Annotated in this window: 101 protein-coding genes and 1 pseudogene (2 of these 102 only partly in view); 48 read left to right on the top strand and 54 right to left on the bottom strand. The window is 63.0% G+C overall.

The features are described from left to right. Window positions 1–4,622, top strand: the 3' portion of a protein-coding gene (locus tag ABEA02_RS11955) for a tetratricopeptide repeat protein (RefSeq protein ID WP_345533193.1). It extends 349 nt beyond the left edge of the window; only the last 4,622 of its 4,971 coding nucleotides appear in the window; the start codon falls outside the window, past its left edge; it ends in the stop codon at window positions 4,620–4,622. A gap of 966 nt (window positions 4,623–5,588) precedes the next feature. Here the strand turns inward: ABEA02_RS11955 and ABEA02_RS11950 are convergent. The 4 genes from ABEA02_RS11950 to ABEA02_RS11935 form a co-directional block, all read right to left on the bottom strand. Further along, window positions 5,589–6,137, bottom strand: a complete 549-nt coding sequence (locus ABEA02_RS11950) for a RipA family octameric membrane protein (RefSeq protein ID WP_345533192.1) — start codon at window positions 6,135–6,137, stop codon at window positions 5,589–5,591. After that, window positions 6,134–6,526 carry a TIR domain-containing protein gene (locus ABEA02_RS11945; RefSeq protein ID WP_345533191.1) on the bottom strand — a complete coding sequence of 131 codons (393 nt, stop codon included), beginning with the start codon at window positions 6,524–6,526 and terminating at the stop codon, window positions 6,134–6,136. The genes ABEA02_RS11950 and ABEA02_RS11945 overlap by 4 nt, the downstream gene beginning before the upstream one ends. Before the next feature lie 121 nt (window positions 6,527–6,647). Beyond that, window positions 6,648–7,667 (bottom strand): zinc-binding alcohol dehydrogenase family protein, encoded by a 1,020-nt coding sequence (locus tag ABEA02_RS11940; protein WP_345533189.1) that lies wholly within the window; start codon window positions 7,665–7,667, stop codon window positions 6,648–6,650. 27 nt (window positions 7,668–7,694) lie between these two features. Then, the gene (locus tag ABEA02_RS11935; protein ID WP_345533188.1) at window positions 7,695–8,666 is read right to left on the bottom strand and encodes a DMT family transporter; all 972 of its coding nucleotides are present in this window, start codon (window positions 8,664–8,666) and stop codon (window positions 7,695–7,697) included. Between the two features lie 103 nt (window positions 8,667–8,769). On the opposite strand from ABEA02_RS11935, the gene ABEA02_RS11930 reads away from it, so the two are divergent. Then, window positions 8,770–9,729: a LysR family transcriptional regulator gene (locus tag ABEA02_RS11930; protein WP_345533187.1), complete on the top strand. Its 960-nt coding sequence runs from the start codon at window positions 8,770–8,772 to the stop codon at window positions 9,727–9,729. Here ABEA02_RS11930 and ABEA02_RS11925 read toward each other — a convergent pair. Further along, on the bottom strand, window positions 9,662–10,756 hold the full coding sequence (locus ABEA02_RS11925; RefSeq protein ID WP_345533186.1) for an NADH:flavin oxidoreductase/NADH oxidase: 1,095 nt from the start codon (window positions 10,754–10,756) through the stop codon (window positions 9,662–9,664). The genes ABEA02_RS11930 and ABEA02_RS11925 overlap by 68 nt on opposite strands. Window positions 10,757–10,857: 101 nt before the next feature. Between ABEA02_RS11925 and ABEA02_RS11920 the strand changes: the two genes are divergently transcribed. Further along, a complete protein-coding gene (locus ABEA02_RS11920) occupies window positions 10,858–11,766 on the top strand; it encodes a LysR family transcriptional regulator (RefSeq protein WP_345533185.1) in 909 nt (302 codons plus the stop codon). Between the two features lie 17 nt (window positions 11,767–11,783). On the opposite strand, the gene ABEA02_RS11915 is transcribed toward ABEA02_RS11920, so the two are convergent. Continuing rightward, a complete protein-coding gene (locus tag ABEA02_RS11915; protein ID WP_345533184.1) occupies window positions 11,784–13,277 on the bottom strand; it encodes a sialidase family protein in 1,494 nt (497 codons plus the stop codon). 161 nt (window positions 13,278–13,438) lie between these two features. On the opposite strand from ABEA02_RS11915, the gene ABEA02_RS11910 reads away from it, so the two are divergent. Next, a complete protein-coding gene (locus ABEA02_RS11910; RefSeq protein ID WP_345533182.1) occupies window positions 13,439–14,014 on the top strand; it encodes a flavin reductase family protein in 576 nt (191 codons plus the stop codon). Window positions 14,015–14,115: 101 nt separating this feature from the next. Here ABEA02_RS11910 and ABEA02_RS11905 read toward each other — a convergent pair whose 3' ends face one another. After that, window positions 14,116–14,493 carry a hypothetical protein gene (locus tag ABEA02_RS11905; RefSeq protein ID WP_345533181.1) on the bottom strand — a complete coding sequence of 126 codons (378 nt, stop codon included), beginning with the start codon at window positions 14,491–14,493 and terminating at the stop codon, window positions 14,116–14,118. Between the two features lie 561 nt (window positions 14,494–15,054). Here ABEA02_RS11905 and ABEA02_RS11900 point away from each other — a divergent pair. The 8 genes from ABEA02_RS11900 (at window position 15,055) to ABEA02_RS11865 (ending at window position 22,986) form a co-directional block, all read left to right on the top strand. Continuing rightward, window positions 15,055–15,927 (top strand): AEC family transporter, encoded by an 873-nt coding sequence (locus ABEA02_RS11900; RefSeq protein ID WP_345533180.1) that lies wholly within the window; start codon window positions 15,055–15,057, stop codon window positions 15,925–15,927. 111 nt (window positions 15,928–16,038) lie between these two features. Further along, window positions 16,039–16,947, top strand: coding sequence for an STM4015 family protein (locus tag ABEA02_RS11895; RefSeq protein WP_345533178.1), 909 nt, complete (start codon window positions 16,039–16,041; stop codon window positions 16,945–16,947). Beyond that, window positions 16,948–18,084, top strand: coding sequence for an STM4014 family protein (locus tag ABEA02_RS11890; RefSeq protein ID WP_345533177.1), 1,137 nt, complete (start codon window positions 16,948–16,950; stop codon window positions 18,082–18,084). Further along, window positions 18,081–18,914 (top strand): STM4013/SEN3800 family hydrolase, encoded by an 834-nt coding sequence (locus tag ABEA02_RS11885; RefSeq protein ID WP_345533176.1) that lies wholly within the window; start codon window positions 18,081–18,083, stop codon window positions 18,912–18,914. The genes ABEA02_RS11890 and ABEA02_RS11885 overlap by 4 nt, the downstream gene beginning before the upstream one ends. After that, window positions 18,911–20,290: an STM4012 family radical SAM protein gene (locus tag ABEA02_RS11880; protein WP_345533175.1), complete on the top strand. Its 1,380-nt coding sequence runs from the start codon at window positions 18,911–18,913 to the stop codon at window positions 20,288–20,290. Before ABEA02_RS11885 ends, ABEA02_RS11880 begins: the two co-directional genes overlap by 4 nt. Next, window positions 20,284–21,189, top strand: coding sequence for an STM4011 family radical SAM protein (locus tag ABEA02_RS11875; protein ID WP_345533174.1), 906 nt, complete (start codon window positions 20,284–20,286; stop codon window positions 21,187–21,189). The genes ABEA02_RS11880 and ABEA02_RS11875 overlap by 7 nt, the downstream gene beginning before the upstream one ends. A 176-nt stretch (window positions 21,190–21,365) precedes the next feature. Further along, a complete protein-coding gene (locus ABEA02_RS11870; RefSeq protein WP_345533173.1) occupies window positions 21,366–21,584 on the top strand; it encodes a Tar ligand binding domain-containing protein in 219 nt (72 codons plus the stop codon). Next, window positions 21,514–22,986, top strand: a complete 1,473-nt coding sequence (locus tag ABEA02_RS11865; RefSeq protein WP_345533172.1) for a methyl-accepting chemotaxis protein — start codon at window positions 21,514–21,516, stop codon at window positions 22,984–22,986. Before ABEA02_RS11870 ends, ABEA02_RS11865 begins: the two co-directional genes overlap by 71 nt. 52 nt (window positions 22,987–23,038) lie before the next feature. Here ABEA02_RS11865 and ABEA02_RS11860 read toward each other — a convergent pair whose 3' ends face one another. Both ABEA02_RS11860 and ABEA02_RS11855 read right to left on the bottom strand, forming a co-directional pair. Beyond that, on the bottom strand, window positions 23,039–23,470 hold the full coding sequence (locus tag ABEA02_RS11860) for a hypothetical protein (RefSeq protein WP_345533171.1): 432 nt from the start codon (window positions 23,468–23,470) through the stop codon (window positions 23,039–23,041). A gap of 15 nt (window positions 23,471–23,485) precedes the next feature. After that, window positions 23,486–24,091: a hypothetical protein gene (locus tag ABEA02_RS11855; protein WP_345533170.1), complete on the bottom strand. Its 606-nt coding sequence runs from the start codon at window positions 24,089–24,091 to the stop codon at window positions 23,486–23,488. 112 nt (window positions 24,092–24,203) lie between these two features. On the opposite strand from ABEA02_RS11855, the gene tyrS reads away from it, so the two are divergent. Both tyrS and ABEA02_RS11845 read left to right on the top strand, forming a co-directional pair. Beyond that, window positions 24,204–25,478 (top strand): tyrosine--tRNA ligase, encoded by a 1,275-nt coding sequence (gene tyrS / locus ABEA02_RS11850; RefSeq protein ID WP_345533169.1) that lies wholly within the window; start codon window positions 24,204–24,206, stop codon window positions 25,476–25,478. A gap of 304 nt (window positions 25,479–25,782) precedes the next feature. Then, window positions 25,783–26,700 (top strand): amino acid ABC transporter substrate-binding protein, encoded by a 918-nt coding sequence (locus tag ABEA02_RS11845; protein ID WP_345533168.1) that lies wholly within the window; start codon window positions 25,783–25,785, stop codon window positions 26,698–26,700. A gap of 254 nt (window positions 26,701–26,954) precedes the next feature. On the opposite strand, the gene ABEA02_RS11840 is transcribed toward ABEA02_RS11845, so the two are convergent. Beyond that, window positions 26,955–28,193 (bottom strand): MFS transporter, encoded by a 1,239-nt coding sequence (locus tag ABEA02_RS11840; RefSeq protein ID WP_345533167.1) that lies wholly within the window; start codon window positions 28,191–28,193, stop codon window positions 26,955–26,957. A gap of 276 nt (window positions 28,194–28,469) precedes the next feature. Here ABEA02_RS11840 and ABEA02_RS11835 point away from each other — a divergent pair, with 276 nt between their 5' ends. Continuing rightward, complete coding sequence (locus ABEA02_RS11835) at window positions 28,470–29,297, top strand: AraC family transcriptional regulator (RefSeq protein WP_345533166.1); 828 nt, start codon at window positions 28,470–28,472, stop codon at window positions 29,295–29,297. Between the two features lie 404 nt (window positions 29,298–29,701). Here the strand turns inward: ABEA02_RS11835 and ABEA02_RS11830 are convergent, their stop codons facing one another. After that, complete coding sequence (locus tag ABEA02_RS11830; RefSeq protein WP_345533165.1) at window positions 29,702–30,313, bottom strand: 3'-5' exonuclease; 612 nt, start codon at window positions 30,311–30,313, stop codon at window positions 29,702–29,704. Then, complete coding sequence (locus tag ABEA02_RS11825) at window positions 30,313–30,882, bottom strand: DUF2239 family protein (protein WP_345533164.1); 570 nt, start codon at window positions 30,880–30,882, stop codon at window positions 30,313–30,315. Before ABEA02_RS11825 ends, ABEA02_RS11830 begins: the two co-directional genes overlap by 1 nt. Window positions 30,883–31,104: 222 nt before the next feature. On the opposite strand from ABEA02_RS11825, the gene ABEA02_RS11820 reads away from it, so the two are divergent. Further along, window positions 31,105–31,551 carry a hypothetical protein gene (locus ABEA02_RS11820; protein ID WP_345533162.1) on the top strand — a complete coding sequence of 149 codons (447 nt, stop codon included), beginning with the start codon at window positions 31,105–31,107 and terminating at the stop codon, window positions 31,549–31,551. Between the two features lie 21 nt (window positions 31,552–31,572). Here the strand turns inward: ABEA02_RS11820 and ABEA02_RS11815 are convergent, their stop codons facing one another. Next, window positions 31,573–32,037, bottom strand: a complete 465-nt coding sequence (locus ABEA02_RS11815) for a RidA family protein (protein WP_345533160.1) — start codon at window positions 32,035–32,037, stop codon at window positions 31,573–31,575. A 103-nt stretch (window positions 32,038–32,140) separates the two neighbouring features. Between ABEA02_RS11815 and ABEA02_RS11810 the strand changes: the two genes are divergently transcribed. After that, window positions 32,141–34,168, top strand: coding sequence for a helicase-related protein (locus ABEA02_RS11810; RefSeq protein WP_345533159.1), 2,028 nt, complete (start codon window positions 32,141–32,143; stop codon window positions 34,166–34,168). Between the two features lie 62 nt (window positions 34,169–34,230). Next, window positions 34,231–34,569 carry a hypothetical protein gene (locus ABEA02_RS11805; RefSeq protein WP_345533158.1) on the top strand — a complete coding sequence of 113 codons (339 nt, stop codon included), beginning with the start codon at window positions 34,231–34,233 and terminating at the stop codon, window positions 34,567–34,569. Window positions 34,570–34,588: 19 nt separating this feature from the next. Here ABEA02_RS11805 and ABEA02_RS11800 read toward each other — a convergent pair whose 3' ends face one another. Then, on the bottom strand, window positions 34,589–34,975 hold the full coding sequence (locus tag ABEA02_RS11800) for a VOC family protein (protein WP_345533157.1): 387 nt from the start codon (window positions 34,973–34,975) through the stop codon (window positions 34,589–34,591). A gap of 80 nt (window positions 34,976–35,055) precedes the next feature. On the opposite strand from ABEA02_RS11800, the gene ABEA02_RS11795 reads away from it, so the two are divergent. Further along, window positions 35,056–35,850 carry a class I SAM-dependent DNA methyltransferase gene (locus tag ABEA02_RS11795; RefSeq protein WP_345533156.1) on the top strand — a complete coding sequence of 265 codons (795 nt, stop codon included), beginning with the start codon at window positions 35,056–35,058 and terminating at the stop codon, window positions 35,848–35,850. 9 nt (window positions 35,851–35,859) lie between these two features. On the opposite strand, the gene ABEA02_RS11790 is transcribed toward ABEA02_RS11795, so the two are convergent. The 3 genes from ABEA02_RS11790 to ABEA02_RS11780 all read right to left on the bottom strand — a co-directional run bounded on the left by ABEA02_RS11790 (window position 35,860) and on the right by ABEA02_RS11780 (window position 38,106). Beyond that, window positions 35,860–36,885, bottom strand: a complete 1,026-nt coding sequence (locus ABEA02_RS11790) for an endonuclease/exonuclease/phosphatase family protein (RefSeq protein WP_345533155.1) — start codon at window positions 36,883–36,885, stop codon at window positions 35,860–35,862. Between the two features lie 134 nt (window positions 36,886–37,019). Then, window positions 37,020–37,304, bottom strand: a complete 285-nt coding sequence (locus ABEA02_RS11785; protein WP_345533154.1) for a DUF2277 domain-containing protein — start codon at window positions 37,302–37,304, stop codon at window positions 37,020–37,022. A 10-nt stretch (window positions 37,305–37,314) separates the two neighbouring features. After that, window positions 37,315–38,106, bottom strand: coding sequence for an alpha/beta fold hydrolase (locus ABEA02_RS11780; protein WP_345533153.1), 792 nt, complete (start codon window positions 38,104–38,106; stop codon window positions 37,315–37,317). 97 nt (window positions 38,107–38,203) lie between these two features. Here ABEA02_RS11780 and ABEA02_RS11775 point away from each other — a divergent pair, with 97 nt between their 5' ends. Next, window positions 38,204–39,238: an Ldh family oxidoreductase gene (locus ABEA02_RS11775; protein ID WP_345533152.1), complete on the top strand. Its 1,035-nt coding sequence runs from the start codon at window positions 38,204–38,206 to the stop codon at window positions 39,236–39,238. Window positions 39,239–39,257: 19 nt separating this feature from the next. Here the strand turns inward: ABEA02_RS11775 and ABEA02_RS11770 are convergent, their stop codons facing one another. The 4 genes from ABEA02_RS11770 to tpx all read right to left on the bottom strand — a co-directional run bounded on the left by ABEA02_RS11770 (window position 39,258) and on the right by tpx (window position 42,561). Next, window positions 39,258–40,010, bottom strand: coding sequence for an aspartate/glutamate racemase family protein (locus ABEA02_RS11770; RefSeq protein ID WP_345533151.1), 753 nt, complete (start codon window positions 40,008–40,010; stop codon window positions 39,258–39,260). A 209-nt stretch (window positions 40,011–40,219) separates the two neighbouring features. Continuing rightward, window positions 40,220–40,675: a carboxymuconolactone decarboxylase family protein gene (locus ABEA02_RS11765; protein WP_345533150.1), complete on the bottom strand. Its 456-nt coding sequence runs from the start codon at window positions 40,673–40,675 to the stop codon at window positions 40,220–40,222. 220 nt (window positions 40,676–40,895) lie between these two features. After that, complete coding sequence (locus tag ABEA02_RS11760) at window positions 40,896–41,771, bottom strand: RNA polymerase sigma-70 factor (protein WP_345533148.1); 876 nt, start codon at window positions 41,769–41,771, stop codon at window positions 40,896–40,898. 289 nt (window positions 41,772–42,060) lie between these two features. Beyond that, the gene (tpx, locus tag ABEA02_RS11755; RefSeq protein ID WP_345533147.1) at window positions 42,061–42,561 is read right to left on the bottom strand and encodes a thiol peroxidase; all 501 of its coding nucleotides are present in this window, start codon (window positions 42,559–42,561) and stop codon (window positions 42,061–42,063) included. A gap of 304 nt (window positions 42,562–42,865) precedes the next feature. Between tpx and ahpC the strand changes: the two genes are divergently transcribed. The 8 genes and pseudogenes from ahpC (at window position 42,866) to ABEA02_RS11715 (ending at window position 51,236) form a co-directional block, all read left to right on the top strand. Further along, a complete protein-coding gene (ahpC, locus tag ABEA02_RS11750; protein WP_345533146.1) occupies window positions 42,866–43,429 on the top strand; it encodes an alkyl hydroperoxide reductase subunit C in 564 nt (187 codons plus the stop codon). Window positions 43,430–43,797: 368 nt separating this feature from the next. Then, a complete protein-coding gene (gene ahpF, locus ABEA02_RS11745; RefSeq protein WP_345533145.1) occupies window positions 43,798–45,375 on the top strand; it encodes an alkyl hydroperoxide reductase subunit F in 1,578 nt (525 codons plus the stop codon). A 130-nt stretch (window positions 45,376–45,505) separates the two neighbouring features. After that, a complete protein-coding gene (locus ABEA02_RS11740; protein ID WP_345533144.1) occupies window positions 45,506–46,108 on the top strand; it encodes a CDP-alcohol phosphatidyltransferase family protein in 603 nt (200 codons plus the stop codon). Between the two features lie 46 nt (window positions 46,109–46,154). Then, window positions 46,155–47,921: a bifunctional alpha/beta hydrolase/class I SAM-dependent methyltransferase gene (locus ABEA02_RS11735; protein WP_345533143.1), complete on the top strand. Its 1,767-nt coding sequence runs from the start codon at window positions 46,155–46,157 to the stop codon at window positions 47,919–47,921. Between the two features lie 10 nt (window positions 47,922–47,931). Next, window positions 47,932–49,224: a phosphatase PAP2/dual specificity phosphatase family protein gene (locus ABEA02_RS11730; RefSeq protein ID WP_345533142.1), complete on the top strand. Its 1,293-nt coding sequence runs from the start codon at window positions 47,932–47,934 to the stop codon at window positions 49,222–49,224. Then, window positions 49,221–49,646, top strand: coding sequence for a hypothetical protein (locus ABEA02_RS11725; RefSeq protein WP_345533141.1), 426 nt, complete (start codon window positions 49,221–49,223; stop codon window positions 49,644–49,646). Before ABEA02_RS11730 ends, ABEA02_RS11725 begins: the two co-directional genes overlap by 4 nt. Beyond that, a pseudogene (locus tag ABEA02_RS20175) lies at window positions 49,639–50,034 on the top strand (lysophospholipid acyltransferase family protein); the annotation flags it as partial. The gene ABEA02_RS11725 and the pseudogene ABEA02_RS20175, both read left to right, overlap by 8 nt. Window positions 50,035–50,252: 218 nt before the next feature. Then, window positions 50,253–51,236 (top strand): phosphatidate cytidylyltransferase, encoded by a 984-nt coding sequence (locus ABEA02_RS11715; protein ID WP_345533139.1) that lies wholly within the window; start codon window positions 50,253–50,255, stop codon window positions 51,234–51,236. A gap of 61 nt (window positions 51,237–51,297) precedes the next feature. Here the strand turns inward: ABEA02_RS11715 and ABEA02_RS11710 are convergent, their stop codons facing one another. Further along, complete coding sequence (locus ABEA02_RS11710; RefSeq protein WP_345533138.1) at window positions 51,298–51,933, bottom strand: PEP-CTERM sorting domain-containing protein; 636 nt, start codon at window positions 51,931–51,933, stop codon at window positions 51,298–51,300. 314 nt (window positions 51,934–52,247) lie between these two features. On the opposite strand from ABEA02_RS11710, the gene ABEA02_RS11705 reads away from it, so the two are divergent. Continuing rightward, window positions 52,248–53,159: a hypothetical protein gene (locus tag ABEA02_RS11705; RefSeq protein ID WP_345533137.1), complete on the top strand. Its 912-nt coding sequence runs from the start codon at window positions 52,248–52,250 to the stop codon at window positions 53,157–53,159. Between the two features lie 24 nt (window positions 53,160–53,183). Here ABEA02_RS11705 and ABEA02_RS11700 read toward each other — a convergent pair whose 3' ends face one another. Beyond that, entirely contained in the window at window positions 53,184–55,868 is a 2,685-nt protein-coding gene (locus ABEA02_RS11700) for a bifunctional diguanylate cyclase/phosphodiesterase (protein WP_345533136.1), read from the bottom strand. 269 nt (window positions 55,869–56,137) lie between these two features. On the opposite strand from ABEA02_RS11700, the gene ABEA02_RS11695 reads away from it, so the two are divergent. Then, window positions 56,138–58,300 (top strand): DUF6600 domain-containing protein, encoded by a 2,163-nt coding sequence (locus tag ABEA02_RS11695; RefSeq protein ID WP_345533135.1) that lies wholly within the window; start codon window positions 56,138–56,140, stop codon window positions 58,298–58,300. Between the two features lie 110 nt (window positions 58,301–58,410). On the opposite strand, the gene ABEA02_RS11690 is transcribed toward ABEA02_RS11695, so the two are convergent. Continuing rightward, the gene (locus ABEA02_RS11690) at window positions 58,411–59,319 is read right to left on the bottom strand and encodes a histone deacetylase family protein (protein ID WP_345533637.1); all 909 of its coding nucleotides are present in this window, start codon (window positions 59,317–59,319) and stop codon (window positions 58,411–58,413) included. Window positions 59,320–59,414: 95 nt separating this feature from the next. Between ABEA02_RS11690 and ppk2 the strand changes: the two genes are divergently transcribed. Beyond that, the gene (ppk2, locus tag ABEA02_RS11685) at window positions 59,415–60,359 is read left to right on the top strand and encodes a polyphosphate kinase 2 (protein WP_345533134.1); all 945 of its coding nucleotides are present in this window, start codon (window positions 59,415–59,417) and stop codon (window positions 60,357–60,359) included. Between the two features lie 284 nt (window positions 60,360–60,643). Continuing rightward, a complete protein-coding gene (locus tag ABEA02_RS11680) occupies window positions 60,644–61,273 on the top strand; it encodes a hypothetical protein (RefSeq protein WP_345533133.1) in 630 nt (209 codons plus the stop codon). Here the strand turns inward: ABEA02_RS11680 and ABEA02_RS11675 are convergent. The 6 genes from ABEA02_RS11675 to ABEA02_RS11650 form a co-directional block, all read right to left on the bottom strand. Beyond that, a complete protein-coding gene (locus ABEA02_RS11675) occupies window positions 61,251–62,471 on the bottom strand; it encodes a VWA domain-containing protein (RefSeq protein ID WP_345533132.1) in 1,221 nt (406 codons plus the stop codon). The two genes, ABEA02_RS11680 and ABEA02_RS11675, sit on opposite strands and share 23 nt — an antisense overlap. After that, complete coding sequence (locus tag ABEA02_RS11670) at window positions 62,468–64,771, bottom strand: DUF5682 family protein (RefSeq protein WP_345533131.1); 2,304 nt, start codon at window positions 64,769–64,771, stop codon at window positions 62,468–62,470. The genes ABEA02_RS11675 and ABEA02_RS11670 overlap by 4 nt, the downstream gene beginning before the upstream one ends. Before the next feature lie 136 nt (window positions 64,772–64,907). Beyond that, window positions 64,908–65,999: an ATP-binding protein gene (locus tag ABEA02_RS11665; RefSeq protein ID WP_345533130.1), complete on the bottom strand. Its 1,092-nt coding sequence runs from the start codon at window positions 65,997–65,999 to the stop codon at window positions 64,908–64,910. Next, a complete protein-coding gene (locus ABEA02_RS11660; protein WP_345533128.1) occupies window positions 65,996–67,552 on the bottom strand; it encodes a DUF5691 domain-containing protein in 1,557 nt (518 codons plus the stop codon). Before ABEA02_RS11660 ends, ABEA02_RS11665 begins: the two co-directional genes overlap by 4 nt. Beyond that, window positions 67,549–68,883, bottom strand: a complete 1,335-nt coding sequence (locus ABEA02_RS11655; RefSeq protein ID WP_345533127.1) for an SWIM zinc finger family protein — start codon at window positions 68,881–68,883, stop codon at window positions 67,549–67,551. Before ABEA02_RS11655 ends, ABEA02_RS11660 begins: the two co-directional genes overlap by 4 nt. A 144-nt stretch (window positions 68,884–69,027) precedes the next feature. Next, window positions 69,028–71,268 (bottom strand): glycosyl hydrolase family 28 protein, encoded by a 2,241-nt coding sequence (locus ABEA02_RS11650; protein ID WP_345533126.1) that lies wholly within the window; start codon window positions 71,266–71,268, stop codon window positions 69,028–69,030. A gap of 157 nt (window positions 71,269–71,425) precedes the next feature. On the opposite strand from ABEA02_RS11650, the gene trxC reads away from it, so the two are divergent. Together trxC and ABEA02_RS11640 are read left to right on the top strand one after the other, a co-directional pair. Next, window positions 71,426–71,890 (top strand): thioredoxin TrxC, encoded by a 465-nt coding sequence (gene trxC / locus ABEA02_RS11645; RefSeq protein WP_425584678.1) that lies wholly within the window; start codon window positions 71,426–71,428, stop codon window positions 71,888–71,890. Between the two features lie 114 nt (window positions 71,891–72,004). Next, window positions 72,005–72,889 (top strand): diguanylate cyclase, encoded by an 885-nt coding sequence (locus tag ABEA02_RS11640; protein ID WP_345533125.1) that lies wholly within the window; start codon window positions 72,005–72,007, stop codon window positions 72,887–72,889. Window positions 72,890–72,964: 75 nt separating this feature from the next. On the opposite strand, the gene ABEA02_RS11635 is transcribed toward ABEA02_RS11640, so the two are convergent. Genes ABEA02_RS11635 through ABEA02_RS11620 form a run of 4 tightly spaced genes read right to left on the bottom strand, consistent with a single transcriptional unit; the run spans window position 72,965 to window position 77,028 of the window. Then, window positions 72,965–73,801 carry a hypothetical protein gene (locus ABEA02_RS11635; protein ID WP_345533124.1) on the bottom strand — a complete coding sequence of 279 codons (837 nt, stop codon included), beginning with the start codon at window positions 73,799–73,801 and terminating at the stop codon, window positions 72,965–72,967. Window positions 73,802–73,813: 12 nt separating this feature from the next. Then, entirely contained in the window at window positions 73,814–75,274 is a 1,461-nt protein-coding gene (locus tag ABEA02_RS11630) for a metallophosphoesterase family protein (protein ID WP_345533123.1), read from the bottom strand. Beyond that, window positions 75,271–76,119 (bottom strand): lipase family protein, encoded by an 849-nt coding sequence (locus tag ABEA02_RS11625; protein WP_345533635.1) that lies wholly within the window; start codon window positions 76,117–76,119, stop codon window positions 75,271–75,273. The genes ABEA02_RS11630 and ABEA02_RS11625 overlap by 4 nt, the downstream gene beginning before the upstream one ends. 36 nt (window positions 76,120–76,155) lie before the next feature. Continuing rightward, window positions 76,156–77,028 (bottom strand): alkaline phosphatase D family protein, encoded by an 873-nt coding sequence (locus ABEA02_RS11620; protein WP_345533122.1) that lies wholly within the window; start codon window positions 77,026–77,028, stop codon window positions 76,156–76,158. 139 nt (window positions 77,029–77,167) lie between these two features. On the opposite strand from ABEA02_RS11620, the gene ABEA02_RS11615 reads away from it, so the two are divergent. After that, window positions 77,168–77,404 (top strand): diguanylate cyclase, encoded by a 237-nt coding sequence (locus tag ABEA02_RS11615; protein ID WP_345533121.1) that lies wholly within the window; start codon window positions 77,168–77,170, stop codon window positions 77,402–77,404. A gap of 39 nt (window positions 77,405–77,443) precedes the next feature. Beyond that, window positions 77,444–77,917, top strand: a complete 474-nt coding sequence (locus ABEA02_RS11610) for a cupin domain-containing protein (protein ID WP_345533120.1) — start codon at window positions 77,444–77,446, stop codon at window positions 77,915–77,917. 94 nt (window positions 77,918–78,011) lie between these two features. On the opposite strand, the gene ABEA02_RS11605 is transcribed toward ABEA02_RS11610, so the two are convergent. The 8 genes from ABEA02_RS11605 to ABEA02_RS11570 all read right to left on the bottom strand — a co-directional run bounded on the left by ABEA02_RS11605 (window position 78,012) and on the right by ABEA02_RS11570 (window position 87,672). Then, on the bottom strand, window positions 78,012–78,374 hold the full coding sequence (locus tag ABEA02_RS11605) for a hypothetical protein (protein WP_345533119.1): 363 nt from the start codon (window positions 78,372–78,374) through the stop codon (window positions 78,012–78,014). A gap of 73 nt (window positions 78,375–78,447) precedes the next feature. Next, window positions 78,448–78,786, bottom strand: a complete 339-nt coding sequence (locus ABEA02_RS11600; RefSeq protein ID WP_345533118.1) for a hypothetical protein — start codon at window positions 78,784–78,786, stop codon at window positions 78,448–78,450. Between the two features lie 42 nt (window positions 78,787–78,828). Continuing rightward, entirely contained in the window at window positions 78,829–79,917 is a 1,089-nt protein-coding gene (locus ABEA02_RS11595; RefSeq protein ID WP_345533117.1) for a virulence RhuM family protein, read from the bottom strand. Window positions 79,918–79,959: 42 nt separating this feature from the next. Further along, window positions 79,960–83,112, bottom strand: a complete 3,153-nt coding sequence (locus ABEA02_RS11590) for a type I restriction endonuclease subunit R (protein ID WP_345533116.1) — start codon at window positions 83,110–83,112, stop codon at window positions 79,960–79,962. Between the two features lie 18 nt (window positions 83,113–83,130). After that, window positions 83,131–84,396, bottom strand: coding sequence for a restriction endonuclease subunit S (locus ABEA02_RS11585; RefSeq protein ID WP_345533115.1), 1,266 nt, complete (start codon window positions 84,394–84,396; stop codon window positions 83,131–83,133). A gap of 1 nt (window position 84,397) precedes the next feature. Continuing rightward, window positions 84,398–86,989 (bottom strand): type I restriction-modification system subunit M, encoded by a 2,592-nt coding sequence (locus ABEA02_RS11580; protein WP_345533114.1) that lies wholly within the window; start codon window positions 86,987–86,989, stop codon window positions 84,398–84,400. Continuing rightward, a complete protein-coding gene (locus tag ABEA02_RS11575; protein WP_345533113.1) occupies window positions 86,982–87,104 on the bottom strand; it encodes a hypothetical protein in 123 nt (40 codons plus the stop codon). The genes ABEA02_RS11580 and ABEA02_RS11575 overlap by 8 nt, the downstream gene beginning before the upstream one ends. Next, entirely contained in the window at window positions 87,094–87,672 is a 579-nt protein-coding gene (locus ABEA02_RS11570) for a nucleotidyltransferase domain-containing protein (RefSeq protein WP_345533112.1), read from the bottom strand. Before ABEA02_RS11570 ends, ABEA02_RS11575 begins: the two co-directional genes overlap by 11 nt. Before the next feature lie 138 nt (window positions 87,673–87,810). Here ABEA02_RS11570 and ABEA02_RS11565 point away from each other — a divergent pair, with 138 nt between their 5' ends. The 3 genes from ABEA02_RS11565 to ABEA02_RS11555 are packed head-to-tail and all read left to right on the top strand — an operon-like array spanning window position 87,811 to window position 88,743. After that, the gene (locus tag ABEA02_RS11565) at window positions 87,811–88,023 is read left to right on the top strand and encodes a hypothetical protein (RefSeq protein ID WP_345533111.1); all 213 of its coding nucleotides are present in this window, start codon (window positions 87,811–87,813) and stop codon (window positions 88,021–88,023) included. 6 nt (window positions 88,024–88,029) lie between these two features. Continuing rightward, entirely contained in the window at window positions 88,030–88,308 is a 279-nt protein-coding gene (locus ABEA02_RS11560) for a type II toxin-antitoxin system Phd/YefM family antitoxin (protein ID WP_345533110.1), read from the top strand. A gap of 3 nt (window positions 88,309–88,311) precedes the next feature. Beyond that, the gene (locus ABEA02_RS11555) at window positions 88,312–88,743 is read left to right on the top strand and encodes a putative toxin-antitoxin system toxin component, PIN family (RefSeq protein ID WP_345533109.1); all 432 of its coding nucleotides are present in this window, start codon (window positions 88,312–88,314) and stop codon (window positions 88,741–88,743) included. A 103-nt stretch (window positions 88,744–88,846) separates the two neighbouring features. On the opposite strand, the gene gyrB is transcribed toward ABEA02_RS11555, so the two are convergent. From gyrB to dnaA, 3 genes are all read right to left on the bottom strand, one after another. Continuing rightward, complete coding sequence (gyrB, locus tag ABEA02_RS11550) at window positions 88,847–91,357, bottom strand: DNA topoisomerase (ATP-hydrolyzing) subunit B (protein ID WP_345533108.1); 2,511 nt, start codon at window positions 91,355–91,357, stop codon at window positions 88,847–88,849. Between the two features lie 271 nt (window positions 91,358–91,628). Next, a complete protein-coding gene (dnaN, locus tag ABEA02_RS11545; RefSeq protein ID WP_345533107.1) occupies window positions 91,629–92,735 on the bottom strand; it encodes a DNA polymerase III subunit beta in 1,107 nt (368 codons plus the stop codon). Window positions 92,736–92,969: 234 nt separating this feature from the next. Beyond that, window positions 92,970–94,433: a chromosomal replication initiator protein DnaA gene (dnaA, locus tag ABEA02_RS11540; protein WP_345533106.1), complete on the bottom strand. Its 1,464-nt coding sequence runs from the start codon at window positions 94,431–94,433 to the stop codon at window positions 92,970–92,972. Window positions 94,434–94,886: 453 nt separating this feature from the next. Between dnaA and rpmH the strand changes: the two genes are divergently transcribed. The 8 genes from rpmH (at window position 94,887) to ABEA02_RS11500 (ending at window position 101,111) form a co-directional block, all read left to right on the top strand. Continuing rightward, a complete protein-coding gene (gene rpmH, locus ABEA02_RS11535) occupies window positions 94,887–95,021 on the top strand; it encodes a 50S ribosomal protein L34 (RefSeq protein WP_345533105.1) in 135 nt (44 codons plus the stop codon). A gap of 42 nt (window positions 95,022–95,063) precedes the next feature. Then, complete coding sequence (rnpA, locus tag ABEA02_RS11530) at window positions 95,064–95,420, top strand: ribonuclease P protein component (protein ID WP_345533104.1); 357 nt, start codon at window positions 95,064–95,066, stop codon at window positions 95,418–95,420. Further along, entirely contained in the window at window positions 95,417–95,626 is a 210-nt protein-coding gene (yidD, locus tag ABEA02_RS11525) for a membrane protein insertion efficiency factor YidD (protein ID WP_345533103.1), read from the top strand. The genes rnpA and yidD overlap by 4 nt, the downstream gene beginning before the upstream one ends. A gap of 68 nt (window positions 95,627–95,694) precedes the next feature. Beyond that, the gene (gene yidC / locus ABEA02_RS11520) at window positions 95,695–97,350 is read left to right on the top strand and encodes a membrane protein insertase YidC (RefSeq protein WP_345533634.1); all 1,656 of its coding nucleotides are present in this window, start codon (window positions 95,695–95,697) and stop codon (window positions 97,348–97,350) included. Next, a complete protein-coding gene (gene mnmE / locus ABEA02_RS11515) occupies window positions 97,334–98,683 on the top strand; it encodes a tRNA uridine-5-carboxymethylaminomethyl(34) synthesis GTPase MnmE (protein WP_345533102.1) in 1,350 nt (449 codons plus the stop codon). The genes yidC and mnmE overlap by 17 nt, the downstream gene beginning before the upstream one ends. A gap of 2 nt (window positions 98,684–98,685) precedes the next feature. Beyond that, the gene (locus tag ABEA02_RS11510; protein WP_345533101.1) at window positions 98,686–99,033 is read left to right on the top strand and encodes a hypothetical protein; all 348 of its coding nucleotides are present in this window, start codon (window positions 98,686–98,688) and stop codon (window positions 99,031–99,033) included. Further along, complete coding sequence (locus ABEA02_RS11505) at window positions 99,030–99,794, top strand: sulfite exporter TauE/SafE family protein (RefSeq protein ID WP_345533099.1); 765 nt, start codon at window positions 99,030–99,032, stop codon at window positions 99,792–99,794. The genes ABEA02_RS11510 and ABEA02_RS11505 overlap by 4 nt, the downstream gene beginning before the upstream one ends. 93 nt (window positions 99,795–99,887) lie before the next feature. Next, entirely contained in the window at window positions 99,888–101,111 is a 1,224-nt protein-coding gene (locus ABEA02_RS11500; RefSeq protein ID WP_345533098.1) for a PQQ-dependent sugar dehydrogenase, read from the top strand. A gap of 10 nt (window positions 101,112–101,121) precedes the next feature. Here the strand turns inward: ABEA02_RS11500 and ABEA02_RS11495 are convergent, their stop codons facing one another. From ABEA02_RS11495 to ABEA02_RS11455, 9 genes are all read right to left on the bottom strand, one after another. Next, window positions 101,122–103,434, bottom strand: coding sequence for a hypothetical protein (locus ABEA02_RS11495; protein WP_345533097.1), 2,313 nt, complete (start codon window positions 103,432–103,434; stop codon window positions 101,122–101,124). Between the two features lie 244 nt (window positions 103,435–103,678). Then, window positions 103,679–104,662, bottom strand: coding sequence for a helix-turn-helix transcriptional regulator (locus tag ABEA02_RS11490; RefSeq protein ID WP_345533096.1), 984 nt, complete (start codon window positions 104,660–104,662; stop codon window positions 103,679–103,681). A gap of 94 nt (window positions 104,663–104,756) precedes the next feature. Next, window positions 104,757–105,542: a DUF4184 family protein gene (locus ABEA02_RS11485; RefSeq protein WP_345533095.1), complete on the bottom strand. Its 786-nt coding sequence runs from the start codon at window positions 105,540–105,542 to the stop codon at window positions 104,757–104,759. Between the two features lie 66 nt (window positions 105,543–105,608). Next, entirely contained in the window at window positions 105,609–106,952 is a 1,344-nt protein-coding gene (gene creD / locus ABEA02_RS11480; RefSeq protein ID WP_345533093.1) for a cell envelope integrity protein CreD, read from the bottom strand. A gap of 103 nt (window positions 106,953–107,055) precedes the next feature. Then, complete coding sequence (bchE, locus tag ABEA02_RS11475; RefSeq protein WP_345533092.1) at window positions 107,056–108,642, bottom strand: magnesium-protoporphyrin IX monomethyl ester anaerobic oxidative cyclase; 1,587 nt, start codon at window positions 108,640–108,642, stop codon at window positions 107,056–107,058. A gap of 163 nt (window positions 108,643–108,805) precedes the next feature. After that, window positions 108,806–110,227, bottom strand: coding sequence for a two-component system sensor histidine kinase CreC (creC, locus tag ABEA02_RS11470; RefSeq protein ID WP_345533091.1), 1,422 nt, complete (start codon window positions 110,225–110,227; stop codon window positions 108,806–108,808). A gap of 271 nt (window positions 110,228–110,498) precedes the next feature. Next, complete coding sequence (gene creB, locus ABEA02_RS11465) at window positions 110,499–111,185, bottom strand: two-component system response regulator CreB (RefSeq protein ID WP_345533090.1); 687 nt, start codon at window positions 111,183–111,185, stop codon at window positions 110,499–110,501. A gap of 66 nt (window positions 111,186–111,251) precedes the next feature. Further along, complete coding sequence (locus ABEA02_RS11460; RefSeq protein WP_345533089.1) at window positions 111,252–112,229, bottom strand: MBL fold metallo-hydrolase; 978 nt, start codon at window positions 112,227–112,229, stop codon at window positions 111,252–111,254. A gap of 123 nt (window positions 112,230–112,352) precedes the next feature. After that, on the bottom strand, window positions 112,353–113,186 hold the full coding sequence (locus tag ABEA02_RS11455; RefSeq protein WP_345533088.1) for a helix-turn-helix transcriptional regulator: 834 nt from the start codon (window positions 113,184–113,186) through the stop codon (window positions 112,353–112,355). Window positions 113,187–113,399: 213 nt separating this feature from the next. Here ABEA02_RS11455 and mnmG point away from each other — a divergent pair, with 213 nt between their 5' ends. After that, window positions 113,400–113,997, top strand: the start of a protein-coding gene (gene mnmG, locus ABEA02_RS11450) for a tRNA uridine-5-carboxymethylaminomethyl(34) synthesis enzyme MnmG (RefSeq protein ID WP_345533087.1). Its footprint extends 1,325 nt past the window's final position; 598 of the gene's 1,923 nt are visible here — the first part of the coding sequence; it begins with the start codon at window positions 113,400–113,402; its stop codon lies beyond the right edge, outside the window.

The raw sequence follows: 113,997 nt of genomic DNA, 5'->3' as shown, positions 1-113,997 counted from the left end.
CCGAACGCGCAGACTACCTGTCCCTGCGTGGCTTCATGCTGTCCAGTCTGCGCGACTTCGCGGTGGCCATGCAGCTCAACGACGAAGCGCGCCGGCTGGCACCGCGGGATGCCTGGCTGCTGATCGAACGCTCCTACTGCCTGGAACGCGCCGATCGCTACAAAGAAGCCCTGGCCGCTTGCGACGAAGCCTTGCAGCTTTCACCGGGCTACCGCGCCGCCGTGCAACAGAAAGCCGAACTGCTGCTGTCTTTGCGGCGGCGTGACGAAGCCATCGCCCTGTTGCGCGAAAGCATGCAGCAGAGCGAATGCTCGGGCATCGTGATGCGCCTGTTCGACTTGCGCTTTGAAGACGGTGCGTTCGACGAGTGTGAAACCCTGCTGGCCGAAGTGCTCCGGCTGCAGCCGCGTGCCGACCGCTGGTGCCTCTCGGCGCATGCTGCGCGGCGGGCCGACCTCGCCATGGCGCGCGGCGAACTGGAAGTGGCGCGCGAGGAAGCCGGGCGTGTCGAAGGCAGCATCTTCTACAACAACGTTGCCGAACGTATCGCACAAGGGCAGACGCCGCATCGCCTGGTGTTGCCTGTTGCCTTCGTGCGCCAGCACTGGAACACCTGCGCCCCGGCTACGCTGGCCGCTCTCGCCGAGTACTGGCAAAAGCCCGCCGACCATCTCGAGATTGCCGAAGAGATCTGCTATGACGGCACCTCGGACAGCTCGGAACGCAACTGGGCCAGCAACAACGGCTTCATCACGCACGAGTTCCGCGTCGACTGGCAAACTGCCACCACCCTGCTCGATGCCGGCATCCCGTTCACACTGGTCACGACCTACACCGCTGGCGGCCACCTGCAAGCCGTCATCGGCTACGACCGTTTGCGCGGTTCGCTGCTGATCCGCGACCCTTTCCAGGCCACCCACGTCGAGTTCGATGCCGAGGCGCTCTTCACCCAGCATGCCTCCAGCGGGCCGCGCGGCATGGTGATGGTGCCGCACGAGCAGGCGCATCGGCTTGCCGGCATCACCTTGCCAGACGCCGAGCTCTGGGACAGCTACCACGTCATCAACCGCGCGCTCGGCGAGCACGACCGCGATGCCGCCTTTGCAGCCCTGCAAACCCTGCAGGCCAGCGACGCAGATCACCGCCTCACCCTGCAGGGCCAGCGCACGCTGGCGATGTACGACGGTGACGAACCCGGCATCCTGGCCTGCACCGAACGTCTGCTCGCGCTGTTCCCGGACGACACCAACCTGCAGCTCTCCAAGGCAGCCTCGCTGGGCGTCATCGGTGGCCGCGCAGCGCACCTGGAATGGCTGGGCCAGCTCGCTTCGCGCCCGTGGCCCGATCCGCTGATCCTTGCGCGCTATGCCGATCGGCTGTCCGAAGACGGCCGTCGCCTGCCACAGGCTTTCGGCATCGTGCATCGCGCCCTGAAACGGGCGAGCCTCAACGGCCGCCTGTGGCTGCAATGGGCCATCCTGACCTGGCAGGACGGCCGCTACCGCGAATCCTTGCCGCTGTATCGCTTCGCCAGCACCCTGTACGAAACCGACGAAGATGCAGCCTCGGCGTATGCCCGCGCCTGCCGCATTCTTGGCGACTCGCAGTCCGGCATCACGCTGCTGCGCGAACGGGTCGTCGCACTGGGCGGCAAGTCTGCGGCGCCGATGATCACGCTGTTCGAGCAGCTCGAAGCGCTCGAACACACCGAAGAGGCTTTCGGCGTGCTCGACGAGGCCCTGCAACGCCACCCGGAAGACAGTCACCTCGCGGTCTATTGCGCCGAAGCCCATCTGCGTTACGGCCGTCTCGACCGCGCCGAAGCGCTGTTGCAAGGCATCCATACCCCGCTACGCCGTGCCAGCTGGCTGCGCGCGCAAAGCCTGCTGTGCGACGCCCGCAACGACTTCGAAGGCGCACTGCAACATGCACGCGAGGCCAGCGCGCTGGAGCCCCTGCAGCTGCGCCACCACCGCAGCGTGGCTACACAGCTGGCACGCCGCGAAGGCCGCGAGGCCGCCATCGCGTGGCTCGAAGCGGCGAGCAACCAGCATCCGCGCAACTACGCCCTGGCCCGTCTGGTGCACGAGTGGCTGCCTGCTGATCCGCCACGCGTCGAAGCCCACCTGCGCCGCCTGCAAGCCGCGCACCCCGGCGACGTATGGACGCTGCGCGAACTGGCGCTGGAGCTGGGCCGTCAGACGCGTTACGAAGAGGCGCGCAAGCTGGCCGATGCCGCCCTGCTGCGCTCGCCCGAAGACCCCGTCACGCTGGGCATCCTCGCCTGGCTCGTGCAGCGCACGGATGGCTACGCCGCTTCGGCCCCCATCCTGAGGCGCGCCATCGCACGCGACGTCGACTACGACTACGCCCTGCGCACCCTCATCCAGGAAGCGCCCGACACCGCCACGGCCAACGATGCCATCGCCTTCGTGCGCAGCGAGCTGGTCCGGCAGGTCACCACGGGCGACAGCCTGATGACCTTCCAGGAATGTGCGCAAACGCGACTCCCGCCCGACGAGCTGCTGACCGTGATGCGCGAAGCCCATGCTGCGCGCAGCGACCTCTGGCATGCCTGGGTAGCGCTGGGCATGCAACTCACCGACATGGGGCGTGCCGAAGAGTCGCTCCCGATTTTCGAAGAGGCCCTGCAACGCTTCACCATGCTGCCGCGCCTGTTCGTCGAGTACGCCCAGTCGCTCAAGCTCGTCGGTCGCCGCGATGAAGCACGCAAACAGCTCGAAGCGGCACTGAGCATCAACCCCACATGGAACCGCGCGATCCGCCTCTACTCGGACACAGTGGCGGAAGAGAGCCCGGAGTGGAATGCGCACTGGGAGCGGTGCGAGCAGCTGATCCGCCAATGCCTGACGCGTGACCCCGAGAACGCCGACATGCGCGGCCTGCTCTCCTGGTTGCTGGAGCAGAAGAAGGACTACACCGGCGCGCTCGACGCCGCACGCGCCTCACTGCAACGCGACCCGCAACCGCGCTGGGTGTGGGCCTGTGCATGGCGCAGCTGCGAGAAGCGCGCAACCCTGGCCGACTTCGACACCCTGCTCGACGAGATCGAACAGGCGCGCCCCGGCGACCCCTGGGCCTGGGTGGCACGTGCACAGCACGGTGGCGACCACGCCAAAGCCCTTGCAGCAGCCGAACACGCCCTCACACTGGAGCCCTGGCTCATTGCCGCCTGGGAAGCGCGGCTCGATCGCCTTGCGCAGCTCGGTCGCCATGGCGAGATAGAGAAACTCGTCGACGCCCTGCAATGGCCCGACGGCCCCGTGCCCAACTCGCTGGTGCTGGCCGGGCTACGCGCACGCCGCCTGCACAACAAGGTCGGGGCGCTCAGAGGTCTGCGCTCCCATCTGGCCAGCACGCCCAACAACTACGCCGCCTGGCAGCTGCTCGCCGACTGGTGCGACGAAGACGAAGAACTCGACAACTACATCGCCGCTACGCGCGAGCTGGTGCGCATTGCCCCCAACCATGCGCCCTCGCACGGCTACCTCGGCCACGCCTTGCTGCGCAAAGGCAACCACGCCGAAGCCCTGCCGCAATTCGAAAAAGCCGTTGCCCTGCAACCCGACTACGGCTTTGCCGTCTGGTACCTGCACGACGCCGCCATGGCCTGCAAACTGCCCGAGCTATCGGTGCAGGCCATCGACGCCTTGTGGCCACACCAACGCAGCGCCGCCTTCGCCTCGCGCGCCACGCAAGCCGCAGCCAGGGCCAACAACCAGGAAGCCGCGCTGCGCTGGCTGGAGCGCACGCTGCAGATGGCCGGCTATGAAGCTGAGCCTGCCGAGAAGGCACTGGTATCAGTGCGCGGCGCAGGCTGGCGCGACCAGGCCAAGGACGCCGTGCAGCGCTGCATCCAGCAAGGTGAGTGCGCCTGGTTTGCGGTGAAGGAATTCGTCAATGACATCCTGCATCTGCGCTACGTCAATGGCGCCATCAAGGACCTCGACGAACTGATCCGCAACGAACGGGGCACCGTGCTCAAGATGGCCCTGCTCGACCACGCCGGCGACAAGCGTGACAAGCGCCTGCTCGAAGCCATGCTGGAGCGCTACGAAACCCTGCTGCGCAAGCACGACAACACCTGGGGTCAGGTCAGCTTTGCCATGCACTGCCTCAGCGAATACAAACGCGCCAGCCAGTGGATGCACGACTGGCGCGAGCGTCCCGAGGCACCGCACTGGGCACTCGGCAACGTCGCACTGTCCTACGCCTCAACCGGCAACTTCGAGCCGCTCGGCGAAATCGCCAGCCGCGTCCTCACCACTGCGCCGCAAAATGACGACGCACGCCTATGGCAGCTCGTCGACTTCGCCGCACGCGAACAGCATGACGAACTCGCCAGCGCACTCGGCAGACTCAACGAATGGCAGCCCGAACAGTGGATGAAGCCCATGCTCGATGTGCTGAAGGCCTATAACCAGTCAGTGCAGACAAAGAAGCTGATGGGCGCAGTCAGTGCCTTCACCGCCGCCACGCCGCACAAGGCAGGCCTCGACAGCATGCGCCACGTCTGCCGCCGACTCGGTCGCCAGCTCGCACGTCAACGCGCACCGGCCTGGCTGCGCCCCTTTGTTTGGTGGATGCTGGACTGCTGGTGATGAGAAGCGTTTTGGCCGTTCCGGGAGAGCGGTCAGTACAGCCTGCGGCCATTTCGATCACTCCGACCTGCGTTCTCCTGACTACTCCGCTTTACGGGTTGCAGTGTTTCGCAAACCCGTCGTTTGCCAGGTCGAACCCTCTCGCCCCGGCAAGCTCCCATGGCCGCACACAGGCCCGCTCTCTGGCGCACCAGATGAACCCGGCGGGCACCAGGCACGCATGCGCATCACGGTCACCGCCAATCGCCCTGGGCTGCGAAGCTGAAGGCCTGGGTTCCGAAGGTGGAGCGGGTGTCGTGCAGGCCGCAAGCAGAAAAATGCCAGGTGCCATTGTGAGGAATGCGATCGGCAGCGACTGCAGGGCGTGAGCGCTCATGGGTCAAGGTCGTCGGCACAGGCCTTGGTGTGATGTCGCGTGATGCAGTGTTGGGGATCTGTGGCTGCTTGGCGCTGTGCGCCTTGTGGATTGACTGACGTGAAAGTGAGGGGCAGCCGGAGTGCGAAGCACGGAGGGAACCAACAAGCGCAGCTTGTTGGCTGTCCCTCTCGACTGTAGGGTTAGACGCATTACTCGCCAGCACTTGCGGTTTTGCTTTCATCTGCACTCCAGACAAGCTTAGACGCACTGATATCAAACCCTGCGAACCGTTGCATTTCGGTCCATGGTTCTTCGTCGGTTTTGTATTCAATGATCTCGTATGCGCGTTCGCACGTTCCCCAACTTTGGCATGGGCATCTGTTAGGCGCCTCGCCCCAAGGAATTGTTGAGATTCTCCGAAGCTCGCTTTGTGCAGACGACAGGCTGTCATGTGTGCTCTGCCATTCCGCATGAACTTGATCTTCGATCACATACTTTGTGGCCATTTAGCAGGCGTCTAACGTTTGACGTGAGGGGCCGCCGTAGCGGCGAAGCCGCGAAGGGAACCTGCAAGCGCAGCTTGCAGGCGGTCCCTCTCGACGGAATTGTTAGGTGATGGTGCATGCATAGAAGCGGTGAAAGGCACCAACCACATCAGCCAACGGGAACGTACGAAGAAAAACGATGAGATGGAGAAACAAAAAAACACCCGGAACCCAGCTTTCGATATGTGAAATCGGACGATACAGTTTTGGGTTTCCACCTCTTTGAACCGCATCCCATTCCGCATCGTACGGGCTTATAGGCAAACGCTTTTCTATGTCTTGAACTACCTGCCACTTTGCGGAGTTAAGGTTCCGATACGAGATGATTATGTTGTACCAAAACAGAGTCAGCATGCAGCCAGCCAGTGCGAGCAGCCACATATAGCTAGGACTCGCAGCTGTTGTTAAGTAGCCAACAAATGCAAGGATCGCTGAATTGACACTGAGAAAGTAGGTGTTGGCATTTGTGCGTCGCTGACTGATTCGATCTGCCATTTCGACGTAAAGTTTGTACTGATCCAAGAGGTGAGAGTGCCACTTCTCATTTGGAGGGTAAGTGGCTCCTTCTTGAATGTCATTCCATAACTTTCCTTTGGGCACATCGACCATCATCGACCACCATTAATCAGTGTCTTTAGGTTGTCCCAGGTCCATTTGTAGACCTTGTCTGTTGATGCTGCACTTGTTGGTTTAGTGCAGGTTTTATCTGAGTACGCGGCCAGAAGGAAATATGGCTTTCCCTTGGCCTTGGCAATTTCTAACTCCGCAGCGACACCCGCCGCTGTGTGAGTTTTTTGACCGCATAGCACGATGACAACGTCGACGTTGTCCATGCGCCGGCGAACTTTCTCTTTCCAGTCTCCGGTTAGATGGTCTTTGACAGATGCATCCTGAAAATCAAATGGGCTATCAGGGAGCTTGGCTTGACCGGCCAACATGATCTTGGCCCCTTCATCGTTGTCGTAGTCAAAACTAATGAACACACGCTTTTTTGCTGGCATCAATGTCTCCCCTATTTGAAATGGTGAAACCTAACGTGAAGTAGACGACATCAAGCCGTCATCCGGTTGTCGATGGCCAAGTCTAACCATCCCGCCTGGATATCACCAGCCAGGCTGCAGCTCAGCCCCAGCCCTCCAGCACAATCTTCCCCTTCGCCTTGCCCGACTCCAGCAAGGCATGGGCGCGGCGCAGGTTGGTGGCGTTGATGCTGCCGAAGTGTTCGCCCAGCGTGCTGCGGATGCGGCCGGCGTCGACGAGTTTTGCGAGCTCTTCGAGGATGCGGTGCTGGGCGATCATGTCTTCGGTCTGGAAGATCGCGCGGGTGAACATGAGCTCCCAGTGCAGCGAGATCGATTTGCGCTTGAGCAGCTTGATGTCGAAGGGCGCGGGATCGTCGATGAGGCCGAAGCGGCCCTGGGGCGCGAGGGCCTCGACGATCTGCGCGATGTGCTGGTCGGTCTGCGTGAGGCTCACGACGTAGCGCACTTGCGGCACGCCGATGCGTTTGAGTTCTTCGGCGAGCGGCTGGCTGTGGTCGATGACGTGGTGGGCGCCGAGTTCGCGCACCCAGGCTTGCGTCTCGGGTCGCGAGGCGGTGCCGATGATGGTGAGGCCGGTGAGCTGGCGCAGCAGCTGGACCATGATGGAGCCCACGCCGCCGGCAGCGCCGACGACGAGGATGGCGTCGCCGCTCTGGCCGGGTTTGATTTCGAGCCGGTCGAAGAGCATCTCCCAGGCAGTCAGCCCCGTCAGCGGCAGGGCAGCGGCTTCGGCATCTTTGAGCGAGGCCGGCGCGTGACCGGCGATGCGTTCGTCGACAAGGTGCAGCGCGCTGTTGGCGCCGGGGCGGGCGATGCTGCCGGCGTACCAGACGCGGTCGCCGGGTTTGAACAGCGTCACATCCGGCCCGACTGCGCGCACGATGCCGACGGCATCCCAGCCGAGCACCTTGTGTTCGCCAGCGGGCGGGTTGTTGCCTTTGCGCACCTTGGTGTCGACGGGGTTCACGGCGATGGCGCGCACATCGACTAGCAGGTCGCGCCCACTGGCTAGCGGTTCAGGCAGGCTCACGTCGAGCAGGGCTTCTGCGTTGGCTATGGGCAGGCCGAATTGGGCGGCGGTGTAGGCGATGGCTTTCATGTCTGTGCGTCCTTGTTCAGGTGCGAATCATTTGGCTGTGGCGAGGACAACGGGGGGCGTCGCAACCGGTCTGCCGGGCTTTGCTGCGCCGAGCTGGTTGAGCGCGAGGCTGGCCAGCACCAGCACGGCGCCGGTCAGTTCACCGTAGCCCAGCGGATGCCCGCGCAGCACGCCGATGGCCAGCGCAGTGAGGGGCACGAGGTTGATGAACAGCATGCCACGCTGGGCGCCGAGTTTGCGCATGCCGGCGTTCCAGCTCAACACGGCCAGCACGGCCGCCAGCAGGGTGAGGAACAGCAGGGCGGGCGTCAGCGCGGGCAGGGCACTGAGGGCAGGCAGGCGCAGGCCACCTGCTGCGCCGAGCACGAGCCACATGAGGAGCAGGGCGAGACCGCCAGCGCTGCCGGTGAGCGCGGTGTAACGCAGCGGCGACCAGGTCGGGAACGCAGCCGCGCCCATGGAGTAGAGCACCCAGCAGCTGCCGCCAGCGATCATCATCAGCGTGGGCAGCACGGCAGCGTGTTCGGTGAGGCGTGAGAGCTGACCGTCAGTGGTGAGCAGCACGACACCGACGACAGCCAGCGCGAGGGCCAACCAGGTACGTGCAGCCGGCCGCGAGCCGCTGCGCAGGGCGTGGATGAGCACGGCGATGAGGGGCTGCAGGGCCATGACGATGGCGCCGAACTCGGGGCGTGACATACCCACGGCGTAGAACATCAGCAGGTTGAAACCGGCGAAACCCAGGGTGCCGAGGCCCAGCAGGCGCCAGGTGGCGCCCTCGGTGCGCAGGGCGCCCGTGCCCTCGCGCCAGACCAGCAAGGCGACGAAGATCGGTGCGGCGAAGCCGTAGCGCACAAGGGTCATGCTGAGGGCGTCCATGTCGGCGAGAACGAGCTTGGAAACCGGGAATGCGGCGCCCCAGATGATCGTGGCGAGCGCCAGGCACAGGCTGGCGGCGAGCGCGGGGGGGAGTGGAGCGGCTGACTTCTGGCTGGACATGGTGACGACCTCGTCGGGACTGCGATGCGTGGACTCTAGCCCGCGTCGATATGTTTAAAAAGCGCTACAGTTGAACAAGATTGTTTCTATTGGAATGCAAATCATGGAGCGCCTTATCCACATGGCGAGCTTTGCCGAGGTCGTCGAAGCCGGTGGCTTCTCGGCGGCGGCGCACCGGCTGGACTGCTCACGCGCCGTGCTCAGCAAGCGCATCGCGGCGCTGGAGCGCGATTTCGGCGTCACCCTGCTGCACCGCACGACGCGGCGGCAAAGCCTCACCGAAGCGGGCGAAGCGCTGTACGTGCATTGCCGGCGTGTGCTCGACGAAGTGAACCAGGCGGAAGCCAGCCTGCATGAACTCAGCAGCGCGCCGCGCGGCACCTTGCGTGTGTCGGCCCTGCATTCCTGGGGCAACCAGGTGCTGGGGCCGCAGATTGCGCAGTTCCTGCAGCGCTACCCTGAAGTGCGCATCGACCTGCAGCTCAACGACCAGATTGCGGACCTCGCGGCCAGCGCCGTCGACGTCGCCATCCGCATGACCAACACGCCCGCGCCGGGCCTGGTGGCGCGCCACCTGGCCGAACTGCCCTATGTGATCTGTGCGGCACCGGCCTACATCGCGCGCCATGGCGCACCGCAGACGGCGCAGGCGCTGCTCGAACACAACTGCATCTTCTACTCGGGCGAACTGACGCAGAACCCCTGGCGCATCATCACGCCCGAGAAGCAGGAGATCGAACTGGAGGTGCGCGGCCAGCTGATGGTGAACAGCGTCGCCGTGCTGCGCGCTGCTGCCGTGGGTGGTGTGGGCATCATCGCCATGTCGCGCTACCTCGTCGAAGAGGAACTCCGGCGCGGCGAGCTCGTCGAGCTGCTGCCGCGCTACCGCGTGCCGCCGCGCCAGCTCTACCTCGTGACCCTGCCTGACCGCCTGCTGGCGGCCAAGACGCGCGCCTTCATCGACTTCCTTTTGCAACGCCCGGGCGATGGCGGGCTCAGCGCGCCGCCTGTGCCGGCGAACCCTGCGGGCCCGCGCGCAGGTACTGGCGCGGCCAGGCCGTAGCGTGCCCCAGCGCCTGCGCCGCATGCAGCGGCCAGTGCGGGTCGCGCAGCAGCTCGCGCGCGAGCATCACCACGTCGGCCTGACCGGTGCGGATGATGTGGTCGGCTTGCTGCGCATTGGTGATGAGGCCCACCGCGCTGCTGGCGATGCCGGCCTCGTTGCGCACACGTGACGCGAAAGGTGTCTGGTAGCCGGGGCCAATGGGCATGCTCGCCGTCGGCAGCATGCCGCCCGTGCTGATGTCGATAAGGTCGACGCCGAGCGCCTTGAGGCGACGCGAGAGCTCGACGGTTTCGTCAGGCGTCCAGCCGCCTTGCTCGGCCCAGTCAGTGGCCGACAGGCGCACGAAAACCGGCAGATGCTCGGGCCACACTTTGCGCACGGCCTGCGTCACTTCCAGCGTGAGGCGAATGCGGTTCTCGAAGCTGCCGCCGTAATCATCGGTGCGCTGGTTGGCGACGGGCGACAGGAACTGGTGCAGCAGGTAGCCGTGGGCGGCGTGCACTTCTGCCACATCGAAACCCGCAGCCAGCGCGCGGCGCGCGGCGGTCGTGAAGTCGTCGATCACCTTGCGGATGCCCGCCGCGTCGAGTGCGAGCGGCAGGGGATAGGTGTCAGAGAAACGCAGCGCCGACGGTGCGACGGTCTGCCAGCCACCGTCGGCCGGCTTCACCTCGCCAGCGCCTTTGCCCGGCGCAGCAGCGCTGGCCTTGCGGCCCGCATGCGCGAGCTGGATGCCTGAAAAACCGCCCTGCTGGCGGATGAAGCGCGTGATGCGCGACAGCTGCGCGACATGCGCGTCGTCCCAGATGCCCAGATCGTCCGCGCTGATGCGCCCCTCTGGGCTCACCGCCGTCGCTTCGGTAATGACCAGGCCAGCGCCACCCAGCGCGAAGCTGCCGAGGTGCACGAGGTGAAAGTCGGTCGCGAAACCGTCCTTCGACGAATACATGCACATCGGCGACACCGTGATGCGATTTGGCAGGGTCAACGAGCGCAGCGTGAAGGGGGCGAAGAGGTGAGACATGGTGCGGGACTCCGGCAAGGAAACGTGTCGCCATCATCGGGGGTTTTGCAGTTTCAATACAGGGGCGCTGAATTGAATGCATATTCAAATTTCTGTTGAAGATGACATCGCTCCAGGACAGCGAGATCTTCGAGCGCAACGCCGAGCCCGGCAGCCTGTCGGCGGCCGCCCGCGCACTCGACATCACGCCCGCCGCCGCCAGCGCCACCCTCAAGCGGCTGGAGGCGCGCCTTCAGGTGCCGCTGTTCGTGCGCTCCACGCGCAGCCTGCGACTAACGCGCGATGGCGAACACTTTCTCGCGCACAGCAAACCCGCACTCGACGCGCTGCGCGAGGCCGTCGACGGCCTTGCCAGCATCGGTCACGCCGTGCAGGGGCCGCTGCAACTCGCCGCACCGTCCGACCTCGGGCGCAACCTGCTGCTGCCCTGGCTGGCCGAGTTTCACGCACAGCATCCTGCCCTGAGCTTTCGCCTGTACCTGTCAGACCGCATGGCCGACCTCTACAGCCTGCCGCTCGATCTGGCCGTGCGTTACGGCGAGCCTGCAGACTCCAGCCTCATCGCCTTACCGCTGGCGCCCGGCAATCGCCGCGTGCTGTGCGCCTCGCCCGACTGGGTGGCGCGTCACGACAAGCTCAAGCACCCCGACGACATCCGGCCGCACGATGCCTTGTGCTACGTGACGGGCCCGGGCGAAGCCGACGTGCTCGACCGCTGGCGCTTGCGCCGTGGCAAGGAGCAGGTCGCCGTGCGCGTCAGGGTTGCACACGTCTCGAACGATGGCGACGTGGTGCGCCGCTGGGCCATTGCCGGGTTGGGCATCGCCTACAAGTCGCGCCTCGACATTGCGGCCGACCTTGCTGCCGGCCGCCTCGTCGAACTGCTGCCGTCCTGGCAGGGCGAAGCCGCACCGCTGCACCTCATGTGCGCCAACCAGCGATTGCTCAACCCAGCGGTGAGTGTGCTGCGCGACTTCATTGCCGAGCGTTGCAGAGCCCTTCTTCAATAGCAGGGCTGGCGAAGCGGTTACTTCCTGAGGAAGGGATAGAGCGAGTCACTCACTTCGCGCTCAAGCGTCCAGGTCTTGCCGTCGTCCGCCGAGAAGAAGGTACGGCCATGCCCGGTGTGCAGGAGCAGCTCTCCATCCTTGGGCAAAGGCACGATGCCGTGTCCGCCCGTCATCAAACCACCGACATCTGCCGCCTCGGGCAAGCGGGCGACACGTTCTTCCCAGCTCACGCCCCGGTCTGTCGAACGGTGGAAACTAAAGGAGCTGCTCGACCAACCCACACCCGCAAGGCTCACCGAGTAGAGAATGCTGGCGCTACGGCATATCAGTGCAGAGCCCGGTTGGTTCGGTCGAGACCAGGTCTTGCCTCCATCTGTCGACAGATAGTCGTTTCCGCACAGAACATTGCGAATTGCAGCTGGCTGCGCGTTTGGCAACATCGCGTCGAACGGAGCGACATATGCCGCTTCGAGCGAGTCCAGATTAATGACCAGCTGCTTGCGAGTCGACAGGAAGGCCACCTCGCTGAACTGCACGATCAGCTTGGTTCCCAGCGTGTGTGCCGTCACCAGAAAGGGCGTACCGCTGATGGCAGGCAAGCTCAGCTCACGCCAAGCAACCTGGTCACAGCAACGCGAGGAGAAGACCTTGATAGCGGCCCCCTGTGCGACCACCGCGACAATCTGCTCATTTGCCGCCGCGTTCAGTGCAACAAGCTCGCCGCCCAATGGCAGCGATATGTCATTCCAGCGCTTGCCATCGGTTGAATGCATCACCAGTCCACCTGTGGACCCGGCAAGCATGAACCCATTCGCCTGCGGCAGCACCGCTGTAATCGGCGCGGCGAGCCCCGTATCGAAGTTGCTCCAGCGACCGGACGGATCACGACGCAGCACCTGCCCTGTACGCGCACCCACCCAATAGCTGCCATCCGCAGCAATCTGGTAGCGGCCATTGGTCACCATGGCATTCTTCTTCAGCTCATCGATAGCTGTTGCGGCGCTATTCGGAGCACGACTCCACCCGCCAATAGCCTTGTCTGACAGGGCAGGGTCGAGTTGAAGATCACGAAAGACAGCGCGCCGATCCGAAACCGTTCCTCCCGGTGCCAGGCGCAGGTTGCGATCCGACTTCTCCGCCGGCAGGTATGCATGCAGCACACCCAGGTTGGTGACCGTCCCGGCTTCGACGCGGAAAAGCGCACCCTGCTTCTCGATGTCTGCCCGCGCGGTATTGCTGATCATGAGGTCAATCAGCAGCCCGGCCGTGTTGCCTTCGATTTTCTCGAAGCGATACTCGCCAGGCGGCAACTGGCTGACAAAAATCAGGCTGGGGGCACGCGGTGTACCGGTAGGAGTTATCGTGTAGGTTGTGTCGCGCTGGAGATTCCGTACCGTCAAACCTGTCCAGGCCACGTATGACAGCGCCAATCGCCCGCCTTCCACCTTGACGACAACTGAGCCCATGCCGGGCTGGATATTGGTGACCTGCGTACCCGGCGGAACCGTCACGCAGCCCACACACGCCATACACACCGAAACTACTGCTGCCCTGAACAGATTGAACATTCGTCACCCTGATTGAATAAGGAATGCCGGCAGAAGCCGGTACAGGATTCTAACCAGAAGCGCTCTCCATCTCGCCCGCCAACTCCACAACCCGCAGAATCAAGATGCCTCCCGACATTGCTCCGGTTGAAATGTCCAAAGCCTACCGCCTCATCAACCACGGCCCCACCGTGCTCGTCTCCGCACGCCACGCCGGCATCGACAACGTCATGGCTGCCGCCTGGGCCTGCGCGCTCGACTACGCCCCGCCCAAGCTCACGGTCGTGCTCGACAGGAGCAGCTACACACGAAAGCTCGTCGAACAGAGCGGCCAGTTCGTCATCCAGGTGCCCACGGTCGCGCAAGCCGAACTCACCCGCGCTGTCGGCCGAAGCTCACTCGCAGACGACACCGACAAGCTTGCTCACTGCGGCGTAGAACTGTTCGACCTGGCAGATCACGACCTGCCCTTCGTGAAAGGTTGCAGCGCCTGGCTTGCCTGCAAGCTGATCGCCGAGCCGCACAACCAGCAGGCCTACGACCTCTTCATCGGTGAAGTCGTCGCTGCGTGGGCCGACACCCGCGTCTTCCGCGACGGTCACTGGCACTTCGAAGATGCGGACCCTTCACTGCGAAGCATTCACCATGTGGCGGGCGGGAATTTCTATGCGATAGGCGATTTGCTGCCGGCGAAGTTGTAGTGTGGGCACGGTGTGCCCACGCGGAGCGTCTGGTGCCATGTATGACCTGAACGCGTGAGCTCACCGAGCTCACCCTGCCGGGCTGAGGACGATGCAGCGAATCACGCTGCGAAGAAGAAACGGATCAGGGCAAAACTCAGGGCGAACAGATAGCCGTAGGAAAACTTGTCGATCATCAGTACGGACTGACCACGACGCTCCCGCCAAGCCCCCATGAGGGCCATGAGACCGCCTGCGGCAATTGGCGTCACGATCAGATTTGCCAGACGCCAGGCGTCGGGAACCAGATTGTCCGGAAACACCAGCAGACTGATGCCCCCAAGGATCGTGCCGAAGAGCGTATAGCCAAGTGCTGCAAGCCAAGGATCAGGCGCTCTACGGAACGGCTCTCCCAGAGAGTGGAAGCCCAGCTCGATGAGCGCTTCGCTGACGATCTGGAGCAGGAACTCCCCGATTAATTCAAAGATGGCTTCGAGCATTGGCGGTTATAGGGTTGGTAAGCAGGGGGCAAAAAGTGCATTTGCGGCGAACGATGGGCGGGCAAATTCCGGGGCAATGTCACTCGTCAACGTGGTCCCAGATCCCCAGTTATCTTGAGGCGATCTTCTTTGACCCAAGCTTCGAAGTCCTCTCCTGTACTGACGTTGATGTACATGACATGGAACCAGCCTTTGTACGGGGTGTACACCGTCACAGAATCACCCGGAACGATAAAACGCTTGGTTTTGCATTTTTCAGTGGGGGCCGCATAGAGCCAGGCACGACCGACTCCGCTAACCGTCGCTGAAAGTCTTGGGTGAAAGCCCACACTCCTCTGACCTCGGGAGTCAATACGTTCGCACTCCGATGACTCGGAGGCTTGAGCGCCGAGAACTGCACCTATCAAAACGAATACGGCAGCCACGCGCATGTTGTGCCTTACGTGAAATTGGACGACAGCATAATGCCTCCCGATGAAGGACAAATCCACATTCAGTCCGGTTACGCCGTGTGAAGACTAGAATCCTGTTTCCACGCAGCTCTTCACGCGGCACCCCGCCATGCTCGAACGCATCATCTCCATCCTCTTCCCCGTCTTCACCATCGCCGCCGTCGGCTACTTCGTCGCACGGCGCGAGCGGCCGGACATGGGGGTGGCGAACAAGCTGACCATGGATGTGTTTGCGCCGGCGCTGATCTTCGGTGCGTTGGCGGGGCGTGACTTCCACGTCGCGCAGTACTGGCAACTTGCGCTGGCAATGCTGCTGCTGACGGTTGCCTGCGGTGTGGCTGGGCATGTTTTGTCGCGCGTGCTGAAGGAAGATCCGCGCACGCTGTTGCCGACCATCATGTTCAGCAACTCGGCCAATCTGGGTATTCCGCTGGCGGTACTTGCTTATGGCGACCAGGCGCTGCAGCCCGCTGTCATCCTGTTCATGGTGTCGACGCTGTTGCACTTCACCTATGGCAGTTATCTGCTGGATCACAAGCTGCATCTGAGCCAGTTATGGAAAGTGCCCAACGTCATCGCGACCTTGCTTGGCCTTGCGGTGTCGCTGTCGGGCATCGTGGTGTGGCCGCCGCTGGTGATGGCGCTGAAGCTGCTGGGCGACATCGCGATTCCGCTGATGCTGTTCTCGCTGGGTGTGCGCATGACGGACATCCGCCTCGAAGGCTGGCGCGTGGGTCTCATCGGCGGCCTCGCGCGACCGGCCATCGGTGGCGCGTTGGCCGGAGCGATTGCCTGGGCACTGGGCCTGCATGGGCTGCAGGCAGCGCTGCTGATCATCTATGGCGCACTGCCGCCAGCGGTGATGAACTACCTGTTCGCCGAGCGCTACAACCAGGAGCCCGACAAGGTCGCCTCCATCGTGCTGATCGGCAACCTGCTGGCCGTGGTGGTGTTGCCGGTGGTGCTGGCGTTTGCGTTGTAGGCTGTTTGCAACAGCAGTCCCGCATCATCATTGGTCTTTGACGCTCGTATCCGCTTTTGATATACCAACCCGCCGCCTGGCATTTTCAAACCTCCGAGACAGGAATTCATCGTGACCATTTCAGAGTACAGCGACGTTTTTCACGGCAAGAAAGTTGAGACTTATGACGGCGGCCAGCCCGACATCGCGACCAAGGTCTATCGGCTGACACTCGAATACGACGATGAGCGCCGTATCGGGGACCTGATCGAAGAGTTCCTGTCCAAGGTCGACAAGAGCAAGCTGGATGCCCTGATCATCGGACAGTGGAACAACCCGGCAGAAGAAAGCTCGGAAGAAACCCTCGGCGTGCTGGTTGCCCATGCCGCCGAGCTGCCGGCGCTGAAAGCTTTGTTCATCGGTGACATGACCTACGAAGACTGCGAGATCTCGTGGATCATCCAGTCGGACTACAACATGCTGCTGGAGAACTTCCAGTCGCTGGAAACCCTGCGCATCCGTGGCGGCAACCAGCTGGAGCTGGAGCCCTTCTCGCATCCCGCACTGAAGCAGCTGATCATCGAGAGCGGTGGTTTGCCGAGCAGTGTTGCCAATGCACTGGCCGAATCGAGCCTGCCGGCACTCGAACACCTGGAGCTGTGGCTGGGCACGGACGGCTACGGTTTCGACGGCGACGTCGCGCTGTACGAGCGCGTGCTGGGCAGCCTGCGTACGCCGGGCCTGCGCTATCTGGGTCTGCGTGATTCGGATATCGCCGATGATCTGGCCGTGTGGCTGGCGGGGCAATCCTGGATCGAGCAGCTCGATACACTGGATCTTTCGCTGGGCACGCTCGGCGACACCGGTGCCGAGGCGCTCTTCAACAGCCCGCACGTGCGCAAGCTGCGCTGCCTGGATCTGAGCCACCACTACATCTCACAGGCAGTGCAGGACAAGCTGCGCTCCCTGCCCATCAGCGTGAAGCTGGACGATGCGCAGGACGAGGACGAAGGCTACAAGTACGTGGCTGTCGGCGAGTGAATGTTGCAGTGTGCTGCCGACAGCGTAGCGCGTGAGGCCGTGTCGCCGGGCACGCAGGTGGTGCTCGGCGTCGCGACAGGGAAACGCCTGCGCTTGTTGCAGGCGGCCCGCGCAGGGTTCGGCCTGCCGCCTGCACAGGTCGTGGAGTGGTCCGCCTGGCTGGACGCGCCGGAGATCCTGCTCGGCTACCTCGAACGACCTTGCGTGTTCAAGATCGAATCGCCGGGTGACGACCCCGTAGCGCAACACAAGCTATGCGTCCTCGGCTGCCGCCTTCTGGGGCGCGATGTGCCCTCGCTGCCTGCGCATGGCGAATTGCGCGACACCGATGCCTGGTTTGCGGGATTCTCGGCCGCGCTCGGCACGCTGGCCGCGCTCCTTGCGCAGCATCCGCATCTGCAGATGGTGAACGCTCCTGCGGAAGTGCTGCTGATGACCGACAAGCTGGCCTGCCAGCAACACCTGGTGCGGCACGCGGTCTCCACGCCCCGCTTGCTGGGGCCTGTCATCAACTATGACGACTTGCAGTCCAGGCTCGATCAGAACCAGCTCGATCGGGTGTTCATCAAGGCGCGTTACGGCTCCTCTGCGGCAGGCGTCGTCGCCTATCGCCGCGCAAGCGGTGGGCGCGAGCAGGCCACCACGACGGCCCGCATCGAACGCACATCGTCAGGCCTGCGCCTGTTCAACCTCAAGCGCATGAGCCGCTACAGCACGCGTCATGACATCGCCGACCTCATCAATGCCCTCGCGGGCCAGCAGGCTTATGTTGAGGCCTGGCTGCCCAAACCCCGTCATGGCGATGCAAGCTACGACTTCCGCGTCGTGACGCTGGCGGGCAGGGTGGCGCATCGTGTTGCGCGCGTCGGGCAACACATCATGACCAACCTGCACCTGGGCAACCGTCGCGGTGATGCGGCGAGCCTGTTGAACGCGCCTGATCTGGCTGCGCTGGAAGCCGTCTCGATGCATGCAGCGGCCAGCTTTCCGCAAAGCCTGGTCGCGGGCTTTGACGTGGTCGTCAAAGGCGGCAAGGCCAGCATTCTTGAAGCCAACGCGTTCGGCGACCTGCTGCCCGGCCTGCAGTGGCAGGGGCAGGACACCTATGCCGCACAGTTGCAGGCGCTGGCCGCATGAAGCTGGATGCTCACGATATTCCTGACATGAATGCAGTTGTCGGTAGCCACGACATCCTGTTCATCACCCTCGATGCCTTGCGCTACGACGTTGCCCAGCAACTTTTCGAAGCCGGCGAGTTGCCCGTTCTGCGCAAGTTCCTGCCCGCCAGCGGCTGGGAGAAGCGGCATACCCCCGGCAGCTTCACCTTTGCAGCACACCAGGCGTTCTTTGCGGGCTTCCTGCCGACGCCAGCCTCACCCGGTCGTCATGCTCGGCTGTTCGCAACGGCGTTCCGTGGCAGCGAGACAACGTCGACACACACCTGTGTGTTCGACGAGGCGTCAGTCCCCGCCGGGCTTGCCGCACGCGGCTACCAGACCATCTGCATCGGTGGCGTGGGTTTTTTCAACAAGCTGACGGCGCTGGGCCGTGTGCTGCCCGACATGTTTGCCGAGAGCCACTGGCGCCCTGCACTCGGCGTGACGCATCCACGCTCGACAGAGAACCAGGCCGAGCTGGCCATCCAGAGAATGGAGGCGACCGGAAAACGTGTCTTCCTGTTCATCAACGTGTCTGCCATCCACTCGCCAAGCCACATCTACCTGACGGGCAGCCGCAGCGACAGCCCGGCGACTCACGCGGCAGCGCTGCGGCATGCGGATCTCGCGTTGGCGCCACTCTTCGAAGCCTGCGCGCAACGCGCACCGACCTTCGCCATCATCTGCTCGGACCACGGCACCGCGTTCGGAGAGGACGGCTACCATGGCCATCGCCTCGCCCACGACACCGTCTGGAACGTGCCCTACGCACACTTCTTCATCCCCGCCCGGGATGCCGCCACACCGTGAACAAACCGGAAGCACTCGACACGCTTGCACAGCGCCTGCGGCTGACGCCATACCAGGCCTATTCGTATTCCTACCCGCACAAGTCGGCCTACCGCAAGCTGCCCGCACCGCAGTCGCTCGCGGCACTGTGGGGAGGGGAGGACCGCTCGGCCTTGTTCGGTTACATCCACGTGCCCTTCTGCAGCATGCGCTGCGGCTTCTGCAACCTGTTCGCGATGGCCAGGCCCGAGCCTGCGCTGGTGGATCGCTACGTTGCACAGGTGGTCCGGCAGATGCGGGTCATGGACGAGCAGCTGGGTAAGCGCCGCTTTGCACGCTTCGCCATCGGTGGCGGCACGCCCACGTATCTGTCAGCTGCACAGCTGGGGCAGTTGTTCGATGGCATACAGGGCATCCTGGGCGTTGATCTCCATAACGTACCGTCAGGCATCGAAGCCTCGCCCGAAACGGTGAGCGCCGAGAAGCTGGCTGTATGTCGCGACGCAGGGGTGAGCCGCGTCAGTCTGGGCATCCAGAGTTTTTCCAGCGCCGAGATGCGCGCCCTCGTCAGGCTGCAGCAGAACTCGGTGGTCCGTACGGCCATCGAACGCATCCGCGAGGCGGCGTTCCCGGTGCTGAACCTCGACCTGATCTATGGCATTGCCGGCCAGACCAAGGCAAGCCTGCTCGCCTCCATCGACAGTGCATTGTCTTTCGCGCCGGAAGAGATCTACCTGTACCCGCTCTACATACGGGAACAGACGGGGCTGGGTCGCATCAAGCGTCGCCATGACGACGGCTCCAGGGACTACCTGCACCTGATACCCGAGACAGACACGCGCCTTGATCTCTACACCGCAGCACGTGATCACCTGCGTGCGGCTGGCTACACACAGACCTCGATGCGCATGTTCCGCGCGCCCCACGCGCCGGACCAGGGCGGACCTGTCTACTGCTGTCAGAACGATGGCATGGTCGGGCTGGGTGCCGGTGCGCGCTCCTACACCCGCGCGCTGCACTACTCCAGCGAGTACGCCATCGGTCGTAGCGATACCCGCCACATCATCGACAACTACGTGGCACTCGACGACGCGCACTTCGCGCAGGCCTGGCACGGTTTCCAGCTCGATGCCGAAGACCAGCGCCGGCGCTTCGTCATCCAGTCCATCCTCACCGAGCCTGGCTTGCGCTACGCCGACTATCTGCAACGCTTTGGCTCGCACTGCCTTGAAGATCTGCCGCAACTGAATGAGCTGTTTGCGCTGCAGCTTGTTGTGGATGACGGCAGCGGCATCCGCCTCAATGACGAAGGCTACGCGCATGCCGACACCATCGGCCCCTGGCTGGTATCGGCCAAGGTACGCAGCCTGATGGAGGCGACGGAGGCCGCATGCTGAGCCTGGTGCCCGAGGCCATGGCGCATGACGCCGGCAGCGATGCACCGGTGCTGACGCTGCTCTATCGCGGCACCCTGTCCAGTTGCAATTACGACTGCCACTACTGCCCGTTTGCCAAGCGCCAGGACACGCGCGCCACCATGCAGCGCGACGCAGCCGAAGTGCAGCGCTTCGTGGCCTGGCTAGCTGCGCAGCAGCGCCCCATGCGCGTGCTGTTCACGCCCTGGGGCGAAGCGCTGGTGCGGCAGCACTACCGGCAGGCCATGACCGAACTGGCCGCGATGCCGCATGTCGCGCAGGTCGCCCTGCAGACCAACCTGTCCGGCCCGCTGTCCTGGCTGGCGAAGGTCAGCCCCGGCAAGCTGAGCCTGTGGTGCACCTATCATCCGGACCAGACCACACTGGAACGCTTCATTGCACACTGCGACACCTTGCGGCGATACGGCATCGCCTTCTCGGTGGGTGTTGTCGCCATGCGCGAACACTTCGATGCAATCCGTGCGCTGCGCGCTGCGCTGCCGGCAGATTGCTACATGTGGCTCAACGCCTACGACCGGCGGGGCAGCCGCTACTACAGCGCTGAAGACATCGCCTGGCTGGACGCCATTGACCCCTGGTTCCGCTACAACCGCCAGCCCGTCACATCGCTGGGCAAGCCCTGTCGTGGCGGCAGCGAAGTCCTGTCGGTGGATGGGCAAGGCAATCTGCAGCGCTGCCATTTCCTGCCGCAGAAACTGGGCAATCTGTACGAGTCTGATCTCGACAGCATCCTCAGACCTGAACCTTGTTCCCGCAAGCTTTGCGATTGCTTCATCGGCTACGCACACCGCCAGGACCTGCCCTTCTACCAGGACTTCGGCACCGGAGTTCTGGCCCGCATTCCACAGACCCCGGACTGAAACGCCTGCCCGCCTTGGCCTGACGACAGATCCAGGGTTGAGCCGATTCCAGGCCCGCCTTCAAGCTCTTCGTCTCCCTGCCGTTGACCGTCGAAGTCGCCCGCTAAAGGTCGATTAACTGCGTCCGTGTGCAGCTGGCTGAGCTCCGTCTCCGGAATACGCTGAGGAAGCACTTCATGAGCATGACAATTTCAAAACGCCTGTGGATCATGATCATGGCCTCGACCGCCGCCTTGTTGGTGGTCGGCGTCATTGGGCTGGTGACGGCTTCACGTCTGACGACGGCGATCTCGGTCGCCAACACCGATTCGATTCCGAGCATCGGTGCGGTGGATAAGGCCGAAATCGACCTTCTGCGCATGCAGTTGGGCATTACGCGACATTCTCATCAATGATCACGCCAAGCTGGCGCAGATCGAGAAGGACATTGAGGAAACCCGTGCAGACCTTGAAGCCCAGCTGAAAAAGTACAGCGATGAGCTGATCGACAGCGATGAAGATCGAGCTTTGCTGACCGCTGCGCAGACAGCGATCAAGGCGTTCGATCAACATGTAGCCAAGGTGCTGGACCTGTCGCGCCAGGGAAACGATGACGCTGCACGGCAGGCGATCGAGCAGGACTTGCTGCCTGCGGGTGTGGCGGCCTACAAAGCACTGGAAGACGTCGCGGCAAGCAACGAGGAGACGGCCCTCAAGGAAGGCAACGCTGCCGAGAGCTTCGGCCGCACAGCCCGCGTTTTCTCGCTGGTCGTGATGACGCTGGCCATCGCCTTGGTAGGCGGCATGGGCTTTCTGCTCGTGCGCGGGATCAGCGATGCCCTGCGGGGCGTGCAGCAGGCCGTGGGGCAGATCCAGCGCAACCGCGACTTCACTGTGCGTGTGCCGGTGCTGCAACGTGACGAGCTGGGCCTCATGGCTGAGGACCTGAATCGTCTGCTGGACAGCCTGCGTAGCAACCTCAAGGCGATTGCAGAGGGCGCACATTCGGTAGCTTCCGCATTGAGCCGCGTGGCGTCCACCTCGAATCAGGTCGAAAGCTCGGCCCAGGCCCAGAGCTCGGCCGCTGCCGGCATGGCCGCTGCAGTGGAAGAGATGACAGTCAGCATCAACCACGTCGGCGATCGCGCCGGCGAGGCCAACAACCTGTCGAAGGAATCCGGACGCCTGTCGAAGTCTGGCGAGGATGTGATCGGTCAGACCGTCCGCGACATCAACCAGATCTCGAACACCGTGGGCCAGGCTTCGGAGCGCATCCGCGAGCTCGGCGCGCAAACCGACAAGATTTCGTCGGTCGTCGCGGTGATCCGCGAAGTGGCTGATCAGACCAACCTGCTGGCGCTGAATGCCGCCATCGAGGCGGCGCGCGCTGGCGAACAGGGCCGCGGCTTCGCCGTGGTGGCGGACGAGGTGCGCAAGTTGGCTGAGCGTACGGCGCAATCGACACAGGAAATCTCTGCCATGGTGGAAGCCGTGCGTGCCGGTGCTCGCGGTGCTGTGGAAGGCATGGAAGAGGCGGTAACGCGCGTCAGCGACGGAGTGAGCCGGGCGCAGGACGCAAGCCAGGCGATCCAGCAGATCGGCGTGGCCAGCCATAGCGCCATCGAGATGGTCAGCGAGATTACCGACGCCATCCGCGAGCAGAGCAGCACCAGCAACAGCATCGCCCAGCAGGTGGAGCGCATCGCGCAGATGGCTGAAGAATCGAGTGCAGCGGCGGGTGAGAGCGCCAGCTCGGCGCGCGAGCTGGACAAGCTCGCCGAGTCGATGCAGCGCATCGTGGCGAGCTATCGGCTGTAAACCGAGCCAACAAGCGGAGGCATTTCGTGGGTGCCCCGGCACGTGTGCTGCGTTAAGGTTTCTGCCGGAAAAGCTTCAGCGCCGCATGACTTGCTTCACCGGATTCAAACGCGGTGGGCAAGGGTGCGCCACCCTGGCTGCATCGTATCTGGATTTCATCGGGGTTCAGGAAGCGGTAGATGCAGGAAGTGATTGGCGATTTACGTCCCTGGAAAACCGCGAACACATCAAATCGTTCCGGCCTGGCAATCGCATCCAGTTCAAAAATGGTTCTAACACCAAGCGCTTTTTGCTCCGCACTCATCAGGGACTCGCCCGAAACACTGACACTGACTTCGCCATTCCTTTCAAAAACGAAGCTGCCCGTGATGTTTTTTTCATCCGTGCCACTCCATTTGCCGATCAGGGGGCTATTGATATTGACGGGTGTCGTAGTGCAGCCAGCAAACAAAATGATCAGGCTGGTGATCCAGATTGATTTCAACTTCTTTCTCCCGGGTTATTGCCTTGCTTCGAGCAACTGAAGGAGGGCGAGCTTGATGCGCGCAACCTCAGCTTCATCCATCTTTACCGGACTGAGAGTGCGACCGGGAAGCATACCCGTCAGCGTGCCCCAACTGCCCTGTATGCTGGTGCCTTCACGCAGGCTGTTCAGTTCGATGCGCTGGCCGGTCTTCCTGTCGGTCAGGCTCAGGTGATAGCCGAAGCGATCTGCCCACCAGATGGGAATCGCCAGACCGAACAAGGCAATACCGGGGTTGTGTCCGGCAGTCGACCAATAGATCCTGCGCGGCGTTTCGTGAATGAGGATAGAGAGGTCCGCCGTCTGATCACTCTCACTCACGGCCCCCACGAGTCCGGTTTTCTTGAGCAGCGCGCTGACTTTGGGAATCAGGTTCTGGCAGTGTTCATCCGCAAAGGGGGCATAAGGTTCGCCGGTCTTGCTCTGGCGACATTCCGTGATCGCGACCCGCAATGCGGCCGGTTGCGCTTGCGCCAATGCGTGCAATTCGCTGTCCGACAAGTCCGGCGGCAGCGGCATGGACACACAGCCCGCCAGAACCAGCACGATCACGTACAACAACGATGTCCTGACAAGAAGCATTCAGCACCCTCCAGAGCGCAGCCAGGATTGAGCGGCCCTGTAGAATAGCGGGTTCGAATTGACCGCGTAGCGTACCGATGGGCGCCACGCTTCCTGTTGTGGAGAACCCCCGATGTACCAATCCCCCCTTCTGCAGGATCTGCAGGCCCGTGGCCTCATTGCGCAGACCACCGATGCAGCTGCGCTCGACGAGATGCTCGCGAAGGGTTCCGTCACGCTGTATTGCGGCTTTGACCCGACGGCGGATTCGCTGCACCTCGGCCACCTTGTGCCGGTGCTGGTGCTCAAGCGCTTCCAGCAGGCGGGGCACAAGCCCATTGCCCTCGTTGGTGGTGCCACGGGCATGATCGGCGACCCGAGCTTCAAGGCCACCGAGCGCAAGCTCAACACGCCTGATGTAATCGCCAGCTGGGTGCAGAAGATCCGTGGCCAGGTGTCGCCCTTTCTGAACTTCGAAGGCGGCAATGCGGCCATCATGGCCAACAACTACGACTGGTTCGGCGGCATGGGCGCGCTGGAGTTCCTGCGCGACATTGGCAAGCACTTCTCGGTCAACGCCATGATCAAGAAGGAGTCGGTACAGCAGCGCCTCAACCGTGACGACCAGGGCATTTCCTACACCGAGTTCTCGTACAGCCTGCTGCAGGGTTACGACTTCGCCAAACTCTACGAACTGCATGGCTGCGTGCTGCAGATCGGGGGCTCCGATCAATGGGGCAACATTGTTGCCGGCACCGACCTGACGCGTCGCCTGCATCAGCAACAGGTGTATGGCCTGACGCTGCCGCTGGTGACGAAGGCTGACGGCACCAAGTTCGGCAAGACCGAATCAGGCGCGATCTGGCTGGACCCGAAGAAGACCTCGCCCTACGCCTTCTACCAGTTCTGGCTGAACACGGCGGATGCCGACGTCTACAAGTTCATGCGCTACTTCAGCTTCCTGTCGGTGAGCGAGATTGACGCGATTGAGGCCAAGGACAAGGCCAGCGGCACCAAGCCGGAGGCGCAGCGCATTCTTGCCGAGCAAGCGACCGAGCTCGTGCATGGCAAGGCCGCGCTCGAAGCCGCGCAACGCATCACGCAAAGCCTGTTCTCGGGTGAGCTTGCCAGCCTCACCGAAGCCGACCTCGAACAGCTTGCCCAGGACGGTGTGCCGGGTGTGGAGATCGACAAGAGCGCGACCAGCCTGATCGACGCGCTGGCCGCGTGTGGTCTGGCCAAGTCGAAGTCGGAAGCGCGCACCTTCATCCAGGGCGGCAGCGTGGCAATCAACGGCGTGAAGGCGGAGGCGCTGGATCACCAGTTCGGTGATGCCGAGCGTTTGTTCGGCCGCTTCACCCTGCTGCGTCGGGGCAAGAAGCAGTACGCGATGGTGCGCTGGGGCTGAAGTCCGGGCGGCGTTCTGTTTTGGTCAGGTCGCACCAGCGACCTGCCTGGCGCAGGGTGGATTTCAAATCGCTCCCACACCGTTGGCGAGTCGCCCCATGGGCGTTCTGAAATGGCGGGCCGTGTGTCGCGTTGACGCAGCAATCGGCCGCCTTTTCCGACCGCCTGTCGTTGTCAAGCGCACAGCCATTTGCGGCATTGCGGTAAACCCGTAGCGTTTTCTGTGTCTTCCATTGTGTGCAGAGATCAAACCCGTAGTCTTGGGGGCGTTCTGACTCATCCGCCACGCACAGAGTTCGCTTGCCATGCCTATCGTTTTTCCCCGCGCCTTCCAGTACTGCGTTGTTGTTCTCGCTTTGTCGATCCACGCTTCGACGGGGCAGGCGCAAAGTGCTTCGGTCATCGACAAGTTGAAGGCGGGAAAACCGCTTGAGGTGGGTATCCGCGAGGCGACCAAGCCGTTTTCCTGGTTCCCCGAGGGCAGCAAAGTGCCAACCGGGTACTCGGTAGAGATCTGCAATGGTGCGATCGAGCACGTGAAGAAAGATCTGAAGTTGCGTGAGCTGACGGTGAACTACGTGCCGGTCAACTCGACTTCGCGCATGGCCAAGATCAAGAGCCGCGAGATCGACATGGAATGCGGCATCACGGTGAACACGGAGTCGCGGCAGAAAGATGCGGACTTCAGCTACGCGTTGTTCATCAGTGGTCAGCAAGTGCTGTCGCGCAGATCGGCGGGCATCACGGACCTGTCTTCGCTGAACGGAAAAATCATCGCCATCACCAAAGGCACAACGGCTGAAAAGCTGTTTCCGCAACTGCGCGACAGCATGTTGCAACAGATGCGGCTGGTGACATTTGCCAGCAACCAGGAAGCTTTCAAGGCGCTTGAGTCAGGCCAGGTGCAGGGCTTCGCCCAGATCGATGTCGTGCTCGAAACCATGCGCATCCAATCGGCGCAAGCCAATGAACTCGTGATGACCAAAGAGTCCCTGTCGGTCGAGCCGAACAGCATCATGTTGCCCAAGGACGATCCGGAATTCCGGAAGCTCGTTAACGCCGGTCTGCGCAAGCTTTACGCCTCGCCAGCGATGGGCGCGATCTACAAGCGCTGGTTCCAGGCCGACGGGTTCAACATTCCCATGTCGAGAATGCTGCGCGAGTCGTTCAACAGCCCAGCGGGCAACGCCGGTGTGGCGCTTATCCTGGGTTACTCGCTCTAGGGGTGTTCACATTCACCCGACGGTTGCGCGGGCACTGAATTCGGCACAGAACAAGGCGCAGCGACGCTGACAGGGTCGATGTTGCCAACTGAGCCTGATGAGGCGCTGCAACGCAGTGTTGTGGCGAATTCAGTGCCCGCCCGGAGGATTGAAGCGCGGGGCTCGCCATCCTGCGTTGTGCTCCTTGTGCAGGGCGATGTTGCCAACTGAGACCCTGCACCGCGTCGCACGCCTTGTCTGGCAAGCCCCGCGTTTCAACGCAATCCGCTGGGTGAATGTGAACACGCCCTGGCGGCGTCAGCGTCTGGCAGAAAAGCGGTGAGCGCGCCCAGCAGCGGCAGCCAGGCACACAGCTGGTAGACAAACGCGATGCCATGGCTGTCGGCCAGCACACCCAGCACCGCTGCGCCGATGCCGCCCATGCCGAAGGCGAAGCCGAAGAACAGACCAGACACGGTGCCGACCTTGCCGGGCACGAGTTCCTGCGCATAGACGATGATGGCCGAGAAGGCCGAAGCCAACACGAAGCCGATGATGAAGCTGAGCACGCCCGTCGCTGCGAGGCCCACGTAAGGCAGCATCAGCGTGAAGGGCGCGACGCCGAGAATGGAAATCCAGATCACGCGCTTGCGACCAATGCGGTCGCCGATGGGTCCGCCCAGCAGGGTGCCGGCGGCGACGGCAAACATGAACACGAACAGGTACATCTGCGCGGCCTGCACACCCAGCGCAAAGCGGTGCATCAAGTAGAAGGTGTAGTAGCTGCTGATGCTCGCCATGTAGAAGTACTTGGAGAACACCAGTACCAGCAGGATGGCAATGCCACGCACGACGAGGTTTCGCGGCAGCGGCACAGGCGCTTCGGCCGCGCGCTTGAGACGTGGCGCGAGGTGCTGGTGGCGGTACCAGAGACCGATCTGCCACAGCACGAACATGGCCAGCAACGCGGCAAGGCCGAACCAGCTGAGGCTGCGCTGGCCGTGCGGCATGACGAACCACGCCGCCAGCAGTGGGCCGATGGCCGAACCCGTATTGCCGCCGACCTGGAAAATCGATTGCGCGAGACCATGCTGGCCGCCCGAGGCGAGGCGTGCGATGCGCGAGGACTCCGGGTGAAACACCGACGAGCCCGTGCCGACCAGGACTGACGCGATCAGCACCGTGTGGAAGTCACCCGCCAAGCCCAGCAGCAAGAGGCCGCACAACGTGCTGCCCATACCCACGACGAGCGAGAAAGGCTTGGGGTAACGGTCGGTGTAGTGCCCCACGACGGGCTGCAGCAGTGAGGCCGTGATCTGGTAGGTCAGCGTGATCAGGCCGATCTGCACGAAGCTCAGCGAGAAGTTCTCCTTGAGCAGCGGATAGATCGCAAGGATCAACGACTGGATCATGTCGTTGAGCAGGTGCGCGAAGCTGATGGCGCCAAGCACACGGTAGTGCGTTCGGGGGGCAGCGGGGCTGGCCGGGGCGGTTTGTGTGGAGCGGGTCTGCATGGTGGACAGCGTAGTCGGGGGATGACAGGGGCAATGCTAGTGGCGCAGATGACGCCCGTCCTGCGAGAATGCGGCATCAAGCTTCGCGAAAATGGCGCGCCAGCCCAAAGGCAACCCCTCCCGACCGCCCCTTGTCAGGGGAGGACCCTAACCAGTTCGGCCCGTGCGCCTCCTCCCCTGACAAGGGGCGTAAGAGGGAATTCGACGAGCCCTGCTCGTCGCCTCTGCAGCCGGTTGGCTGTGCAAAGCCAACCGTGGACGGGTTGGGAAGAGGCCTTGAAGTACCCACACAACCCCGTTGCCATGACACCCAGCCCATCAACCGAATCTGCCAAACGCGTCGTCATCCCCAGGCTGCACGGCCTGGACCGCAGCGACATGCCGGTCACCGCACTCGCCGCTGACTACCTGCCCAGCGAGGAAACCGGTCGCCACAGCCATCCGCACATCCAGCTGATCCACGCCGTGCGTGGCGTGATGGTGGTGGGCACCGAGCAGGGCCAGTGGATCGTGCCGCCCACGCGGGGCCTGCTGATGCCGACCGACACGCCGCACTGGATACGCATGGTCGGCGAAGTGCGCATGCGTACTGCCTTCATCCGCCCCGAGTTGCTGCCCGACCTGCAACAGGCCTGCCGCGTGCTGCGCGTCTCGCCCCTGCTGCGCGAGCTGATCCTCGCCGCCATCGAGCTGCCCCCGCCCTACGTGCAGGGTTCGCGCGCCGACCGCGTGGCGCAGCTGCTGCTCGACGAGCTGTCGATGATGGAGTCGCTACCTCTTGCCCTGCCCAACCCGCGCGATGCGCGCCTGCAGGCCATCTGCGAGACCATCGTGGCGCAGCCCGACGACACGCGCACCCTGCGTGACTGGGCGACGCAGCTGGGCGTCGATCCCAAGACCATCCACCGTCTGTTCCTGCGCGAGACCGGCATGAGTTTCGGCCAATGGCGCCAGCAGGCACGCCTGCTCACGGCGCTGGAACAGCTCGCGGCGGGTACGCGCGTCATCGACGTTGCGCTGCAGCTCGGCTACGCCAGCCCGACAGCGTTTGCCACCATGTTCAAGCGCCAGTTTGGTGTGTCGCCGAGTGACTTCTTCAAATAGGACCCAGGCCATTCGGTCAGGCTTGTCATTCTCGCGCAGGCGGGAATCCAGCGACTTTCGATATGGGTAGTGACACTGGATTCCCTCTGCGCGCACTGCTGTCCGGGGAAAATCTCTCCCGGCATCGAAGTGCCTTGCCGAGCTGGGCACGGAGGCAATGTGTGGCCGTCGAGACTCAAGGTTGCGAAATTTGGAGGCTTCGCAAACGAGAGGCACGGGCGCCAGGGCAGGGCGGATTTCAATCCGCCGACATGCTCAGCAGAGGTGTCACGCGGTTTGCGGCGTGGGATTGTGCGGTTGAAACCGCACCTACGAACGACCTTGCTTCGGGTGCGATTGGCATGGCGACAAGGCCTGAAGGCTCCCGGACAGCAGTGTGCCTTCGCGGGAATGACGGAGTCTGACTAGGCCTTGAGCAGCTCCGGCCGCGTCGTACGCAGCCCCTCGTAAACGGCAAATGCCGCATACGCATCGTTGGCCGCATAGAGCAGTTGCTGTGCCGAGAGCTCACGCAACGACCAGTTCGACGTCGTCACCTTCTTGGACTTGTGGAAGCGCTGCCCCAGCACGAGACCGATGGCAGCGCGCACGCCCATGTCGCCGCTGTAACCGTCCTTGCGGAACACGCTGTCGAGGTCGAGCAGGGACTGCGGGTGCACGCCCAGTTTCGCCTTGATCTGGCCACGGTCGGACTGCAGGCCGAAGCCGGCCTTGAGCAGCTCGCGCGATTGCAGCAGAGCGATCAGGCTGTCGTGGCCTTCGGCGCGATGCGTCTGGAAGATGAAGGCCTTGCCCGCAATGGCGAACTGCACCACGTGCGGCCCGTCGCTGACCTGGCCGACGTGGAAGGTGGGCCGCGCCTCGGTATCGAAACCCGCCACGCCGGCAGACAGAATCTCGTCACGCGCGGCTTCGAATTCGGCCGCGCTGACCGGCACCACGATCTGCGCCAGCGTCAGTACCGGGAAAGGTGGCAGCAGATCGGTTTCTTCTTTCGACGGGCCTTTCTTTTTCATCAGTCTTCTCGTGCCTCATAGGCTGCGTTCTGCGCCTCGTGCAGCAGGTGCCGGGCATGCGCGCGGATATCGGCGGGCCAGTCCTGCATGAACGCTGGCACCGCGTTGAAGTTGCCGGCGAACAGGGCGCGCGTCGCGTCCTCAAAGCCAGGCAGGTTGCCCGCCATGGTAGCGAGGAAGTTGTGGCAGGCCTCCAGCGCGAGGCGTGCGGCATCACAGGCCCGGTTTGCACGGCTGGCGGCCTCGACCAGCTTGCGCAGCGCCACCGACGCGCCGCCCGGCTGGCTGGCCAGCCAGTCCCAGTGACGCGGCAGCAAGGTCACCTCGCGCGGCACCACGCCCAGCTTGGGCCGCCCCGGGCCGGCTTTGGCGGGCGGGGTCGCGTCGGCCGGCAGGCGCGCCAGTGCCTCGGCCAGCGTGCCGCGCAAATCCAGCTCGACGCAGTGCCCGGTCGAGTCGTCGAAGACCAGCGTTGCACGTTCTGGCGACAGGGCCTTGAGGGCAGTGACCACCTCGACCAGCGAGCCGCTGGCAACGCGGGACTGGGCCGCGAAAGCGGTATAGGACATGGTTTTACCCGGATGAATTATGCCAAAGACCGCATTAAACCCGGATAAAATCAGTCCGTCAAGATTTCATCCGGGTAATTTATTGTCACAGATCCGGAACGCGCCAATCCGGCGCAACCGTGCCCGTGTAGACGTGTCGCGTCCCGTGTTTTCCCTCACCAGAATGAATCTGGCTTCAGCCCTGATGCAGGCTGATCCGGTACGTTTGAAAGGAGAGAAATCATGAGAATGAAAAACACTGACATGACGCTGTATCCGAACTTCACCCGCTGCGTAAAAAATGATCTGCCCAAGTACGCAGCAGACACCGAAATTGCGCTGGCGATGCGCGAAATCGGCGGCCTGGACAATGCCGCGCTGGTGCGGGCGCTCAGCTGGAACGATGGCCCCGATATTGCCGTTGTTGCCAACCTGGGCGCTTATGGCGAGTTCACCTCGGGTGCTCAATCCAATGAAATCCGCATCTCACAGAAGCTGGTGCAGGACTACGAGAGCGGCATGGATCTGCGCAACAGTTTCCGCAAAGGGAGCGTGCATTTCGCCGTAGTCACCCTGCTGCACGAGCTGGTGCACTGGGGTGACGACAAGATGGGCATTGACCGGCCCGGTGAAGAGGGCGAGGAGTTCGAGAGGCGGATCTACGGCAACGTTGTAGGTGAACTGGGTTGAGCCCGACCCAGCGTCGCGACTTCAGCCAATCTCGAAAATCGCATCCGCCTCGACCGCCGCACAGCGCGGCAGCGAGGCCACACCCACCGCCGTGCGCGCATGGCGACCCGCGTCACCGAGCACGGCGACGAAGAGATCCGACGCGCCGTTGATGACGGCCGGGACGAACTCGTACTCGGGCGCGCAATTGACGAAGCCACCGACGCGCACGCAACGCCGCACCCGATCAAGGTCTCCATCACAGGCCAGCTTGAGGCAGGCCAGCAGGTTGAGCGCGCACAGGCGGGCAGCCCGCACGCCCTCGTCAAGCACGAAGTCGCGGCCCAGCTTGCCGACATAAGGCACGCTGCCGTTCCACTCGCAGACCTGACCGGCGAGGAACACCATGCTGCCCTGCTGCGTCCAGGGCACGAAGTTGGCGATGGGCACGGGCGGCGTCGGTAATTCGAGGCCGAGGGCCGCGAGGCGTTGTTCGATCTGGCTCATGGCGGGTTTCCGTAGCAGCGGCGACAGCGCACAGTGTGAGCCCGTCTGTCATGATGCGCATCCCCGGCCTTGCAATGACGCCAGCCTGACCCGGCAGAATCCCTTGCCTACTGCGAACACGCCCTACGACCCCCTCGACAACACCGGCGCCGAGCCAATCGCTGAAGTCGCGCGCCCCGACGAGCAGATCGCCGCCTACCTCGGCCGCTTCGGCGCGCGCTTCATCCACACCCACGAAAGCATCGCCATCGAAGTGGCTGGCGAGCTGCGCGGCGAGCTCGATGAGAACCTGTCCGTGCCGTTCCGCCTCGTGCCCGACCAGGGCGTGCTGGCGCGTGTGGCCAAGTGGCGGCGCCTCACCGCAGAACAGCGCCTCGCCCTCGTGCAGGAACGCCTCAACGCCGATGTGCTGGACGCCCTGCACACGCAGCTGCAATCGCTGATCCTCACCGTCGAGCGCCGCGCCTTCAAGGCCGGGCTGGAGCCGGCGCGCTTCCTGGGTGCGCTGCAGAGCGGCCGCGAGCTCGCCAGCCGGCGCTGCCAGATCGTCGAAGACCGGCTTGCCGACGCCATCATCCACAAGCGCGAAGAGAGCCAGCGCGACGTTGCGCTGCGCACCGTGCCGCTGGCGCGCTATCCCGAATCCTTCACGCTGGCGGCCGGGCTGCGCCGCCGCTTCGTGGCGATTCTCGGCCCCACCAACTCGGGCAAAACGCACCGCGCCATGGAGTCACTGGCGCGTGCGAAGAATGGCGTCTACCTCGCCCCGCTGCGTCTGCTGGCGCTGGAGAACTACGAGCGCCTCAGCGAGCAGGGCGTGGCCGTCAGCCTCGTCACCGGCGAGGAACGCCGCATCACCGAAGGCGCGACGCACGTGGCCAGCACCATCGAGATGCTCGACATCCACCGCCGCGTCGAGGTGGCCGTGATCGACGAGATCCAGATGCTCGAAGACCTGGAGCGCGGTGCCGCGTGGACCGCCGCCGTCTGCGGCGTGCCGGCCGACACCGTGTTCCTGCTCGGTTCGGTGTCGGCCCGTGCCGCCATCGAAGCACTGGCGCAGCGCCTCGACTGTGCGCTGGAAGTCGTCACCCTGCAGCGCAAGTCGCCACTCGAAGTCGCCCCGCAAGCCATCGGCGGGCTCAATCGTTTGCAACGTGGTGATGCGGTGATCGCCTTCTCGCGCCGCGACGTGCTGGAGTGGGCCGCACAGATTGCACGCGTGGGTCACAAGGTCGCCGCCATCTACGGCAACCTCTCGCCCGAGGTGCGCCGCACGCAGGCGCAACGCTTCCGCGAGGGCGAGGCCGACATCGTTGTGGCCACCGACGCCATCGGCATGGGCCTCAACCTGCCGATTCGCCGCGTGGTGTTCACCACCGCCGACAAGTACGACGGCATCTCGCAGGACCAGTTGCCGGTGTGGCTCACGCACCAGATCGCCGGTCGCGCCGGTCGCTACGGCATGCACGAGGCGGGCTTTGTGGCCGGATTCGATGACGCCACCCATCGCACCATCGCCCGCCTGCTCAAGATCCGCCCCGACGCCCTGCCCACGCGCGGCTTCTTCGTCACCCCCTCGCTCGACCAGCTGCAGCAGATCGCCAGCGCCACCAACGAGAACCAGCTCGGCAAGCTGCTCGAACTCTTTTCGCGCAACATCGACCTGTCAGACGACTTCTTCCTGCCCGGCGACTTCAGCGAACAGATCGAACGCGCCCGCTGGCTCGACACCCTGCGCCTCACGCTCACGCAGCGCTTCACCTTTTCGCTGGTGCCGATCTCGATGCGCGTGTCCATGTTGAGCGATGCCTGGCACAACTGGGCGCGCAACGTCGCCAACAACCGGCCCAACTACCTCAGCCATGACCTCGAATCCTTCGAGCGCGCGAAGTACCCGCTGCAGGCCGCCGAAGACGCGTGCAAGAAATACTCGGCCTACGCCTGGCTGGGCTACCGGCTACCCGACTTCTTCCCCGATGCGGAGGCGGCGGTTGCGATTGCGCGCGAAACCTCGGAACGCGTCGACCGCATGCTCGCCGCGCAGAACGGCAGCAAGGCCAGTCACCACAAGCCCGACAAGAAGCCGCAACGCCGCGTGGTGCGGCATCACGGCAACCGGCGACACTGAGTCGCAGCCCGGCGTCAGAGCGTGGCAGACTGCGGGCTTAGCCAAACCCGCCCGGAGCCCTCATGCCGATCCGCCCCGACCTGTTGCGCTGGCAGTTTGCCGGCTATCCCGCCAATCACCAGGACCGCGTGAACCTCGTCATCCATGTGCTGACGGTGCCGCTGTTCTGGTTGGGCGCAGCCATGCTGTTACGGGCCCTCATCACGTTCTCACTCCTGTCGCTGGGCATCGGCTTCGGGCTGATGCTGTTCGCATTCCTCGCGCAGGGCATCGGGCATCGTCGCGAGCAGAATCCGCCGGTGCCCTTCGATGGCGCTGCGGACTTTTTCAGCCGCATCGTGGTCGAGCAGTTCGTCAGCTTTCCGCGCTATGCCCTGCAGGGGCTGCGGGCGCGCGACTGAGGGGTGCAGCGTGTGCGCTTCAGCTTTCGGGCACGGGTTCCGAAATCTCGATGAGGTTGAGATCGGGGTCGCGCAGATAGATCGAGCGGATTTTCGACGTGGCGCCCGTGCGCAACACCGGCCCTTCAATGATGGGCCAGCCCGACTCTTTGACACGCGCGATCACCGCATCAAGCGGAATCGACGCGATGAAGCACAGATCCAGCGCACCCGGCACCGGCAGGTGGGCCTTGGGCTCGAATTCGCCGCCGCGCACATGCAGGTTGATCTTCTGCGCGCCGAACTTCAGTGCGAAACGCCCGTTGCCAAAAGTCTCCAGCCGCATGCCCAGCACCCCGGTGTAGAACTGCACGGTGGCATCGAGGTCGGTGGTGGTGAGTACGAGATGGTCGAGGTGATCAATCATGGCGGCGTCCGGCAGACAGGGAGAGTCCTTGTGAGCATAGAGCAGTCCGCGCAGGACTGGCTGGCGGAAAGTACGTAGCCATGACCAATATCGACGCCCTGCGGCATGCTCAGGCGGCGCTGCCCGCCATCTACCGGGACGCGACGGCCTACGACCTGCTCGCCCAGATGACGGCGCCGGCCGATCTGCCGATGTACCGTGCGCTGGCTGCGGAGTTCGGCGGACCGGTGCTGGATCTTGCCTGCGGCACCGGGCGCGTGGCACTCGCACTGGCCGCCGAGGGTTACGAAGTCGAAGGCGTCGATCTGTCGAGTCGCCTGCTGGAGCAGGGCGGGGTTAAGGCGGCGCAGCTCGGCTTGCCTGTCACCTTCCGTCAAGCTGACCTGCGCGCCTTCGATTGCCAGCGCACATTCAGGCTGCTGATCCTCAGCTACAACTCACTCAACCACCTGCACACGCTGACCGACCAGCGCCGATTCTTCGACTGCGCCCGTGCCCACATGGCGCCGGACTCGCGCCTCGTGATCGACACCTTTCAGCCCAGCCTGCAGTTTCTGGGCAATCATCCCGAGCAGCGACGGCCGATCCTGCGCTATCTCGACCCGTATCTGCAGCAGGAAGTGTTGCTGCACGAAGAGCATCACTACGAGCCCGCAACGCAGATCGACACGGTGCAGTGGTTCTACACGATAGGCGCTCAAGCCGAAGCCGCGACGGACACGCTGCGCATGCGCCTGTTCTTCCCGCAGGAGCTCGATGCACTGATCGCCGCAATGGGCTTTGTGATCGAGCGCAAGTCGGGTGACTACGACGGCGCCCCGTTTGGGTCGACGTCGTCGAAGCAGATCATCGTGGCGCGAATGGCTGACGCGTGACGCGCCCGGTCAGGCAGGAAATTCGTTGTCCAGGCCGAACTCGATCCACATCGGCAGGTGATCGCTCATGCGATAGGTGCGCCATTCGTTGAAGCTGCGCCCCGGCTTGCTGGCACGCTCGGCTGCGTAAGCCTCGGCGTCCTCCTTGCGGTAGACGTGTTCGTAGTAATCGAAAACCCCTGCATGCCCGGTCGGCTTGAGGCGACGCAGCTGGCCGAGGTGGGCAATCTGGTCATAGTGCTTGTCGCGCGCCACGTTGCTGCCGGGCACGTTCTGCAGCGCTTCGGGCACCACGAATCCCGCCTTGGTGATGGCCTGCAGGGTGACGTCTTCGCGATTGAAGATGTTGAAGTCGCCCAGCAACAGCAGATCGCTGTCCGTCGGCTTGTCACCCGGCGCGGCCTGCGGCGCGCTGGAGAACTTGCCGGCGTACTTCGCGATGGTTTTGGCGAGCGTTGTGATCTCGGCGAGACGGCGCGGCTCGATGGCGGTGTCGTCGCCATAGTAGATGTGGGTGGTGACGAGCGAGAAATGCGCCCAACCCGCCTGGAAGCCCGCCACATAGGGCGAGCGCGCCCACTGCACGATGCCCTCGGCATCCGCGCTGTTGGGCGGCAACACCAGTTCGGCCGCCAGCCCGCTGAAGCTGATCTTGCGCTTGTCGAACAGGTAGGCCATGCGCTCCGCATTGCCCGCCGTACCCAGCGTCACGTCGGTGACGACGAAGTCCCACGAGCTACCCAGCAAGGCACGCAGCCGCTGCAGGGGATAGAGGCCGTCACGCAGCTCCTGGATCGCGATGAGGTCGAAGCGGCTGAGGATCTCGGCGATGTAGAAATAGGCCTCGTCGGAGCGGAAACCGTATTTGCCCGAATCGAGCTCACGGATGTTCCAGGTCGCCAGCATCAGCGTATCGGCCATGGTGCGCACCGGCAGCGCCGTCGCCAAGGCCGCGCGCAAACGCTGCAAGCCGCTTATGGTGCGCGTGCGCTGCGCCGTATCGGTGATGTTGTTGAGCTGGGCATAGGAAAGCATCGACGATCTCCGCAAGGTGCATGCGCTTGCAATGCAAACGCGTTCTACCCGACATCATCGCCTCCCCCGGCGAGCGCGCCGTGGTTCTGCCTGTAAGTACATACGGGCCGGCTGGATTTGCCCGAAGGGTTCGGTCACCCGGCCTTGTGTGGGCGGGCGAAGCGCGCCGCCGAGCGCTCCCTGGCCTTTGCCGCCTCCACCTCGCGATAGCGCGGCTGCGCCGTCGTCACCATGCCGGCGATGAGTGCACGCGCGGCCAGCGTGACCTCTTCCACCGCCTGCTCGAACACCGCCGCATTGGCCTGTGAAGGCTTGCTGAAGCCGCTGAGCTTGCGCACGAACTGCAGCGCCGCGTCGTGGATTTCGGCTTCGGTTGCGGGCGGTTCAAAATTGAAGAGGGTTCGGATGTTGCGGCACATGGTCGTCTCCTCAATCAGTGGTGGCGCTGACAAAAGCCGTGACGCGCGCCACCACGCCGGGGTCACGCAACAAACGGGCGTGGCCGAGGCCCTGCACCGTCATCAACTCTGCGCCACGCCAGTGACTCGCCGTCAGCACGCTGGCAGCATGCGGAATCACGCGGTCGTCGTCGGCATGCACAAACAGCGCGGGCTGTGACAGCCTGGTGGCGTGCACGGGCATGGAGATGGCGCGGATGTCGACACCGTGTTCGTCTCGCAGGATGTCGAGCATCTGTTCGGTCTGCGCGTCGTCCAGCCCATCACGCAGACAGTAGTCGCGCACGTAGTCCTCGGCATGGGCTGGCGCGGCGAGCAGGGCGGCGCGGTCAATGCGGCAGCCCAGCGCCATGGCGTGGATCAGCACGGCAGCACCGAGCGAATGACCGATCCCCGCGTGGAAGCGATGCTGCGGACCCAACTCGTCTTGCAGCATGAGCAGCGCCTTCGCGGCCATGGGGATGGAGACCTGTTCGCCCTCTGACGCGCCATGTGCAGGCAGGTCCAGCGCCAACACACTGAAGCCCGCCGCGAGCAGGGGCGGCACAAAGTTGCCCAGCTCGCTGGCGGCGCCTTCCCAGCGATGCAGCAGCAGCACGCAAGGTCCTTCACCGACCAGACGGCCAACGAGCTTGCCGACGGGCCCGTCAACGACAACGGTTCGCGCTTCGGGCAGGAAGGGCGCGGCAGCGCGCGTCGAACGGCGTGGTGTCAGGAAAGCCTGGGCGGATTGCTCAGGGGTACGGTAAGGGGCAGGGCGCATTGCGTCATTGTCGGTGAAATGCGGGGATTGCAGCGACGCACAGTGCATGCAGACCCCCTGAACTAGAATCTGCGCTCAGCCTCACACTGCGACGCTCATGACGACGACCACCGACACCCTGCGCATCCCTTACGACCAACTCTGCGCTGCCGTGCAAGCCGCGATGGAAGCGCACGGCCTGCCTGCCGAGGTCGCGCGGATCGAAGCGCAGATCATGGCCGAGGCCGATCTGCACGGCACGCCTTCGCATGGGGTGCGCATGTTGCCGGCCCTGTTGCGGGGTTTTGATGAGGGCCGTGCGAAGACGCAGCCGAACGTACGCGTGCTGCGCGAGTTCGGTGCGATCAGCGTGCTGGATGCGGACAACGGGCCCGGGCGTTACATCGCAGCCATGGCTATGGAGAAAGCCGTCGAGCGCGCGCGCCAGTTCGGCGTGGGTGTTTGCCTGGCGACGCGCACCACACACTGGGGGCGCGCGCATGCCTATGCGCTGCGGGCGGCACAGGCCGGCTGCATCGGTTTCTGCACGACCAATGCGATCCGCACCATGGCGGCCTGGGGCGCGACCTCGGCGGTGATCGGCAACAACCCCATCGCCATCGGCGTGCCGCGCGCAGCGGGCGAGAACCCGGTGGTGCTGGACATGGCGATGAGTCAGGCCGCCGTGGGCAAGGTGGCGACCTTCCTGCGCGAAGGCAAGCCGCTGCCTGCGGGATGGGGCGTGGATGCGCAGGGCCAGCCGACGACGGACGCGAAGGCAATTCTCGGTGGGGCGGTGTCGCCCATGGGCGGGCACAAGGGCGCGGGGCTGGCGCTGATGATGGAGTTCATGACCGCTGCGCTGGGCGGTGGGCTGTTCTGCACCGACGTAACGGGCAGTGGCGGCGCGGTGGAGACGGACGCCAGCAAGCTGTTCATCGCGCTGGATATCGCGGCCTTTGGTGCGGAGGACTTCGGCGCGCGCGTCGAGCGCTATCTCGACTACCTGCGGCAGGATGCGAGCTCGCGCGAGGCGTTCCTGTTCCCCGGCGAACGTGGCTGGGAAGAAGCCGCGCGCAACCTGCGCAACGGGGTTCCACTGCATGCGGAAATCCTTGCGCAGCTGCGGCAGGCCGGGGTACTAGGGGACTGAGGCCCGGCGGGAGGCGGCATCAATGGCCCGCGATGCCCAGTTTCCCGAGCTCGGGCGAGACGTTGAGCCAGGGCAAGTCGAAACCGGGTGCACGGCGCGGTTGACCCGCCTGGTCGGCGACGCGGGCGACGACGTGGCGCACGCCGGCGTCGACGCTGTCGATGAGGGGCACGTCGAGTTCGTCCTGCAGGGTGGCGGCCACACCGGCGAGGCCGGCACCGCCAAGGATCACGGCATCGGCCGAGTAATCGCGCGCGGCCGTGCGGCAGGCTTCACGCAGCAGCTTGCGCGCCCATTCGGGGTCGGCCGCCAGCTGCGCACCGCTGGGCTGCACGGTCTGGATGCCCGCCAGCTGCGTGTAGCCCTGCGCGCTGGCGAGACGTTGCAGCATGGGCTTCCAGCGTTCGCCGCCGGTGACGATGGCAAAACGGCCATGGCGGGTGGCCTCCTCGAACGCTGCCTCGGCCAGACTGCTGACGGGCACGGGTGAGCCCTGGCGCAGGGCTTCGAGGCCGGGGTCGCCAAAGCACCCGAGCATGACGGCGTCGGGTTCATCGGCTGCGGCCGCCTGATCCAGCCAGGCCGCCCAGGCATCCAGCGCGGCATGCGCGGCCACCGCGTAGCTCGCTTCGCAGGCAATGTAGGGCGCGCCGAAGCGGGCCGTCGCCGTATGTACCGTTACCCCGTCGCCCAGCATGGTCTGCACGCGTGTCTGCAGCAGCTGGGTGACCGTCAGCGAGGTATTGGGGTTGATGATGAGCAGTTGGCGCATGTCGGGTTCGCTCCAGCCAGGTTGTTTCGGTTTTGTGTACGCATACCGTGTGCCATTTTGTATGCAAAATAGCAGAGGCCCAGCCCGTGCGGCTTGGCGCGCAGTAGCCCATTGCAGGCCAGCCGGATTGGCTGGCAGGCCGCATGGGCCCTGCACCACAGCGCGGCGGCGAGTGCGCTGGGCTGGGGCAAAGCGGGAAACCGCAGACCTTAGACACTGGCCGGGATGGGTTTGCGGAAGCTGACGTTCATCAGGTTCCAGGCGTTGATGGTGGCGATGGCAAAGCCCAGTTCGGCGATTTCGACTTCGCTGAAGTGTTTGCTGAGCTGTGCGAAGGCTTCGTCGTCGGGATCGCGCTGCGGGATGCTGGTGACAAGCTCGGCCCAGTGAAAAGCGGCGCGCTCTCGCTCGCTGAAGAAGGGGGCTTCGCGCCAACCGGCGACGGCGTTGATGTGGCGCGGCTGCACCTCGGCACGCACGAGGTCTTGCCAGTGCATGTCCATGCAGAAGCCGCAGCCGTTGATCTGCGAGCAGCGCAGCCAGACCAGATCGACGAGACGCGCGCCGAGTGCACCCGATTTGACCGTGGCGGTGAGGTCGAGCATGTGCTGGAAGGCTTTGGGAGCGAGCTGGGTGTGCTGCAGGCGGGGAGTTGTGTGTGTCATGAGACGTCCTTGGTGAAAAGCGGGCCGCACGATGCGGCGCCGTCTGATCACAAGACGCTTCGACTGGAGGGATTGTGACAGGCGGGGCTCCGAAATCTCAAAATGCGTCGTCGTTCCCGCGAAGGCGGGAACCCAGTGACTTTTCACCCGGCTCGAACGACGCTGGATTCCCGCCTTCGCGGGAATGACGAGTCATCGAGGGATCGCGCTGTGCATAGCTTCAGACCTCCGTCGCAATCCGTGCCAGCTTGTCCGGATTGCGCAGCGAATAGATGGCGACGATGCGCTCGCCGTCGGTGACGAAGCTCTGCGCAGATTCGAGCTGGCCGTCGATGAAACGCAGCAGGCCCGGTTCGCCGTTGATGCTGACGGTCTGGTAGCGCACCACGGCACCGAGTCGCCGCCACACGGCCCAGTAGAGATTGGCGATGCGTTCGGCGCCGCGCAGGATCTTGCCGAACGAGGGCATCTTGCCGCCGCCGTCGCCGATGAACTGCACGTCATCCGCCATCAGCGCACGAATCGCCGTACGCTCGCCACTACGCGCCGCATGCATGAAGCGGGCGAGCACGTCGCGGTGCTGGTCGGGCGTGACTTCGAAGCGCGGGCATTCCTGCCGCACGCGTTCAGCCGCCCGATGCACCATCTGCCGGCAGGCAGCTTCGCTCTTGCCCAGCAGTTCGGCGATCTCGGCGTAGTCGTAGTCGAACACCTGGCGCAGCAGGAAGGCGGCGCGTTCTTCGGGCGCGAGGCGTTCGAGCACCCACAGCAGGGCCACCGAGAGCTCGCTGGCCATCTCGACGGCGGCCTCGGGCGTGCGCTCGTCGAGCTCCACCAGCGGCTCGGGCAGCCAGAAGCCGACGTAGGCCTCTCGCTCGGAGCGAGCGGCGCGCAGGCGATCGATGGCGAGGCGTGTCGTGACGGTTACCAGCCAGGCTTCGGCCGATTGCAGGGCGGTCTGGTCCGCCGCCTGCCAGCGCAGCCAGGCGTCCTGCAGCACATCATCGGCATCGGCGCGCGTGCCGAGCATGCGGTAGGCGATGGCGAACAAGCGCGGGCGCAGGGCGGTGAAGGTGTCAGCGGGGGAGGCTTGCATGGGCGGAGTCTGCCGGAGAAAGACGCTAGACGCGGCAGGTCGGGGTTTTGTGACAACGTCCGCCTATCCCGTCATCCCCGCGAAGGCGGGAATCCAGTGACTTTTGAACCTGCCCGAACGACGCTGGATTCCCGCCAACCCTCTCCCCCAACCCCTCTCCCGCTTGCGGGAGAGGGGCGCTTCGGGTTGGTGCGCCAGTTGCAGAGCCGGCGGGAATGACGGCTAGTGTCCCGACGCTCACAAAGCAAAACGGCCGCTTGCGCGGCCGTCTCGTCCTGCCGGGCTCTTCTTACTTGAGCACTGCGAGGGCAGCAGCGTAGTCCGGCTCCTGCTTGATCTCGGGCACCAGCTCGGCGTGCAGCACCTTGTTGTTTTCGTCGACGACGACGACGGCACGGGCGGTCAGGCCAGCCAGCACGCTGCTGGTGATGTCCACGCCGTAGGCCTTCTTGAAGCCGCTGTCGCGGAAGGTCGACAGGGTCTTCACGTTGGCGAGGCCTTCGACTTCGCAGAAGCGCTTGGCAGCGAAGGGCAGGTCAGCCGAGATGACCAGCACGGTGGTGTTGGCGAGGCTGGATGCCTCTTCGTTGAACTTGCGCGTCGAGGTGGCGCAGACGGGGGTGTCGAGGCTTGGGACAATGTTCAGGACCTTGCGCTGACCGGCGAAGCTGGCCAGGCCGTAGTCGGCGAGGTCGCCGCCCACCAGCTTGAATTCGGCAGCGGTGTCACCGGCCTTGGGGAAAGTGCCGGCCACGTCGATGGCGTTGCCGCCCAGGGTAACTGTGCTCATCTTTGTTCTCTCTCGGATTGGGGAGGTTGGAAACGGGTGGAATGCACCCAGATGGGGGTATTGCAGGGCAGCAGATCTGCCGCAGGCAGAATGCTAACCCGTAAACCCGGCTATCCGACCGGCTTTTGCGGAGCAGCAATATGTGGCCGGATCGCCCAGACTGATAGTCCGCTGCATCCCGCCAGCTTGGTCGAACGATAGGCTTAGTCAATTCGTAACATGCCGACAATCAATTAGAGCTATTTATCGGCCGGCTTTAAGATGCACCCACTTTGTTCTTCTACCCACCACAAGGAGCAGTGAAATGTCCCTCATCAACACGCAAGTCCAGCCGTTCAAGACGCAAGCTTTCCACAACGGCAAGTTCGTCGAAGTGTCCGATGAAAGCCTCAAGGGCAAGTGGTCCGTGCTGATCTTCATGCCGGCCGCCTTCACCTTCAACTGCCCGACCGAGATCGAAGACGCCGCCGACAACTATGCCGAGTTCCAGAAGGCCGGCGCAGAGGTGTACATCGTCACGACCGACACCCACTTCTCGCACAAGGTGTGGCACGAAACCTCGCCCGCCGTGGGCAAGGCCAAGTTCCCCCTGGTTGGCGATCCGACGCATGCCCTGACCAACGCTTTCGGCGTGCACATCCCTGAAGAAGGCCTGTCGCTGCGCGGCACCTTCGTGATCAACCCCGACCTGGTGATCAAGACGGCTGAAGTGCACTCCAACGAGATCGCCCGTGACGTCAAGGAAACCCTGCGCAAGCTGAAGGCCGCCCAATACACCGCCGCCAACCCCGGCCAGGTGTGCCCGGCCAAGTGGAACGAAGGTGCCAAGACCCTGACGCCCAGCATCGATCTGGTCGGCAAAATCTAAGTCAACGCCATAGACCTACTGCGCGGGCGGATCTCGAAGCTGCGGTGCTCGACGTACAACACGTACGTCTGCGCGCCTCCCTTCGACCTCCACCCGCTCGCTACGGTCTCTGGCATTGCCTGAGTCATTTTAAAAAAGACAAAAAGCAGCACCCCAGCCCCAACAGCGAGCCCTTCGGGGTTTCGCTGAAAGTGCCCCGGCTTTACGCACGGCACAGCCGCTTCCCGCTCCCCTCCCCCGCACGCGGGGGAGGGGCTGGGGGAGAGGGCTGATCCCTGACTCGCCGACGGACGCTTTCAACGAGATCCCGTGTCACCTCACCGGATACCGGCAGAGAAGCCGGTTCAGCAGCAAGAAAGGAACGCACCATGCTCGACGCCAATCTGAAAGAACAACTCGCGGGTTACCTGCAACGTGTGACGCAGCCCTTCGAGATCATCGCTTCGCTGGATGACTCGGACTCGGCGCGCGAGATGCACGAGTTGCTGCAGGAGGTTGCCGCGCTGTGCGACAAGATCACGCTGCGCACCGATGGCCAGGCCGCGCGCAAGCCCTCGTTCGCGCTCAAGCGCATCGGTAGCGATACCAGCCTCACGTTCGCCGCGATCCCCATGGGCCACGAGTTCACCTCGCTGGTGCTGGCGCTGCTGTGGACAGGTGGCCATCCGCCCAAGGTCGAAGACGGCGTGCTCGACCAGATCCGCGCGCTCGACGGTGACTTCAATTTCGAGGTCTACATGTCGCTCACCTGCCACAACTGCCCGGACGTGGTGCAGGCGCTGACGCTCATGTCGATCTACAACCCGAAGGTGAAGACGGTCATCATCGACGGCGGCCTGTTCCAGGACGAAGTGACGCAGCGCGAGATCATGGCTGTGCCCGCCGTGTGGCTCAACGGCAAGTCCTTCAACTCGGGTCGTGTCACGGTCGAAGAACTGCTCGCCAAGCTCGACACCGGCGCCGCCGCGCGCGATGCGGCCAAGCTCTCGGCCCGCGAACCCTATGACGTGCTGATCGTGGGCGGTGGCCCGGCTGGCGCGGCAGCGGCCGTGTATGCCGCACGCAAGGGCATCCGCACGGGTGTGGCGGCCGAGCGTTTCGGCGGTCAGGTCAATGACACGCTGGCCATCGAGAACTTCGTCTCCGTCATGGAAACCGAAGGGCCCAAGTTCGCCGCTGCGCTCGAAGCCCACGTGCGCGCCTACGACGTCGACATCATGAACCTGCAGCGCGCCAAGCGCCTGATCCACGCCGAAGAGCCGGGCGGTCTGGTGCAGATCGAACTGGAGAATGGCGGCGTGCTGAAAAGCCGCAGCGTGATCATCTCGACGGGTGCCCGCTGGCGCAACGTGAACGTGCCCGGTGAGCAGGAGTACCGCAACAAGGGCGTGGCCTACTGCCCGCACTGCGACGGCCCCCTGTTCAAGGGCAAGCGCGTCGCCGTTATCGGTGGCGGCAACTCGGGCGTCGAGGCCGCCATCGATCTGGCCGGCATCGTCGAGCACGTCACCCTGCTGGAGTTCGGCGAGCAACTGCGCGCCGACGCGGTGCTGCAAGCCAAGTTGAAGAGCCTGCCCAACGTCACGGTCCACACCATGGCGCAGACGACGGAGCTGACGGGCGATGGCAACAAGCTCAACGGCATCACCTTCACGGATCGCAGCAGCAACACCTCCAGGCACATCGAGCTCGAAGGCGTATTCGTGCAGATCGGTCTGGTGCCCAATACCGAGTGGCTCAAGGGCACGCTGGAGCTGTCGAAGCATGGCGAGATCATCGTTGACGCCAAGGGCCAGACCAACCTGCCCGGCGTCTTCGCCGCCGGCGACGTGACGACGGTGCCGTACAAGCAGATCATCATCGCCACCGGCGATGGCGCGAAAGCCGCACTGTCGGCGTTCGACTACCTGATCCGCACACCGGCGCCTGAAGCTGTGGCAGCCTGAACTTCGTACTTGTGCCGTCACGAACAGCCGGGCTCGCCCGGCTGTTCGTTTTCCGGCTGTAGCCTGCAACGCGTCGTCTGCCCTTATGTCCCTTGCTTACCCCGGGGCACTCAGGGAAACTGCGGGCCACATGAGCATCTATGCACTCAAGCCGAAGTTTCAGGCGCTGTTGCGCCCCATCGTCCGTCGGCTACACGCCGTCGGCGTCACCGCCAACCAGGTCACCCTGATCGCCTGCCTGGTGTCCGTCGCCCTCGGCATCTGGCTGTGCCTGCAGCCGCAGCCCGTGCTGTACCTGTGGCTGCCGCTGTGGATGTTCCTGCGCATGGCCTTCAACGCGGTCGACGGCATGCTGGCGCGCGAGTTCGGCCAGAAATCAAAGCTCGGGGCCTATCTCAACGAGCTCACCGATGTGATTTCGGACGCTTGCCTGTACCTGCCCTTCGCCTTTCTGCCGCACTTTGCGCCGTTGTGGGTGGGGGTGTTCATCGCCCTGTCCATCGTCGTCGAGATGACGGGCGTCGTCGGCCTCATGGTCGGCGCATCGCGGCGATATGACGGCCCCTTCGGCAAGAGCGACCGCGCCTTCGTGATCGGCGCGCTGGCGCTGGCCATCGGCCTCGGTCTGCCCGTGCAAGGCTGGCATGCCTTCGTTTTCCCCCTCATGAGCATGCTGTGCGGCCTGACCATCTGGCGTCGCGTGCAGCGTGGCCTGCAGGAGGCGCAGTCGTAATTTCTCCCATATCAATCAACCGGCACAGCTGTGCCATGGAGCATGCATGAGTCGTCAGGTGATGGAAGCGCAGTTTTCGACGAGTGATGGCGAGCAGCTTTTCTACCGCCACTGGCCCGCGCAGAGCGACAAGCCGCGCGGTGTGATCGTGATCTTCCACCGCGGTCACGAGCATTCCGGACGCATGGCCCACGTGGTCGATGAACTCGACCTGCCGGACTTCGCCTTCTACGCCTGGGATGCACGTGGCCATGGCCGCTCGCCCGGTGTGCGCGGCTTCAGCCCGAGTTTCGGTCGCTCGGTGCGTGATGTGGATGAGTTCGTGCGCTTCGCGGCCGCGCAGAGTGGCGTGGCGCTGTCGGATGTTGGCGTCATCGCGCAGAGCGTAGGCGCCGTGCTGGTCAGCACCTGGGTGCATGACTACGCGCCCGACATCCGCTGCATGTCACTCGCCTCGCCTGCCTTCAAGGTCAAGCTCTACGTGCCGCTTGCCGTGCCGGGGCTGGCTTTGATGCACAAGCTGCGTGGCAACTTCTTCGTCAATTCCTACGTGAAGGCGAAGTTCCTCACGCATGACCCGGCACGCATCGCGTCCTACGACAGCGATCCGCTGATCACGCGGCCGATCTCGGTGAACATCCTGCTGGCGCTCTATCAGGCGGCGGAGCGCGTGGTGTCCGATGCCGGAGCGATCCATGTGCCCACGCAGTTGCTGATATCCGGCGCTGACTGGGTGGTGCACCACGGCCCGCAGCATGCGTTCTTCGACGGGCTGGGCAGCCGCATCAAGGAACGCCATGTGCTGGACGGCTTCTTCCACGACACGCTGGGCGAGAAGGACCGTCACCTCGCGCTGGCCAAGCTGCGCAGCTTCCTGCTGGCGCGCTTTGCCGAAGCGCCGCAGCGCCCGGCCCTGCTCGACGCGCACAAGAGTGGCTACAGCTACGACGAGTACAAGCGCCTTGAGCAACCGCTGTCCGTGTTCAACCCGAAGCGCTGGGCCTTCGCCATCTCGCGTCTGTCGATGGCGACCCTGGGGCGCCTGTCCGAGGGCGTACGCCTGGGGCTGGAAACCGGTTTCGATTCGGGCAGCACGCTGGACTATGTGTATCGCAACGAGGCACGCGGCGTCTCGCTGCTCGGTCGCCTGTTCGACCGCAACTACCTCGATGCCATCGGCTGGCGCGGCATCCGCCAGCGCAAGCTGCACGTGGAGCAGTTGCTGCAGTGGGCCATCGGCCAGCTGCGTGCGGCAGGCCAGCCGGTGCATGTGCTGGACATCGCTGCCGGCCACGGTCGCTACATCCTCGAAGGTATCGCGCAGTTGCCGCAGCAACCGGACTCGGTGCTGTTGCGCGACTACAGCCCGCTCAATGTCGAGAAGGGCAATGCACTGATCGCCGCCAAGGGCATGCAGGGTATCGCGCGCTTCGTAGCCGGTAACGCTTTCGAGCGCGCCTCGCTCTCCAGCCTCACGCCGCGCCCCACGGTAGCGGTGGTGTCGGGCCTCTACGAACTCTTCCCCGACAACGCGCTGCTGCGCGAATCGCTCGCCGGGCTCGCCGATGCGGTGCCCGAAGGCGGCTACCTCGTCTACACCGGCCAGCCCTGGCATCCACAGCTGGAGTTCATCGCCCGCGTGCTGTCCAGCCATCGCGATGGCAAGCCCTGGGTGATGCGTCGTCGCGTGCAGGCCGAGATGGATCAACTGGTCGAGGCCGCCGGCTTCAGCAAGCTGCAGACGCTCAGCGATGAGTGGGGCATCTTCAGCGTTTCTGTCGCACAGCGGGTAGCGCAGCACCGTGCGGGCTGAGGCGGGTCGTTTGCAACGACCCTGGGGCTGGGCCTGCATCTGGGGCCTGGCGCTGGGTGTGTTGTTCTTCAGCAGCTACAACACGGTCAACAGCTTCACCGCGCAGCGCAGTGACGTCGGGGCCTACGTGCTGGCGTGGGAGCGCCACATCCCCTTCCTCGCCTGGACCATCGTGCCCTACTGGTCCATCGATTTCCTCTACGGCATCGCCCTGTTCGCCTCGCGCAGCAAGGCCGAGCTGTTCCGCCTCGGCAAGCGTCTGCTGGCTGCACAGGTGATCTGCATCAGCGGCTTCCTGCTGTGGCCGCTACGCTTCACGTTCGAACGGCCGCATAGCGACGGACTCTTCGGTGCGCTGTTCGACGCACTTGCCGGCTTCGATCTGCCCTACAACCAGGCACCCTCGCTGCACATCTGCCTGCTCGTCGTGCTGTGGCGCCACTACAGCGATCTGGCCGGGCAGCGCGCCTGGCGCTGGTTGTCGCATGTCTGGTTCGCGCTGATCGGCGTGTCGGTGCTGACCACCTGGCAGCATCACAGCATCGATTTGCTGACCGGCTTGTGGGCCGGTGCGCTGTGCCTGCTGCTGGTGCCCGACCAGGCCGCACGCTGGCGTTGGCTCGGCGATCAGCCGCAGCGTTTGCGGTTGGGCGTGCTGTATGGCGCGGGCGCACTGCTGGCCGCCGCTGCAGGCGCGATGCTGTTCCCTGCCGTGACGGCCTGGCTGTTCTACTGGCTCGCTGCCGCACTGGCGCTGGTCGGCGCCATCTACCTCGCGGGTGAGCCGGCGCACTTCGGCAAGCAGGGCAAGCGCATGCCCTGGCGTAGCTGGATGGCCTTGGGCCCCTACCTGCTCGCTGCGCGCCTCAATGCCTGGTTGTGGACGCGCAAGCTGCCTGTTGGCACGGTCGTCGACGAGGGCGTCTTCCTCGGTCGGCAACCCGATGCCGCTCACTTGCAGGCACATGGCGTGCAGACCGTCATCGACCTGTGTGCCGAGCTGCCTTTTCGCGCGGCAGTGGCTGCCCATGCATCGCATCCGCAGCTCGATCTGCTACCGCCTGATGCCGAGTCACTGGCGCATGTGGCGCAAGCCATCGACACGACACGCCAGCAGGGGCCGGTGTGGGTGTGCTGTGCGCTGGGGATGTCGCGCAGCGCGGCGGCCGTGGTCGCCTGGCTGATTCGCCATCGCCAGCACACGCTGGAGCAAGCGCTCGCACGCGTGCGCGCCGCACGACCGCAGGTCGTTCTGTCGGCGGCGGCGCTGGCCGCACTTGCCACGCTGGAGGCACAGCCATGACGCCCGACCAGCAACTCGCCGCGCTGACGGCCGCCTTCCTGCGCAGTGCGCGCGGACTGGCTGGATTCGGCTGGTTGCTGTGCCTGTTGGCCGGGCTCGCGGCGCTGGAAGCAGCCATGCACGGCGACAGCGTCGCACTGCTACTTCACGGACTGGCGCTGACCGCAGGCTTTGCACTGGCCTGGCAGAGTCTGCGCATGCGCTTTGACATCGCCGCGTTCGAACTGATCGCGCGCGACGACGGCGCTGCACTGGCAAACTTCGATCTGGCGCTCAAGCGCCTGGGCCTGCGCGATGGCACGGACTCGCGGGGTCTTGAACAACGTGCCGCTGCCACGCGCAAGATGGTGTCGCGGCTGGCACTGATCGTCTTGCTGGAATTCCTTTTCGTCGCCGCCGGACTCTTCGCCCGCCATGCTTGACCGACTCGCCGGACGCTTCCTCATCCTCCTCGCCCGCCTGCTCACCGGCGCCTATGCCAACTGGGTAGGCTGCCGCCCCGAGCCGCAGCAGCGCCTGTACTTCGCCAACCACTCCAGCCATCTCGACTTCCTGCTGCTGTGGGGCTTGCTGCCGCCCGCGCTGCGCTACCGCACGCGCCCCGTCGCGGGTGCCGACTACTGGAATGCCACGCCGTTGCGGCGTTACCTGATTCACCGCGTGTTCCGTGGCGTGCTCGTCGAGCGCAATCGCAAGGACGCGGGTGACAATCCGCTCGCCCCCCTGCAGGCCGCACTCGATGCGGGTGACTCGCTGATCTTCTTCCCCGAAGGCACGCGCTCGCAGACCGACGAGATGCTGCCCTTCAAGAGCGGCCTCTACCACCTTGCGCAAGCCAACCCGACACTGGCATTGGTGCCTGTGCGCATGGAAAACCTCAACCGCGTGATGCCCAAGGGCGAGCTGCTGCCCGTGCCGCTGGTGTGCATCCTCACCTTCGGCGCTCCGGTTGCACTGGGCGAGGACGAAACCAAAGCCGCCTTCCTGGAACGCGCGCGCCAGACCATTCTCGATTTGCGAGCCTGACCATGAGCCTTGCCAGCAGCCTGCCTTCGATCTCCAGCAACGTGCCCGAAGCGGCGCGCGTACCCACCCTCACGCTGTTCATGGGCATAGGCGCCGTGCTGCTGTTTGCCAGCGTGGTGGGGTGGCTGCTGCGCTGGCGGCTGGGCGGAGACAACGCCGTCGTCGCCAACCTCAATGCGCGCATCAATGCCTGGTGGGTCATGGTGGCCGTGATCGGGCTGGCGCTGCTGGGAGGGCGCACCGGCGTGGTGGTGCTGTTCGGCCTGGTGTCCTTTTTCGCGTTGCGCGAATTCCTGACCCTCACACACACGCGGCGTGGCGATCATCTCGCGCTGCTGGCCTGCTTCTTCGTCTTCCTGCCGCTGCAGTACTGGTTCGTGTGGCACGACTGGTACGGCATGTTCTCGATCTTCGTGCCGGTGTATGCCTTCCTGCTGATGCCCTTTCTGGCCTGCCTGGGGCATGACACGACCCACTTCCTGGCGCGCGCAACGCAGACGCAATGGGGCTTGATGATCTGCGTCTATGCCATCTCGCACGTACCGGCCTTGCTGGCATTGCGCATTGAGGGGTTTGAGGATCGCAACCTGCTGCTGATCGTGTTCCTCATTCTTGTCGTGCAGTCGAGCGACGTGCTGCAGTACGTATGGGGCAAGCTGTTCGGCCGCCACAAGATCGCGCCGAACGTGTCGCCATCCAAGACCGTTGAAGGCTTCATCGGTGGCATCGCCAGCGCCACCGCACTGGGCGCCTCGCTGTGGTGGATCACGCCCTTCAGCCCGCCAGCGGCGGCGGCCATGGCCCTGCTGATCACGCTGATGGGTTTCGTCGGTGGACTCGTCATGTCGGCAATCAAGCGCGACCGCGGCGTCAAGGACTGGGGCCAGATGATCGAAGGACACGGCGGCATGCTCGACCGCCTCGACTCGGTGTGCTTCTCGGCACCGGTATTCTTCCACGCGGTGCGCTACTTCTACACCGCCTGAACCAGGCAGAAATGAAAACGGCCGCCTCAAAGGCGGCCGTTTCTTTTGCGATGCCGTCAGCTCAGACCGGCTTGCGCGAACGCACACCCGCCACGGCCAGCACTCCCAAAGCGACAAGTGCCAGCGTACCCGGCTCGGGCACATTACCGTCGATGCTGTCGGCCATCAGGATCACGCGGGTGCCGCCGTAGTGGAAGCTGCCGTCGTTGTAACCCCAGCCATAGGTCAGCATGGCGCTGTTGGTGTGCCAGCAGGAACCTTTGCTGCTGGAGTAGTACAAATTGATGTCGCAGGAATACAGCTCGACCTTGGCGCCCAGCTCGGCAAATCCCCACGACCAGTTGTTGCTGAAGTACCACTCGGCGCCATTGGCGGTGTGCGTCACATCGGAGCCGTAGCCGGACTGCACGCCAGTGTCGAACAGCACATCGGCGCGTGCCGCAGCGGCCAGCACGCTGAAGCTGTTGCTGCCCGGCACGATGTCGGCAAGCATGAGGTAGTTGCCGCTGCAGCTGCCGAGAATGCTGGACAGACTGGCGACCACGTTGCCGCTGTCGCTGTAGCACTGCGTCCAGCCCCAGCCATTGACCGTGCTGACCGACACATTGGTCTGCACACCAACAGGCAGATAGGTAGCCTGCGCCGTGCCTGCGAGCAACAGGGCTGCCAGTAACATGAGTTTCTTGATGCGCTTCATTGATTCTTCCTGAATGAACGGACACTGCGTTCTGACAGCGAGACCTGCTGTCAATGCATGTTCGCGATAGCGTTTTCCAGCAAGAAGTGCTCCATCGCTTTTCGCGCAGCGTTGTGAAAGGCGTGCAATCAGACGCTTGCCGGAAAGTCGCGTGACATATTTCCAGGTGCCGGATTTCGTTAGCGTAAAGTGCGTCGACGCCTTGTACGCCAGCACCGCGCAGCAATTCACGTTCTCAACAGAACGCCATTTATAGCCTGATGCATAAGGCACAGGTAGAATTTCACCCGCCACAACACTTGCGGATACATGACATGCGCAACCGCTTTACCGCCTTGCTGCTTGCATGCAGCTTCCTGATCGGTCAGGCCATCGCTGCCGACGATGACGGTCTGGTCTACATCAAGTTCGAAGAAGCGCTGCGCGCCCCGAAGATCAAGCTCGACCTGACACCTGACGTCAAGCTGGTCTGGGGCAACAACAAGGCCACTGCTGAGCTCGGCGAAGTTGCCAAACCGGAGCTTTACTCACGCAGCGACTGGGATCGCGGGTTCAGGAACGATCGCGAGACCTGTCTGGTGGCTTTCTCCTACGCGCTCAACGCGATCCTGCGCGACGCAAAGATCCGCAATTACGACCACATCATCGACATCCAGGGCCAGTACAAGCGCGTACCTTCGCCCGATCCGGACTCTTTCGTCTGCAAGCCGGGTTTCCGCGGATCCGACGTCGCCCTGTCCTCCCGCTTTGCCCGCAGTCGTGAGTACGAAGCCCAGCTCAAAGCCCAGCGCGAAAGCCCCGAGTATCAGGCGAAGCTGCGCAACCGTCCTCTTGCACCCAACGTGCTGCTGTTGCCCTTGGCACCGATCCTGGAGTCGGAGGCTGGCAAGAAAATCATCGGCAACGTGCCGCTGCACTTTGGCGAAGACAATGTGCCGGCCCACACCGATACTTTCGGCCCCGACACATTCGGTGAAGATGCCAGCATCCGCCGCTTCGGTCGCGAAGGCGCCTGTACCAAGGCCATTCTCAATGCGCTGACGAACATCGTCGACGAGGTGCGCGGCGAGAAGTACCAGGGCGCCATCATGATCCGCAGCTTTCTCAAGGATCAGTGGGCGCAGGAGCCGCTGCACTACGAATGCGACGTCAGTGGCAGCAGCGCCGAGGTCGTGTTGCTGGCTACCCTGGCACGCTTTCCCGCATCCCCTGCTGCGGCAAAGTAGCCTTGTTACGCCGGGCCTGCGCTGCTACGGGTGATCAGTCCTGGCGTTGCGCATCATCAGCCAGGCCACGAAATCCGCTTCGGGCATCGGGCGCGCAAAGTAGTAGCCCTGCGCAAAGTGGCAGCCCGCATCGCGCAGGCTGTTCCATTGCTCAAGGGTTTCTATACCTTCGGCAACGACGCGCAAGTCCATGGTGCGACTGATGGCGAGGATGGCGTTGCAGATCGCGCTGTCATAGGGGTCGGTCAGGATGTCGTCAGTGAATGAACGGTCGATCTTTATCTCGGACAACGGCATGCGCTTGAGATAGGCCAGGGACGAGTAGCCGGTACCAAAGTCGTCGAGCGCGAAGCCGATGCCCATGTCACGCAATTCGTTCATGCGCGCAATGACACAGTCTTCACCACTGACCAGCATGCTCTCTGTGACTTCGATGACCAGTCGCTCGGGGTTGGCATTGAAGTAGGCGATGAGGTCCTCGACTTCACGCACGAAGTTGGGGTGAGCGAACTGGCGTGCGCTGACGTTAACGGCAATCTTCAGCTGCGACAGCGTGGGGTCCGTCGCCCAGGCCTGCAGGCGACGGCAGGCCTCGGCAATGACCCAATGCCCGATCAGCAGGATGAGGCCGGACTCTTCTGCCACCGGGATGAACTCCATCGGCGGAACGATGCCGCGTTTCGGATGATGCCAGCGGATCAACGCCTCGGCGCCCACACAGTGCCCTTGGGCATCAAGCTGTGGCTGGTAGTGCAGCACGAATTCCTGGTGGACAGCGGCGTGACGAAGCTCGGCCTCCAGCGCACTGCGCTGTTCGATGCTGGCCTGCGTAGCAGGGTCGAAGAAGCGCACATCATTGCGGCCGGCATTCTTGGCCTGGTACATCGAAGTGTCGGCGCGCTTGAGCAGGTCCTCTACCGTCAGCTCGTGGCCCAGGAACAGTGTGACACCCACACTGACCGTGTTGGTGTAGTGACGCCCCCGCAAGTCGTAGTCACCCGCGAGCTTGCTGACAATCTTCTCGCCCACAACCATCGCTTGCGAGCTCGCTTCTTCGTGGGAGGCGGACAGCTGCTCGAGTATGACGACGAACTCGTCACCACCGAGGCGGGCGACCGTATCTTCCTCACGCACAATGTGCCGCAGGCGACTGGCCACCTGCACAAGCAACTCGTCGCCGTACTGATGCCCGAGGGTGTCGTTCACGGTCTTGAAGTGATCAAGGTCGAGGAACAGCACAGCGCCGTGACATCCACTGCGCTGACTGCTGGCCATGCTCTGGCGCAGCCGGTCCATGAACAGGCGGCGGTTGGGCAGCATCGTCAGCAGATCCGAGAAAGCCAGCTGCTCGATCTGCGCCTGGACCTGTTTGCGCTCGGTGATGTCGCGCGACACAACGATCAAGCGGCTGTTTGCGTTGTCGCGATCCTTGCTGGCGATGGAAAGCTCGTACCAGTGCGGCCCGTCCTTGTGAGGCACCATGATCTGCGTGCTGACGGGCACGCCACGCACACTTGCCTGATCAATCGCGGCCAGCACGACCTTCATGGCTTCGGGCGACAACAGGTCCTTCAGGTGCTTGCCCTGCGGATCAATATCAGGTGGAAGGATGTTTACCGCCCGCTCATTGGCCAGAGCAATCTCCTGACCATGACGCCCGACCTCGAAGATGGAATCCGGGATGGCGGCCAGCAAGGTGCGCAGATTCTCATGCACGGCGCGACTGGCATGCATGGCTTGCAACGCGACTTCGGCGCGCCAGCGACGACGGATGTTGAAGCAGAACATCAGCGTCAACAAACAGAACACGCTGAAGACCACGGACACCACTAGCACCTCGGTTCGCCAGGGCGCCAGGAAGTCCTCCTCCGCCAGACCGACTATCACGAAAATCGGGTAGTCACCGACGCGGCGGAGTACGTTGATGCGCTGGAAGTTGTCGAGCCTGTTGCGCGAGCTGAAAACCGCCAGCTTCGCGCCGCCAGAGAAAGCCGCCTCACTGGTCGCGGAAGACGCGGGTACGACGGTGCCGATGCGTACTTTCTCAAGACGCGGATAACGCACAAGAAGACGCCGGTCCCTGTCGAGCAGGCTTACGTTGCCGTGCTCGCCCAGACGCACGCTGGAGAACACCTCCTGCATGCGCCGGGTGGATGTATTGACGTTAGCCGTCCCGGCAAAGCTGCCGTCGGGATTGCGCAGCGGCATGACAATGGGAAACAGCTCTTCGCCCGTCAAGCGTGAGATGACCGGCACACCGAATGTCAGTTTGCCGGTGTCGCGTGCGCGCTGGAAAAACTCCCGGTCGTGCTGGGACACCAGCCTCGCCCTGTCGATCTGCTCGCCATAGACCACCATGCCTTCATGATCGGCGCCACGCACTGAGACAGCAAACGGCAGGCGCTCCCGCAGACTGATCAGGTAGCGGCTGAACTCGGCTTCGCTGAATCGTCCCTGGGCGTGCAGGCGGGTGAATTCCCTCCCGGCACTCTGGAGGGCCAGATCGATACTCTGGAAGTGGCTGACAAGAAAGGTTTCGAGGCTCTGCGAGAGGCTGAGCGCCACATGTTCCGCATTTTCACAGTAGCGTTTGTGGCTCTCGTAGAGGGCGTAAGCGCACAAGCCCGCAACCAGTGCGATGGCTGTCGTGGCACCCAGTACGGCCACGCGGAACGCATTGCGGAATCCGTGCGGACTGCCAACTGCCATTCCACCCCCACAAGTCGAAAAACAGCGGCCGTTACGCGGCTCCCTTACTCCCGCGACCGAGCCTTCGATGTGCATCTACCGTGCATTGAAGGCCATTCCGGTCGCATATTCAACTGTTTACGGCAGAGTGCCCGGCTTCTGTTGTGCCGGTTCCGGCGACTGCCCGTCTGGGCAAAGGCTTACGAACTGTTACAAGCTCGCCGCCAACCCGCCGGCTGCTCATGCGTTGTTCACCGGACCGGCACTTGCCGGGACAGGAGACTTCCACCATGTGGCATATCGCCCGATTGGCACGGCATTTCAAGCACTTACTGGGCATCATGCTGCTGGGCCTGGCGGCCGGCGGCGCCCTCGCCGCCGATGAAGAGAACAGCCCGCCGGAGCGGGTCGCCCGACTCAACTACCTGACCGGCAAGGCCAGCTTTTCGGCTGCCGGAACGCAGGACTGGGTTGCCGCCAGCCTCAACCGCCCACTGACGGCGGGCGACCGGCTGTGGGTCGAGGAGGGCGGCCGCGCTGAACTTCACGTTGGCGCCACCGCCCTGCGCCTGGCCGGCTCGACAGCCATGGAAGTCATTGATCTCGGCGACGAAGACCTCGCCGTCAAGATCACGCAGGGCAGCTTCACGATTCGCGTGCGCGAGCTGGAGGACGACGACGCCATCGAGATCGCCACACCCAACCTCTCGTTCAGCGTGCGCGAAAACGGCGAGTACCGCTTCGATGTCGACGCAGACCGCAACATGACCACCGTCAGCGTGCGCCGTGGTGGCGGCACGGCCTACGGCAGTGACGCCTCGCGCCAGCGCATGCGGCTCGACGCCGGCCAGCGTCTGCGCGTCGACGGTCAGGATCTGTTCCCGCTGGAGAACGGTGGCGTCGCCCCGCGTGACGAGTTCGAGCGCTGGGCCGCCGCCCGCGACGCGCGTGAAGATGCCGCCGAGAGCGCACGCTACGTCTCGCGCAGCATGACCGGTTACGAAGACCTCGACGCCAACGGCGACTGGCGGGAGGTCGAAGGCTACGGCGCGGTGTGGACGCCGCGTGTTCGCATCGCCAACTGGGCGCCCTACCAGTACGGCCGCTGGGAATGGATCGCCCCCTGGGGCTGGACCTGGATCGACGACGCGCCCTGGGGCTTCGCGCCCTTCCACTACGGTCGCTGGGCCTGGCTGGACAGCCGCTGGTGCTGGGTGCCCGGCCCGCGCGTGCGCCGCGCCGTCTATGCCCCGGCCCTCGTCGCCTTTGTCGGCAGCAGCCACAGCAATGTGCGCGTCGGTGTCTCCCTGTCGATCGGCCTGCCCGGCGTAGCCTGGTTCGCGCTGGGCCCCAACGAGCCCTACCAGCCGGCCTACACGCGCAACCGTCGCTATGTTGAACGCGTCAATGTGCATGTCAGCGTACGCGGCGACCGTCCGGTGCAGTACGTGAACCAGCGTGTGCCGCATGCCGTGGCCGTGATGCCCGCCGAAGACTTCGCGCGTGGCCGCCCGCACCGTGCCGATGACCGCCGCTGGGGCCAGCATGACTTCAGCCGCATGCCCGTGGCCCAGGGCCGCCCCGTCGATGCGCCGCGCGAAGAGTGGCGCCGTTCGCCCGAACGCGTCACCGTTGCACCGCCCAGCCGGGTCTTCGAGCCACCCGTGGTACGCCCCATGCGCGATGCTGCCGCACGCCGCGAGGATCGTAACGACCGCGACAGCCGCCGTGACGAGCGCCGCGATGACCGTCGCGATGGGCGCCCCGACGCGCGCGCCCCCGAACGTGCCGAGCCCCGCTTCGAGCAACGTGTGGAGCAACGCGACAACCCCGTCATGCGCGACATGCGTCGCCAGCGCGACGTCGACGCTGGCAACCGTCCCGCACGCGACGCCATGCCCGACAACCGCGAACGCAATGCACCCGTCTTCGGTGGTCGCCGCGACGGCAATGCCACGCCACCGCAGTCTGGCGAAGACCGCGTGCCGCGCATGCGCCAACCGGAAATCGTGCCTAACGATGACTCGGCACAACGCGAACGGGAACGTGCGGAGCGTGAAAGGGAACGCGACCAGAACCGTGAGCGAGATCGGGATAGAGACAGGGAGCGCGACCGTGAGCGCGACTTCCGCCGCCAGCGCGACGGCAATGCTGGTGAAGTGCGTGCGCCCGCCACCGCACCTATAGCCCCGCCCGCCGCACCGGCCATGCCCGAACGCACGCCAGAAAAGCCGCAGTTCGAGCGCCGCCTGCCCAGCATCGCCACACCGACACCCCCCGTTGAAGACCGCGTGCCGCGCATGCAGCAGCCGCAGATCCGCAACGACCCGGTGCCAGCACCTGCCGCCCGCCCTGCACCGCAGGAACCGCCGCGCCAGGAAGGTGGCATGCGCCCGATGCGTAACGACAACGAGCGCCGACCGGATCGCCCGGAAGGCGGGCGCGGTCGCTGATTGCGCGAGCGTCCGTACTGCTTCGCCATGCGCTGCATGCCTTCGGAGATGAGCAGTGGTTTGTCGCCTGCACGGTCCTGCAGCAAGGCAGGCCGATGCACGTGAATCTGCTAGCCGTCGCGCGCAAACGCTGCAGCGGTACGGACAGTCGCCACATGAATATCGACAATGTCATCAATGTCGTCGGCGTACCCACCTGCCATGGCCACGCTGACCGGTATGCCTTCGGCCTGGCAGCACTGCAACACCAAGCGGTCGCGCGCCAGCAGACCCGCCTTGCTGACTGCCAGTCGGCCCAGACGATCTCCCGCAAAGGGGTCAGCCCCGGCAAGGTAGTGCACGAGTTCTGGCCGCACGCGGCGGAACACTTCGTCGAGCCCGCGCTGCAAGGCATCGAGGTAGGCCTTGTCGTCGCAGTCATCCGGCAACTCGGTATCCAGATCGCTGATCTGCTTGTGGGCCGGAAAGTTTTTCGCGCCGTGCATGCTGAAGGTGAAGATGCTCGCGTCACCTGCGAGGATCGCCGCCGTGCCGTCGCCCTGGTGTACATCGCAGTCGATGATGGCGACCTGCCCCACACCTTCTTCGGCCTGCATGGCGCGCGCTGCGACGGCTGAATCGTTGAAGACGCAGAAGCCGCTGCCGAAGTCGCGGTACGCGTGGTGCGTACCACCCGCAAGGTTCACGCCGACCCTGCCGCCGCGCAGGGCAGAGCGCGCCGCCTCGATGGTGGCGCCGGCCGAGCGGCGCGAGCGCTCGACCATCGCCGGCGTCCAGGGGAAGCCGATACGCCGCTGTTCGGCCGCACTGAGTTCGCCCGCCGCAACACGGGCAATGTAGGCCGCGTCATGCGCGCGCATCAGCTGCTCGTCGCTGGCGGCTGGCGGTTCGCGGAAGTCTGCCGCAGCGAACTCCCCGCTTGCCAGCAAACGCTCACGTAGCCGACGGTACTTGTCCATCGGGAAGCGATGCCCCGGCGGCAGGGGCAGCACGAAGTGATCGGCGTAGAAAAGCAGCATGGGGCGAGCATGCCACAGCACGGCTGTCACAGCCGCGTCACACGCATGCGGCAGGTTCACCGTCACCATCCCTTGTTGCCGCCGGAACACCCGCCATGAACGACCCCATCTTCGACCCGCAACGCACCGAGCAGGACGCGCTGATGCGCCGCATCCACGCCGAACTCATCGACAGCTACGACGAAGAGCTGGAAATGGAAATCGAGGACCGCAGCCACGAGGACCTCGATGCCGAGGGCCTGCCGCGCATGCGCAGCGAGGCCGATCGCGACGCACGCCGGCGCTACTTCCAGGAGCTGTTCCGCTTGCAGGGCGAGCTGGTGAAGCTGCAGGACTGGGTCGTGGAGACGAAACACAAGGTTGTGATCCTCTTCGAAGGTCGCGACGCGGCCGGGAAAGGCGGCGTCATCAAGCGCATCACGCAGCGTCTCAACCCGCGCGTCTGCCGCGTTGCCGCGCTGCCGGCACCGAACGACCGCGAGCGCACGCAGTGGTACTTCCAGCGTTACATCTCGCATCTGCCGGCCGGTGGAGAGATCGTGCTGTTCGACCGCAGCTGGTACAACCGTGCGGGCGTCGAGCGCGTCATGGGCTTCTGCAACGACGAGGAGTACGAAGAGTTCTTCCGCTCGGTACCCGAGTTCGAAAAGATGCTTGTGCGCTCCGGCATCCAGCTCATCAAGTACTGGTTCTCGATCACCGACGACGAGCAGCACCTGCGCTTCCTCGGCCGCATTCACGACCCGCTCAAGCAGTGGAAGCTCTCGCCAATGGACCTTGAGTCGCGCCGCCGCTGGGAGGACTACACGCGCGCCAAGGAGATCATGCTGGAGCGCACCCACATCCCCGAAGCACCCTGGTGGGTGGTGCAGGCGGTCGACAAGAAGAAGGCGCGCCTCAACGCCATCGCCCACCTGCTCTCGCAGATGCCTTACCAGGAAGTCGAACGCCCCGGCATCACCCTGCCCGAACGCGTGCGCAATCCTGATTACTATCGCATGCCGATTCCGGCCGAGATGTTCGTGCCCGAGGTCTACTGAAGCACCGGCTCCTGCTCGCCGGCGGCGAGGCGGTGGATTCCCGCCTTCGCGCATTGCTCCGGCGAAACTCAGGGGTTTGCAGGAAATCTGGCATCGCATGCAAAGGCAGATCCGCAGGTACGGTTTTAACCGCACAATCCCCCGTCACAAACCGGCAAATGCCTCTGCCTGAGCTTGTCGGCGGGCTGAAGCCCGCCCTGCAGTTGGTGTCCATGCTCCCTCTTTGCTGACGCTCCGCATTGCGCAGCCGTGCGCAAAGGCGAAAAAAAGCACATTTCCATTCCATGAGCCTGCTCGACCACATCGACAACTACTGCGAACGCACCGACCCCGGGCTGTGGGCCGAGCCGGTCAACGCGCTCAGCAATCTGTGCTTCCTCATCGCCGCTGGGCTGTTGTGGCAGCAGGCGGAGAACAGCGCCGCGCCAAAGTGCCAGCGCCGCTTCGCCGCGCTCGTCGCCCTCATCGGCCTCTGCAGCGGCCTGTTCCACTTCTTCGGCACGGTGTGGAGCGCGGTGCTGGATGTCGGCAGCATCACCCTGTTCATCCTCGCCTGGCTGTATCAGTACCAGCGCCGCGTTGAAGGCTTTTCCGCGCGCCTCGCCGCACTGGGGCTGGCTGCCTTCATCGTCGTGGATCGTCTCGTGGCCGCCATCGGCAGTCTGGGCCTCAACGGTTCCGAGGGCTACCTGCTACCCGGCGCGCTGCTCATCGTCTTAAGTCTGCGTCAGCCCGGTCTGCGCTGGCTGCGCGTCGCCGCCTGCGTGTTCCCGCTATCGCTGACTCTGCGCAGCCTCGACAACGCACTGTGCGACGCCTGGCCCATCGGCACGCACTGGGGCTGGCATGCGCTCAATGGCCTGGTGCTGTACGGCTGCGTGCGCGCCTTGTTCAGCGCTCGGCGCGCGCCGTGACGATGCCTTCCTTCGCCGCCCACAGGCTGACGTCTTCACGCCTGATCGCCGCCGCCATCAGCGCCGGAAACTGGTCGGGCGAGCAGGCAAAGGAGGGCACGCCCAGCGCCGCGAGCTTGGCGGCCAGCTGGTGGTCGTAGGACGGCGCGCCTTCATCGCTGAGCGCCAGCAGGGTGATCAGCTGCACGCCGGACTGCACCAGTTCGCTGGCGCGCTGCAGCAGGTTCTTCTCGACGCCGCCTTCGTAGAGGTCGGAGATCAGCACCATGATGGTGTTGCGCGGATCGCGCACCAGGCCCTGGCAATAACCCACAGCGCGATTGATGTCGGTACCGCCACCAAGCTGCACGCCGAACAGCACTTCGACCGGATCGCTCAGTTGCTCGGTGAGGTCCACCACCGCCGTGTCGAACACCACCATGTGCGTCTTCACCGCCGGCAGCGAGGCCATCACCGCGCCGAAAATGCTGGAGTAGACGACGGACGCGGCCATCGAGCCGCTCTGGTCGATGCACAGGATCACCTCTCGCTGCGTGCGGCGCGCCTTGCGGCCGTAGCCGATCAGGGTCTCGGGGATGATGCTGCGATAGCTCTCCTGCCAGTGGCGCAGGTTGGCGCGGATGGTGCGGTTCCAGTCGATCTCGGCATGACGCGGGCGGCGGTTGCGCTCAGCGCGGTTGAGTGCGCCGGTCACGGCGCTGCGCATCGGTTCTTCGAGCTTTTTCATCAGCGCATCGACGACCTTGCGCACCACCAGTCGCGCGGTGTCGCGGGTCTTGGCAGGGATGATGCCGCGCAAGGACATCAGGCTCGCCACGAGGTGCACGTCGGGCTGCACCGCGTCGAGCATTTCGGGCTGGAACAGCATGCTCTTGAGGTCCAGCCGCTCGAAGGCATCCTTCTGCATGACCTGCACCACCGAGGCCGGGAAGTACTGGCGGATGTCGCCGAGCCAGCGCGCCACGCGCGGCGACGAGGCACCACTGCCACCGCGCAGCCCGCCGGGGCCGTCGGCATCGTAGAGCGCGGTGAGGGCCTGGTCGATGCGCACATCGTCACCCGTCAGCGCCCCGGCCGCGCCACAGGCCTCTTGGGCCGGTTCGCCCAGCACGAGGCGCCAGCGGCGCAGGCGATCAGCGGGCGCGGCGTTCTGCTGTGCTTCCACTTCCTGTGCTTGCACGTCGTTCAGCTCGCTCATTCGGCCACTCCCAGCAATTGCCGCAACAGCGGCAGGGCGCGCTCGGCGCGCGGCATGTCCCAATCCGCCGCAACAGGCTTTGCCGCAACCACACCGGTCGGGCGGCCAGCACGTTCACCCAGCTGGCGACGCTCGGGCACGTTGAAAGCCGCAAAGGCGCGACGCAGCAGCGGCAGCTCGCGCAGGAAATGATCGCCGCTGAGACCACTCAACCAGTCATCGACGAGTGCCCACAGCTGATCGTCATGCAGCAGCACCATGCCGCTGCGGTTGAGGAAGCCCTCCAGCCAGGCCGCAGCCGGGCCCGGGTCATTGCCCGCTGACAGTGCCTGGCTCATGCGCTGCGCAGTCGCTTCGATGTCTTCCTGCTGATCGTCGAACAGCAGTCGCGCTGCGAGGCCACACACCAGACCATGACAACTGCCCAGCGTGGCCAGGCGCTTGAGCGCCAGCTGCCAGTCCTGCTGCAGATCGGCATCACCCATCAGCCGCAGGGCCTGCTGCGTCGCCACGATGGCATCACGCATGCTCGCCGCCGCCTCATCGTCGAGCGAAGCGCAAGCACCGGGCAATCCGATGGCAGCGCGCGGCACAAGGCTGGCGAGCAGATGCGCGACCATGCCGGCATCGGTCTGCCGCACATTGCCGTAACGCGCCACATTGGCCAGCGGCGGTATGGCGGCCAGCAGCTGCAGCACGTCGCTCGATACGGCGGCGAGATCTTCCAGCGCCTGCGTGACCGGCGCGATAGCCGATTGCAGGTCGGCCAGCAGCACCTGGTTCACCAGCTCCGAGAGTTCAGGCAGCGCCTCAGCGCTGCGCGCCTTGTCGATGGCACGTGCGCTGGCTGCCTCTTCCACCGTGTTGCCCCAGCGGCTGGCGTTGATCACGGCGATGGCAAGCTCGGGCTCCCAGCTCAGGTGCCACACTTCGTGAAAGCTGCCCTTGGCGCTGCGCCCGGCCTGCGTAACGCTGCCCCACTGGATACCCAGTAGCGCGAGGCGATGCAGCAGGTGGCTGCGCGCCAGATCGTTGGGCTGGCGCAGGTCGAGGTCCAGCGTTTTCTGTGTAGCTTCTGGCTTGAGGCGCAGGCTCTTCTGCTGTTGCGCGAGGTCGCGCTGCAGCGGCACGGCCGGCGCGTTCTCAGGCGTGCTGCCAAGGCGCTCGCCAACGATGAGGCGCTGCGCGATGAGCTGCATGGGCGCATCGTCACCCATGCACACCGTGGTGCGCAGGGCCTCACTCAATTCATCGAGCCCCGGCTGCGGGCGCTCGCGCAGCGCCGCCAGCGCATCGGCCAGACGCACGGCCTCGATGATGTGGGCCGAGGAGCAATCCAGCCCCTCGTCGCGGAACAGCGCGGCCGCGCGTGCCAGCCACGAGGTGGCGCGCTGTTCGGCCGGCGCGTTCCACAGATGCTCGTACCAGCCCGGCGACATCACACCTGCGCCATAACCGCTCGCAAAGCTGAGATTGCGATAGGACCAGGGCACCCAGGTAGCGGCGACCTTGGTCTTGGGCAAAGCCTTGAGCAATTCGTTGTCGGCCTTGGCGGCAGGCATCTCGGCCAGCGCCGGCACGTGCCAGGCGCCACACACCACGGCGATGCGCTGGAAGCCTTCCTTCTGCGCCTGGCGCAGGCATTTGCGCATGTGCGCTTCGCGCAAGGCTTCGCGATGCTGTGCTTTCTCGCTCTGTGGGCGTGCGGACGCTTCGTTGCGTACCGTGGTCATGGCTTCGCGAATCGCCGCAAACAGCTCCAGGCTGTCGCCACGCTCCTCGACCATGTGATTCCACCAGGACTCGCCATCGCCGTATCCGGCTGCGCGGCCCAGCCAGTCGAGCGGGTCGCCGGCGTAGCCTTCATCGACTTCCGTGCCCGCTTCCTCAGCCGCAACCGTCTCCGCTCCAGACTCCAGCGCCTGCGCCTGCGCATCATCGGGGGCTGCCTCAGCCTCTTCAGGCGGCCGCGACAGCGCGAACTGATGCGTCATCGGCAGATCGATGAAGCGCGCGGGAATCCCTTTGGCCTGCGCAAAATGCAACGCGTTCCACTCGGGCGAGAACGCAGCGAAGGGATAGAAGGCGGCTTCGCGCGAATCTTCCGGGTTGTATATCAGCAGGGCCACCGGCGGCACGAGGCCGGGGTCGCCCAACAGCGGCAGCATCTCTTCACCGTCGGGCGGGCCTTCGACGAGCAGGCAATCCGGCTGCAGTGCTTCGAGCGCGCGCAGCAGGCTGCGGGCACAGCCGGGGCCGTGATGGCGGATGCCGAAGAGGTGGAAGGGGGTGTCGGCCATGTTCGTTCTCAGGAGAAGCCCCGAAAAATGGAGCGAAGCGAAGCGGAGCGGTTCTGGCAAGGCGCGCCGACGCAGACAGTACGAATTGGTACGGCAAGGCGGCGCAACGAAGGCAGAACCATTTTCCCGGGGCTTCTCAATCCTGGTCGCGGCAGGCGCGGTACAGGTCTTTCCAGTCGCTGCGCTCCTTCATCACCGTCTCCTGGTACTCGCGCCACACCACGGCGTCCTGCACCGGATCCTTGACGATGGCGCCGACCAGGCTGGCAGCCACATCGGCAGCGCGCAGCACGCCGTCGCCGAAATGCCCGGCCATGGCCACGCCCGAATTGATGACCGAGATCGCCTCGGCCGTCGACAGCGTGCCGCTGGGCTGCTTGAGCTTGGTCTTGCCGTCTTCGGTCTGCCCGTTGCGCAGCTCGCGGAAGATCTGCACCACGCGGCGCACTTCCTTCAGCGCGGGCGGTTCGCCCGGCAGTTGCAGGGCGCGACCCATTTCACCGACGCGCTTGGTGACGATGGAGACCTCTTCTTCCTCGCTCGAAGGCACGGGCAGGATCACCGTGTTGAAGCGGCGCTTGAGCGCGCTCGATAGTTCGTTGATGCCCTTGTCGCGGTTGTTGGCCGTGGCAATGACGTTGAAGCCGCGCACCGCCTGCGCCTCGATGCCCAGCTCGGGCACCGGCAGCGATTTCTCGGAGAGGATGGTGATCAGCGTGTCCTGCACGTCGGCCGGAATACGCGTCAGCTCTTCGACGCGTGCCGTCTTGCCCAGCTCCATCGCCCGCATCAGCGGGCTGGGCACCAGCGCGGCTTTCGACGGCCCCTTGGCCAGCAGCTCGGCGTAGTTCCAGCCGTAGCGCAGCTGCTCTTCGCTGGTGCCCGCCGTGCCCTGGATCAGCATGGTCGAATCGCCACTGATGGCGGCCGCCAGATGCTCCGACACCCAGGACTTGGCCGTACCCGGCACGCCGAACAGCAGCAGTGCGCGGTCGGTGGCCAGGGTGGCGATGGCGGTCTCGATGATGCGGCGATTGCCGATGTACTTGGCGCTGACCTCGAAGCCGCTGTCGAGCTTGCCGCCCATGAGGTAGGTGGCCACGGCCCAGGGCGACATGGCCCAGTTGCCGGAGCGCTCGCGCGTGTCGGCCTTCCTGATGGCGTCGAGTTCTTCGGCGAATTGCTGTTCGGCATGCTGACGCAGGACCTGGTTCGTTGTAGCGCTCATGGGGATTTCCGCTGGGTGAGGGTGGAATGAAGGGTTCGGCGTTGCTCGACGATGGCCAGCACGGCAGCCAGGGTCTCGGTGAAATATTCGGTGTCGGGGCGGCCCATCGGCCAGCCGTCGGTAACGTCCTTGAGGCTGGCGGCGGGGATATGGCAAACGAATTCCGGCAGGGCCTTGCGCAGGTTGTAGTCGTACTTGCTGCTGTCGCTGGGCAAGCCCTTGCGCACCTCGCGCAGCACGCGCTGCACGAAGTCCGCCGACAACTCCGCCTCGTGTGGCAGGTTCTGCAGCAGGCGCATGAGCAAGTCGCCCATCGCGAAGCGCCGTCCGCCAGCCTCGATCAATCGCAACCAGTGTTGTTCGCGCTGCGCCAGCGGCAGACATTCGATGAACGCAAACACATCGAACAGGAAGCCCTTGATGGGCGGCGCGACGAGGAATGCCTCGGCCCAATCTGCGGCGGCTTCGCGCTGCATGGCCTCGCCCCAGGCCCGCGACACGGCCTCGCTCCAGTCGGTGCCCGGCAGCCACTTGATCAGCTCGGCAGGCGTCAGGCCGGTCTGCGCCGGCCACCAAGCCATCGGCAGCGCCCGTGCGATCTGGTACAGCCACCAGGCGCGATCACCCAGGGTCTCGCTCTTGGCGCGCGTCTCTTCGAGCGCGTCATCTTTCCAGTCCGCACCAAAGGCCGTCGGGGCATCCAGCGTCAGCACCTGGCGGAACAGCTTGCGCTCCTGCGCGAGGCAGGCTGCCATGCGCGCACCCATGCGCGCCACATAACGACTGGCGGGCAAGACCGACAGCAAGCGGCCGGCGAGCTGGCGCACTTCCTTGCTGCGGTCGGCAAGCAGGGATTCGAGAAAGTCTTCATCCGCCGCATCCAGCCCGGTCGCCAGTTGCTCCAGCAGGGCCGCGCGTTCGCGTGCATCGAGCTGGCCGAAGCCGGTCTGCAGCAGCGTGCGGGCTGCGCTGGCGTCGCGACGACGCAGCTTGTCGAGGTACAGCTTGCGCTGATCCAGCGTGCCGTGTTCCCACAGGGCAGGGTCGAGCACTTCTTCCTGTGCGCCCACCGCCCAAGCCCATGCGGCATCCTGACGTGCCAGCCAGTCACCACGCTGGCCGAGCACCGGCAGCAGCGCGCCACGCAATGCCGGCGTCTTCTGACCCAGGCTGAGCGCACGCGGCAACAGGCGCGGTGGCAGACATGACCCTGCGCCAGTCAGCAGGCGGCAGGCCTCGGCGCGCAAGGCGTCCGGCCCGGCATCCAGCAGCTGGCGCAGGCCCTCGCCGAGCGCTGCATCGGCAACCGGCTGCAGCCGCTCGGCCGCACTGGGCGCAGGCGCCTCACGCTGGCTCGCTGGCGGCACATAGCCGGCCGCTGCGCAGGCAGCGAGCACGCCAGCAGCGCGCAACACACGGGTTTCGGTCGCGGTGTCGGCCGGGCAGGCCGCATCGAGCAGGTTGCTCAGGGCGTCCGGCAGGGCGGGCAGGTTTGGTGCGCGGCGTTCGGTACCTAGCAGCACTTCGGTCGCAAGCTGGTCGAGCTGACTCATGCACCCTCCGCCTCTTCGAACCACACCAGTCCGTCGCGCCAGGCACTCAGCGGTCGCAGGCTTTCGCCATCCCATTCACCGGCCAGTGACAACGGGGTCCCACCCGATTCGGCAACCAGCTGCCAGCCATCGTCTTCACGCAGCTTCAAGGGCAAACGTCGCTCACCGAGTTGCAGACCCCAACCCGCTTCGTCACGCACCGGCACACCATCGTCAACGCGCAAAGGCAGTGGCGATTGCCAGGGATTGGCCGCGACCATGGCAGACAAGGCATCCAGCGCCGCATCGAAACCCAGCGGGACGTGTGCGGACGCTGGACGCAAGCTCTGATCGCCCACCACCAGTGCACGCAGCGGCGCATTGCCGGGGAAATAGGCAAGGGTCATTGCCGACACGGTGCCGGTCACCCAGCTCCGCTCGAAGCGCCGTCCGCCGTGGGCGTAATCGAGCAGCAGGGCAGAGCGCCCCGATTGCTGGCCGCGCAGCCAGACACGGCGCACCCATAGCCGCCCTTCTTCATCACTGGCCTGGGCTTCAACCAGCCAGTCATCGCTGACGCGCTCACCCGTGGCGATGACCTCATCGCGATCCATGTTCAAGCCCAGCGCGTTGCGCACATCGGCCTGCACCGCAGCGGGCAGTTGGTCGAGTCGCGAGAAGGCTTCAATCAACAGTTGCAGCCGGCCCATGCCGGACAGCACACGTGCAGGCCAGCCTTCGCCCTTGTCGACCGCCGCGCAAATAAGGCGCAACCGATAGGCCACGCCCGGCAGCTGGGCATCCACCATGCGCGTCGCCATGGCCTCCCATTGCGCGAGCTCGGTCGGCAGGGTCGCGAGGCCCTGACGCAGCCGGTCACCCAACCAGCGCGCCAGATCGTCGAGCCCGCTGCCCATGCGCGCGAGGCGGGTGGCTTCGCGTTTTGCGGCAGCCTGCGGATCGGCCTCGGCGCTGGCGATGTCGGCCTTCTTCTGCTCCTGCTTCTCGGCTTGCTTCTCGGCACGCTGGCGACGCGTCGCCAGCCATTCCGTCACCCACTGTGGCGGCGTGGCGGGCTTGAAGCTGCCGCCATGCTGCGCCAGCAACAACAGCAGGGCCAGGCCATGCTTGCAGGGAAACTTGCGGCTCGGGCAGGAGCACTTGAACGCCGGCCCGGCCTTGTCGACCTGGACCTGGTAGGGCTTGCTGCCACTGCCCTGACACTCGCCCCACACCGCCTCGTCGTCATACTCCAGGCGCGGCCACTTGGCGGGAATCACCAGCCCCTTGGCGGCCTTGGCCGAAGCGTCGTCGGGCGAAAGCTGGAGAACTTCGTTAACACCGAGCTGCATCGTCTGTGCGACCGGGCTGAATGCGGAAGGCGCATTCTAAGCGCACATCATGACAGCGGGAGGGCGCCGTACATCGAACGGATACCGGAAATGAAAAAGGCCTCTTGCGAAGCCCTTTCCATTCTTTACGGAAGCAGGTGCTGCTTACTTGCCCGTCGGTGTCGGCGAGCAGCCCACGAAGTTCGCACTCGTCAGCAGGCTGGACGAATAGGCAAACGTGCCGGCCGTGCTGGTGAGATTGGTGAACAACGTGTTGGCGCTGCTGCCCTTCACGTTGTACATCGTGAAGCCCTTGCCGGCCGTGATGTTGATGTTGCTGAACTTCAGGTTGTAGTGCTCGGCGCCCGAGGTGCTGTTGGTCGCCGTACCCCCACTGCCGCTTGTCTCGATGGCGTAGGCACTGCTGCCCACCGAGCCCGTGAGGTTGTTGATCTCGATGGCGTGGAAGATGCCGGGCGTGGGCGCGTTGGCAAAGGTGGAGTCGGCATAGGACGACATCACCACCACGGCACGCTTGGTGATGGCATTGACCTTGTTGTCGAGCGCGCGCACCCCGAAGTCCCCCGCGCCCAGCGTGGCGATGCCACCGCCACGGTTGGTGCCGGTCTTGAAGCGCAGGCCGATCTCGGTGCCGTTGAAGGTGTTCTCGGTGATGGCGATGTTCTTGAAGCCGGCTGCCGTGAAGCTGCCGAGCACCACACCGCCGTGACCGTGCAGGGTGTAGTTGTTGAAGATCTTCACGCCATTGACCGGCGTTGCCGCGATGGTGCCCGGCAGGCTGGTGCCGGCGTTGAGGTTGATGCAGTCGTCGCCGTTGTCGAAAGTCGAGCCGAAGATCCAGGCATTCGTCGGCAACAGGCCGACCGGGCCGCTGGCCGTCAGCGAACTGGCCCAGGCCGTCGACAGGTCGATGCCGTCGCCATTGTGGATGCCATTGGTGCTGGCCGTGGGCCAGGAGTTGGCGTTGATGTTGGCGATGGTGATGTTGCTCGACCGTGCCACGAACAGCATGTGGTCAGGCGGCAGGCTGAACTTGAGGTTGGCGACGTAGAGCCCGTTGATGCCGGTGAGGCTCAACAGATCGGCACGGGCAGGATCCCCCGTGTCGTTGTCACCGCCCTGAGCGGCGCGCTGGTTGTGCGCCAGCGTCGTCAGGTAGTAGCCGCTGTTCGACGCGTCGGCCGAGCTGCCGCTGCTGCCCACCACGCTGCCGCTGCCGACGATGCGGATGTTCTTCGGGCTGGTGCAGAGGTTGTCCGCCACGTAGCCGGTGCGCGCGTTCCAGTCGGTGTAGTAGCCACAGGTGTTGATGAGCGCCTTGTAGTTGTCGGGGTACTTCACCGTGCCGAAACCTGTAGTGCCGTAGACGGGGAAGCGGTTGTTGCCGAACTCGTAGTCCGCCGCCGCATCGCTGCCCAGCAGCACGCCGTCGATCTGGTAGGTGCAGTCGCTCTTGAGGTAAAGCGCGCCCGACTTGAAGGTGCCCGAGGGGATCAGCACCTTGCCATTGGTGGGGCAGGCGTTGATGGCGTTCTGGATGGCTTTGGTGTTGAGCGTTGCGCCGTCACCGACTGCGCCATAGCTCGTCACGTTGATCACCGTCGGCGTGGCCGTGGTGGTCTGCGACACCGTGGCGCTGGCCGACTCGATGCCCGCCGAGTTATAGGCGCGCACGCTGATGCTGTAGGCCGTGCTCGGCGTGAGGCCGGTGACGTCGTAGTAGAGCTGCTGGTTGGTGATGCCCGAGGGCCAGGCGATCTTGCTGACCGTGCCCTTGAGCGTGCCGTTGGCGTAGATGTTGTAGCCCGTGATGTCGGCGTAGCTCGCGGGTTTTTCCCAGGCTACGGTGATGTGCGTGTCTTCGAAAGCCAGCGGCGGCACGGCGAGGTTGACGGGCGCCAGCGGCGCAGCCGACGCGCTGCTGGTCACACTGCTCGCGACGCTGGATGAAGTCGCGCTGGATGAAGCAGCACTGGAAACGGCTGACGAGGAGGCTGCTGACGAGGCGCTCGACGAAGCCACCGAAGAGGCAACGGAGGATGCCGTAGAAGAGGCGCTGCTGCTGACGGCAGCCGGGTTGTACGAGCACCAGGTCGAATTCGTCGGCGCACCGGGGAAGGTGTCCAGCGCGCAGAGGAATGCACCAGTCATGACCTTGTAGGCGAACACGCCGGACTTGCCGATGGCAGCAGAGTGCGTACCCGTCATGCTGCAGGTTGCCCCCAGCTGCACGCACTTGGTGTAGCCAGTCGGTGCATCGGCCGCAGCCATGACTCCGCTGGCGGCGACTGCAAAGGCAGCGCCGATCAGGCTTCTCAGGAACATCGTCTCCATCTCCAGTTCGTTGTGCTTGTCCTGCTTCGTCTCGCGTGGTGTTTCGAACACCCTCACAGCGGCAGAACTGCCCGCAGTCTGCCGTAGACGCAGTGCACCACTCAAACACTGTTTCGTGAGCGAGGTCACGGGCGCGGAACGACGCCGTTTCCGCCGGTCTGACCAGTCCCGGCACCGCCCCACTCCCCCTTGCAAAACGCGGGGCCCGGTGGCATCTGCTGCGCAGACCCTCATTCCGACTACGACTACGACCATGCCCATCGTCGCCTGCTACCACTGCCAGACCCTCAACCGCGTCCCTGCCGAGCGCGCCTCGCAAGATCCCGTTTGCGCGAAGTGCAAACAGCTCCTGCTGCCTGATCATCCTGTCGCGCTCACCGACGCGAATTTCGAACGCGTCATCACGAAGACCGAGCTGCCCGTGCTCGTCGACTTCTGGGCCACCTGGTGCGGGCCGTGTCAGGGCATGGCGCCGCATTTCGCCAAAGTCGCCGAGCAGCTCAAGGGCCAGGCCCTGCTCGCCAAGCTCGACACCGACGCCAACCCGCACAGCGCCGCGCGTTTCGGCATCCGCAGCATCCCTACCTTGATCCTGTTCCGCGATGGCCAGGAGGTGAAGCGCCAGGCCGGCGCCATGCAGGCCGGGCAGATCCTGAACTGGCTGACTGCCTGAAAGACCACCGGCGCTGGACGCCCCCCCTCCCGCGCAGTAATCTCGTGCCCATCCCCACCCTGCAAACCCTGCCCGGCATCCTGTCGGGCACCCTTCCGGCACAGGAATTCCGCGGTGAGCCACGACAACGTAACCCGCCTCACCAGCATCAAATCGCTGATGGGCATACCCGGCGAAGACTGCCTGGTCGTCATCCATTCGCCCACCGCCACCGAGCTCGGCCGCCGCTACCTGCTCGACAAACCGACGGTCGGCGTCGGCCGGGGGGCTGACAACGACATCGTCATCCTCAGCGACAGCGTTTCGCGCAACCACGTGCGGCTCGAACGTCGCGGCCCCGACCTCTTCCTGCAAGACCTGCAGTCCACCAACGGCACCTACGCCAACAACGAGCCACAACGCATCAACGTGCGCTGCCTCATCCCCGGCGACCAGATCCGCATCGGCGACACCGTGCTCAAGTTCCTCGCCGGCAGCGACATCGAGGCCCAGTACCACGCCGCCGTCAATCGCATGGCCATCACCGACGGCCTCACCGGCCTCAGCAACCGCATGCGCCTCGACACCCTGCTGGCCGAAGAAGTGCTGCGCGCGCGCCGCTACAACCGCGCGCTGTCAGTGATGATGCTCGACGTCGACCACTTCAAGCGCATCAACGACACCCACGGCCACCTCATCGGCGACGCCGTACTGCGCCAGATCGCCACAGCCCTGCGCCAGCGCCTGCGCCCCAGCGACGAGATCGGCCGCTTCGGTGGCGAAGAGTTCTGCGCCGTCCTGCCCGAAACCCCGCTCGACAAGGCCAGCCTCATCGCCGAGTCGCTGCGCGAACTCGTCCAGTCGCAACCCTTCCTCGTCGACGAAACCGCCATCCACCTCACCGTCTCCATCGGCATCTCCACCCTGGCCGACAACATGCAGGCCGAAGACCTCTACCGCCTCGCCGACGAAGCCCTCTACCGCGCCAAGAACGCCGGCCGCAACCGCATCGCCTGCTGACGCAAACGCGGGGCACCCGCCACTTACCCCGAAATTGGCGACTGCGCCAACCGGCGACAGCCTCTGGGATCTACGTCACCGACCACGGCGCGTGCGCGCTCTAGAGGCTGAAGCACGCACATCCTTCTTGCTATTGCTTGACTTGCCATCATCGGGCTCGGTTATTGCGTACGCGTGTGGTGTCCAGTAACGCCCCTGTGGGACAGCACCGCGAAATGCCTCGAAGTAGTCTTGCCAGAATCGCGCAGCCACCCATATCGCTTCAGGACAAGACGCCCGTGCCTCAAGGCCTGGTGTCAGATCAAGGTTTGCAGCCGCGAAAACTGTTTCCAGCATGCATGCTGAAGGGAAGCCATAGTTGTCGTGTAGTGGGTTGGGGGTGGCCGCTGCGCCCCAACAAAATGCGAGCCACCTCAAAACATGTTCAAGTGCGTCAAGCGTCGACTTCGAGTTACGAAATGCCTCTACCCGCTTGAGTATCTCTGCTTGAGCAACAGGCAACGCAATGACCGCAATGTTGGGATAGCGCTGTGGGTCAGCATAGTCCCTCAGCGAGCGTACGCGCACTCCATTGGAGCGAGTGGGAAATTCAGGCCCCTCCGGCTGAAGCAAGGGTACATGTATGGCATTGGCTTTCGATACAGAGGCTCCCTTCAGCTCAACAAGAATCGACTCAGACCAATACGACGGGAGCATGTCATTACGGATATGGGATTGCGCCACCCTGAGCCGAAATGACATCGTATCGCTACCACCAAGGAGCACGACATAGGTCCAGTTCTTGTCGTCACCGGTTCCCATTTCGTAAACTGCCTGCTCACCCCACTCAAGATTGTTCTGGCTTGGGCCACGCTCAAGCTCAAGCATCGCGGGATTGCTGACAGCGGACTTGGAGCGAGTTTGTTTAACCATGACATATCCTTTCTATGCAAGCCTGAGCGCGTAAGGTCCTTTTTTAACTGACTTTGCAATAGCTTTGTCTTCATGTATGGCGTAGTAAGTAACACTGAAGTCGACTCCGGTGCCATTGCGTGTGAATGACACGATAGCGACGTGATCCCCGCGTTGCTTATGCAAGGTTTCAAGGCTAAAAACCGGACCGTCGCAGAAGCGCGACGGTGCATTCTCCGGGTTGCTGTGGCGAGGCCAAGGATCTTTCTTGCCGAAAATTCCTTTGACGGCATTGAAAGACTCATTCGCCGCATCGAGAAATGGAACCCGTATCAAACGGGAGGGTGACGAAATTACTTCGTACAGTGCAGCGTGGCCATTCGCCAGATTGGTTCCTCTGGTGACCCGCCCCCAATGCACATCGCCTGTCAAGTAGACAACCGGTATTCCCTCATTGGCCAGTCGCTTTAGCTGCGTCAGGACAAAGTCAAATTGCTTGTAGTTCCCCATCTCGGCGTCGACGGTTACTCTGTCGGCATCAGTCGCCGAATTGATGAAAAGTGCCTGTCCCGAAGAAAGAAGACCGACTGCAGCCTTCCCGGCAGCCCTGTCAGCAATGAGCTCGTTTGCCCATTCTGAAAGTGCTGTTACGGCGACCGGATTCATCAACTCGTCGAAGTCCCCGTCACGATTGCAACGCATATCTAGAAACAACATCTTGATTGGTTCGACGTCCAGCCTGGTCGCACCTGATTCAGCGGGAGGTACCGCGAGTTGATAGTCCTCATACAGCGCCCGCGCGGCATTGCTCCAATCTCTCCGCGTAGTGTCTCGCCAGGTGTTCGGCAGTTGTTTTTGCCGAAAGGGGTAGTTGTTCCAGAACTCATGGTCATCAGGAACATTCACCACCGGGGCTCTCGCCAGGACTGGTTCCAGTCCCTGGGTTTGTAGCTGCGTCGAGGTCCAATTGACGAGATACTTGTCGCCAATGACCTGGGATAACCCGGGATCTGCCTCCGGCAAGTCTTCGAGCAAAGGTAAATCCACATAGACTTGGTCGCCCGCCATGACCGTCAGGTGCGGCTGCAGCTGTATCTGCGAAATCGTGCTCCCTAGCAACCCCTTCACATCTTCGGGCTGAAAGTAGCACGAGCACAGCAGAATGTTGAAACTACCCTCCAGCAGCTTCGGGATTTCCAGAGGAAGTGAATTAGTAGTGAACACGTAGCGTTCACTTCCAGCGACAATTTCCACAAGATACGGTCGCCCTAGATCGGGTACTGCAAAGCGGAAAATGCCACGATGGTTTATCGGCTTGCCTGATACCCCCGTTCGTTGATCGCGAATGGGCGTCATGACAGACGGAGCAAACGGAGTCGCTTGAGTCTGGTCGAGGCGGAACGAAGGAGCCGGTGGAGCTTCTGTCCCGAACATCCCCACCCATACCTGGATGACGCCGGGACTTGCTGCTTGTGCGTATGCTGTGAGCTTCACGCGAAGAAAGCCCTGACGTAGTTGATGGGCGCATGGTCAGACAGATCACGAAACAGTACAGTGCCGACCCGCCATGATTGATTGAGCATGTATTCTTCGCGAGCCTCGCGTCTGTCATCGACGATATCGTCGGCAGCCGGATTCGATATGACGGACCCGTCCCGTCGAATGTAGGTGGTTGGCCCGACGTGTTCGTAGCCGAACAAAGATGGCGGCACCTCAGTGATGACATCGCAACAGTTCACGATGCGCGTACAGTCAACCCCCGCTAGGGTGGTCACAAACTGGGTATCACCAACGCGAGGGCAACCAATCGTCACGAGCCTCTTCGGTCGAAGATTGCTTGCAGTCAAAACAGCAATTGCGGCGCCCAAACTGTGGCCGCATATCGTCAATCTGTCGGCTTTGATCTGCCGTGATTGAATCCAGCTGGACACTTGCGATTTCAGAGCGAGTGCAGCCTGTGCAAACCCTTTATGTACTTGACCCTTTGCTTCAGTCCAATTAACGAGTGATGCTTGGACATCAACTGCGATGTCTCCCAGTTCATCGGCCTGTGTCCCGCGAAAAGCCAGTAGTGCGCAGCCATCTGAAATCCGGGTACAGCCGAAACCTTGCGAGTTTGTCTTCTTGTCTTCAAGAAGCACCAGGTCGCCATAACCTACTCGCTCCAATGCTTTCTGAAGGCGTGCAAACTCCGGAGATTCCGAGTGCTCCGCACGCACATAGGCAAGACGCGAAGCTTCCACCGCAATCTGGGTCGCCGAATACTGTTTGTCCGCAATGAACACGGTGTCTTGGCGTTCGGGGTGATACAACGAGACGCGGGTCGGGTCATAGGGCATGGCGCTCACGTAACCTCCGGGTAGCTGCGTCGAGAATCAGAAACGCCAGTCGTTCAGGGCAACGTCGGCGCTGAAACGGGAGCCGGCTTTCAGTCCCTTCAGCTCAATCCGGACTGATGCGGGAGAGAACTCCAGAACTCCCCAGTTTTGTCTGGGTGATCCGAATATCACACCGTTACGCGCCACACCTGATGAAACAACCTCTAAAATTCCACTGTCATCATATAGCGCGTTTCTATGCACATCCCCGGAAATCACCATTGCGCCGGCACGGCCAGCGATAAGATTTCGAAGTCGTTCAAAGGCCCCCCGGTATTGCTCCCAGCTTTCATCTCCAAACTGGTGAATCGTGGTACTCGACACAATGACCAGGTAGGGTGCGACAGAGCTGGAAACGACCGATTCGAGCCATGACCATTGACGCTCGCCGAGGATGGCGTCGCGACTCCCTAACGATCGAAGGGGAGACTTCCTGTAGAAGCGCTCGTCCAGCACGACAAGATCAACCAACCCAAGCTTGGCAACCGAGTACACGTCTGCGCCCGTCATTCTGGGAGCGAAGGCACGAATCAATTCCGCTCGTGCGACATCGCGGAGTGCTGGGTCTTCATCACCGCCATATCGATTGTTGCCGAGGAAGTCGTGGTCGTCATAAATGGCGACCACATCTGCGCCGCGCTGCTTCATGTCGGCCAGCAATGCCGCAAAGTGCTGCTCCGCTAGCTGATTTTCATACAGCTGGCGAAGTTCTGATTGTAGTTTTGCTGGATTAGAATGATGGTCGTGATCAAGATAGATCGTGTCGCCCGTGAGCAGCAAGATGTCCGGCTTTTCTGCCGAGATTTCCGACCACACGGGCTGAGGGTTCGTTTGCTGGAGCTTCGAACAGGATGCAATCGCGATTTTCATATCGCTCCCCGGGATATTTAGGTGTATTGAATGGTCACGCCATGCGTGCCATTAGTCTTCATGGCACGCACTTAGAGGCACCGCCGCTAATGTGCCCGTTTGGGTACTTTTGAGTCGGATTGGTTGTTGGCAGGGCGATTTGGCAGGCGCCGTCCTGCCCGAAACCCCGCTCGACAAGGCCAGCCTCATCGCCGAGTCGCTGCGCGAAATCGTCCAGTCGCAACCCTTCCTTGTCGACGAAACCGCCATCCACCTCACCGTCTCCATCGGCATCTCCACCCTGGCCGTCAACATGCAGGCCGAAGACCTCTACCGCCTCGCCGACGAAGCCCTCTACCGCGCCAAGAACGCCGGCCGCAACCGCATCGCCTGCTGACGCAACCGCGGCGCTCTTCACACAGACATCGCCACCACCATGAGCCAGCCCCCCATTGCCATCCTTGCCGCCGACGCCCCACCGCGCAGCAAACCCTCGCTCTACCCCGAGCCCTTTGCCAGCATGGTCAATGGCCGCGTCAAGCGCACGCTCGGCGACCTCTTCGGCCTCAGCAACTTCGGCGTGAACATCACCACGCTCGAACCCGGCGCCATCTCCGCCCTGCGCCACAGCCACACGCTGCAGGACGAATTCATCTACATCCTCAGCGGCCACCCCACGCTCTACACCGACGAAGGCGCCACGCCCCTCGCCCCCGGCATGTGCGCCGGCTTCAAGGCCGGCACCGGCAACGGCCACCAGCTGCGCAACGAATCCAGCGCGCCCGTCACCTACCTCGAAATCGGCGACCGCACCCCCGGCGACGAAGCCAACTACCCCGACGACGACCTCGCCGCGCGGCAGGTGGACGGCAAATGGAAGTTCTTTCACAAGGATGGCGCGGCGTACTAGCGCAGCGCATGCGAGACAGCCGGACCCGCATGTCGTCATTCCCGCGAAGGCGGGAATCCAGCGACGTTCGGAGCGCTGAAAATGCCGACGGTGTTCATTCCTTCTTATGCCGCTCCCGCACAATCGGCGGCACGAATTTCACCGAGAAGCGCCAGCCCTCGGCAGTCTGGCGCAGGATCAGCGATTTCGAATTCGCCCCCTCCTCGAACACCGGCCCCTCGCCCAGCAGCTCGACCGCGCCCACGCCCTTGATCACGCAGGCCCCCGGCAGCGTCACGAACACCGACTCGGCCGCCACGATCACGAAGCCGCCCTCCTGCGACTCGCTGCACGACAGCCCACGCGGCACCGAGGCCGGGTCGCGCCGCCAGGTCTCGTGCAGCACCTCCAGCCCCTGCTGCAGCTCCGGCGTCATCCGTATGGCGAGCACCACTTCGCGTGACCTGGCGTGATTCATGTCCGACCCCTATCAAGTGATCGCGCAGCATGCCCTGTCGTGTCAGCGCTGGCAAAGCCTCGCACGCCGGCAATCACGCCTGCCACACCGCATACCCCGCCTCGCGCAAGCCGATCGCCAGTTCCACCTCCATTTCGCGGGCGGCTTCATAGGGCATCGGGTTATAGACCTCGTAGAGCGCCGGCAACAGCCGCAAACCGTACTCCCGCACAAAGCGATTCGATTTCACCCCCGCCTTGTGCTTGTCGAAACGCTCATCCGGCTGCAGCCCCGTCATGCCCACATACACGCAGGGTTTCGCGTCCGGCAGCAGCGGGTAGTAATGCGGGTTGGCTTTCAGGAAACGCGGCTCGTCGAGTACGCGGCGCGAGAGTTCGACGACGTAGACGTGGTGGTGAGGGCGACGGGGCATTCAAGAGAACTTCAATATCGGATAGAGAGATTAAAGAAAGCTTTAATCGCCCGGCGTCTCGCCGCCCGTCTTATCAGACTCGCTGGATTCGAGCTGCCCCAGCATCCGGTCAAAGTCGCTCTCGAACAAACGATCCTGCACGATGCGGTACTTCTCGAATTCGCTTTCGGCGTGGGCCTTGGCAAGCTCAGCGGTGACTTTGCCGGCGTCCTGCAGAATCTCTCGATCCCACAGTTTCAGGAAGCCGCTCAGGCGCTCTTCCCAGTCCTGCATCGTCATGGGCATGCGCCGCATGGCCTGGAGCTCCGCCATATCGAGATAGGCGGAAACGATGCGCTGCATCTGTGCCAGCTCGAATTCCGAAAGGTAGTTCTTGGCGACCGACACATCATATTTGTGGATCTTCCCTCGGGGCGCACCTTCCCAATGGGTCAGACCCATGTTCTCCTTCGTGTGGTCCGCGCGATCCACGATCACCTCTGCCGCTGTCTGGCCGTGAATGGCGTAGTGCAACTTGTTCTGCACCGCTGCAAAGAAGCGTTTGGTTGCCGTGGCGCTCGCGTCGTAGTCGACCGAGGTGGCGTAGATGTCGGTGATCTTCTGGTAGAACTTGCGCTCCGAAAGACGAATCTCCCGGATCTTCTCCAGCTGCCGCTCGAAGAACTCTTCCGTCAGGATGCTGCCGCCGCTCTTGAGCCGCTCCACATCCATCGTCCAGCCCTGGATCGTGTAGTCCTTGACGATCTGGTTGGCCCACTTGCGGAACTGCACCGCCCGCTCGTTCTCGATCTTGAAGCCAACGGCAATGATGGCCTGCAGGCTGTAGTGCCTGGTCTGATAGCTCTTGCCATCGGCCGCAGTTGTTAAGTACTGCTTAACAACTGCCGCCTCGTCGAGTTCGTTGTCCGCAAAAATGCGCTTCAGATGCTGGCTGATGGCAGACACCGACACATCGTAGAGCGTCGCCATCATCTTCTGCGTCAGCCAGATGTTTTCATCTTCGTAACGCATCTCCACGCTGGTTTCCGACTGGCCACCCGCAGCGACAAAGGTGAGGTACTCCGCTGCGGAAGAGCGGACGGTGGAGACCTCGCTTGAGCTTGAAGCCTGGGGCGATTTTCGGCGGGTCATTTCAAAGGCTCCCCTGCGCTGCGACCATGCTCACATGCGATCTCACGTCGTATCGCCCGGCGGCTTCAGGTCAAACCCACCCTGAATAATGAACTTGCGCAGCAGATACTCTGTCTTGATGTTCACTTTGAAGAGCGGGATGCTTTGCCCCTCCAGCGCGTCAAAATAGGCCTTGGCCTTTTGCTTGTCGACCGAAGTCAGCAACACGTCAAAGCGTCCGTACTCGTTCAGGTTCGCTTCGGTCGTCTTGGCGCTCATCAAGGCAGTCAGTTTGGCCGCATCCACGCCAAAGCATCCCACAATGGCTTCGATTTCCTTGTTCTTGGCTTGCGCCTGGTAGTCGGCAAGGTAGTCGCGGAATGTGCGGCTGGCGTCGATCTGTACATCGCCGCGCTGGATATCATGCAGAAAGATTTCGGCAATCTTCTGCTCTTCCTGCGAGAGCGATGTAAAGGAACGGTGCAACTCCGCCAGGGTTACTTCCTTGGCTTGCGCATCCCCGCCATGCAACTCTTTGAGAAACTTCTCGAAACGCGAGTTCATGTAGTCGGCGTCGATCTTGCCGGTGTCGATTTCGGTGATGTGGCTGCTGATGTCGAAGGGAATGCTCTCACCCCCGCCACCGCTGCCCGTACCGCCCAGCTCCTTGTAGCGCTGCACAAGCGTCAGATACTCATGATGAGTCACGGCAAGCGTGACTTGTGTTCCGGGCGCTTCGCTGGACTCATAAGCCGATATTTCCCACGTGAATCCCTGGATCTTCGCCGCTTCCAGAATGGCGCTGAATTGGTTGAACTGCTTGGCAAACGCTGCCCGTGCTGCCAGATCGTCTGGCAGTTTTGAAAAGTCCGTGATGCCTGCAGCGCTGAAAATCGCGCTGATCTCGACAAAGCAAGCGTTCATCCGCTCCACGTTCTGCGCGAGGCGTTCGACGAAAAGGCCAATCGGCTTGTCACCGGAATAGAGCTTCACTGCCGCAGCGACATTGCGCTTCATTGTGTGCGGCTTGCGGAAGTAGCGGATCGTGCCAAAAGGTTTGTCTGGCCCGAACAAGCGATTGGTGCGCGAAAACGCTTGAATGATGTTCTCGTATTCCAGCAGCTTGTCGAGGTAGAGCGTGTTCACCCACTTCGAATCAAAGCCGGTCAGCATCTGATTCACCACGATCAGCAGATCGAGCCGCTTCTCCGGCTCAACTTCGATGCGCAGATATGGCTTCTTGTGAGCCAGGCGGGCAGCGAGGTCTTTCTTGAAGTTGGCGTGCGTCCCAAGATCAAACGTCTGCCCATATGCGGCGTTGTAATCGCCAATGATCTCGACCAGCCCCTCAGTCTTCACGACAGGATCACAGCCCCCGTCGTCGTCATTGATATTGGGATCAAAGAGCGCGGTGATTTTCAGCTGCGGGCATTGCGTCTTCATCAGCCGGTAGTAGCTGATCGCTTCCGGGATGCTGCTGGTGGCGAGAATGGCGTGGAACTTGTTGCCCTGGCTCAGGGTGACCCAGTTGTCGGCAATATCCTGAACGACCGCGCTGCGGTGTTCATCGCAGTCGTACTGGGCGTTTGGCACATAGTCTTCGATGCCCTTCTGATAAACGCCCGCGCTATCGCGGTCGCCAGCCATGGGCACTTCATTCATGTAGCGGTTGAAGACCTTCTTCTTCCGGGGGTCGGCAAAGGCTTCTGCTGGCGTCGCGGCTTTGGCCTTCTCCAGCGCGACGGCCTGCCGCAAATCCTTGTCGCGATACGTCATCACCTGGTAAGGGTCAAAGCCCAGGACGTTCTTGTCGCGGATGCCGTCTGCAATGCTATAGCGGTGCAGCTCATCGCCGAAGACATCGGCGGTGGTGTTGTCCTTGCGGATGTTCTCGTCGTGGATCGGCGTGCCGCTGAAACCGAAGAACACCGCGCCGGAAAAGCTCTTCTTGATGTCGATGAGCATGTCACCAAACGTGGAGCGGTGGCATTCATCCACGATGAACACGATGCGCTTGGCGCGCATCTTTTCCAGATCGTCAGTTTTGAGCCCATCCTCCTCATCCTTGAGGCGGCTCATCTTCTGGATGGAGGTGACGATCAGGGTATCGGCAGGGTCCGTACTCTTGAGTTTCTTGACCAGCACGCCCGAGTGCTCCGTGGCCTGCACCGAATTGCTGTCGCCCGCAAAGTTGCGATAAGCCTGCAAGGTTTGCGTACCCAGCTCGATGCGGTCGAGCAGGAACACCACCTTGTCCGCCTTATTGGAATTCGCGATGAGTTGGGCAGACTTGAAGCTCGTCATGGTCTTGCCCGAGCCCGTCGTGTGCCAGATGTAGCCCCCAAGACGGCTCGGGTTTTTCCAGTCAGTCTTGGCGACCTTGTCCGAGATGGCATGCGCAGCGTAATACTGATAACTGCGCATCACCTTCAGCACGCCGTCTGACTCATCCGCCACAGTGTAAAAGCCAATCAGCTGATGAGCCATCGGGATCGACAGCAGGCTGGTAGTGAAGATCTTCCAGTCGTTAATCGGCTCGTTATTGAAGTCCGCCCAGTGAAAGGCATAGTCCTTGTTGAACTTCCCGTCCGGCCCCGGGTTGGCAAAGTAAAGCGCTTCTGCGGGCTCCATCGCCACGAAGATCTGCACCAGCGAAAACAGGCCGCTGAAGATCCCCTCGCGCGAGTACTTCTGGATCTGGTTGTAGGCCTGGCTCACCGGCACACCGCTCTTCTTCAGCTCGATGTGAATCACCGGCATGCCATTGATGAGCAGCAGCAAGTCGCCGCGCCGGTCCTTGAGCAGCGGCGAGCCGCGCACATAGCGCGGCTGTTGCGCGATCTGGTAGCGGCTTTGCCCGGCGGCAATCTCCTGCCGGTCGTAAATCTTCAGACTCACTTCCTTGCCCAGATGCAGCGCATCCGCCGGGTTGTCACGCGTGATGGACACCGTCTTGCCATTGATGAAGCCATTGAGCTTGAGCGGCGTGCGTAGCGCAGTGATCTGCTCCATGATCTGCTGCATCTCGCTGTCGGTCAGTGGCACTTCGTTCAACCGATCCTTGCCGCGATTGTTCTCGAACAGGATCTGCTTCCAGTTCGCCAGTAAATCGGCTTCGCTCGGATTCTTGATGACATCCAGGTCGCCCCAGCCGCACTGTCGCAGCGCATGGATCACGGCGGCTTCAAATTCGGATTCTTTGGCAAAGGTGCTCATGATTAATCGGTAAGCCTTTTAGACAAACATCTTTTCCAGACAGGCAGACTTGATCTGCTGGAGTTTTTGGAGCTGAGTGGCGTGTTTGGTAATCAGCCCGTCCAGCGTACGAAAGTAGTTTCCGATTTGTTTCTGCTCCTCAAACTCAGGGACTTTGACGACAAATTTCCCAAGAGCACTTCGTGAAATGCGCTGCCTTGTACCGCCACCTAAAAAATCTTTAACTGTTTCAAAATGACTATCCAAAGAGCAATGCTGCACTAAGAACGCAGGATCGCAGATCTTTGTCGTTCGAACTATTGTGCAATCCACTGCCGTAATAACTCTGTGCAGAAGTTTAGGAACGATGCACGCACGCCCAGCTGGCTCGGGCAATCTTGAGATCAGAATGTCGCCAGCAAACACTTCCTCGCACTTTAAACGCTCAAAAGTATCAATTGAAATCCATCGCGCTTTATCTGCCTTGTCGATGAATTGGTTAATTCCTACATTTCCAGTCTGCAGAAGTCGGATTCCACTTGGGCTTTGATCTTTTGACTCTATCCAGTCTCCGTCTGCAAATAGATCGCAAAGCTCCACCAGCGTCTTATCTACCCACTCTCCCGAGAACCCTTTAAACCGAATTTCGGGGATGGTTGCACCGGGTTGCGGGAACATCTTCTGAAGCATCGATTTTTTCAGCGCCACCAGCTTTTCATGCTTGCGCTGATGCAAGCCAATCAGGCTATCCAGCTCGTGGAAATAGTCGCCGATTTTGGTTTGTTCATCTGAATCGCGCGGCAGCGTGACTGGCGTGCCTTTAGCTTGCTCAACTGTGTAATGGGCAATCGTGCCAATGTGGCTGATGCTCTTGAGGTATCGGCGAAATGGAGCCGCCGAAAGCAACGTGTAGAGATAGTGGCTATCTACTGCCTCGCGAATTTTGAACCAAAGAAGGTCTGCGTCCTTGAAGTACAGCGGATCATCGTTTTCGACCAGAAAGGGAATACCGATTGAGCCACCGCCGGTGACCAGCATGTCGCCTTTCTTAATGCGCCCCACCTTTGCGGAGAGCTCTTCGTAAAGCTCAACGGAAATGAAAGCCTTGGCGTTGGCTTGGCCTTTGAAGTGAGAGACGACATCGCTCGATCGGAAGAACGGGACGCCCGATTTGGTCCATTCATTTTTATGGACGCGTGCAGCGGATGTAATTGGGAACAGCTCTCCCAGTACCTTTTCATCCCAATCGCCGCTGAATGCTCCAAACCGAATTCCGGGCGCCTTGCTATCAGTTTGCGCCGTCATCTCAATTCCCCGCCAGCAAGGTTTTCAATTCCGCAAGGCCTTTGAGGTCGAACTCGTTCCCGTCTAGTTCCCCAATCATGCCCGCCAACGCGGCTTCTGCTTGCTGGATCTCCCGGGCGTTGTCGGCGTAGGTGATGCGATACTTTTCGACAAGGGCTTCGAGCTTGGTGCTCAGGACATCGATCTGCTGATCGGGCAAGCCGTGAAGTGCGTCATTGAGGGGCGCGATCCACTTTCGTTCAAGAAGCTCGTGCACCTGCGCATCACTCAGGCCTTCAATGGTCGTCTTGGTCTTGAGGTGCAGGGCGGCAGCGTCTTGTTTGATGACCGCTTTCAAGGTTTTTTCTTCGGCGAGCCAGTCGGCGGACTGGATGATCTTGGCCTCGAAAGATTCAGGCTCGAAGTCGCCTGATTTTTTTGCGTCAGCGAGCAGGAGCTTGGCCTCTTTGGCCACGGCAGCCGCGACGAACTTGTCGCCCGCATCATTGACGGTGTCATTGGTCTTGTCTTCTTCGCTGAAGCTCTCCAGCGTTTCTTCCAGCGAGGCGGTGATTTCGCTGAGGCGGTTTTCCTTGTCGCGCAGCGCATCCAGTTCCTTCTTGTGGTGCACGGCCTGCACCAGCTCGAAGGGCAGGACGCGGCCGCGCCAGCCCTCTTGCACCTCGACTTCCTTGCCATCCTTCTTTTTGATGACGTAGTGAGGGTCGACGACGCGGGCGGCACTAAAGCCCTCGGTCTGGAGGATTTCGAGGTCAACTGCAATGGGCTGCCAGTGGTCATCAAGGATCTGGTAGGCCTGGTATTTGTCGATGAGCGGCACAGGGCTGACCTTCGCCAGGCACGCAAACAGCTCTTCGCAGATGAGTGCTTCTTGCCGGGGAATTTGCAGCGTGAGCATCTGCTTGAGCAGCGCGTCGCGCAGCCAGGGGGTGAAGCCGGCAAAAGCAGAGGTGAAGGCTTGCTTGAATTGCGTGACCTCGGCGTGTGCGCGGGTGGCCTGGGCGAGATCGCTATTTTTGGGCTGGACGTAGGGCGTGCCATCGTCGGCAAACAGTGCAGCGCGCAGGCCGGGAAAGGCTTTCCAGAAATCGGCCAGCGCATCCAGCTCGCTTTGCGGAATGCCGCCGAACATGGAGGCGTAAAGATCCCAGGTTTCTGCGGGCTCGGACGAATCGACGTAGCGCGGGATATTAAGGTTGTAGTCGTTGGCTTGCAGCTCGGTCTTGGGCACGCGGCGGCTGTAGCGCGGCACGGTAAGCCGCCCCGTCACAACGTCGGCGATTTTCTTGATGTCGCAGGCCCGGAGCTTGTTGTTCTTGCCTTCTTTGGCGAAGCCCTTGGAAGCATCGACGATCAGCACATCGCTGCTCTCGCGCTTTTGTCGCAACACGAGAATGATGGTGGGAATGCCGGTGCCGAAAAAGATGTTGGGCGGCAGGCCAATGATGGTTTCGAGATGGTTGTTCTCGATGAGGTTTTTGCGGATCGCGCCTTCTTCGCCGCCCCGGAACAGCACGCCGTGCGGCAAGACGATGGCCATGATGCCGTCCGGCTTGAGGTGGTAGAGGTCGTGCAGCAGAAAGGCATAGTCGGCCTTGGACTTGGGCGCGAGGCCAAAGCGGGCATAGCGCGGGTCGGCGTCTTTGTGCTGCGGGTCCCACTTCTGTGAGTAGGGCGGGTTGGAGACGACGGCATCCAAGTACAGGGGGTCGTAGGTGTTGACCGGGTCCTGGTCGTCGAAGTACGGCCAGTCGTCTTCGAGCGTGTCGGCGTTGCGGGTGACGATGTTGGCGGGATTGATGCCGCGCATGACGAGGTTCATGCGGGTGAGGTTGTAGGTGTTCTCCTTGAGCTCCTGGGCGTAGTACTTGACCTTGTCCTTGTTCAACATGTGCTTGGCGATGGCCTGACCGATGTTGAGCAGCAGCGAGCCAGAGCCGCTGGTGGAGTCGTAAATCTGGATGGTCTCGCGGTCTTTGAGGTGGTGCGCGATGATCTCGGACATAAGGACGGACACCTCGTGCGGCGTGTAGAACTCGCCCGCCTTTTTGCCCGCGTTGGCGGCAAACATGCTGATCAGGTACTCGTAGATAAAGCCGAGTACGTCGTAGCCCTGGCGGCCATCCATGGGAATGTCTTTGATGAGCTGCAGCAGATCGCTGATCGCCTTGGTCTGCTTGGCGGCCGACTCACCCAGCTTGCTCAGGCCGGTTTCAAGGGTCTTGAAGATGCCTTCGAAGAGCCGCTTGTGGTTCGCGTGAATGAGGCGACTGAAGGCAGAGAGCGCGTCGCGCACATGCGAGACGTCAAAGTCACTTTCGTGGTCGATCCAGGTGGAAAACAGGTGCTCGTGGGCGATGAAGTAACCAATACTGCTCTTGAAGAACTCGACGGTTTCTTCGTCATCTTCCGAAAGACTCTGAAGGTCGTCTTTTCCCATGTCCTGGCTGAGGGCAAAGCTTTCCAGTCTGTCGGACAGGTATTTGTAGAAGATGAAGCCGAGGATGTAGTCCTTGTATTCATTGGCTTCAATCTTCGAGCGCATCTGGTTGGCAGATGCCCAGATTTTGGCGGCGAGTTGTTGCTTATTCACTGTGATTCCTGTTTATGGAAGGCGTAGTGCGGATCTTGTCGAGGAAGCGGGCGATCTCGGCCGCGTCGCTGGGCTCGCGCTGCAGGCCTTTGCCGATGAGGTTCTCAAGCGTCATTGAGGTCCCCGATCAGGGTGATGAGCTTGCCGCTCAGTACGCCAGTGATGAAGCGCTCGCCATCTTGCTTGCGCTGGGCGAATTCGGCTTCGTCGAACAGGCGGGTGTTGATTTCGCGGGCAATGCGTTGTTCGACGGGCTGCAGCGCGGTGATGAGATCTTGCAGGGCGAGTTTGCCGACGACGAGCAGGTCGACGTCGCTACCGGCGCTGGCATTGCCTTTGGCCATCGATCCGTAGATGAAGGCGAGCTTGATGTCGGCTTGCAAAGGCGAAAGGGCAGCGCGGATCTGCTCGGGCAGGCCAGTGGTCTTGAGGATGAGGCCGCGCAGTTCTTCAAAAACCGGGCTTTGTGTGTTGGCGGCGTACAGCACGCGGTTGCCGTCTTGCTGGCGGCGCACGAGGTCAGCGGCGACAAGCTGGTTGAGCTCGGCCTGCAGGCTGCCACTGCTGATGCCGGTACGCCTTTCGAGTTCGCGTAGATAGACCTTCTCTTCTGGAAAGCTGAAGAGCTGCGCAAAGACGGCTTGGCGCGTTTTGCCGAAAAGGACTGAGGCGACGGAATCCATGCACTTTATTCTAGAACAAATGTTCTTGATGCAGAAGCAATTGATCTGAAATCAAGATCAAATTTCCGGATGACGTGTATGAAAATGGGCTGTTTCCTATACACGTTCTGCCGACATGAATAGAAAACAGCCCTTTTCTTGGCACCGTCTCAATGGCTGAAAATCAACCATTGCGTGGTTGATTTTCAGCCACGCTCAAACATCAATGTTCTGCGCATTCAAGGTGTTACGCTCGATGAAGTCGCGGCGGGGCTCGACGTTGTCACCCATCACGGTGGTGAAGATTTCATCGGCAATCTTGACCTGAAGGGAGACTTAAACCATGCTAACCAGCATGATCATACTGATTAACACACCATGATTACCGAAATCAACGCCGTGAGCTTCCGCCAGAACCTCGGCGAAATGCTGAACCAGGTGCAGTACCGCCACGACAGCGTGGTGATCAACAAGGACGGCAAGCCGGTGGCGGCGCTGGTGGACGCGCGGCTGTTCGAGCGTATCCGCCGCATGCAAGGGCGCTTCGATGCGCTATGTGCACGCATCGAAGCGGGCTTTACGGCGGTGCCTGAGGCTGAGGGGCTGGCGGAAATCGAGGCGGTGGTGGCGGCGGAACGCGCATCGAGCAAGGCCTGAGTCTTGGCGACTTTGCGGGTGGTACTGGATACGAATGTGCTGCTGTCGGGCATCGCTTATCCGGGCAGTGTGCCGGGCAAGATCATGGCGGCCTGGCGGCATGGGTCGGTCGAGGTGCTGCTGTCGGACTTCATTCTCGAGGAGCTGCGCCGCGTGCTGCCGCGCCTGGCAAATCGACATGGGCTAACGGCAGCGGAGATCGATGATCTGGTGGATGTGCTGGCGATTCAGGCGGAGCTGATCGAGCCCGTCGCGGAAGCTGTTCTGGCTCTGCGCGATGCGAATGATGAACCGGTGCTGGGCACTTTGCTGGCCGGGCTGACTGCAGCGCGGGTGGACTATCTGATTACGGGCGACAAGGATCTGCTGGTGCTTGCGGATCGATATCCGATTGTGACGCCTGCAGCGTTCTGGGCGGCGCACGGGGGGCTGTAGCGTGTGATGGACAGAAAAAGAGGCTCCTGTCGGGAGCCTCTTTTTTCGTGGGTAACTTGCAAAGTCGCTGGATTCCCGCTTTCGCGGGAATGACGGCGAAATATCAAACGTCAATATTCCGCGCATTAAGCGCGTTGCGCTCGATGAAGTCCCGACGCGGCTCGACGTTGTCGCCCATCAGTGTGGTGAAGATTTCGTCGGCGGCGATGGCGTCGTCGATCTGCACCTTGAGCAGGCGGCGGACGGCGGGGTCGAGGGTGGTTTCCCAGAGTTGCTCGGGGTTCATTTCGCCGAGGCCTTTGTAGCGCTGCTTGCTGATGCCGCGTTCGACTTCGTTGAGCATCCAGGTGATGGCTTCGCTGAAGCTCTTCACGTTGGCGCTCTTGTCGTTGCGACGCATGGAGGCGCCGTCGTTGATGAGGCCGCTGATCTGTTCGGCAGCGCGGCGGATGGTGGCGTAGTCGCCGGAGAGCAGGAAGTCGCCATCGATACGCGTGCGCTTGATGTTGCCGTGGTGCATGCGTTCGAGTGCGAGCTGCCAGCCTTCGCTGACGGCGTCGAATTCGGCGCGCACGGTGATTGCGTTGCCGAGACGTTGCTGCAGGCCGCTGGCGGAAGCCTGCGCGGCGGCTTCGTTGGCGAGGTCGAGTCGCAGGTCGTGCGCGAGGATGGCGTGCAGGACTTCGGTGTCGATCCAGCCGGCGAGGCGGTTGATGACGGCTTCGGCGAGCAGGTAGCTGCGTGCGAGTTCGGCAAGGGCGTCGCCTTCGATCTCGGCACTGCCGTTGCCGGGGTTGAGCGCGGCACCGTCGAGGGCGAGCTTGAGGAGGTGGCCGGAGAGTTCGTGGTCATCCTTGATGTACATCTCGCTGCGGCCGTGCTTGATCTTGTAGAGCGGCGGCTGGGCGATGTAGATGTGGCCGCCTTCGACGAGCTCGGGCATCTGGCGGTAGAAGAAGGTGAGCAGCAGTGTGCGGATGTGGGCGCCGTCGACGTCAGCATCGGTCATGATGATGATGCGGTGGTAGCGCAGCTTTTCGGGCTTGTAGTCGTCCTTGCCGATGCTGGTGCCGAGCGCGGTGATGAGGGTGGCGATCTGCTCGGAGGAGATGAGCTTGTCGAAGCGTGCGCGCTCGACGTTGAGCACCTTGCCGCGAAGCGGAAGAATCGCCTGGAACTTGCGGTCGCGGCCCTGCTTGGCGGAGCCGCCGGCGGAGTCACCCTCGACGATGTAGAGCTCGCACAGGGCGGGGTCTTTTTCCTGGCAGTCGGCGAGTTTGCCGGGCAGGCCGATGCCGTCGAGCACACCTTTGCGGCGGGTCATTTCGCGGGCTTTGCGGGCGGCTTCGCGGGCACGCGAGGCTTCGACGATCTTGCCGCAGATGGTCTTGGCGTCGATGGGGCGTTCGAGCAGGAATTCGGCGAGCTTGGCGGCGACGACTTCTTCCACGGCCGGGCGGGCTTCACCCGAAACCAGCTTCATCTTGGTCTGCGAGGCGAACTTGGGATCGGGCATCTTGACGGACAGCACGCAGGCGAGGCCTTCGCGCATGTCGTCGCCGCTGATCTCGACCTTGGCCTTCTTGGCGATCTCGTTTTCTTCGATGTACTTGTTGATGACGCGCGTCATCGCCGCGCGCAGGCCGGTGAGGTGGGTGCCGCCGTCAGACTGCGGAATGTTGTTGGTGAAGCACAGCACCTGTTCCTGGTAGGAGTCGTTCCATTGCATGGCGACTTCGACGGAGAGCTCGACGTCCTGCACGCTGCCGGTGGTGACCTTGGTAGTGCCGGCTGCGTAGAACACGTTGGGGTGCAGCACGCTCTTGGCGCGGTTGATGTAGTCGACGAAGCCTTTGACGCCGCCCGAGAAGGCGAAGTCTTCTTCCTTGCCGAAGCGTTGGTCGATGAGCTTGATCTTGACGCCGTTGTTGAGGAATGAGAGTTCGCGGAGTCGTTTCGCGAGGATGTCGTAGTGATATTCGATCTTGCCGAAGATCTCTTCGTCGGCGAGGTAGTGCACTTCGGTACCGCGTTTTTCGGTGTCGCCGAGAACCTTGAGCGGCGAGACTTCGACGCCGTTCTGCACTTCGACGAGGCGGTCGTGCGGCTTGCCGCGCTGGAACTCCATGAAGTGCTTTTTGCCATCGCGGCGGATGGTGAGGCGCAGGAATTTGGAGAGCGCGTTGACGCAGGAGACGCCAACGCCGTGCAGACCGCCGGAGACCTTGTAGCTGTTCTGGTTGAACTTGCCGCCGGCGTGCAGCACGCACATGACGATCTCGGCCGCCGAACGCTTGGGTTCGTGCTTGTCGTCAAACTTGATGCCGACGGGGATGCCGCGGCCGTTGTCGGTGACGGAAATCGAGTTGTCTGTGTGGATGGTGACGACGATGTCGTCGCAGTGACCGGCGAGGGCTTCGTCGATGGCGTTGTCGACGACTTCGAACACCATGTGGTGCAGACCGGTGCCGTCGGAGGTGTCGCCGATGTACATGCCGGGCCGCTTCCGGACGGCTTCCAGGCCTTCAAGCTGCTGGATGCTGTCTTCGTCGTAACCATCGTTGCCTTGCGGCAGCTTGGGTTGTTCGTTCGGTTGCTGGTTTTCTTCGGACATGGTTCGGGAATCCCGGTGGTTGTGCCCGGCGCCTGGGGCGACGGGCCGCGTTTGCCCGCGAAGCGGGCCGATTCAGAAAATCGGGGTTCTGGCGCGTTTTTCGGTCAGTTTCAACCGGGTTTTGCCCATTCCTGGGGACAAGCTGTCGATAAACCTGTTGGAAAACCCGGGAAAAGCTGTGAATCGGTGCGCAAAAACCTGTGGAAAAACTGTTTACAAGCTGTGGGCATCCTGTGAATGCCCGGCCTGTTAAAAATCTGTGGATAAGTCCTCAGATCCGCATGGGCATGACGACTGCCTTGAACTGCGTGTTGCCCGGCAGGGTGAACAGGGCGCTCGACATGGGTTCGTTGAGGTGGATTTCCACTTCGTCGGTGCCGACGTTGTTGAGCACGTCGAGCAGGTAGCTGACGTTGAAGCCGATTTCGAGGGTGTCGCCGCTGTAATCGACTTCGAGCTCGTCCTGGGCTTCTTCCTGCTCGGCGTTGGAGCTGATGACCTTGAGGCTGCCGGATTCGAGCTGGACGCGCAGGCCGCGGAACTTCTCGTTGGTGAGAATGGCGGCGCGTTGCAGGGCCAGCAGCAGGGGCAGGCGCTGGGCTTTGACGAGCTTGGGGTTGTTCTGCGGGATGACGCGGTCGTAGTCGGGGAACTTGCCGTCGATGAGCTTGGTGATGAGCTCGATCGGGCCGAAGCGGAAGCGCGCCTGGTTGCCGATGAGGGTGATGCTGACGGGGTCATCGTTATCGGCGAGCTGGCGGGCGAGTTCGAGCACGGTCTTGCGCGGCAGGATGACTTCGGTGCGGGCGACGCTGCTGTCGAGGTCGGTGCTGGCGAGGGCCAGGCGGTGACCATCGGTGGCGACCATGCGCAGCTCGTTGCCGTCAGCCACCATCAGCAGGCCGTTGAGGTAGTAGCGCACGTCCTGGGCGGCCATGGCGTAGGCAACCTGGGTGAGCTGGCGCTTGAATGCCTTCTGCGTGAGCGAAAACTCGATTGCAGCGCCTTCGTTGAACTGCATGCGGGGGTAGTCAGCCGCGGGCAGCGTTTGCAGCGCAAAGCGGCTTTTACCGGCCTTGAGGGTCAATCGTTTGTCGTCGAGGACCAGGCTGACCTCGGTGCCCTCGGGCAGGGCACGCAGGATGTCCTGCAGTTTGCGGGCCGCGACGGTGATGGAAGTTTCTTCGCCGCTGCCAGCGCCTTCGGTGGTGGTGCGGATCTGGATCTCGATGTCGGTCGCGAGCAGGGTCAGCGCACCGGCTTTCTTTTCGATCAGGACGTTGGAGAGGATCGGGAGGGTGTGGCGCTTTTCGACAATGCCGGAGACGGATTGCAGGGGAGCCAGCAGTTCGTCACGCGATGTTGTTAACAGAAGCATTTATATAAATCTCCTACGTCTACTGATTGCAGGGAAGAACTGTGGACAAGCGCTTATTGTCCCATTTTTTCAGGGTCTTAGGCATGTGCAAGACCGTGTTGGAAAGGGGGAGGAAAGGCTTGTGGGGAAATGGGGATGAAATTGCGCTGAGCAGGCTGAAGAGCGGTTCTGCACAATCTGTCCGCAGGCAGTTCAGGGGGTTTTCAACAAGCTTGTTCACTGGTGCCGATGTCCTTATCCGCGCAGGGTCTGGGTGAGGACGTGCAGGTCGTGGTTGATCTGTTGATCGGCCAGGCGCAATTCGGCAATCGTGCGGCAGGCGTGCAGCACCGTGGTGTGGTCACGGCCACCGAAGCCTTCGCCAATCGCGGGCAGTGAGGCGGGCGTGAGTTCCTTGGTGAGGTACATGGCGATCTGGCGGGGGCGGGCGATGTTGCGGGTGCGCTTCTGCGACAGCAGCTCGGTGAGCTTGATCTTGTAGTAGTCGGCGACCGTCTTCTGGATCACTTCGATGGTGAGCTGACGGTTGAAGGCGGCAAGCAGGTCGCGCAGGGCTTCCTTGGCGAGTTCCAGGCTGATGTCGCGGCCGTGGAAGCGCGCGTAGGCCATGACGCGTCGGAGCGCCCCTTCAAGCTCACGCACGTTGGAGCGCAGGTTCTTGGCGATGAGGAAGGCAACTTCATCAGCCAGCTCGATGCCGTCGGCGTCCGCCTTCTTCTTGAGGATGGCGACACGCATTTCGAGCTCGGGCGGCTCGATCTGCACGGTCAGACCCCAGTCGAAGCGGGAGATGAGGCGGTCCTGCAGGCCTTCGATGTCCTTGGGGTAGGTATCGCAGGTGATGACGATCTGTTTGCGGGCTTCGACGAGGCCGTTGAAGGCGTGGAAGAACTCTTCCTGGGTGCGTTCCTTGTTCCGGATGAACTGGATGTCGTCGATGATCAGCAAGTCGAGCGAGCGGTAGTAGCGCTTGAACTGGTCGAAACTCTTCTGCTGGTAGGCACGCACGACGTCGGCGACGTAATCCTCGGAGTGCACGTAGCGCACGATGGCGCGCGGGTTGTCGCGCAGCACTTCGTTGCCGATGGCCTGCACAAGGTGGGTCTTGCCGAGGCCGACGCCGCCATAGATGAACAGCGGGTTGTAAGAGCTGCCGGGGTTCTGAGACACCTGCATGGCCGCAGCGCGGGCCAGATCGTTGGCACGGCCGGTGACCAGGGTTTCGAAGGTGAAATCGTGGTTGAGGCGGGTCTTTTCGCGCTGTGCACTGATGGCAGGCGTGGTGACTTCAGCGGGTTTGACCGAAGACAGCTCGCTGGCGACTGTGTCGTCGGCGTCTTCCCTGGCGCGTGTTTCGCTGCCGTTGGTTGCCGGTTTGAGGTTGCGACGCTCTACGGCAGGTGCTGTGCCGGCACTTTCGGTGACTTTAGCGCCACTTTTTGGTGATTTGCCACCAAGTTCAAGCGAGATACCGACAGGTTTGCCGAAGAACTCGGCGCCCAGCTGCTCGATGCGATGCAGATAGCGCTCGCGTACCCATTGCAGGACGAAACGGTTGGGCGCGAGCAGGTTGATCTGTTCGGCGCTGTCAGGACCGACAGCGCCGGCTTCAAGCGCGCGGATCCAGGTGTTGAACTGCTGGGGTGGCAGTTCCTGTTCAAGCCGGACCAGACAGGCGTTCCAGAAATCGTGGCTCACGTTGGTTCTTTGGAATTCGTGTCGAAAATGGGGCTTACCGGGCCAGCGGAGCTGGCCGCGCGGGAAGCTTGAAAACGGGGATTTCCGGGTTGGACCCGGGAGACCGGAGGTCGGTGATTAACTACTCAGGGCCGGTCGGGACTCTGATGGGCGACATCGCTTGCGGCGTCGCAGATTGCAATGCATGGTGCCGATAAGGCTTTGCATACGAAGAATCTCCGTCCCTGATTGGCTGGCGGTTGAGTGGCTGACTGCCGGGTTCGCCGTTGAAACATGGGCCCGGGCAGAAAACCTGTTCCTGTCCGCTCTGTGAGGTGTGGATAATAAGCGTTTTCTGACGAATTATCCACAGGATCGAAGCTTTCCCGACCTTTGGGCATTGTTAACAAGTGGTTGACAGGCAAGCGCCAAGTTATTGATAATCGCGGGTTTCCGGTCAACACGAGAAGAATCATGAAGCGTACTTATCAACCGTCCGTGGTCCGTCGCAAGCGCACCCACGGTTTCCTCGTCCGCCAGGCTACCCGTGGCGGTCGCAAGGTGATTGCTGCCCGTCGCGCCAAGGGCCGTCATCGTCTGTCCGTCTAAGTTTCTGGTCGTGTCTGGCTTGTCCAGTCCGACTGGTCTCAGATGAGCGGCGAATCAGTTTCTTCGGGCTTTCCAGCCGAACGTCGCGTGCGAAAAACGGATGAGTATTCATCCGTTTTTACTTTCCGGCGCAGCATTCGTGGGCGTTACTTTGTTCTGCACTTCATGCCGAACAAGCTGGCGATGGCTCGTCTGGGTCTTGTGATGTCGCGCAAGATGGCCAAACGTGCTGTCACCCGCAATCTGCTCAAGCGCCTGGCGCGCGAGCATTTCCGCCATATTGCTGACACCTTGCCCAGCCATGATCTGGCTTTGCGTCTTGCACAGAAGACCGACGCGGCAACGCGTACGGAACTGCGTGAGGACATTGCGTCGCTGTTTGCGAGGCTGCCACGTTGAAATCCGTTCTGCGTGGCCTGATTTCCTTCTACAGGTTTTTCGTCAGTCCCTGGCTGGGGCGGCAATGCCGCTTCCACCCGGGTTGTTCGTCCTATGCGCTGGAAGCCATTGAGCGCCATGGCGCTCTGCGCGGCAGCTGGTTGGCGGTCAGGCGCATATCGCGCTGCCACCCCTGGTCAGCGGGGGGCTATGATCCGGTTCCCTGACAAGGTTTGCTGTCGCGCCTTCCCTCTTTCGTCTTCTTCCCTTTCCCTGATCTGATCTCATCATGCAGATGGACTTCAAACGCATTGTGTTGACCGTGATTTTCACGGCTTCCTGTTTCATCCTGTGGCAGAACTGGCAGATCTACAACAGGCCACCGGTGACTGCTTCCACGACCAGTTCGGTGGCGCCGGGCAGTGCTTCGGCCCCGGCTGCCAGTGCCGCTTCCAGCGGTGCTGCTGCAACGGCCACTGCTGCAGCGCCAAGTGGCGCTGTGATGGACTACAAGACCGCACCGCGTGCCGTGGTGACGACCGATCTGGTACGTGCTGAAGTGTCGGCTCTTGGTGGCGACATTGTTCGTATTGAGTTGCTGAAGCACAAAGCGACGGAAGACAAGTCGCAGAACTTCACCGTGCTGGACGATGGCAAGACCCACACCTACGTGGCGCGTAGCGGTCTGGCCAGCGAAGGTTTGCCCAACCACCGTACGGTGTTCGCCCTGCCGACCCAGGCTCTGACGCTCGCAGAAGGCCAGGACACCGTGCAGCTGAAGTTGGCTGCCCAACCCGTCAATGGTGTGGCGGTCACCAAGGTGCTGACTTTCCGTCGTGGTAGCTACCTCATCGACGTAAGTTACGAAGTGAACAATGGCGGCAGTGCGCCGCTGGCTACACAGGCTTACTTCGAACTGGCACGTGACGACAAGGCGGCCGAGCACACGGGTGGTTTCTTTGGTGGCGTGTCGACCTACACCGGTCCGGCGCACTACACCGAAGAGAAGAAATTTCAGAAGGTGAGTTTTGACGATATCGCCAAGGGCAAGGAAAAGGCTGGCGATGTGACGACGAAAGACGGTTGGGTCGCGATGGTGCAGCACTATTTCGTCAGTGCGTACGTGCCGCAGCAAGGTGTTGAGCGCACCTATTTCAACCGCAAGCTGTCCGATGGTTTCTTCGGCACGGGCGTGAAGCTGCCGGTGAACGTGGCAGCTGGCCAGAGTGCGAAGATCGACATGCCGCTGTATGTCGGTCCGCAGGAGCAGAAGAAGCTCAAGGAAATCGCACCGGGCCTGGATCTGGTGGTGGACTACGGCTGGGTGACGCTGATCGCCGTGCCGCTGTTCATGCTGCTCTCGTTCATCCACGGCATCGTCGGTAACTGGGGCTGGGCCATCATCCTGCTGACGGTGCTGATCAAGGCGGTGTTCTTCCCGCTGTCGGCGGCCAGCTACAAGTCGATGGCGAAGATGAAGACGCTGATGCCGAAGATGAAGGCGCTGCAGGATCGTTACAAAGACGACCGCATGAAGCTGAATCAGGAAATGATGCAGCTCTACAAGACGGAGAAGGTCAATCCCATGGGTGGTTGCCTGCCCATCCTCGTGCAGATCCCGGTGTTCATGGCGCTCTACTGGGTGCTGCTGGGCGCGGTGGAAATGCGCCAGGCACCCTGGCTGGCGTGGATTCATGACCTGTCGGCCATGGACCCTTTCTACGTGCTGCCCGTGCTGATGGCCATCAGCATGTTCATCCAGACCAAGCTCAACCCGACGCCGCCGGATCCCATGCAGGCGAAGATGATGCTGGCCATGCCGCTGATCTTCGGTGTCATGTTCCTGTGGATGCCGTCCGGGCTGGTGTTGTACTGGGTCGTCAACAACGTGTTGTCGATCGGCCAGCAGTGGTACATCACGAAGTCCATCGAAGGTGCCCAGTCCAAGTAGCACCATCGCTGCCATTGCCACGCCACCCGGTCGCGGGGGCGTTGGCGTGGTGCGTATCTCGGGTGGCAATCTGGCCCCCTTTGCCCGGCAACTGACCGGGCGCAGCAGTGATCCCAGGCCCCGCGTGGCGAGTCTTGCCCGATTCCTTGATGAGGACGGCAGCGTGCTCGACGAGGGGCTTCTTCTTTTCTTCCCTGGCCCGAATTCCTACACGGGCGAAGACGTCCTGGAACTGCAGGGCCACGGCGGCCCGGTGGTCATGCAGATGCTGTTGTCGCGCTGTCTGCAGCTGGGTGCGCGGCTGGCTGAACCGGGTGAGTTCACCCGGCGTGCCTTTCTCAACGGCAAGCTCGATCTGGCTCAGGCTGAGGGCGTCATCGACCTCATCGACGCCAGTACCCAGGCCGCTGCCCGCTCGGCCCAGCGTTCCCTGTCTGGTCAATTTTCGCGCTCGGTGCATGACTGGCGGGATCGCCTCGTGGACCTGCGCATGCTGGTTGAGGCGACGCTGGATTTCCCTGAGGAAGAGATCGACTTCCTCGAAGCGGCCAATGCCTTCGGCAAGCTCGCACGACTCGACGAGGAACTCGACAGGCTTCTCGGTCGGGCGCGTCAGGGTAGCCTGCTGCGCAATGGTTTGCAGGTGGTGCTGGCAGGTCAGCCCAATGTGGGCAAGAGCAGCTTGCTTAATTGCCTGACTGGTGAGGATCGCGCCATCGTGACCGACCATGCCGGCACGACCCGTGACGTGCTGCGCGAGGCAATCCAGATCGAGGGTATCCCCCTGCACATCATCGACACGGCCGGTCTGCGCGAGACTGACAACGAGGTCGAGCAGATCGGCATCGGTCGGTCGTGGAAGGAGATAGAGCAGGCCGATGTGATCCTGCGGCTGGTTGATGCGCGCCATGGCATTACGGTTGAAGACCATGCCATTGATGCCCGGCTGCCCGCGGGCGTGCCGGTGATCTGGGTGTTCAACAAGAGTGACCTGACGGCGGAGCCAGCCTCGACCGAGACCCTGCCGGATGGTGCGGCGATTCATCTCTCGGCCAAGTCGGGCGAAGGGGTCGAACTGCTGCGCACAGCCCTGCTGAGGATCGCGGGCTGGGAGGGTCGCAGCGAAGATGTGATCCTTGCTCGCGAGCGACACCTGCAAGCGCTTGAACAAGGTTTGCGTCACATCAGGCAAGCGGCGATCAGTACGACACAGCTGGAACTGATGGCGGAAGAATTGCGTCTGGCCCAGGATGCGGTGAACAGCATCACGGGCGAGTTCGGCGCTGACGATCTGCTCGGCGTCATCTTTTCGCGTTTCTGCATCGGAAAGTAGGCATGGCTGATTTCGAGAACTTTAGTCAGACCGCATCCAACATTGCGCTGGAAATCGAGCGCAAGCTGGTGATTCTGGGTCTGGACTGGCATAACCCCGTAACAATGCAACAGCTTGCCCAGTCGGTGCTTGCTGAGGATAAAAAGTCTGCGCTCGACTTACTGGGCATCCCGGCCAGTGCGAATCAGAGTTTTTTTGATCTGCAAGGTCTGATCAGCCTGATGCTCCGGACGATGGAGGAAGGGGCAGACAGTGGGCAGTGGATTCACGGGAGCGATGCCTGGAAGGCACTCGCCAAGGCGCTTTGGGATCAACACGAAGGGATCAAACCTGTTCCACGTGAAACATGACGCCTGAAATCTGGTTGTTGGCGGGTGGGGCATTTGCTGCCGGCCTGATCGATGCGGTCGTGGGTGGAGGTGGCCTGATCCAAGTGCCGTTGCTATTGGCAGTTTTCCCCAACACGCCGATTGCTCTGCTGTTTGGCACCAACAAGCTCGCCAGCATTGTCGGCACAGGTGGGGCCAGCTGGCAGTACGCCCGCTCGCTGGACGTACCCTGGAAGCTGGCCATGCCCGCTGCGCTTGCCGCCCTGCCGGGTTCGGGTCTGGGAGCTGCTGCGGTTTCCTTCCTGCCGCCTGCCAGTGTTCGCCCCCTGGTATTTGTACTCCTGCTGGTGGTCGGTCTCTACACCTGGCTCAAGCCGGACTTCGGTCATCTGCAAGGGCATGGAAGGATCCAGCGGCATCGTGGCTGGGTTGCCGCTTTGCTCGGCTTTGCCCTCGGGTTCTATGACGGATTCTTCGGTCCCGGCACGGGCAGCTTCCTCATCTTTGGCATGGTCGCTCTGTTCGGGCTGGACATGCTGCACGCGTCGGCCAGTGCCAAGTTTGTGAACGTGGCGACCAATCTCGCAGCCCTGATCTACTTTGCCTCCACCGGCTCGGTGCTGTGGCAAGTTGGTTTGATCATGGCCGTTGCCAATTTTGCGGGTGGGCAGGTGGGCGCACATCTCTCGCTCAAGCACGGCAGCCGCTTTGTCAGGGTCGCCTTGCTGGTGATCGTCGGCATCCTCTTGGCGAAGATTGGTCGCGATCTGCTTGTCACTTGAGTGTTTCACGTGAAACAGCACGTTCGTCAGCGTTGCCTTGTTTTAGGCTGACCCCGCATCCATGCTCCAAGCTCCCGTAAGAGGAGCGAGTCGATGAAAAAGAAACTACTGAGTGCTTTGGTTCTGAGCCTGGCCGCTTGCGGTGGAACCGGCGGCGGTGGCGGAAGTACTACGGCGACTGCCAGTACCAGCAGCAGTAGCGCCTCAGCCACCAGTGCATCTTCCTCGAGTGCGGCTTCCAGCGCCGCCGCGCTGGCCAGTCGTTGCAACTCCAATACGGCCAGCACGACCAGCGGTCTCAGCGTCACGACCTTTGCCAGCGGCCTCGTCAATCCCTGGGGCATGGTCTTCCTTCCCGATGGCCGCATCCTCGTCACCGAGCGTCCGGGGCGCATGCGCATCGTCGAGACCAATGGCAGCCTCGGCTCCGCCCTCGGTGGCTTACCGACCAACATCTACGTTGCAGGGCAGGGTGGTCTGCTCGACGTGATCCTCGACCCCGACTTCGCCAGCAACAGCCGCATCTACTTCAGCTACTCCGAGACGGGCAGCGGCAACTCCGGTACCGCTGTTGCCAGTGCAACCCTGGGTAGCAGTTCGCTCAGCAACGTCACCGTGATCTACAGGCAGAACCCCAAAGTCACCGGCGATGGCCACTACGGCTCGCGTCTGGTCTTCGGCTCTGACGGCAAGCTCTACATCTCACTGGGCGAGCGCCAGAAGTTCGACCCCGCGCAGAACACCCTGCAGACTCTGGGCAAAGTCGTGCGCATCAACACCGACGGCAGCGTGCCGATCGACAACCCCTTCGTCGGCAACAGCGCATATCTGCCGGAAATCTGGACGCTGGGCCACCGCAATCCGCAAGGTATGACCCGTCACCCCACAACCGGCCAGTTGTGGACGGCGGAACACGGTGCGATGGGTGGCGACGAGATCAATACGCCGGAAAAAGGTAAAAACTATGGTTGGCCGGTCATCAGCTACGGTTTGAACTATGACGGCTCCAAGATCGGCGAGGGCACGTCCAAGGCCGGAATGGAGCAACCACGCTGCTATTGGGACCCCTCCATCGCGCCCGGTAACCTCGTCTTCTACACGGGCGGCAAGGTCGCCAGTTGGGCTGGCAACCTCTTCGTCGCGGCGCTCAAGGACACCTCACTCAACCGTCTGACCCTTAGCGGCAGCACCATCACCGGGCAGGAACGCATCAGCATCGGCAAGCGTGTGCGTGATGTCCGTGTCGGCCCGGACGGCTGGCTATACCTGCTCACGGACGAGACAGCTGGCCAGATCCTGAAGCTGACCGTACTCTGAAACGGACAGCTCAGCGGATACGCCGCGCTTCGAATTGTCGCCAGGGCCGGCAATCGATACGCACGCCATTGTGAAACCACTGGGGGTCTTCAAGGATTTGCGCAGTGTTGCCATTGATCGTCAGTTTCCACTTGTTTCGATACAGATCCTTCACCGTGATGGTGGGCTCTCCGGGATGGAAGGGCGGAATGATTGTGGTGCTCGCCTCGTCATAGACCAGATCGGCAACACCCTGCCGGAAGCTGGTCGCGCCGGGCGTGTAATTGAAAGAGATCGCTCTCTGTATGGTCGTGTCGAAGTTCGGTGCGCTCGTCCACTGCCAGGGATAGCTGCCATCCGGAAGCGGTGACAGATGGGGGAGGCTGCTGAACATTTCATCCCAGGCCGACGACAGCAGGATCCGGTCGATGGTGGCACCGCCAACCCACCATGCTGATTGCCTGTTCATGCGTCGCAACTTGCCGGTACTGCCGTCCTTGGGAAAGGTCAGATGGAAGCGCTCCGTGACCTCACTCGGAATGTCGGTGTAGGTGTAGCTAGCACCACAGCTTCCGCCCGCAGCGGGATAGATGCCGCGATATTCGGTGTACGCGTGCACCTCGAACACGGCGACGTCACCTGTCGGCGTGATGTTCAAGCGGATCAACTCTACGGGGCCAATTCCCCAGAAGCCGGCGCAAGGCGTCCCGGTACGAGAGATGGTCAGCAAGCCATCCGTGAAACTCTCCGCCGTCAAACCTGCGCCGTTGAGCAGCGCGGTGACAGACAGCTCGATACCGCTGGAAAGGTAGGGCCCCGTTGCGAGGGTTTGCACCAGCACGCCATTGAAGCGGACTTCCAGGGTTTCACCGGCGCTTGAGAGGCCTGCCGGGCACTGCAATGTGCGTATCGGGCCAGACAGCGATATGCGCCCATCTTTCGGCACATCGAGCAGATAACCCTGCGCCGTAGCGCGAGTGACGCCGTTCGAAATGCTGCCGCCCAGTGTTGGCGACAAGTTGCTCGCCACGGCGCCGCTGCTCTCCCGCGCCTCGGCGTTCAGCGTGGTGCCGCAGTACTGCGCGGCCGATTTGACCGCAGCAGGGCTGTCCATTACCAGCATGAGGTCGATCAGCCCCGCGTAGTCGCCGGAGTCCTGGCACTTCTTCCAGGGGGCTTGCAGGATGGCGTCGAGCAAAGCCGGTTGCGCGGTTTGCTTGATGGCTTGATCAACAGTCGCGCTGACTGTCGCGCCCGGCTGCAATGACAGAGCTTGTGTCATCGTCATCTGGCTGGCCTTGGCTTCCGTCACGGCAGCGCTGTAGCTGGCGTCGTCGACATTGTTGATCGATGCCTTCTGGCTCGCGTAGTGGGCCTTCGCTTCGGCGACCTTGGCATTGATGACCGTCTGGTATTCGGTACTGCTCACATTGCTGCAGGAAGCACCCAGCTGTTCCACCGCCGTTTCCCAGAACAGGATGGGACGCACCAGGGTGTTCAGCGTACCCATACTGCTGACGGTGGTGGCCAGCGCATTGTCGAGCACATTGCGATAGGCCGCGCAGGCAGCCGCGCTGGCCTGGGCAATGAAGCCATCCGCGCCACTCGCAGCCGTGGATTGCAGGTAAGCCGCCGTTGCACTCGCCAGCTTCACGGCCTCGGCGTACTGGCCGGTGTTGGCAAGCGCCTGGACGGCGCCGACCATGCACTCTCCGTACTTCTCGGCACTGACTACTTCGGCAGCCGTCAGCCCGCCGTCCGTAAAGTCACCGATTGCCGGTACGCCGTTGCAGGGCGTAGCAGTCGTCGTCATCGTGGTCAGTGCAGGCATCTGCTTGGTCAACCAGCCCGACAGCTTTTCCAGTGAACCGGCGATTGCCGTCGTCCCGGCGAACTGCGCGAGCTGGATCTGCCATTGCGTCGCGCCTGGATGCGTGTAGGGCACCGGTACGCCGTCATAACCCAGGCCGCCCTTGGCGGGCAGGCTGAGGTTCGCCGGCAGGGTTACTGTCAGTGTCGCCTGCTTGCCGCCCTGCAGGACCAGACCCTCCGGCAGCAGACGCAGGTGAAAGCGCTGCGAGGCGGTGGCTGACGCCGTGCTGAGTGTGATGGTCGTCGAAGCGCTGAGTGCCCCGGCCGGAATCTGCAGGGCGAACTGCACGCCTTCGCTGGTGGTCAGCGTCACACTGCCACCGGCGCTACCAATGTTCTGGGTGCTGCTTTGCCCGCCCGCCACGCTGGTCGGGGCGCTGCTGCTTGCGCCGCTGCCGGCAGAGCCAGTAGTGCTCCCGCCACCGCCACCACCGCCGCCGCCACAGGCAGCCAGCAAGGTAATCAGCAGCATCCACCCTGCCCTGCACAGGGCTCCCCGAATAACAGTCCCGGCATTCATCACACACTCTCCGTCGGTGTCATGACCGTCACCGGCATGACATCTGTGTATTGGCCGAGCGTCGTGCGCTGCCAGCCTTGTTCTGGAATGCTGTCAGGCTAGGGTGTGTGGGGCAGGTCAGCAATGATGCAATTGCATCAATCCAGCCCTGATTGCCCGTCTGGGTAGCGTGCTGGCGTGATCCGGGCCAGCTTGCTCAGGTTTGCCGCAAGCCATCCAGCGCAGCAATCAAACCTGCGCGGTGGCTGACCTCAAGTTTCAGATAGACGTTGCGCAGGTGGTTGCGCACCGTGGCAGGGGCCAGACCGGTCTCGTCGGCAATGCGTGTGTAGCTGGCGCCTTCGGCAAAGCGCAGCGCAATATCGCGTTCCCGGCGGCTCAGCAAGGCCGCGCGGGAGCCAGTGCTGACGCGCAGCAGCCAGTTGTCCGCTTCGATCGCCAGCGCGCTGAGCTGGTGCCTGCCATCCGGTAACGGCCAGAAGCGACCCGCCCGCAGGGCCTGCCAGCAATCCGGGGGAAGATAGTTGGTCTGTGGCGGCGCATCGGGCCACATGGCCCGCATGAACGCCGAACTGGTCTGCAAGAGCTGACCCTGTGCGTTGGCAATGGCGACGGCAGGCTCGGCGCTGCGCATCGGTGCGCGCCACAACATCGCCGCACGCTGGATGGTGAACAGGTTGCAGGCCAGCGGCGCCAGCGATTCCAGCTGCTGCAGTTCGGCGTCCGCATAGCGATCTTCAGGCGTGCTGCGGATCAGGAAGAACATCATCACGCGCGGCTCACCCACGACCGGTACCGCGATGGCAATCACATGTTCGATGCCGTGCCGTTCGAGATGCTCGCGCAGCGGTCGGTACTTTTCGTCGAACAGGTCCGGCATGCGGCGATCCTGACGCCGTGCCTGCAGCGGCGGCGACAGCAGGCGTGGCGTCACGTCGTCGAGATGCGCTACCGACTCCCAGCTCGCCAGCGTCGCGGCCGTGTCCGGAAAACCCAGGAAATGCGCGTCGAAATAGCCCGGCTCGGCCGGCCCGGAGGTGACCAGCGCGGCACGGTCATGGCGGATCTGTGAGCGCAGCCAATCCCACATGGCCTGCGCAAACGCCTCGGTGCCCAGTGTCAGGGCCTGCGCACTCAGTTGGCCCAGGCCGGCAAGCGTCACGGTATCGGGATGCGTCATGCCGGGCTCCGCGTCATGAAGGATCGAAGCTTCCATCATAACGGCAGCCATCGTCTTCACAGCGCCACCCGCTCGCGGCGAGCAGCAAGGCCCTTCAGACTCTTCGCGGAGCGCCTCGCAGTCCGCCGCTGTGTCGCCGGAAATGCTGGACGTGCCAGCAAGCCGCGTAGATCAGGATGCCAAGCGCGCTGGTCTTCAGCATCAGCCCAGCCGCCCAGGCCGCGGCAGCCTGTATCGAAGCAGGCGGCAAGCAGGCCAGCAAAGCCGCGTATCCGGCCGCCAGAGGCGCGCAGACGAGTGCCAGGCCCCACAGGGTGCGGCGCAGGCTGTCACGGGCCTCCTGCGGGCCGCTACGCGTGTGCCAGCGGCAGGCGTAGGCGCCGACGTAGAGCAGGCCCAGCAAACTGCTCAGATGCTGGAACAGATCGCACCAAGGCAGCGTGAAGCCACTCCAGGTCGCGACCGGTCTGGTCAGCAAAGGGATCCATTGCGCACCGAAACCATTGAAGTGCGTAAAGGCATCCCACACCACATGGCTCGCCGCACCAATCAGCAAGGCTGCCGAGGTGACCAGAAAACTACGTGGTGCTTCCTCACCCAGCACGCAGTACAGGCGCCGTTCCAGCGGCCGTGACAGCAGGGCCAGCAAGGGCGCCTGCAGCACGTAGCGCCACAACAGGCATACGAGCCAGCCCATGGGCAGGCTGAATGCGAACAGGCCGCTGAAGCTGTGACTGAGACTGCGATCAAGGCCGGGTATCAGGAAGCCGAAGTCCGGCGCCATGCTGCCGATGATCAGGGCCGTGATCGGCAGACGCTGGCCGTGGCGCGTGCGGCGCAGGGGCAGCACGGCGGCGATGTGTGAGACGGTGAAGGGCATGTGTTCTCTCTCGGGCGGTGTTCGCCCCGCAGGGTTTGCGGGGCAGGGGCAGGGGCGGAGGGCGGATCAGTCTTCAGCAGGAAGAACGTCAGGGACTGCGCGTTCCGCCAGCAGTGCATGCCAATCCACCTTGCGCGTGCCGAGCATCACTGCGGCAAGCAGGCCGAACAGCAGCAGGGAGCCCATCAGCAGCGCGTTCTGCTCCGAGATCAGGATCATGTACAGCGCGCCATAGAGCGCCGCGAGACCCGCGCCGAAGCCTGCTGCGAGCCACACACTGCGCAGCAGCGGCATGGCGTAGATGCTGATCAGCAACACGCAGGCCGTGCTGGCGGCCGCATAGGCCAGGGCGAAGCCGAGGCGTTCAGAGAGGCCCAGCAGCAGCAGGAAGAAGATCAGCAGCGCCGCACCGACCAGCAGGTAGTGCAGGGCGTGCAGGCGCAGGCTGCGCAACAGCTCGAAGAGCAGGAAGCCGCCCAGCGTGATGGCCACGAACAGGCTGGCGTACTTGCTGGCGCGGTCGGCGAGCACGTAGATGTCGACCGGGTCGATGAGTGACACCGAGAAGGCATCGGGCGTCTCGTTGAGGTTTTTCCAGGTGCTGCGCGCCGTGGTGGCCAGCGCCGATACGCGCCAGTTGGCACTGAAGCCGCGCTCGCTGATCTGCTTGTCGACCGGCAGGAAGCGGCCACCGAACGAGGGATGCGGCCAGGGCGAGCTGATGCGTGCGGTGCTCTCGCGGCCCAGCGGCACGAGCTGCAGCGAGTCAGTGCCGACGAGGTCGATGTTCATTTCAAAACGCAGCTTGCGACCGAACAAAGCCGCGCTGTTTTCGATGAGTGCCTGCGCGCCCTGCCGCTGGCGGCCTTCGCCCGTGCCTGCTTCAACCGCGTACGGCGTGCCGTCCAGCTTCATCTCCAGCCGCCGCAGACCGCGCGGGTCGCTGATGCCGACTACCAGCCGCGCTGTGCCCAGCTTGATCTGTGAGTCCGTCTTGTTGCGCGTGAGCTTGTCGAGCGGCGGAACGTCGAAGTCGCCATTCATGGCGGCGCCCAACACATAGCCATTGACACGGAACAGGCCGCGGTAGCGTGGGTCGGTGACCATGTCGCCCTTGAAGTCGGTGCGCTCCGGCAATACTTCCAGCTGGTGATCAACGCGCCGTGTCACCGTGCGCAAATTACGTGTCACCGGGTCAGTTTCGACGTCCTGATACTGCTCGACATACGGAATCACCAGACTGGCGCCCGCGATGCGTTGCGCATCGGCCATGCTCTCGGTGACCGATTCGCGCGCCTGCTGGCGGTTGAACAATCGATCCCGCACCACCGAATTCAGCATCATTCCCGCGATCATCAGCAACACGCCGACGACACCCACCACCAGCAACTTCGTTACAAAGCCCTTCATGTTTTCCCCCGTTGTTGAATACGACGGGGACAGCTTGCAGCGCGGGTGTGAGGCAGAAATGAGGGGGCGGTGAGTGCTGTGTGAAGTGACGATGAAGTTGTGATCACGAGCGTTCCAGTTGTGCAGCTGGAGAGTTCGCCGCGTCGTTGCGGATGTGGCCGTTGAAGCGCACGACCGTCACGGCTTGTGGCGACTTGCGCTGGCGTGCCAGGGCGTACTCGCGCTCGGCGAGTGACTTGCCGAGGAAGCGTTCCAGAGTCGGCCGGATGCGCAGATGGCGGGTGCGGAAGAAGAACTCGAAAACCTCGTGGCACCACACGCGGCGACCAATGCGTGTGTACCAGCGCATGGCGTGGCGGAAGTCGGCATCCGGGTGCAGCAGCACGCGCGCAATCGCCTTGGGCCGCATCTGCATGGCGACCTCGATGCACTTGAACCACAGGAAGACCCGCCAGGGCGGGACCTTCACGCTCTCCAGTACCTGATGCTTGTAGTCCCAGCGTCGCGTGTCGGCCTGGATGATCTTCTTGTCCTGCACGGTGGCGTAGTAAGGTGTCCAGCGGTGCGGCGTGGCATAGAGCAGCTGCACCTGATCCGGGTCATAGCGCAGCAGGTGCCGGTACGAGCGCCAGTAGTCGCGGTCTGTCTGTTCCTTGAAGTCCACAACGTACGTGGCCATCGAGATGATGCCGTGCTGGCGCATCAGAGCGATGGCTTTGGCGTCCTCGCTGGTGTGTGAGCCCTTATTCACCGTGCGCAGGATGTCTTCGTCATAGCTCTCGATGCCCAGCAGGAAGCGGATGACACCGGCGCGGCGGTAGAGGTGCAGGATGTCGGCGTCGCGCACAATGTCGCTGGCGCGCGTCGAACCGACGAGCAGCAGGGGTACGTCTTCGGCGATCAGGGCCTCGAGGAATGCCCGCCAGGCTTTGCGCGAGCCAGTTGGCAACTCGTCGGCAAAGTTGATCAGCTCGACACCCTGCTCGCGGTGCAGCTGCGCCAGTTCTTTCGCAAAGCGCACCGGGTCGCGGTGTCGCCAGGTTGTCCAGAATCCACGCTGCCCGCAGTAGCTGCACAGGTAGGGGCAACCACGCGAGAACTGCGCCACCACGGCACGCTTGCCGCCCCAGTACGAATAGCGTTTGTGATCAATCAGTTCCCAGCCAACGCGGAATCTGTCGAGATCCATGATCATCGTGGCCGCTGCGCTTGCCACCGGCACGCCATCCTGCCGGTAGGCAATGCCTGCGATGTCGGCCAGCGCCGTACCGTTGCACAACGCGCGCATCAGCCGCGTAGCGGTCTCTTCGCCCTCGCCGCGCACGATGAAATCGATTGCCGGGCAGGTCGCGAGGATTTCGTCCCAGTGATAGGTGGGATGAACGCCACCATAGACGATGATGAGCTCAGGGTTCGCTGCCTTGAGCAGATCGCACAACACGACCACGGTGTCGTGCACCGAGCTGGAGCCGGAGTGACCGAGCATGACCACGTCGGCCGCTGCAGCCTGCACGACTTCAACGATGGCGGGCAGGGCGAGGTCGGCCAGATCCGCGTCGACCAGCGATACGGCAAAGCCGGCGTCCAGCAAGGGGCCGCCTATGCTCAGCAGCCCAAGTGGTGGCAAGTGCTCGCGTGGAATGCGGCTGCCGATGGCGGTGTGCGGTGGATTGACGAGAACAATCTTCATGCAAGGCTCCGGTGTTTGATCCGGGACCGAGCATGCGGGCGCTGAGTGAGGCGCAAATGAGCGCCCGGTGTGTTGTGTGAAGCCAGCGTGAAGTGCGCCTTACCTCCTTATCCCCCTTCCCAGCCGGGCAGGGGGCGGCCCGCGGGGCCGGGAGGGCAGCTGTTCAGCGCTTCAGCGACAGCGTCGCCATCACGCCCCCGCTTGCTGCATTGTCCAGCCGCACCTCACCACCATGCAGGGCCGCAATCTCCTGCACGATGGCCAGGCCGAGGCCCGAGCCCTTGCTACCGTCGGGCCTGGGCAGGCCGTAGAAGCGCTCGCACAGGCGAGGCAGGGCGTAGTCGGGGATGGCCGCGCCTTCGTTGTGCAGGGTGAGCATGGCGAAGCCATCCACTTCTGACAATTTGACGGCTATTTCGCTAGCATTCGGCGCATGATCGAGCGCGTTGTCGACAAGATTGCCGATCGCGAGTGCCAGCCGGTCACGTTCTCCGCGCAGCTTGCAGGGCTGTATTTCGCTGCAGAAGTGGATGTTGGCGGCGTCGGCGCGCCCGCGTCTTGTTTCCAGAACTTCGGCGATCAGGACGTCAAATTGCAGCGTTTCGGCATGATCCAGCGACTGTCGTGCTTCCAGCTGCGAGAGCGCCAGCATGCGTTCGATGCTCTGCTGCATGCGCGCACCCTGCTCCAGCACGTGGCTGGCGAAGCGCGCGCGTTCGGCTGTCGGCAGATCCGGCTCGGCGAGAATCTCGCCAGCCCCGCGCAACGCAGCCAGCGGGCTCTTCAGCTCGTGCGTCAACGCCTGCACGTAACGTTCGACGTACTGCTTGCCGTCCAGCTCGGCGCGCATCGCGTCCATGGCCAGCGCCAGCTCGCTCAATTGTTTGCCGCCACCCGTGGGTGGGGGCACCCGCTTGCCGGCTGCCACGTCGCGCGCATAGGCGCGCAGCCGGCCAATCGAGCCCATCAGCCACAGCGTCACCGCGAGACCGATAAGGGCCGAGCCGCCCAGCAGCCAGGCGCCTTCGCGCACGATCGCCTGCTCGCTCCTCGTGATGATGGGTTCCACGCTGGCGATGGGCTTGGCGACGGTCAGCACGCCGATGATGCGGCCCTGGTCGGTGATGGGTGCCGCGACGTGAAAGACGTTGCTGCGGTCGTCCTTGGGGTCGGTGCGCGTTGAGCGCGCGCCATATTCGCCAAGCAGCGTCTTGTAGACGTCGTTCCAGCGCGAGTGGTCCAGGCCCACAGCGACCTTGTCGGTATCCAGCAGCACGATGCCCTTGTCGTCGGTCACCAGCACGCGGAAGTCGAGTGTCTGCTTGCGGAAATGCCACACCGGCGCGTCGATCTCGCGATGGCGGTATTCATCGAGCTGTTGTGCAAAGCGTCCGTTGGCAATGCGGCCAGCCTTCATGTCGTCGGCCGCCATCACGGCCAGCATGTTGGCCGCGTCGATCATGGTTTCTTCAATCGTCTCGCGCACGCCGGGCCGCACTTCATTGACGAAGATGCGCAGCACGAAGAACGCGGCCAGCCCCAGCACCATAAAGTAGCCGAGCAGCACGCGCAGGGGCAGGTTCATCGCCGAACCCCTTCACGCGTAATGCCGTCATTCCCGCGAAGGCGGGAATCCAGCGACTTTGCAAGCTTGCGATAACGACACTGGATTCCCGCCAATGCCCTCTCCCCCAACCCCCGCTCCGCGCCCCACGGTTGGCATGGCATTGCCAACCGGCTGCGCACGCGAGTTGCATGCAACTCGAAACCCCTGCTTCGCCCCGCAAGCAGTGGAGGGGAGCGAACTGCGGCGTTGCCGACTGTAATGTTGGCGGGAATGACGAAACAAAGGACGCTCATGCTTGCAGTGAGTAGCCCAGCCCGCGATGCGTAGCGATCAGATCGGCCTCGGGCGAGGCCGCACGCAGTTTGGCGCGCAGGGTCTTCACGTGCGTATCGACGGTGCGGTCAGTGCTGTCGCGCTCGCTGCCCCAAACCGCATCCAGCAGCTGATCGCGCGAGAACACCTGCGCCGGGTGCTTCATCAGGTGACGCAGCAACAGGTACTCGAAGCGCGTCAGTCCCAGCGCCGTGCCCTGCCAGCTGATGCGCGCGGCGGCCTCGTCGAGCTGCAAGCCGTCGTTTGCAATGGCGGCCGTCGTCGTGCAGGCATTCGCACCCTGGCGCCGCAGAATCACCCGCACCCGCGCCACCACCTCGCGCGGGCTGAAGGGTTTCAGCACGTAATCATCCGCCCCGATCTCGAAACCCAGCACCCGGTCGATCTCCTCGCTGCGCGCGGTGAGGAACATCACCGGCAGCGATTCACTGGCCGCACGAATGCGCCGGCACACCTCGAAGCCCGACAGATCGGGCAGGCCCACATCAAGGATCACAAGCGCTGGCTTTTCAGCCGCCACGGCCTGCAGCCCCGCTTCGCCCGTCGCCACCCACTGCGGCGCGAAACCCTCGCTGCGCAGAGCGTAGCAAAGCGTGTCGGCAATGGCGGGTTCGTCTTCGACGATGAGGATCTGGCTAGTCATGCGGCATCCGGCGGAGTTGCGATCTTACTCCGCCGGATGCTTTGGCTTGACGCGGTGTTGCGAGACTCAGCGATCGTTGCGGATCGGCCCGAACTCCACCGGTACCCACGCGTAGCCCTTGGCATCCTTGCGGATATGGCCGAGCCCCGGGAAGGGCAGGTGGGCGCCCGCGATGCCCCAGCCGGCCTTGGCGGCACGTTTGAAGAGGGCCTTGCGGGTGGCGATGGCGGCTTTCTGATCCACGTCGAATTCCAGCGACACCTCCGGGTGGAGGAACTGCACCGAATGGCTGTGCACGATGTCGCCCAGCACCAGGAGTTGTTGCGACTTGGAGCTTATGAGGTAGGAGTTGTGCCCCGGTGTGTGGCCTGGGGTATGCACGACGCTGACGCCCGGTAGCAGCAATTCACCTGCCTTGTAGCCGCGGAATCTGCCGGCGTCCAGATAGGGTTTTGCGGCCGCCATGGCCATCTGGAAGAAGGGCTTGTTGCCTTCTGGCGCTGCAGCCGCGACTTTGTCGTTGAGCCAGAAGTCGACGTCTTCCTGTCCGGCCCAGACCGTGGCATTCGGGAACGCTGGCTTGCCAGCTTTGTCCAGCACGCCACAGAGGTGGTCGGGATGCAGGTGGGTCAGCAGCACCGTGTCGACGTCTTCGGGCTTATAGCCGGCGGCGCGGATGTTGTCCTGCACCTGCCCCAGTGTTGGCCCGAAGCAGCTTGCCGAGCCGGCGTCGACCAGAACCAGGTTGCTGCCGGTGTTGATGAGATAGGCATTCACTGCGGTCTGAACGCCTTTGTTCGATTGCAGGAACATGCGCGCCAGCAGGCTTTGCACCTGTTCGGCGCGCATACCTTTGAGCAACTTGGTGTCGAGGTCAACGTAGCCGTCGTACAGCGCGGTGACCTCGAAGTCACCGACGGCGAGGCGGTAGTAGCCTGGGACCTGGGTCTTGACGGGCGTGGGTGCGGCATTGACGGCGAGGGCTCCGCAGGCAAACAGCGCTGTAAGCAGCCCGCGACGTACGAGCAGGGAAAGGGAAGGCATGAAATTCTCCGGAATGACAATCGGGTTGTCCCGGCGAGGCGGGATGAGGTTCAGTGTAGAACCGTCCCCCGATGCGAAACGCTCAGAATCGCACGCGAAACGATCAGCCCGCGCTCACGGGCCTCAGGCCGAGCTGACGCGCGAGGGCTCGACGCCGTAGCGCTCGGTAAAGCGCTTGCTGAAACTTGCGGCCGAGGCGTAACCCACACGTTGTGCGACCGACTTTACCGGCAGCCGTGTGCTGATCAGCAGCGTCAGGGCCTGCGCCAGGCGCGCGCTGGCGATGATGTCACGCAGCGAAGTGCCGGCGGCAGCCAGCTGGCGCCTCAGGGTGGCGCCGCTCATGCCAAGCGCGGCTTCCAGGTCTGGCGAACTCCAGTCGCGCGAAGGGTCAGCCAGCACCATGTCGCGGATGCGTTGGGCCAGCGTCGGCGCGGTCGCCGCCAGCAGGCCACCATACCCTAGTGCATGCAGTCGCAGCACCACACCCGTCATCGCGTGGCAGGCCAAAACCTTATCGCCTCGCAATGTGTGGTCGAGCCAGCTGAACAGAGCGTCGCAGAGCGAGTCCAGCGGAACCTGCACCAACGGACCCGGCGCGGGGAACTGCACGTCGGCCAGCAACTGGCGCGCCGAGGCCAGCACATGCGCCTCCAGCCCGATAGCGACGGCTTCGTAGGGCTCGGCCGGCGATTCGGGGATGTTCTCCATATCCACATGCCGCGCACCAGGCACCAGCAGGCCTTCGCCGGGCACCACCTGCACCCAGTTCTCGTGCTCGCGAACACGCTTGGTGCCGCGCAAGGGCAGGATGAGGGTCGGCCGATCAATCTCGACTGATTTGATCTGATGTGCATGCACCGAACGCACACAGACGCAGGGCTTGCCGCCATCCTGTTGGCTCAGTTCCAGCAGGCGGCTGAGGAGGAGATCGCGCGGTGGCAGTGCGGCATTCATCAGAAGGGGGCTCCGGCAGGGGTGTAGCCAACCTTAGCACGCGGGATTGACCGAAGCGCTTCTGCAAGCGATTGCGCCTTGCAATCGGTACCGGCGCTCGGAAATGCCAACAAGTTCCTGTTTCATCTAGGATTTCTAGCCCCTCGGCAGTATCATCCGGGCTTCCCGAGCAGAGATGCGGGTGCCCACAAGAGGCACCCGATTGTTGTTGTCATGACTTCCACGATTGCCACTACGTTCCCCGATCACTTCGACGTCATCGTCGTCGGTGGCGGCCACGCCGGTACCGAAGCCGCATTGGCGGCCGCACGCACAGGCGTGAAGACGCTTTTGCTGAGCCACAACATCGAGACGCTCGGCCAGATGAGCTGCAACCCCTCGATCGGCGGCATCGGCAAGGGCCACCTCGTCAAGGAAGTGGACGCGCTCGGCGGCGCGATGGCCGAGGCGACGGACGAAGGCGGCATCCAGTTCCGCACGCTCAACAGCAGCAAGGGCCCGGCCGTTCGCGCGACGCGCGCGCAGGCAGACCGCATCCTCTACAAGGCCGCGATCCGCCGCCGACTCGAGAACCAGCCCAACCTCACCCTGTTCCAGCAAGCCGTCGACGACATCGCGCTCGATGGCGAGCGCGTGTCGGGAGTGGTCACGCAGACCGGCATCCTGTTCCGTGGCAAGACCGTCGTGCTCACAGCCGGCACCTTCCTCAACGGCCTCGTGCACATCGGCCTGCAGAATCACTCGGCCGGCCGCGCGGGTGATCCGCCGGCTATCACGCTGTCGCACCGCCTGCGTGAAATGCAGCTGCCGG

It is taken from the genome of Viridibacterium curvum (assembly GCF_039544165.1).
GTDB lineage: Bacteria > Pseudomonadota > Gammaproteobacteria > Burkholderiales > Rhodocyclaceae > Viridibacterium > Viridibacterium curvum.
The sequence above is the reverse complement of the archived record's forward strand: the minus strand, read 5'-3'. Positions and strand labels throughout refer to the sequence as shown.

Excerpts from the sequence above, each read along its gene's own strand:
- ABEA02_RS11950 (WP_345533192.1), bottom strand. The coding sequence starts at position 6,137 with ATGATGGTCGATGTGCCCAAAGGAAAGTTATGGAATGACATTCAAGAA.
- ABEA02_RS11945 (WP_345533191.1), bottom strand. The coding sequence starts at position 6,526 with ATGCCAGCAAAAAAGCGTGTGTTCATTAGTTTTGACTACGACAACGAT.
- ABEA02_RS11940 (WP_345533189.1), bottom strand. The coding sequence starts at position 7,667 with ATGAAAGCCATCGCCTACACCGCCGCCCAATTCGGCCTGCCCATAGCC.
- ABEA02_RS11935 (WP_345533188.1), bottom strand. The coding sequence starts at position 8,666 with ATGTCCAGCCAGAAGTCAGCCGCTCCACTCCCCCCCGCGCTCGCCGCC.
- ABEA02_RS11930 (WP_345533187.1), top strand. The coding sequence starts at position 8,770 with ATGGAGCGCCTTATCCACATGGCGAGCTTTGCCGAGGTCGTCGAAGCC.
- ABEA02_RS11925 (WP_345533186.1), bottom strand. The coding sequence starts at position 10,756 with ATGTCTCACCTCTTCGCCCCCTTCACGCTGCGCTCGTTGACCCTGCCA.
- ABEA02_RS11920 (WP_345533185.1), top strand. The coding sequence starts at position 10,858 with ATGACATCGCTCCAGGACAGCGAGATCTTCGAGCGCAACGCCGAGCCC.
- ABEA02_RS11910 (WP_345533182.1), top strand. The coding sequence starts at position 13,439 with ATGCCTCCCGACATTGCTCCGGTTGAAATGTCCAAAGCCTACCGCCTC.
- ABEA02_RS11905 (WP_345533181.1), bottom strand. The coding sequence starts at position 14,493 with ATGCTCGAAGCCATCTTTGAATTAATCGGGGAGTTCCTGCTCCAGATC.
- ABEA02_RS11900 (WP_345533180.1), top strand. The coding sequence starts at position 15,055 with ATGCTCGAACGCATCATCTCCATCCTCTTCCCCGTCTTCACCATCGCC.
- ABEA02_RS11890 (WP_345533177.1), top strand. The coding sequence starts at position 16,948 with ATGTTGCAGTGTGCTGCCGACAGCGTAGCGCGTGAGGCCGTGTCGCCG.
- ABEA02_RS11885 (WP_345533176.1), top strand. The coding sequence starts at position 18,081 with ATGAAGCTGGATGCTCACGATATTCCTGACATGAATGCAGTTGTCGGT.
- ABEA02_RS11875 (WP_345533174.1), top strand. The coding sequence starts at position 20,284 with ATGCTGAGCCTGGTGCCCGAGGCCATGGCGCATGACGCCGGCAGCGAT.
- ABEA02_RS11870 (WP_345533173.1), top strand. The coding sequence starts at position 21,366 with ATGAGCATGACAATTTCAAAACGCCTGTGGATCATGATCATGGCCTCG.
- ABEA02_RS11855 (WP_345533170.1), bottom strand. The coding sequence starts at position 24,091 with ATGCTTCTTGTCAGGACATCGTTGTTGTACGTGATCGTGCTGGTTCTG.
- tyrS (WP_345533169.1), top strand. The coding sequence starts at position 24,204 with ATGTACCAATCCCCCCTTCTGCAGGATCTGCAGGCCCGTGGCCTCATT.
- ABEA02_RS11845 (WP_345533168.1), top strand. The coding sequence starts at position 25,783 with ATGCCTATCGTTTTTCCCCGCGCCTTCCAGTACTGCGTTGTTGTTCTC.
- ABEA02_RS11840 (WP_345533167.1), bottom strand. The coding sequence starts at position 28,193 with ATGCAGACCCGCTCCACACAAACCGCCCCGGCCAGCCCCGCTGCCCCC.
- ABEA02_RS11830 (WP_345533165.1), bottom strand. The coding sequence starts at position 30,313 with ATGAAAAAGAAAGGCCCGTCGAAAGAAGAAACCGATCTGCTGCCACCT.
- ABEA02_RS11825 (WP_345533164.1), bottom strand. The coding sequence starts at position 30,882 with ATGTCCTATACCGCTTTCGCGGCCCAGTCCCGCGTTGCCAGCGGCTCG.
- ABEA02_RS11820 (WP_345533162.1), top strand. The coding sequence starts at position 31,105 with ATGAGAATGAAAAACACTGACATGACGCTGTATCCGAACTTCACCCGC.
- ABEA02_RS11815 (WP_345533160.1), bottom strand. The coding sequence starts at position 32,037 with ATGAGCCAGATCGAACAACGCCTCGCGGCCCTCGGCCTCGAATTACCG.
- ABEA02_RS11805 (WP_345533158.1), top strand. The coding sequence starts at position 34,231 with ATGCCGATCCGCCCCGACCTGTTGCGCTGGCAGTTTGCCGGCTATCCC.
- ABEA02_RS11800 (WP_345533157.1), bottom strand. The coding sequence starts at position 34,975 with ATGATTGATCACCTCGACCATCTCGTACTCACCACCACCGACCTCGAT.
- ABEA02_RS11795 (WP_345533156.1), top strand. The coding sequence starts at position 35,056 with ATGACCAATATCGACGCCCTGCGGCATGCTCAGGCGGCGCTGCCCGCC.
- ABEA02_RS11790 (WP_345533155.1), bottom strand. The coding sequence starts at position 36,885 with ATGCTTTCCTATGCCCAGCTCAACAACATCACCGATACGGCGCAGCGC.
- ABEA02_RS11785 (WP_345533154.1), bottom strand. The coding sequence starts at position 37,304 with ATGTGCCGCAACATCCGAACCCTCTTCAATTTTGAACCGCCCGCAACC.
- ABEA02_RS11780 (WP_345533153.1), bottom strand. The coding sequence starts at position 38,106 with ATGCGCCCTGCCCCTTACCGTACCCCTGAGCAATCCGCCCAGGCTTTC.
- ABEA02_RS11775 (WP_345533152.1), top strand. The coding sequence starts at position 38,204 with ATGACGACGACCACCGACACCCTGCGCATCCCTTACGACCAACTCTGC.
- ABEA02_RS11770 (WP_345533151.1), bottom strand. The coding sequence starts at position 40,010 with ATGCGCCAACTGCTCATCATCAACCCCAATACCTCGCTGACGGTCACC.
- ABEA02_RS11765 (WP_345533150.1), bottom strand. The coding sequence starts at position 40,675 with ATGACACACACAACTCCCCGCCTGCAGCACACCCAGCTCGCTCCCAAA.
- ABEA02_RS11760 (WP_345533148.1), bottom strand. The coding sequence starts at position 41,771 with ATGCAAGCCTCCCCCGCTGACACCTTCACCGCCCTGCGCCCGCGCTTG.
- tpx (WP_345533147.1), bottom strand. The coding sequence starts at position 42,561 with ATGAGCACAGTTACCCTGGGCGGCAACGCCATCGACGTGGCCGGCACT.
- ahpC (WP_345533146.1), top strand. The coding sequence starts at position 42,866 with ATGTCCCTCATCAACACGCAAGTCCAGCCGTTCAAGACGCAAGCTTTC.
- ahpF (WP_345533145.1), top strand. The coding sequence starts at position 43,798 with ATGCTCGACGCCAATCTGAAAGAACAACTCGCGGGTTACCTGCAACGT.
- ABEA02_RS11740 (WP_345533144.1), top strand. The coding sequence starts at position 45,506 with ATGAGCATCTATGCACTCAAGCCGAAGTTTCAGGCGCTGTTGCGCCCC.
- ABEA02_RS11735 (WP_345533143.1), top strand. The coding sequence starts at position 46,155 with ATGAGTCGTCAGGTGATGGAAGCGCAGTTTTCGACGAGTGATGGCGAG.
- ABEA02_RS11725 (WP_345533141.1), top strand. The coding sequence starts at position 49,221 with ATGACGCCCGACCAGCAACTCGCCGCGCTGACGGCCGCCTTCCTGCGC.
- ABEA02_RS11715 (WP_345533139.1), top strand. The coding sequence starts at position 50,253 with ATGAGCCTTGCCAGCAGCCTGCCTTCGATCTCCAGCAACGTGCCCGAA.
- ABEA02_RS11710 (WP_345533138.1), bottom strand. The coding sequence starts at position 51,933 with ATGAAGCGCATCAAGAAACTCATGTTACTGGCAGCCCTGTTGCTCGCA.
- ABEA02_RS11705 (WP_345533137.1), top strand. The coding sequence starts at position 52,248 with ATGCGCAACCGCTTTACCGCCTTGCTGCTTGCATGCAGCTTCCTGATC.
- ABEA02_RS11700 (WP_345533136.1), bottom strand. The coding sequence starts at position 55,868 with ATGGCAGTTGGCAGTCCGCACGGATTCCGCAATGCGTTCCGCGTGGCC.
- ABEA02_RS11695 (WP_345533135.1), top strand. The coding sequence starts at position 56,138 with ATGTGGCATATCGCCCGATTGGCACGGCATTTCAAGCACTTACTGGGC.
- ABEA02_RS11690 (WP_345533637.1), bottom strand. The coding sequence starts at position 59,319 with ATGCTGCTTTTCTACGCCGATCACTTCGTGCTGCCCCTGCCGCCGGGG.
- ppk2 (WP_345533134.1), top strand. The coding sequence starts at position 59,415 with ATGAACGACCCCATCTTCGACCCGCAACGCACCGAGCAGGACGCGCTG.
- ABEA02_RS11680 (WP_345533133.1), top strand. The coding sequence starts at position 60,644 with ATGAGCCTGCTCGACCACATCGACAACTACTGCGAACGCACCGACCCC.
- ABEA02_RS11675 (WP_345533132.1), bottom strand. The coding sequence starts at position 62,471 with ATGAGCGAGCTGAACGACGTGCAAGCACAGGAAGTGGAAGCACAGCAG.
- ABEA02_RS11670 (WP_345533131.1), bottom strand. The coding sequence starts at position 64,771 with ATGGCCGACACCCCCTTCCACCTCTTCGGCATCCGCCATCACGGCCCC.
- ABEA02_RS11665 (WP_345533130.1), bottom strand. The coding sequence starts at position 65,999 with ATGAGCGCTACAACGAACCAGGTCCTGCGTCAGCATGCCGAACAGCAA.
- ABEA02_RS11660 (WP_345533128.1), bottom strand. The coding sequence starts at position 67,552 with ATGAGTCAGCTCGACCAGCTTGCGACCGAAGTGCTGCTAGGTACCGAA.
- ABEA02_RS11655 (WP_345533127.1), bottom strand. The coding sequence starts at position 68,883 with ATGCAGCTCGGTGTTAACGAAGTTCTCCAGCTTTCGCCCGACGACGCT.
- ABEA02_RS11635 (WP_345533124.1), bottom strand. The coding sequence starts at position 73,801 with ATGGTTAAACAAACTCGCTCCAAGTCCGCTGTCAGCAATCCCGCGATG.
- ABEA02_RS11625 (WP_345533635.1), bottom strand. The coding sequence starts at position 76,119 with ATGCCCTATGACCCGACCCGCGTCTCGTTGTATCACCCCGAACGCCAA.
- ABEA02_RS11620 (WP_345533122.1), bottom strand. The coding sequence starts at position 77,028 with ATGAAAATCGCGATTGCATCCTGTTCGAAGCTCCAGCAAACGAACCCT.
- ABEA02_RS11610 (WP_345533120.1), top strand. The coding sequence starts at position 77,444 with ATGAGCCAGCCCCCCATTGCCATCCTTGCCGCCGACGCCCCACCGCGC.
- ABEA02_RS11605 (WP_345533119.1), bottom strand. The coding sequence starts at position 78,374 with ATGAATCACGCCAGGTCACGCGAAGTGGTGCTCGCCATACGGATGACG.
- ABEA02_RS11600 (WP_345533118.1), bottom strand. The coding sequence starts at position 78,786 with ATGCCCCGTCGCCCTCACCACCACGTCTACGTCGTCGAACTCTCGCGC.
- ABEA02_RS11595 (WP_345533117.1), bottom strand. The coding sequence starts at position 79,917 with ATGACCCGCCGAAAATCGCCCCAGGCTTCAAGCTCAAGCGAGGTCTCC.
- ABEA02_RS11590 (WP_345533116.1), bottom strand. The coding sequence starts at position 83,112 with ATGAGCACCTTTGCCAAAGAATCCGAATTTGAAGCCGCCGTGATCCAT.
- ABEA02_RS11585 (WP_345533115.1), bottom strand. The coding sequence starts at position 84,396 with ATGACGGCGCAAACTGATAGCAAGGCGCCCGGAATTCGGTTTGGAGCA.
- ABEA02_RS11575 (WP_345533113.1), bottom strand. The coding sequence starts at position 87,104 with ATGACGCTTGAGAACCTCATCGGCAAAGGCCTGCAGCGCGAGCCCAGC.
- ABEA02_RS11570 (WP_345533112.1), bottom strand. The coding sequence starts at position 87,672 with ATGGATTCCGTCGCCTCAGTCCTTTTCGGCAAAACGCGCCAAGCCGTC.
- ABEA02_RS11560 (WP_345533110.1), top strand. The coding sequence starts at position 88,030 with ATGATTACCGAAATCAACGCCGTGAGCTTCCGCCAGAACCTCGGCGAA.
- gyrB (WP_345533108.1), bottom strand. The coding sequence starts at position 91,357 with ATGTCCGAAGAAAACCAGCAACCGAACGAACAACCCAAGCTGCCGCAA.
- dnaN (WP_345533107.1), bottom strand. The coding sequence starts at position 92,735 with ATGCTTCTGTTAACAACATCGCGTGACGAACTGCTGGCTCCCCTGCAA.
- rpmH (WP_345533105.1), top strand. The coding sequence starts at position 94,887 with ATGAAGCGTACTTATCAACCGTCCGTGGTCCGTCGCAAGCGCACCCAC.
- rnpA (WP_345533104.1), top strand. The coding sequence starts at position 95,064 with ATGAGCGGCGAATCAGTTTCTTCGGGCTTTCCAGCCGAACGTCGCGTG.
- yidC (WP_345533634.1), top strand. The coding sequence starts at position 95,695 with ATGGACTTCAAACGCATTGTGTTGACCGTGATTTTCACGGCTTCCTGT.
- ABEA02_RS11510 (WP_345533101.1), top strand. The coding sequence starts at position 98,686 with ATGGCTGATTTCGAGAACTTTAGTCAGACCGCATCCAACATTGCGCTG.
- ABEA02_RS11505 (WP_345533099.1), top strand. The coding sequence starts at position 99,030 with ATGACGCCTGAAATCTGGTTGTTGGCGGGTGGGGCATTTGCTGCCGGC.
- ABEA02_RS11500 (WP_345533098.1), top strand. The coding sequence starts at position 99,888 with ATGAAAAAGAAACTACTGAGTGCTTTGGTTCTGAGCCTGGCCGCTTGC.
- ABEA02_RS11495 (WP_345533097.1), bottom strand. The coding sequence starts at position 103,434 with ATGCTGCTGATTACCTTGCTGGCTGCCTGTGGCGGCGGCGGTGGTGGC.
- ABEA02_RS11490 (WP_345533096.1), bottom strand. The coding sequence starts at position 104,662 with ATGACGCATCCCGATACCGTGACGCTTGCCGGCCTGGGCCAACTGAGT.
- ABEA02_RS11485 (WP_345533095.1), bottom strand. The coding sequence starts at position 105,542 with ATGCCCTTCACCGTCTCACACATCGCCGCCGTGCTGCCCCTGCGCCGC.
- creD (WP_345533093.1), bottom strand. The coding sequence starts at position 106,952 with ATGAAGGGCTTTGTAACGAAGTTGCTGGTGGTGGGTGTCGTCGGCGTG.
- bchE (WP_345533092.1), bottom strand. The coding sequence starts at position 108,642 with ATGAAGATTGTTCTCGTCAATCCACCGCACACCGCCATCGGCAGCCGC.
- creC (WP_345533091.1), bottom strand. The coding sequence starts at position 110,227 with ATGAACCTGCCCCTGCGCGTGCTGCTCGGCTACTTTATGGTGCTGGGG.
- creB (WP_345533090.1), bottom strand. The coding sequence starts at position 111,185 with ATGACTAGCCAGATCCTCATCGTCGAAGACGAACCCGCCATTGCCGAC.
- ABEA02_RS11460 (WP_345533089.1), bottom strand. The coding sequence starts at position 112,229 with ATGCCTTCCCTTTCCCTGCTCGTACGTCGCGGGCTGCTTACAGCGCTG.
- ABEA02_RS11455 (WP_345533088.1), bottom strand. The coding sequence starts at position 113,186 with ATGAATGCCGCACTGCCACCGCGCGATCTCCTCCTCAGCCGCCTGCTG.